The organism is Pseudemcibacter aquimaris (assembly GCF_028869115.1).
Lineage (GTDB): Bacteria > Pseudomonadota > Alphaproteobacteria > Sphingomonadales > Emcibacteraceae > Pseudemcibacter > Pseudemcibacter aquimaris.
Genome location: NZ_CP079800.1, coordinates 1,325,431 through 1,440,773, shown reverse-complemented (window position 1 = coordinate 1,440,773; position 115,343 = coordinate 1,325,431). Strand labels below are relative to the sequence as shown.

The following is a 115,343-nucleotide window of genomic DNA, read 5'->3' as shown; positions in this document are numbered from 1 at the left end:
TAGCGTACGATTTTATGACATTTTTATTACATTATTAAATACATTAAATAATGTATTTTACCTATCTATTTGAAAATAAAAAGAAAAACATACATTTTACACTTGAGAATTATTATCAAAAACATCATAATATCCTCTTCACGGGCAAATCCGTGGGGGATATCACCAATCCCAAAAACCAGAAACTGCGCGACTTATTTGGGCTCGTACAAGCTTTGCTGATATTCTGGATAACAAAGTCGGAAGTATTTTTTTGCAGACTATGTATACGATTAAGTCGCTATATTAAAAAATCTGGTTCGGGGAAAATGAATATCCGGCTATAACGCCCACCCACACATTTTAACTTGCCCGTCATTATTGGGAGGAACAAGTATGGGTCAAAAATTGAAACCTAACGACATGGCGTTAAGCAGGTTATCGACGAAACTGGATCGCTTATCACCAGAATCCATCAATGAACTTACGCTTGGATCAATGTTACTTGAATATGTGGGCAACTGTTATCCATTTGAAGAATGCAGCGGAATATCCGACAGCAAAATTGCCAGGTTAGAAAAACAGATTAATGTTTTTATCGAAAATCTTCCAGCTAACGAACAAAAGGTTCTGACCCCCCTCATTGGAACTTTTAAAATGGCACAATTCTTCGCAAATACAGAAGTCAAAAATTGCTAAGCGTATAAAGAACGGTACTAAACATGCCGTTCTTATTTATTTAATTGGGATACACATCATTTCTTGATCAAGGGTGATGATATTATCCGTGGAAGAATATGTTCTTTCCTTGACGCTCTTTAAACCGCCCATAGATTGCATCCATTCACTGCTGTCGAGCGCAAAATGCATTGGAATAATGTTCTGCACATTAAATATGCTTTGGATATATTCAACTCTTTCTGGGCGGTATAAATACCAAAACGGGATCATCAAGTAATCAACTGTTATTTTATTTTGCGGACCAAACCCCGCTTGGGGGCCATACATATCCCCCACATGCATAATTGTTTTCCCGTTAACCTCGATTTTAATGCCAATATTGGTGATATCTTCATTGCCAGCGCCATGGCTTAAACCATAAAGCGTAACGGGCATATCATATCCGTCTAACGCACGCACCTCACCTGGTTTTAAATCCGCATAATGAATACGTTCATTTTCATTACCTATGCCGGCCGCTCTCATGAAAATGGCGGCCTGCGCGGGTAAAATTGCTTTTGCATTATCATTTGCCCTTAAATGGCGCAGGATTGGCTTTGCTTTCATATGATCTTCGTGAATGTGACTCGCGAAAATTAGATCCACATTTGAAAAACGCCCCTTCGCATTTTCCATGTTGCTGTTTACGACACCACTTGCCACCGGATCACCATCCATCCCATCCGCATAAAGAGCATCCATAAGAACACTACTTTCGCCATTACTTACAAAAAAACCTGTATTTGCGATATGACAGATTTGTGCATCTTGCGCAAATGACAGTGAAACGCTCAAAAGAAAAAGAATAATCAATCTAATGCAATACAAGTCATTTCCTCTTCAAGTTTTACGATATTACTGGCACTGCCGTATGCTATATTTTTTATTTCCGCTAATCTTTCGACATGATCATTTCCACCAGAGGCTGGAGGGAAATGCATCGGGATAATGTGTTTTGGTTTAAAGACACGATTAATGTCACTAACCGTTTCAGGGTCAAGCATATGCCAATAAGGCATCAATAAATAATCAATATTGGCTTCTCCAACCTCGGCTCGTATCAGATCCTCTTCTTTTGCGAAAATATCACCAACATGCATTATGGTTTTTCCGGAAACAATAACGGCCATCCCGATATTTTCAATTGGCCGCCCTTCCCCGTGGCTAATGCCATATAGGGTTACCGGAAAAGCCAACCCATCTAGTTTTTCATTCTCACCAATTGGAATATTAAAGCTCTTTACCTGATTCTGATCACTTGGTTGAATACCTGCGGCTGCAATCACGGTTCTTGATTGTTCTGTTACAACGGCAACAGCATCTTTATTGGCCCTCAGGTGCCTTAAGATCGCCTTACCGGTCATATGATCACCGTGAAAATGGCTGGCAAACACTAATTTCACATTTGAAAATACACCTTCGGCCTTTTCCATCTGGTCATTCACGATATCGCTGGCTTGTTCAAAACCATCTAAGCCATCACGGTAAAGCGCATCCAACAACACACTTTTTTCGCCATCTGTTGCGTAAAACCCGGCCGAAGCAACATGACACAGCTTGGCATCCTGTGCGTAGGCGCTTGAGACCATAAAAAGGGTCAATAATCCAAATATATTTCTCATAACATTTCCAAAAACAAAAAAGGGATGACCTATGGTCATCCCTTAATAATAAAATTAAATCGGCTCACCCGGTGGTATTGGAGCAAGATCCGAATGTTTCGGCATATAATCACCTGCCAAGAATGCACCAATACGACGTGCTTGTTGCTGATAAAATGCTTTATATTCACGTGTCATTTCATCATTGGCAATGCGGTCTTCCAAAATACCTTTAAGACCATTTAGATGTGATGCTGTCATCGCCTGCGCCGCTGGTGATGCATCCTTATTACCTGCGGTCATCATCATGTAATGAACGAAAGTATAACCAACACGGCGATGAACGGCCGCCTTAAGCGGATCATCAAGACGCGGTGCAAGGATCGTTTTCGATGCGATCTTCACGATATAGCGATCAAGACTGATATATTGATTATCACGAACATTATGGTCGTTAATGCGTGCCAGACGTTCTTTATTGAACAGCAATCCAAGCGTATGGTTCGCATGTGCTTCAACCATACCAAGTGCATCAAAACTTGCACCAGTATCACGCGGGAAGCTTTCTCTGGTCAAACTATAACCAAATGCCTTTGGTGGAATAAGATCAAGAATATGCTTTGGTAACGTTAGGTAATCGGCACTTAACGCTTCAAGAACGATATCTGTTGCTTCATCTTGACGGGCGCGGCTAACGATACTGTGGCGCGGAACGATATTTTCACCTTTTACCTCATACCCATAAATCATACCGCCGATTGATTTCGAAGCAGCATTAATTTGGAAACGTGGTAAGTAATAAAGCGGCACCAATGTTTCCTCAAGCTGCGCTAGTGGTGTTCCATCGGCAATATTATCAAGTCCAAATTTGGAAAGTGCAACGCGACGCACTTCATACATATCACGTGTATTTTGAAGAACATCATCGCCAAAATCCCAAAGATGGCTATCCGCATGCAAACTTGCTGCACCACGGCTATCTGGACCATCAGCAATGAACTTATGACCTTTTGCATATGCGTCTTCCATGATTTTCTTAAGGCCCGCTGCTTCCTCTTCTTCGTTCGCGAATTCACGGTACGCCCAGTTCACAGCAATTTTATTCCATTCACCGATTTTATTATCATAAGCGTTTTTGATGCTTACATTGCCATCTTCATCTAGCTTAATTTGTGGATGTGGATAATCCATCACATCATCATCACCAAACATGCTGGCGATATAATTATGCGCAAAACCAAGCGTATGACCAACTTCGTGAGCGCCAAGTTGGCGTGTACGAGCCAGGACAAGCTCTAGACTGTCATCAATGCTACCGCCCTCTTTATATGGGCCGGATACTGCATTGGCGATCATAAAATCTTGACGAGAACGTAATGAACCAAGTGTCACATGACCTTTAATAATTTCACCAGTACGAGGATCAAACACGGTACCGCCATATGACCAGCCACGTGTTGAACGATGAACCCAGTTCACAACATTGTAACGTACATCATCCGGATCCATGCCTTCTGGCATGATTTCAGCGCGAAATGCATCTTTAAAGCCAGCAGCCTCAAATGCCGCGTTCCACCACTGTACGCCATCGCGCAGTGCATTGCGGATCAATTCAGGTGCACCGCTATCAATGTAATATACGATTGGCTCAACCGCTTCGCTAACCTCTGCGTCTGGGTTTTTCTTGATCAGACGGTGACGATCAACATAATTCTGTTCAATCGGTTCTGTAATTGATGTCGCATAATCAACAACGGTTGTTTTATAAGAACTCATCGCTGGATGGAAACGGCGCGGCTTATAATTATCATCAGGAAGTTCAACAAACGAAATACGTTGCTTCAATGTGATAATATTTGCATTTGCCGCAACAGAACGAACGTATCCACCAGGATTTTCACCTTTAAATGAAACAACAGATTGAAGTTCCGTATTCATTGGGAATGTTTTTACAAATTCGAAATCAACAAAGCTTCTACCCTTATCAAGCGAGAAATCACCTTGATTATTGCGTTTAATTTTCGCAGCACTTCTATGTTGATCATCAAGCATCATTTCACTGATTTCAATCAGTGAACTATCACCGTCACTGGCAACAACATCAAATGCAAAAACGATACTTGGTGCAAATGCATTGGTTGCTGCAAGACGTTCACGTGGATTATCACTATTTGCTGTATATCTTGTATTTTTCTGATGAAGGAAAACACGTTTTCCAACACGGTCAAAATAAACAAGTTTTGTACCGCCAAGCTGACCACGGTCAAGTCCGATATCATTAGAACCAAGTGCACCCGGAAGACTGACTTTATAAATAAAGTCTTCGCGAACACGATCTACTTCCAAATAGACTTTACCATTCTCATGATCGGAATAAACGTTAAAGAAACCTTCCTTTTTTTCCATTCCTCTTGTGAAATCAGAAATGTCCTGCGCAAAAGCAGAAGTGGAAAAAACGAATAATAATAGAATTGAAGCGAATTTACGCATCATTTCTCCCCTTTGTATATTGTATATAATTTGAATTTATTACAACTGAGCTTACTTCTATTGGGGAAAATGTTCAAGTTTAGATTATTACTTTAAGAAAAGAAAAATTCTTTATTTTCCATGTTCTTCAAAAACGCCGTTAATTCAACACACTGAAATTCATCATAAAATTAACATCACATTTTAACTAAATTATTACGTGCAATTTACAACTTTTTAAAACTTATAAGGATAAGTTAAAAAATAATTAATTTTAGTAGACGGTAAAAGTAAGGAGTTTCAAATGGTAAAAGTTATAGAAAATAATATTGTATCAACTGATCATACTTCATCAAAAAATATCAATAATTCCATTTCTAATCTGTTGAAACCCAAACTTAAAAACAAATCAGTTCTTAAGAAAATTAATGCATTAACTCTTCCTCTTCTCGCGTCCGCATGTGGTGGCGGATCAAATGGTGGCGGCGGCACGCTTGAAACCTCTGCCCCTGCCGCAGAAGGCGTCAGTTTTGTTGAAACCACTGATAATGTGTTCATTGCAACAAGTGACGGAGATCTAACCCTTAATGTTAGTTCAACCCCACAGGCCGTAACCGTTACCAGTTCAGCAGGTGATGATACAATTATTACCGGCAGCGGTGACGACGTAATTCGCGCAGGTGACGGCAGCGATAACGTTAAGGGCGGCGAAGGCGACGACACAATCGTCCTTGTGGGCACAACAACAAGCGGCCAATATTCAGCAAGTTCAATTACCAATTCAGCGGGCGGCGTAAACCTATCAAGTGTTATTACTGAAGAAGATTTAAATAACAATACCGTCAGCGAAGTCGGTGAAGGCGAAGTAATCGACGGAGGAAGCGGTAATGACAGCCTAGTGATTTACGGAACAGCTTATATCAATAGAGCTGTACTTAAGAACCTTGATGAAATGTGGGTAAATTCAGAAGTGATCTTAACAGGTGAACAATTTGCGGAATTTGGCGCATTTAAAGGGGACGGCAGTTCCATTATCCGTGTGCGTGCTGATTATCTGGATCCTGTAACATCAGAAAATGATGACAACAAAGGCGGTAACAAAGGCCACGGCAACAATACCGATGGTCAGGATGATGACAACCCCGGCAAAGGAAAAGGCGGCCCAAATTTCGAGGATAAAGACGGCATAGACGAAGATGAAAACGGTGGCGGCCGACCAAATGATGATTGGGATGACACACCGATTGGCGGCGAAACCACCGCAGAGCCAACCATCGTGGATATTTCCGATATTTATATGGCCAACATTGGTGTTCTTTCATTAGAAGGTCTAATCACTTTAATTGCTGATGATATGCATGATTTTGCCGGCATCACGAACATTAATGGTGACGGCAGCACAAAATTAATTTTAAACGGTAACGACGACACCGATGTTACCACATTCGATTTAAGCGCAGTTAATCTATCTGGAATTGCTGTTCTTGATTTAAATGGTGATTTTAATTTAATCGTAAGTGAGCCAAATGATTATTTTGGTATTGGTACAATTGCCGTTAACAATTCATCAAATATTACATTGTCTTTGGACAATACATCAAATCCGAATGCCCATTATGACTTTTCATCAAGCCCCCTCTTCGCTGTTGATCAGGTAAAAACATATGGCGATACAAAAATCACTTTTGATCAGCTAAGTGACATTGATGATACGGTCTTTACACCTGTCACAGGAAAATTATATGTCGCTATTCATGCACCAGAGGGTGGTGAAACCATTATCACAGGCGCGGAAATGGCGGCGCACTTCACATCTATTGACACGTTGGAGCTTAAAGAAAATGTGAAAATTGAAATCAGTGCAGAAAATGCAATGACTGATGTCGGAACATTACGAATTATCGGACATGGCACCATTGAAATTGACAGAACTGGCTTAACAGATGAACAGATCATCGAAATCATCAGTATTCATGATGTTGATCTTACCATTAATGTGATTGATCAAAATGGTAACGATCTTTATGCGCTGCTTCCCACAAGCATTATTGAAGGAACCCCTGAAAATGATGTTTATGTCGGCGAAAATGGTGAAAGCATTTATAAATTTACGTCTGTAAATGACACTTTTGGCAATGATACAGTTCAAAATTTCGAACCCACCTATGACAAAATTGATATTTCTGACACTTTAATTAATTTCAACGAAATCACACAAACAGTTAATGAATCAGGACTGCTGATTGAAACAGACCAAGGCAGTATCTTAATCGAAGGGCTAACGGAAATTCTAAGTGTTGACTATTTCATTCTTCATGATACCGCAGCACCTGTTTTAGAAAGTTTTTCATTATCAAATAGCGCGAATATGGATGATGGCGGCTTTGTTCAAATATCTTTATCCGCACATGATACAGACAGCGATATCACCACTGCGATCATGATATTTTATACGCCATCTGGGGACACGCTTGATGTGGCAATGACATCGCTTAATGGCGCATTAATTCAGTTTAATGATGATATTTTTGATGAAGAAGGCATATACTCCCTTTCACATATTACATTAACCGATAGCAATTTAAATATCGCCGAAATACCAGCATCTGAAATAAATACGAATACGGAAGTACTTGTCATTAATAGTACAGCCACCAATGAAAGTAACATTGTACGTGGTGATAATGATGCCAATGCCCTTACCGGCACTGATAACGATGATATTATTTTGCCGCGCGGCGGTGATGATACTTTAAGCGGCGGCGCTGGTAATGACACTTATATGTATTTCGATAATGAATTCGGCGTTGATACCATAAATGATTTTGAATTTGGTGATAAAATCGATTTTACTGCCACAGACCTTACAGAAGGCAATTTGAAAATCTATTACCAGGAAAACAGCCTGGAAATACATTATGGTGATAATAAAATCACACTTGAAAATTTTGACGGGGTTCTGACTAATACGGGAACCTATAATGACCCTATTTACACTGTTATGGGCGAAGAAGCACGCCTTGACGCAAATCATGTTGGCGACGTTCGCCCACCAACCATTAACGAAATTGGTGTACCCGAGGTTATTAACCTTGATGATGACATAAGGTTTTATGTTGAAATTGATGTCAGCGATGACATTTCAGGCACGCAGGCAATTAGGTTGCAATATACAGCGGCAGACGGCAGTAATTTCTGGATTGCTGGCATTAGCCAAAGCAACTTCAAAGTATGGCAATCATTAAACGAATGGTTTATGCCCGGCACATATGAATTAACATATGTTTATGGTTATGATTATGAAAACAATCGATTTGATTATCAGGCAGCAGATCTTGAAGCTCTTGGTATAAGCAGCAGCATCGAAATTACGAACTCTAACCCTGATCTTGTCGATCCTGTGGTAAATAGCATTACACTTGATAATCTGGTTCTTGATTTAAGCACTGATAACAAAATTTTCATAACTTTGGATGCTACCGATGACATGTCCGGTATTGATAATGTGACACTTTATTTCAGAGGGCCAGCTGGACAAACTCAATCCGTTATATTTACACCTGAAAATGGCATGATTTCCGAGCTTGTCATCAACGAACATTTTGGATCGGGCGAATATTCCCTTATCCAAATTACAGCACGTGACAACGCAGGCCATCATAAAGTTTATAATCAAACGGACATAACAGAAGCCGGCCTTGATACCAGTTTTGAACTGATAAATCCAAACGAAGATATTACAGCACCAAATATAGAGACGATTACGACAAATGATGATTACGTATATGTAACTGGTGTCCAAGACCAATTTTCAATCACAATGACCACTGATGAAAATCAATCTGGAAATCATTTTTCACAACTGACGTTCCAAAATCAAAACGGCATCATAAAAAACATACATCCTGATGAAACATTGATAGATAATATTTCATTTTTAGACAGTATTAATGCAGACCTTTGGGAAGAAGGAACATATACCCTTACAAGTGCATATATCTATGATGCAGGATTTAACATCCACCATTATAGTGCAAATGATTTACTGGAAAATGGCATATCATTCACATTTGAAATTGTCGCGCCGCTTAAAATTTATGGCACTGTTGAAAATGACTTGCTTATTGGTGGCGATGGTTATGATCATTTTATATTCGGCAATGATTTTGGCCATGACACAATTGAAAGCTTTACTCTTGGCGAAGATTATATTGATCTATCTTTATCAAATATCCTATATGCAGACATCACCCAGACAATCAATGCTGAAGGATTACTTTTAAATGTTGGTGACGACAGCATTCAAATCAACGGATTAACTGAAACGCTTAATACGAAATATATTGTTGGAGATAGCAAAACAGCGATCAAATCAATTTCATTTAGCAATGAAACGATCGATATCACCAATGGTGGCACAGTTGACATCACCGTCGAGATAGAAGATCCGGATTTTGATGTCCATTATGTTCAAATTGTAATGATTGATCCTGATGGAAATTATAAATACCACACCTTACATGATGATACCAATTACACAATGACGCTCGAATTCAATGAATGGCAACATCCGGGCGACTATACCATTTATATGGTAAATATTTATGAACCACATCAAACATGGACTAGATACAACACCGAAGAATTAAACAATCTCGGAATTAACACTTCCTTGACTGTCATTAATGATACACCGGATTATGACGCACCGGAATTAACGGATTTAACCATTTCCCATAGCAGTATTCCCGTGGGCATTGAAAATGTTATTAATTTCACGGCCCAAGCAAGCGATGCAACATCAGAAATTAGTGATATTAAAATCTGGTTTAGAAACCCAAGTGAAACTAAAACATCATATGTTCAAATAACCCCCGATCATCAATATATCGGTGGTACATATCTTGATGATTGGTCCGAGGTCGGAACATATTCCATGCTGCAGATACAGGTTACCGACATCGCTGGCAATTCAACGACTTATTATAAAGCCGACCTTGAAGAAATGGGCTTACCTGCCACTTTTGAAGTAACTGATGCGAATACCGATTTAACTGCACCTGAACTTCATGGCATTACAATTAATCAACCTTATTTTGACGCAGCAAATATCAAGAGCGACCCGCTATATTTTTCACTTGATATAACGGATGATAACAGCGGGATTGAATATGTATCGGTTTATTTAAAGGAGACAAATAATTTTGATACAACAACCGCGAATTCATGGAATAGCCATGTGGTACAAGTTTCTGATCAAAATCTTGTGGCAGGGATTTACCAAATTGATAGAGTTTACGTCAGGGATGTTGCAGATAATTACCACTGGTATAATTCAGATGAAATATCCTCACTTGGGATTGAATTAAGCTTCCGTGTATTAAGCGATGGCCCACAGCCTGGCACAACGGTTGAAGGAACAAGTGAAATTGATACAATTGTCGGCACTGTTGATGATGAAGTATTCACCCTTCATCACGGCGAAGATACCCTTGAATTTGCAGCAAACTGGGGACATGACACCATCCTTGATTTCATCCAGGGGGATGACGTGCTTGATTTCACGGGTTCTGGATTAACATATGCTGAACTTGATGTTTATGACACCAATTACGGCATGTTCATTTATGATGAAAGCACCGGCAGCGATATTTTACTTCAGAACTTTTTCGGTGAATTAACGGCTGGTGATGCAAAATTTGCGACAACCCATGCAACAGATGGAAATGATACGGTAACGGCCACTGAACTCGTTCATTTAAATACTGGCCTTGGTGACGACATGATTGAAATCACCCATGACCAATTTAACCAAATTGATGGCAGTGAAGGATATGATACAATTATCATTAATACTGATGCCCTTGACGGCATTGCTGATATCATTGCATTAAACGCATTTACTGAACGGGATGCGCTCAAAAACATCGAAGCCATTGACATAACCAATGACAAGCATGATGAAATTGCATTATCGATTAACGATGTCATTAACATGACAGACACTGATAATTCACTTGTTATTGAGGGCAATACTGGCGACACACTCAACATCGCTGGCGAAGGCTGGATTGCAAGTGGCACACAGAATCAAAACGGCAATGATTACAATCTTTATCAATCCGGTGATGCAACCCTGTTAATTGATCAGGAAATAGCAATTATTTGATCATTAGAAGAAAAAAACCTAATTTTTATTGCCTCGAGAGAGGCATTTTTTTTGTTTATAACCAAGCCATTGAAAATTTGAAAAAAATTAACATCAGATTTTAAGTAAATGTGATTTTGTTCTTAAATATCCCTTAATATATAGTGCGTTAGATTGTTTCTTGTAGTTATTAACTTCAGTAAGGGAACACAAAAGTTCTGTTTTAAAATGACTCTCCATTGACAAATTACTCTCCAAAATTTGTCATCTCATTTTATTGGTTACTGAAAAAACTGCGTTTGGGAAAATTATACTTTCCCTCTATATCCGCATGTGTGGGGCGGGAATTCGATATTATGGCCCAATTTATTATCGCTTCCCCTCCCCGCCACGGATGCAAAGCCTTGCGAGAATGTTTTTTCCTTGATAACGTCCTTTAAAAATAAATGGATGGAAATTATTCATGAAAAACGCATTTACAGTCATTCCTCTATTCGCCTTAATTGCATGCGCGGATGAAAATCCGGCACCCACAGGCACACCATCAGATCACGCAGATTATGTTGTCATCGGAAAATCGGTAAACACACGCCAGGAATGGTCAGGCGAACTTAAAATGCTAAACACAGTATTTTTTGCTGAAATCTTCCAAACGAAAGAGGCAGTTGCCGCGGGCGGCACCGTAATGAATGGCATTTTGACTGGCCCCGCAAATGCGGCAAAGGGGTTAAGCTTTTCTGATGAAGAAGCACGATACCTGACAGGCGGACGCACAGAAACCATTGAACAATTGGATGCCATTTTTCCGGATGCAACATACCATTTCTCATTCGATACCCCTGACGGGCGCATTGAAAATATGCCTGCAACATTCACCCGTGATGGTGATGAAAGTCTTAATCCCGGTCCGATAAGTTTAACATTAACCCAAAACGGCCAGATTGCTTACCCTAAAGCCATTGATCCGGATCAGGATTTGCTTGTGACATGGTCACCATTTGCAAAGGGCGCAGCGGACGATGATAAAATCATTGATGACATGATTTATGCCATGTTTGGCAATTGTATGGGCCAAGAAACAGTTCATAGCGGCCATGCATTTGATCCCGGCGCTCTAACTTACCGTGAAAGCGGTTTTACCATACCAGCATCCGCATTAAACCCCGGACAAAGTCATATGCTTGAAGTTGAACATTCAAACATGGAAACCGCTGTTTACGAAGGCATAGAAATCATCGTTACCTATGCCGCATCAACATTTTTGGATATTCAGGCAACTGGCGAAAACACCACCAACCCTGAATGCCCGGTTATCCCGATGGCATTTGACGGTGGTGCTAACGATAGGATTAGAGGCGGACAGTAATTATTTACTGCCGCGTCATGATATAATTAAGCATGGGTGACCATTTCTCACCTGCATCGCTTGTTTGTTCAATGAAACAGGAAATTTTATCCGGATCATCATCTTTGAATGTAAACCTGAAATGCATGGCGCCATTTTCAACAGGGAAAAATGTATCCTTATTGATGTTTGTCAGCATCAAATGGCCATCTTGATTAAATTCACCTTCGTAAATATCCATTAACCCATAAATACTATCAACAACGGACATTCTGTATATTTTGCGGTATAAATCATAAGTGAATGATAATTCCAGGTTCATTCCTTCCGCAGGAACCATATCCCGTGTTTCGCCGCTAATCATCAAATCCGAAAGTGATTTTGATAATTTCAGGTTTGATGTCCCCGTTTTTTCCCATGTACCCTCTTCGGAATACGTATAATGTTCTTGCGACCAGTCCCCAACGAGTGTTGAAAGTTTGCCCATTTTTTCATGTAATACAGATTTCGCATTCGCATATACTGGAAACAAAAATTGCAGTACGAGCACGAACCTGATTATTGATTTAATAATCATTTTTATTTTTTCCTTAATAACTCCCTGTTCTCGCAGGCATACTAACACCATAAATAATCATCGCAAGACTTAACACAACCACTTGACTAAAATGTGATTAGCACTTATTAAACCTCTCGGCCTTAGGGAAGCCAGCCGCCCGCAGCGAAAGCAAGGTGAATTCCTTGAAAAGAAATATTTTGTTTATCCATATATGGACCAAACAGCAATGCGGGCCCCTGTCGGTATCATCCATATGAATGGAGATAACAATGAATATTGAAAATTTAAAATCGCAAGCTAAACGCCTGCGTGAATATCTATCCGATCAGAATATTAAATTAAGCCATAGTGCAGCGCTTGAGGCGATAGCCAAACAACATGGCTACCGCGATTGGAATACTTTATCCGCATCAATAAAAAGTAACGTTAAATGGCCTGCGGTCGGTGACCGTGTGATGGGCACTTATCTTGGTCATAATTTTCGCGGCACTATTTTGAATTCATCGGTCATTTCAAACAGTGAAAACCGCCGATATACCGTGATGATGGACGAAGCGATTGATGTGGTAAAATCCGAATTATTCAGCAACTTCCGCCAACGTATTTCATCAACAATTAATGGTGATCTTAGAAGCGTCGATTACAAAGGTAATCCGGATAACATTCTGAATATACAGTGAATTTTCGTGCTATTCTAGGAAACTGGAATAGCACTTATTTTTTTAAGAAAATTACCTATATCCCGTTGTCCCTGAAAAGTTTTCAACGACCCAATCCTGAATGTGAGTGACATCCCACCTGCCCTGTCTCTCAACCTCGAAATAGTAAACAACCGGTGCGATAATAACCAATACCAACAGGACCGGTTTCCATGGCGATTGCATATATGCCTCCAATATCATTGCTTTCCATCAACACAGTACGCAACAGAACACTTACAAACATATACAAAAAAATCCCGGCGAAATACTCCGCCAGGATCATCATAATATGTTTATTGAATAATGTAAAATCAGCTACATTATTTTTGATAAGTAATTTTACCGCCAACAACTGTCATAACATTGGTTGCGTCCATCACTTTAATCGGCGCGCCTTCCATAATATCACGGTCAAAAATGGTAAAGTCAGCTAACTTCCCTACCTCGATTGATCCACGGATATCTTCCTGACGGGCGGCATATGCATTGGTTAATGTTAACATCTCAAGCGCTGCTTCGCGTGTAATGCGTTCTTCCACATGCCAATCTTTGTTATGGTAACCGTTCCAATCCGTACGTTGGATAAGTGAATAAAATTCAATACGTGGATCACCAATTTCAACCGGTGCATCTGTTCCCGCAGCAACAACCGCACCTTTTTCCATCATTGATTTCCAAAGATAAGCGTAATTAAGACGGTTTGACTGAATACGGTCAATCGCGAAATAAAGATCACCCTTCACCGTTGATGGTTCAATCGCCATAATCACACCAAGGTCGATGAAACGCTGCTGATCATCCGGATGAATGATCTGTGCATGTTCAATACGCCAGCGTGGGTCTGCGAAATGACGCTCTTCTGGTGGTACGGCATTAAAGGCTTCTTCATAAAAGTTAAGTACGTCACGGTTCGCGGCGTCACCAATGGCGTGTGTTTCAATTTGAATACCCTTTTTCAACGCCTCAATAAGTACTGGTACAGATGTTTCGCGTTTCATGAGCACAAGACCATGGTTATGCGGATCATCACTATATGGTTCAAGCATCGCCGCACCACGTGATCCGAGCGCGCCATCAGCCATATATTTAATACCTGCGATGTCGATCATGTTATCTTCTGAAATCTGACGACCCTCACGGATCAGGCGATTACCTTCTTCACCCATCCACATCGCATAATACATACGTGTACCAAGTTTTCCTTCGGAATGGATGTCTTTAATAATTTCAACATCAGCATAGCTTCCGCCTGCTTCCTGAATTTGCGTCCAGCCCATACGGGTCATAAAATCGATACCCGCTTGGATGTATGCTTTTTCCTGTTCATAGCTTGCTTCTGGAATATGTCTTTCGATCAGTTCCATTGCATTATCAACAAGCATGCCTGTTGGTTCGCCATTTTCGTCCTTTACGATATGACCGCCATCAGGATCCGGCGTATCACGGGTAATTCCGGCTATTTCCAGACCTTTTGAATTGGTCAGGATCGAATGGCCAGCAGCACGTTTTAAATAAACCGGCTTATTTTTTGTGAACGGATCAATGTCATGACGGGTTGGAAAACGTTTTTCCGGCCATTTTTTCTCGATCCAGCGACCACCTTGCAACCATTCACCGTCTTTTACACCTGCGGCATATTCGCGGGTTTTATCGATCATGGTTTGAAGATCATCAATACCTTGTAAGTTTAGAAGGTATTCACGGCGACCAATATTTTTTACGTGAACATGTGCGTCAGTAAAACCCGGATATACATAACGTCCTTCAAGATTATAAAGCGCCGCACTACCACACATATAATCCTGAATGCTGGCGTTTGAGCCCACATGAACAATTTTGCTGTCTTTTACGACAACAGCTTCGGCGGTTGGTTGTTCTTTATTCACCGTATAAATTTTGGTGTTGTAAATTACCATATCCGCGTCTTTACACGCAGCATTTGCAACGCTTCCCATTGCAAAAGATGCAACAAGTGCGGATACAGACAATAACGTTTTTTTCATTGATATTTTTCCCATAATTGTTCCCCCTATATTGATGAATATGACTTTATAAAATAATCAATTTTAAGCAAGCCATATTCATCGTCATTAGATGACAAATAATCGACCAATCATTACTTTTGGTACATGATTGATCGAAAATTATTATTTTTGATAAGTGATTTTTCCACCAACAATCGTCATAAGGTTTTCTGACGTTAAAATATCAGCGGCCGGTACAGTCATCCAATCGCGGTCCGTGACTGTAAAGTCAGCATACTTACCAACCTCAACACTGCCACGAAGGTGTTCTTGAAACGCTGCAACAGCAGGCCAAATTGTAAACATCTTTAATGCCGTATTGCGTGATACTGCAAGTTCTGGATGCCATCCATCCCCAGATGACCCGTCAAGCCTAGTACGTTCGATAGCCGCGAAAAATTCAATGCGTGGATCACCAATTTCCGCAGGCGCATCTGATCCAGCAGCAATGATATTGCCCTGATCAATCAGTGATTGCCATGGATATGAATATGCAAGACGTTCAGCGCCAAGACGGTCCGGTGCAAAGTTAAGGTCACCAATACCGTGGCTTGGTTGCATTGACGGAATAATACCTAACGGTTTAAATCGCAATTGATCAATTGGCTGAATAATCTGCGCATGTTCAAGTCGCCAACGCGGTTCTTCAATTGCGCGTTCGGATTTTGGTACATCGCGGTATGCTTCTTCGTACCAATCCATAAGCGATCTTACCGCGCGGTCACCGATCACATGAGTTTCAACCTGAATTCCTTTACGTAATGCTTCACGCAGGATCGGTTCAAGCTCTTCTTTGGTTGTGCGGTTCATAAAACCATTATGATCACCGTCAGCATAGTTTTCAATCATCGCCGCACCTCGTGATCCCAATGTGCCATCGATATAAACCTTAATACCTCGAAGATCGAACATATTATCATCGGTCACTTCACGGCCGCGTTCCAAAATGGTCCATGCTTCACCAACATTGGCAGCAGCATAAATACGGGTCAGCATGCCGCCTTCAGCGTGAATTTCTTTAACAAGTTCCACAACATCATATGGCATGCCCGCATCCTGTGTTTGCGTCCATCCCATTTTGGCATTTTCATACATTCCCCGTTTTACACTGTCTTTCTTATAAGCTGGTGTTTCCGGTGGAATAATGGCGCGGAAAATATCCATCGCTGTCGCAAGGATGTAACCATTTGGTGTACCATCCGCTTCGCGTTCAAATTTTCCGCCAAGTGGATCAGGTGTGTCTTTGGTAATTCCAGCAAGTTCAAGCGCCTTACTGTTCACAAGTGCCGACACGCCATCTGCACGTGGCATAAATAACGGTTTATTGGCTGTGAATGGATCAACATCATGTTTATTTAAAAATCTTTTCTCGTCTGTCCATTCCCGTTCAATCCAGCTACGACCTTGCACCCATTCCCCATCCGGAATAGTACCTGCGAAATTTTCAATTGTGTCTACGGTCTCTCGTAACGTGGGGATACCAAACAAATTCAGGTTTTTGGTACGCTTACCCAAGCCTTCAACATGTTGGTGGGCATCGGTAAGTCCGGCGTAAACATATTTACCAGACATATCCATAATATCGGCTTCGCCGCACATATATTTTTCTGCGCCAGCGTTATCACCCACATAAATAATTTTATCACCTAATGTCGCGACGGCCTGGGCCGTCCATTGATCATCATTTGCGGTATAAATGGTTGTATTATGCATCACCATATCAGCAGCGATACATTCCACCGCGGCCATTTCTGATGATTGCTCTGATCCCCCGCAAGCGGCAAGTGCAAGACTTGCCACCCCTAGTAACATTTTATTTTTCATAGGTAATTTTTCCACCCACTATGGTCATTAGGTTTTCAGATGTCAGAATTTCGGCTTCCGGCACCTTTAACCAATCTTTATCAAAAACGGTAAAATCAGCATATTTACCTACTTCTACCGATCCACGGATATCTTCTTGGAATGCGCCGTGCGCAGGCCAAATTGTAAACATTTTAAGCGCTGTTTCGCGGTTTACCGCCAATTCCGGATGCCATCCCTCACCAGATGATCCATCAAGTCTTTTACGCGCCACCGCTGCATAAAATTCAATGCGCGGATCACCCATTTCAACCGGTGCATCAGAACCACCAAGGATCATAAGACCACGATCAACAAGTTGTTGCCAGGGATACGCATGACCAAGACGGTCAGGGCCAAGTCGGTCCGGCGCAAAATTCAAATCACCAATGCCATGTGATGGCTGCATAGAAGGGATAATTCCAAGATTTACAAATCTTTCCTGATCTTCCGCCGGGATGATTTGTGCGTGTTCAAGTCGCCAGCGTGGGTCTGGAACCGCCCACTCTTCATTTGGCACATCATTAAATGCTTCCTCGTACCAATCAAGTAATGATCTTACTGCACGGTCACCAATCACATGGGTTTCAACCTGAATTCCTTTACGGAGTGCTTCACGCAGGATCGGCTCAAGTTCTTCCTTGGTCGTGCGGTTCATGAAACCATTGTGATCTGCGTCACTATAATTTTCAAGAAGTGCCGCACCTCGTGAACCAAGTGTTCCGTCGATATAAACCTTAATACCACGTAGATCGAACATATTGTCTTCTGTTACTTCACGACCACGTTCAAGAATTGTCCAAGCTTCTGCAACATTTGCCGCTGCATAAATACGTGTGGACATACCGCCTTCTGCGTGGATTTCTTTTATTAGTTCCACATTGACGTATGGCATACCTGCATCTTGGGTATTGGTCCATCCCATCTTGGCATTTTCATACATACCCTGTGTCAGGCTGTCTTTTTTATATTCACGAGTTTCCGGTGGAATAATGTCGCGAAAAATGCTCATGGCCGTGGCAAGGATATATCCATTTGGCGTGCCGTCTGCATCGCGTTCAAATTTCCCGCCTTGTGGGTCGGGCGTATCTTTTGTAATACCCGCTAGTTCCAATGCCTTACTATTCACAAGCGCCGAAACACCGTCCGCACGCGGCATAAACAGTGGTTTATCCGCTGTGAACGGGTCAACATCATGTTTGGTTAGAAAACGTTCCTCGTCCGTCCATTCACGTTCGATCCAACCACGACCCTGCACCCAATCACCCGCAGGCACATTGGCGGCAAATGCTTCAATCGCATCAACAGTTTCTTTTAATGTACTAATTCCAAAAAGACTTAATGTCTTTGGTCTTTTGCCGACCCCTTCAACATGTTGGTGACTGTCAGTAAATCCGGCATAAACATATTTACCAGACATATCCATAATATCGGCTTCGCCGCACATATATTTTTCTGCGCCAGCGTTATCACCGACATAAATAATTTTATCACCTAATGTCGCTACGGCCTGGGCCGTCCATTGATCATCATTTGCGGTATAAATGGTTGTATTATGCATCACCATATCAGCCGTAACGCATTCCGCTGCGGCCATTTCTGATGATTGCTCTGATCCCCCGCAAGCGGCAAGTGCAAGACTTGCCACCCCGATTAACAATTTATTTTTCATAGGTGATGTTTCCTCCGACAACTGTCATTACATTTTCACTTTCCATAATTTCCTCAACAGGAATGGTCATGATATCTTTGTTAAAGACAGTAAAATCAGCAAATTTCCCTACTTCAACTGTACCAAGTACATCTTCACGGAATGATGCATATGCCGGCCATGCTGTGAACATTTTCAGCGCTTCATCACGACTTAACGCCAGTTCAGGATGCCAACCTTCGCCGGAATAACCGGTTAAGTCTTTACGGGCAACCGCAGCATAAAATTCAATACGTGGGTCACCAATTTCAACCGGACTGTCTGATCCACCAATGACCTTGGCACCAAGGTTTACCATTGTTTTCCAAGGATATGCATATGAAATCCGGTCTGGTCCCAAGCGGTCCATCGCAAAGTGAAGGTCGCCAATCGCGTGACTTGGTTGCATAGATGGGATAATTCCCAAATCAATAAACCTCGTTTGATCGTCCGGGTGAATGATCTGCGCATGTTCCATACGCCATCTTGGGTTATCTTCCATCCATTCTTCTTTTGATACGCTATCAAATGCTTCTTGATACCAATCAAGGATCACACGGTTCGCACGGTCACCAATCGCATGAATTTCAATTTGAAATCCTTTGCGAAGTGCTTCCTGCATTACTGGCATAAGCACTTCTTTTTTACGGGTGATAAGCCCGCTATTATCCGCATCTGAATAATTTTCAAGAAGCGCAGCACCGCGTGAGCCCAATGTACCATCGATATACATTTTAATTCCACGTACGGTAATCATATTATCTTCAGGAAGTTCACGACCACTGTTCAAGATATCCCATGCTTCGGATAACTCGATTGCTGCATATACGCGATGAAGCTGATTACCTTCTGATTGAATTTCTTTAAGCGCTTTTAACTCTTCCATATACATGCCCGCATCTTGTGTCTGTGTCCAACCAAGACTTGCGTTATATTTAAGACCACGTTCAACGGAATCTTTTACATATGCATAATCTTCTGCTGGCAGATGTTTTTCAATCAATGGCATAGCACGGGCAATCAAATAACCTGTCGGTTCACCATTTTCATCACGTTCAATTGTCCCGCCATATGGATCCGGTGTATCTTTAGTAATACCCGCGATTTCAAATGCTTTCGAATTGGCAAAGGCCGACACACCATCCGCGCGACGGATATAAAGCGGTTTATCCGCGCTAAAATAATCAACATCGTGCCTTGTTAAGAAACGCTGTTCATCGGTCCAATCGCTTTCGATCCAACCACGTCCTAAAATCCAATCGCCTTCGTCGACATCTTCCGCATATTCTTCAATGCGTTTTACTGTTGCGGCCAGCGTTGTAATATTCATTAGGTTGACGTTTTTCTGACGTACACCGATCCCGGCCAAATGCTGATGGCTGTCGGTAAATCCAGGATACATAAATTTACCCGCCATATCGATTACACGCGCATCCCCACACATATAATTTGCCGCGTCCGCATTACTGCCAACAAATACGATCTTGCTGTCCTTAACCGCTACTGCTTCGGCTGTTGAGTTGGCATCATCCGCTACGTAAATAAGCGTATTATGAAAAACGGTATCTGCTGCCTCGCACGACGCACTTGCCGTTTCAGATGATTGATCTGCTCCACCGCAGGCAGCAAGCACAAGACTAGCGGCCCCGATTAAAAGTTTATTCTTGAAAAACAATGTTTTCTCCCATGTCCCATTTTATAATTTCGCAACTTTCGGATAGTTGCCATCCTGTTGTTGTTATATTGTTACGACATTAAGAAGGAATCGCCCATCATGCAAGCACAAACGAACTGGAAAAACCAACTTTTGCAAAACGGTTTTGTAAAATTAAGCGGTGTGTTAACCCCAGGGAAATGCAAGGAAATTTGTGATCACTATAACAGTGATATTTATCGCAGTACCATAAATATGAAACGCTACAATTTCGGACAAGGCGAATATAAATATTATTCATATCCACTACCCGAAATAATCACAAAATTAAGACAGCATTTTTATCAAGAATTAAGGCCAGTTGCGAAAGAGTGGTCAGCAAGATTAGAACGCAACGACCTATATCCAGATAATCACGATGACTATTTAAAAAAATGCCATGACAATGATCAAACCCGCCCTACTCCATTAATCCTAAAATATGGACCGGATGATTTTAATACATTGCATCAAGATTTATACGGTGAAATCCATTTCCCATACCAAGTCGCCATCATGTTATCAGATTCAAATGATTATTCTGGTGGTGAGTTTACACTGGTTGAACAAAGACCACGCATGCAATCTGTTGCTCATGTTGAAAATTTAAAACAAGGCGAAGCCATAATTTTTGCTGTAAATGAATTTCCCAAACAAGGATCACGCGGTTATTATAGGGCAAAATTACGTCATGGCGTCAGCAAAGTACGTAGTGGCAGAAGACATACACTAGGAATAATACTTCATGATGCAAAATGATTTGTTTGATACAATTGCACCAGCAATGGAAGAGCTCGCCCCAGGTGTTTTCCTATTTCGATCATATGTTGATGAAGAATTATTTCTTGATGTGGTAAAAAACGTCACTGCTGAAATTCCCTTTCGTCATATGGTAACGCCCGGCGGTAAAAAAATAAACGTCGCAGGCAGCAGTATGGGCAAATGCGGATGGTATTCCGACCGAAAAGGATACAGATACGAAATGTCCGACCCTATCACAGGAAAAAATTGGCCGGACATTCCGCAGAACATCAATAATATCATTTCAAAAGCCGCTGCGAAGGCAGGCTTTAATAATTTCGTGGCCGACAGCTGTTTTATCAATCGTTATGAACCCGGCGTCAGATTAACAGCCCATATTGATCAAGATGAACAAGATTTCGACCAGCCGATTGTATCGGTGTCACTTGGCGTCAGTGCAATATTTCAAATTTTTGGCGAAACACGTGGCGGGAAACCACTAAACATTCCACTTCATTCAGGTGATCTCTTAATTTTTGGCGGCCCTGCCAGACGTCTTTATCACGGTGTAAAAAAATTAGAGACAGCACATCATCCAAAAACAGGAAATAAACGTATTAACCTTACGTTCAGGAAAGCTCTTTAATTAAGGGCAACCTTATTTTGAACATGATGTTCATACATATTGCTGATAACTTTAATTTAACAAATTTGCGCCATTATTATTTCATGAAACAATTACTTTTCGTCATTTTATTATTATTGCCTTGCCTTTCATTCGCCAAAGATGAAATTGATAACAAAGAACACCAGAAAGCAAGTGAAGGTCTTTGGAACTACAAACGCTTTTTATTAGACGAAAATGGGAAATGGTCTGTTGGCGCCGGGGCGATCATTCGCAATTCCCCTTTTAAAGGTGAAAAGGTCGACATCACCCCGATCCCAATGATCGATTACAGTAGTAAAAACCTATTCATTCGTGGCTTAAGAGCTGGATACCATATAAAACGCGTAACCAATTTCCGTGAAGGTGACTTTTTTCTTGATGGATTTATTTCCCCACGCATGAGACCCGGTGATAGCAGAAGAAAACTAACCCTCGATGGCGGCTTGAGCGGCGGTTATCAATCCATATTCGGCGCCCTGACATTAAGCGCACAACAAAACCTTACTGGTGGCAATGGTACGGAATTATCCGCAAACTATACCCTAAGGTTAGGCACAAGAAACCGTGTCCATTCCTTTATGCCAAGCGTTTCATTGATCTGGCAAAGTGAAAGAATGGCTAATCATATGTGGGGTATTGACCAACAAACGTATCTAAAGACGCTTGCTAACCCTAATGAAGTCACGCTTGATCCTTACCATATCAATGGATCTATTTTAAATTATCAAGCGGCAATGACATATGTTTATAGGATCGATGACCACTGGAATGTCATGACATCAGCTAATATCACTGCCCTTGCTGATAAAATTACCGACAACCCCGCCGTAGAAAAGAACTTCGATTACGGCTTCATCTTAGGTGTTGCCTATACCTTTTAATAGATCTTATAGGTGGTCGGCGGGTATGGTTTCAATGTGTATTGATCCTGCACAAATGCTACAATATCGATCAATTCGTCCACAGTCATGATAGAATTGTAATTTCGCATAACTGACTGCCCGTCTCCAGTATCCGGTGTCATTTTATATTGACTGGAAACCTTATGTGATGGATTGATAATCGATGTTACGAGCTCACCATATGTTTCGATGCGGTGTGTCGCACCACCAAGCGGTACGTTCATAATCGGATCAATGCCAAATGGCGCCACTAACTCATCCTCCAAGCCCACAACCGTATGACAATCTACACATCTGAATTCCACGAAATATTGTTGTCCATATTCCGCATTTCCATCCGGAAGCGTAAAACCAAACGATCCTTTTGGCCCATCATCACAGGCAACGAGAAACAACCCCGTCAAAACGATGAATAATAATTTTATATATTTCATAACAACCCCTTTCATCATAGAAATTCTAAAGAGCATTATACAATTTATAGAAGAACAAGTGCATGACACAGATCAAGAAATATTGTATTTCCTTGAAAAAACATCAATTTATTAGCTTTGTTAACTTTACATTAACTAAATAATCTTTAGTATATTCTGCAAGGTTCAGAAAGAACCTCATTAGTTATAAAAAATAACGAAAGCAGTAACAGTGGCATTTAGTATAAATACCAATGCGGGCGCGATGGTCGCCCTTCAAAATCTCAATAAGACGAATTTCGAACTCTCGAAAACGCAAAACCGTATCAATACAGGATTAAAAGTTTCCGGTGCTAAGGATGATGCATCAATTTTTGCTATTGCGCAAAAAATGCGCGGTGTTATTGCTGCAAAAAATTCTGTTGGTCAGGGCTTAGAACGCGCCAAATCAATTCTTGATGTATCCATTGCCGCTGCTGAAAGCATATCAGATACCCTTGTACAAATGAAAGAACTCGCCGTTCGCGCCAGTGAACCTGGACAAGACACAGCCACATATAATGCTTTAAATGCTGATTTCTTCGCACTACGTGCTCAAATAGATACTATTGCACTGAACGCTGAATTTAATGGGAAAAATCTTGTAATCACTGGTGCAACAGACCTGGACGTTACAACTGACGAAGATGGTAACAGCTTTACTGTGCCAAAAGCAGAAATGCAGGCAATTACATTACAATTCGGCTTACCAAATATTGATCTTTATAATGATACGAATGCTGGCTCGACGTTAACCGTTATCGAAAATGCTATTGATACAGTTAACGGCCACCTATCATCTATGGGTAGTGCATCGAAACGCGTCGATTTGATGATCACAATGAATTCCAAAGTTAAAGATGCCATTGAAGTCGGCGTTGGAAACCTGGTCGATGCGGACATGGCACGCGAAAGCGCAGACCTTCAAAGTTTACAAGTTAAACAACAACTTGGCATACAGGCATTATCAATCGCCAATCAAGCGCCGAACACAGTTCTAGGGCTCTTTAGATAAGGTCCAGTTCGTATAATTACTAACCAGACGCATTCTGTGGTATACTCCTCTCTCATTCCAAAAGAGGGAGAATAATCATGAGTGCAGAAGAAGGCATTGCAAAAACCAACGCAGAATTCGTTACCGCTTTTAATGAAGGTAATCCTAGTGGTGTCGCCGCATGTTACAGTGAAGATGGTCAGTTTATGGTACCAGGCGTGCCAACAATGGACGGTAGAGAGGCTATAGCAAACGGCCTTAAAGGTTTGATGGATAGTGGCGTTACAGGTATAGAGCTAAAAACAAATGAAGTTTTTGACTTTGGCGATAATGCTATTGAAGTCGGTGAATACAAATTATATGCCGGTGACAGTCAAGCCGATCACGGTCGATTTTTAGTATATTGGCAAAATATTGATGGAAAATGGTATTTAAAACGCGATACCATAAATAGCCTTTCTGCATAATAAAATATTGTTGGCTTTATAAAACAAGATAGCTATAAACGCCAAATGCATATAGCTTTATACCAACCAGATATTCCACCGAACACAGGCACGATCATTAGGATGGCAGCCTGTCTTGATGTAATGGTGCATATTATTGAACCCTGCGGTTTTCCTTTCGGCGAAAAATCTTTCCGTCGTGCGGGCATGGATTACATTGACCAAAGCAAAATAACCCGTCATCAATCATGGGAAACCTTCCTTGATTGGGTTGGTGAGCGTCGCATCGCCCTACTCACCACCAAAGCAGCAGAACCATATACGGAATTTAAATTTCTGGATGAAGATATTCTATTACTGGGCCGTGAAAGTGCTGGTGTACCAGATGACGTACATGAACGTGCAGATGCCAGATTACTTATTCCCATGACACCGGAAACAAGGTCATTGAACATTGCTGTTTCTGCCGCTATGGTTCTTGGCGAAGCCTTAAGACAAACAAGTACCTTTCCCGCTTAGGAATAAATACAGAACATGAAAATATTGGAAGCAGAATTCAAAACATTTCATGGTCCCAACATTTATAGCGATGATAAGGTCATTGCTGCAAAATTACCGATAAATCAGTTAAAATGGAATGGCAAAAATCAATCTGATTATTTAGATAATCTCAAAAAATTTTTGAATTATATTAATTTCACGGCAATCACATTTTTTGACGACATTCAATTTGATAAAGCAGAAAATTTTATAAAATCATTTGCGAACAAATTACTTAATGTTGATCTTCCATCAAATCTTGAAATCAGGCTACTGACAATTGGCGACAATCATTATATTTTGATTGAAAATTTCCACATCGAAGAAGCATGTATATCCGCGATTAATGTGGCGCTTTTGACATGCTTCTTATTACAAAATAAAAATAACGAAGAACAAAAAAAACTAACCGCTAAGATCCAACATTCTTTACACCAATACTCAATGACATGCCCCCCTCGAGTGATAAAAACTATGCAATTCGAGGCTAAGAAATTAAACATACCAATTTATTTAGTTGAACCCTCCACTTTCTTATTTTCTTATGGGCAAGGTAAAAATTCAAATTGGTTTCAATTCGGCTGCAGTGAAAAGGACAGTCATATAGGTACAATGCTGCAAGATGATAAATTATTAACATCAAAAATGCTTTCTGCTTTGGGTTTGCCGTCAACCAAGCAAGTCGCAACTATTAGTGAGAGAGAATGTTTAATTACTGCGAAATCAATGGGATACCCGTTAGTTATAAAACCCCCAAAAGAACATCAAGGCATTGGTGTATCGACAAATATAAATAATGATCGAAAATTGATATCCGCATTTCGTAAAGCAAGAAAACATTCAAATGTTGTAATACTTGAAAATTATATTGAGGGCGAAGATCATCGTATTAATGTTGTAAATGGACAGGTTATTCAGATAACCAAAAGAATAATACCCCATATTATTGGTGACGGAAAAAATACAATAAAATCATTAATTGAACGTGAGAATATAAACAAATTAGAACTCAAAAAGAAAGAACCGCATTATAAACAAATCCCATTCAATCAAGAACTGTTAAGTCATCTCGATCTAATGGGTTATGCTATACAGAATATATTAAAACCTGGTGAAAAACTAATACTCAGGGATGTTGCAAATATTTCATTAGGCGCCACAAAAGAAAGCATTGATCCGGCCTTAATGCATCCAGACAATCATGAAATGGCAACCGAAATTGCCAATTATTTCCGGCTCGATTCAATAGGAATTGATTTTATAACAACAGATATCAGCAAATCCTGGCGTGAGGCCGGCACAATTATAGAAATTAATACACATCCGTTTATTAATGAATCTATGTCTCATGATTTTATGAAAGCGAGTTTCTCTGATAAAAACAATGGTCGTATTAATACCTGCCTTATCCTTTGCGAAGACCAAAATTTTGCACTTGAGCACTTTAAACAACAATCATCAAAACATAATTACCCAGCATTTATTAATGCAAAGATGGTTAAAATGGGCAATTCCAATAAAAAAATAACAGATGATAATTTGCACAATAGATGCATCGCCGCATTGCTCCATCCAAAATGCGATTATCTGATGGTTCAAATGACTGCTGATGAAATTGTCAATAACGGATTGCCAATTGATAATTTCACTCAGTGTATCGTTGATGAAAAAAAGAAATACGAAAAATTCGTCTTTAAAGAGCCTAAATTAGGAAAAAAATCCAACTCATCAATAATTGAATGGCTCCAAAAATACTGTGTAAGTATCTGTTAAATATAGCTAACATATTCATAACGTTTAAAATATGATCATTGCAAAACGAATTCACTGACGCTATGTTCAAACATGAAACATAATACATATATACATTTTCTTTTTAAAAATACTAACCGTAGAATATTATAACTTATGAATAATTTTACCTCTTCAATTAAAGTTTTTTTTGGCGCAAACGAATTTACTAACAACAGCGCGGTTATTGCAGAATTTGAATATGACAAATCGACATGGCCCCCTGAAAACAAAAACGCCATTTCGAAAAAAATAGAGATGGTATTCACAGAAGTCTATTCCGGTATTTCCGATCAAAGCGAACAACTAAATATTGATAATTTCGAAAGCTTTATTACCGCATTAACAGACCACCTTTTAAGTGTAAAAGCGTTACTAGAAACCCCAAGTAGAATTGTTCAAAAAGAAGGAAAATATTATTTAATAATTGACGATTTTTATAATCCAAATGCGATTGTTTCCGTGTTTTCAATCGTCTTTCTTTTTCTTAATTTTCTACATAATAAGGAAAACATATCTTTTGATAAGTTTTACCCACAGATCCTGCAATATTTAAAAAACTTATACTACCAATCTCCACAACGCTTGATAAGTTCAATGCTAAATGCTGCAAAAAATATTAATCTTCCTATTTATCCTGTTGATCACTCAACATTTTTATATGGTTACGGCCAAGGAAAAAATTCTATTATATTTGATCATGGCTGTAGCCAGTATAACAGTCATATCGGCGGAAAATTTCAAAAAAACAAATTTGTAACCACACGAATTTTAAAAACACTTGGTTTCCCAGTAACTGAACAAATCGCTGCATTCACATTAGAAGAATGTTTAAGCGCGGCCGAAAAACTCGGTTACCCTGTTGTTGTAAAACCCCCCGAAGAAACCAAAGGAAAAGGGATTTCGACCAATATTCGCAATGCTAATAAATTAAGGCATGCTTTCCAACTTGCGAAAAAAAGTACGAAAGACGTGGTCATTGTTGAAAATCACGTTGACGGTGACGATCATAGGATCAACATCGTAAATGGCGAAATTTTCTTTATAACGAAACGTATGATCCCTTTTATTATCGGCGATGGAAAAAGTTCCATCAAGTCACTCATTGATGCCGAAAACGAGAGAAGAATATCCCTTGAAAAAGACAATCTTTTCTACCGGAAAATTAAACTTGATCAGGAATTAATCAATTTTTTGAACATCAGCGGATTAACACCAGAAGACGTGCTTCCTAATGGTGAAAAATTGCCACTTCGTGAAGTAGCCAACATGTCACATGGCGGGACAAAAGAATTCATTGACCCTACTGACATGCATCCTGACAACCATACTATGGTAAAAGATCTTGTGAAATACTTCCGTTTGGATTCAGTTGGACTTGATTTCATTACCACCGATATTACCAAATCCTGGCGCGAGGCAGGTTCAATCGTTGAAATTAACACATCCCCAATGATTAATGAATTTATGGCAGAAAAATTCCTGTTAACCAGTTTTAATGAAAAAAATCAGGGCCGGATTGATAGCTTACTTGTCTTATCGGATAATGAAGAAAAAGCGGAAAAAATTTATAAAGATATTAAAACAAAATATGAATGCCCCGCTTATATTAGTTCAGATCAAATTAGCATTAATGATATAGACAAAAATATCGGAAAAGAGAGTATTCGCCAGAAATGTGTTAGAACATTACTACATCCTGAGTGCGATTTTGTATTGGTAAACTTAAACATTAAACATGTGCTTAATAAAGGATTGCCAATCGACCGTTTTAGCAAAATATATATCGACAATTCATTCGCCGATGATGAGTATATGCTTGCTAAATTGGAAGAAAACAGTAATAAAGCAACCACACTTCAAAATTGGCTGAAAAATCATTGCGATACTTGTGAACTCATTTGAATTTGAAGCGCATATTGAATATTATTAATACAATACGGATCTTTCCCTGGATTTTATTATGAGCACTGAACAACAAAAAGAAACAGCCCAAAATTGGTTCGAAGATCTGCGCAATCAAATTTGTGCTTCCTTCGAAAAGCTCGAAGACGAACTAACCGGCACAAATAGTGATATGGAACCGGGCCGTTTTGAGCGCACATCATGGTTCCGTGATGATAAGCCAGAAAATGGTGGCGGCACCATGGCTGTGATGAAAGGCCGAGTTTTTGAAAAAGTTGGTGTTAATGTATCAACCGTTCATGGTGAATTTTCACCGGAATTTGCCAAACAAATTCCAGGCGCTGACGAAGACCCTCGCTTTTGGGCCAGTGGCGTATCACTTGTCGCCCATATGCACAGCCCAAAAGTTCCCGCCGTTCATATGAATACCCGACATATTGTCACAACTCGTGGCTGGTTTGGTGGCGGTGCTGATTTAAATACGGCGTTCCCCAACACAACAGATACAGCAGATTTCCACGGCGCCCTAAAAAACGCATGTGATAAACACGGTGATGATTATTACGATAAATATAAAAAATGGTGTGATGAATATTTTTATGTGCCACACCGTAACCGCGCCCGCGGCGAAGGCGGCATTTTCTATGATCAATTAAATACCGGTGATTGGGATGCTGATTTCGCCTTTACACAAGATGTTGGCCGCGCATTTAATGATATTTATCCTGCCCTTGTACGCCGTCATTTAAATGAGGAATGGACAGATGATGAACGAGAAGAATTGTTATATTACCGTGGGTTATATGCTGAATTTAACCTTGTTTACGACCGTGGCACCACATTCGGGTTAAAAACAGGCGGTAATGTGGATGCGATATTGATGTCATTACCACCACACGCGAAATGGAAATAAGGCATTCAGATGAATTGGGCGGATTTGGAAACACAAATAAACCGTGAAATTCAAAACCTTGGGGGCAGATACATTTGGTCGGACGTCATCTTGCAAGGTGATTACCATATCCAGAAAAATGTAAAATCCGGCGAATACCGATTGCTTGATGGTAATCGTAAACGCTTGCTTTTTGGTTCATATGATGACTGTAAAGCAGCCCTTGACGACATCAAACCCACCTTCCCTCATGATCATCTTATTTTATTAATCCATGGCCTTGGGCGTCATGCTGGTATTATGGACAAACCAAAAATGGCACTGCGTGAAGCGGGGTTTTCAGCGCATTCGTTAAATTATGCCACATTGTTTGAGGGCGTAAAGGATCACGCCGATCATTTTACCCATTTAATCGAAAACCTTAATGGGATACGTAAAATAAGCTTCGTCACCCATAGTCTCGGTGGCCTTGTCGCCCGTGAAATTTTAAGCCGAAACACCAACTGGAACGATATTACCGCAGAACGCCTCGTCATGATGGGAACACCCAATCAGGGCGCAGAAATCGCAGAATTCCTAAGCCGGATGAATACTTTCCATTTCATCACAGGCCAATCGGGCCAAGATGTTCGCCCCGGCGGCACTCTTGCCACATTACCGGAACCTCCAATTCCGTCTATGGTAATTGCTGGCGGCCTTGGCAATGACATTGGTTTTAATCCGTTACTAAAAGGCGACAACGACGGCATCGTCACTGTGGACGAAACCCGCCTTAACATGGACCATGAATTCCGTCTTGTGAAAGTAATCCACACCACCATCATGGATCATCCGGATAGCATTGAAGCAATGATGGGTTTTCTTAATAAATAAGCACTAAAATCTGTGCATATTTTCCTTATCGAACACCAGCGGAATTCTATCACCGGGGGTAAGGTTCGGAATGCCGGGCACTTTGACGGTTAATTCATGTGTGCCGTTTTCAACACGTAACAAGCTATCTGCACCAAGCGTTTCAATTAAAAGCAATTTCGCGTCAAGCTGTTGCGGGCGTTTCATTTTCGGCTGTGTACCGATGATATAGATATCTTCGGGTCTAATCCCCAGTGAAAAATCCGGATAATCCATGAAATTCATTTCCGGGCTACCTATAAAGCCGGCTACAAATTTATTGGCCGGTTTTTTATAAACTTCAAGCGGTGTACCCACCTGTTGAATTTCACCGTCTTTCATGATCACGATCCGGTCAGCGAGTGTCATGGCCTCCACCTGATCATGGGTCACGTAAATGGTTGTTTTCTTAAGGTTTTCATGAAGTTTTTTAATTTCGACACGCATCGAGCCGCGCAGCTTTGCATCAAGGTTTGAAAGCGGTTCATCAAAAAGGAAGACTTCCGGGTCCCGCACCATTGCACGGCCCATCGCCACACGTTGACGCTGTCCACCAGAAAGTTCAGCTGGTTTTCGTTTTAAAAGATCAGAAAGTTCTAGAACTTCTGCTACTTCATTCACTTTTTTCTCAATTTGTTCCTTCGGCATTTTTTGTGCGCGAAGACCAAATGAGATGTTTTTATAAACATCCATATGCGGATAAAGGGCGTAATTTTGAAACACCATGGCGATATTTCTATCTTTTGGTTCCAGAAAATTGACCGTTTTATCGCCAATTTTTAATGTTCCCCCGGAAATACCCTCTAATCCAGCGATCATTCTGAGTAAAGTTGATTTACCACAACCACTTGGCCCCACGAGAACCAGAAATTCCCCGTCCTGGACTTCAAGGTTTAAGCCAGAAATGACCTCTGTTTCGCCGTATTTCTTGGATATATTTTCGAGTAATACTTGAGCCAAATCAATTCACCCACATTTTATAATTGTTATAATTTACGCGATTGTAATCATTTTAGGATGAACTTACAACAAGAAGTATTTGAGTTTTTAAGGGTATAAATATGCAATATTTCTATTGGAATAGCAGTTTCGAAATTGGCCTGCCCCATCTTGATGAGCAGCACAAAAAACTTGTGGAAATTATCAATGATCTTGGTACTGAAATTTCCGTTCATAAACGCACACCAATCATAAAACAGATATTGGATGAGCTCACTGCTTATGTCAGTTATCATTTTGAGGCAGAAGAGCGTGAAATGGAAAATTCCGCCATGCCGGATGACTTGGTTGAAGAACATAAACAAGTTCACCGCAATCTTGCGACCAAGGTCGCCAGCATCATTGAAGGTAAAGATTATTCCAACCCGGAAATTGCCCAAGAAATATTTGAATTTTTGTTTTCCTGGCTCACCAATCATATTCTTTGTGCTGACCGCCAAATTGTAAATTATTTTGGGGATATCAGCGAAGAAGAAGCGAGCAATCGCGCCGCCGCATATCATACTAATCCAACGGCAGAAACCACCAAAACACTAGTTCGCGCCTTAAATGAAGCCGAACGCAAATTTCATATGCTGACCGATCATGCATCCATTATGGTTTGGATAGCGGATAAAACTGGCAAACGAATTTTTCATAATAACGCATGGTCCGCCTTTATCGGTAGTCACATCACCATGAAACAAGAAGATTGGGACAATATGATCCACCCTGATGATTTTCAGGGGTATAAAGAACATATTGCAGACATCATCGCCCATCCACGCATCAAAACTTATGATTACAGGGCCTTAAATGAAAACGGCAGCTATAATGTATTTCATGAACAAATCATCCCGCAGTTCAATTTAAATGGCGAAGTCAGCGAATTTATTTCATCGACAACTGACATAACCTTTATGTCTGAAATGCAGTCAGAACTGGATAAATCCAACAGAAACATTGAAACAGAAGTCGAAAAAAGAACCGAAAAATTGCGCGATATGATGCTGACCGACCCACTTACAAAGGTCAGAAACCGCCAGTTTTTAATGGAATTTCTTGATATGGAAGCAACACGCATCAAACGATACGACGAAAGCTTTTCCATGCTGTTTTTGGATATTGACCGTTTCAAACCAATCAATGATACATTTGGCCATGCTGTTGGCGATAAGGTACTTATTAGTTTTTGTGAAATGATCCGCAAAAACACACGTGATTTCGACCAAATTTGCAGATACGGCGGTGAAGAATTCGTTGTTGTATTGCCGGAAACTGATATTGAAGGCGCCAAAATTATCGCAGGAAGAATTCTTGATACTTTCAGAAAAACCAAACTTATGGACATTGGCCGTTCCATAACCGCCAGTATTGGCATAAGCAGTTACCGTAAGGGCGAAAAAATCGCCGATTTTATCGAACGCTGTGATCAGGAAATGTATAACGCCAAACAATCCGGACGCGACCGTTATTATTATAGTGAATAGTATAATTATACTTTTATACCACCGCATACGGTATTAAAAAAAGCATCTTTCAAATCAAAGATGCTTTTTTAAAATTTATCACTGAATTAGGTTATTTACCAAACCAAAGTCACACCCGCACGGCCACCGTGGGATTTAATACGTGACATATACGTTCCACGGTATCCTACATTAAATGACATGTTGCCTTTTTGATAATGTACGCCCGCGTCGACCTCTACACGTCCTTTATCCATCGTTAGACCGGTTGCGTTAAATGTATTGGTTGCGTGTCCTTCATATCCGGTAACAAGTCCACCATTAAGATCACCCATTTCCGACACATACATCACCTTGGCATTTGGTGATATGTTGGCGCCATCATTTATAATATGATCAAAGCTAAACTTTGCACCGCCGCGTAATTGACTGCTTTTAAAAGCATTGGTCGCCCCATTTAGATTTGCAACACCTGCCCCCGTTTCATTTAATGAAACAGCCGAAATCTTGGAATAATTATAACCAATTGTCGGTTCAATTTTAATGCGGTCAATGTTTAAAGCTGTGCTTGCTTCGGCGTAGAATTTGTTACTGGTTGTGTCATGATTGTTTAATGCTGTACCTGCGTAATTAATAACGCGGCTCATTTCCACATCATGCCAACCGTGGCTGTATGCCACATTAAAGTTTACACCTTCTAAGTTTGACGCTAAGAACACACCAAATTCTTTCGATGCGGCCTTACCCACATCAACACCGAAAGTGGCATTTGATGTGTTTAAGCCACCGTGGATACCAACAGTTACATCATCACTGACACCATACCCATAACCAAAAGCAAACCCTTTCGTATCATGTTCATAGCCACGGGCATTGCCATCTGTCGATGCAGTTCCACCAAGGCCATATGCTTTAGCCCAGGTTGACATTTGTCCCATTTCAACAGTGCGGATTTCAGAATTCACCGCATTGATATATTCATTACCATCTGTACCAATGATATTCATCATTGTGGCATGAGTTTCGCCGCTTGCTTGTTGCATGACCGTATTAACATCACCTGTGGATGCATTAAATAATGCTGATCCAGCCGTTGAAGATGTTGCAATACTTGCAATTATGCCTGACGATTGAGTATTATTGGTGCTATCTGCCAGATCCGTGAAATATTCATATGGATTAAACAGTTCAACAACCACATCGTTGCCGATAATGCTATACCCACCATAAAGTGTTTCTGTTCCCCCAATGGTACGGTAATCCGCATAATCACCAATGATACCACCGTCTGCACTTAAAACAGTGAATGTATCACCTGCCGTATAATCATCAACATCATCACCTAATTGGATTTCAAGGGTTCCATCAAGGGATGCGCTGCCACCCACATCAATTAAATCATGCTTAAGATCGGCGTATACTTCCGCCTCGTATATTCCTGTGGCCGCTTGTTCGTAATTGCCAACAACAGTTGTTGTTCCTGCTGAATTTCCGGGTGCGGTTATACCTTGTATAATTAATGACCCAAATGTACCATTACCAGATAATGTACCGCCATTTACGGTCAATGCCGCATCCGCCATCCCTTGGAAAGTAAGCTGCGCGTTATCAACGGTTAAGCTATGTAAATCTACCGATGTATCGGCCCACGATACAGAACCGCCACTTATGATACCATGTTCGAAATTATCAACGATACCAATTGTATGATCCCCTTCAGTAAAGAAATAATCCGTACCGTCGCCACCATCAGCATCACCATTTAACATTGAACCTGACCCAAATGTTAAGTGATCCGAACCGTCATTAAAGATAACATCACCGTTGATCGTTCCGTGGTTAACAACTGTCGCAGCACCAGATGCAACGAACACACCGTTAACATCACCTGTGATAATACCGCCCACTTGGTTTGTTACTGTTCCTGCATCATATAAATATACACCATGGCTGTTATTTGAAGTAATTCGTCCATGATTGACCACTGCTGAAATTGTATCGTGATAAACGGATACACCAGTTCCATCCCCGGATATAACACCGGTTGAAAGGTTGGTTAAACTTCCGCCATGTTCAAAATTAACGCTTCGCTGTGACCCCGATATTGTTCCAGCATTAGTAACCGTGAAGGAGGCCTCATCGGATGTAACACCCAACTGCCCCGTAATTACACCACCTAAACGATTATCAACTGTTCCACCGCCCTCTAGGTATACAGCGTAATTAGTCGGACTTGAAATAAGCCCTTCGTTAATTACGGTTCCCGTTTGGTTTCTAATTTCGACTGCAGAAAATGCACCGTTAATAACACCAGAATCATGGTTCGTTACAGTACCGCCCTGTGAAAATGATATACCTTGTGCTGCTTGTCCCGTAATTGTGCCCCAGTTATTAACCGAAACACCACCATTAACATCAAAAATTCCAATATCCCCTGTAATCAAACCTGTTGTGGTGCCGTTACCAGCCATATTATTTACAGTCATGGCACTTTCGGATCTAATCCCATTAGTAACACCAACAATTGTTCCGGAATTCGTGATATTGGATGTGCCGTCAGTCACATTTATTCCATACGTGTCACCATCTATTAAACCCGAGACTTTATTATTAATGGTTACCGTTGATAAACTTGTTGAATGTATACCTGTTCCGCCAGCAATCGTTCCTTGGTTATCAATTTCCATGTTGTTAAATGTCATTTCAACGCCATATGTATCGCCAGTTATCGATCCCGTATTGGTCAGCAGTTTTGCTTCGTCCAATCTAACACCAACAGTATCACTAACGACCGTACCGTTATTTGTTAGGTTTGAATTCAATGCCATATCTAAGGCTGCTTCACCGCTCACATTGAAATCAGCATTGCTGATTAACGTACCCGCGCCATAAACATAGAAACCATTATCAATTGTCCCTACCGAATTGAAAGTTAAAGAAGTTCCTATTGAATAAGGATTTAAGTGAAATGTTTCGAAATTTAGAATTTTTGAAGCATCAAATGTGAATGATTGGTTGTCACCTGAGCCGACATAAAACCTATCCGTTCCAGCGCCACCATCAATGGTGTCGTCCATATGGTATGTGCCCACGGAAAGATCAGCGGAATATGAATCATTACCAGCACCCAGTGATACATTTCCTGAAATAACGCCGTATGTTAATATATGTTGATTATTACTATCACCGGTAATGGCATTTGCCGGACCAGCAATCAATCCATCAACGCCGTTGAATAATGATGACGACCCCGACATATAAACGGCCTGTGCACCGGAACCTGTTACTGAACCCTGATTTATAAAATAGCTATTATTTAATGAAAGGGCAGTGTTGGCGCTGGTGATTCCACCATTATTATAAATGGTGGTCCCTGTAACCCCAAATGCATTATGAATTACATCAAAATTTGCATAGTTTGTTAAAGTACCACTACCATTAACTTGAAACTGAACACCTGTAATCGTTTCAGCGCTACGGAAAATGAAATTGGTGTCGGAATCGCCAGCGAATAATGTATGGTTTTCAAAATTTAAATATTGCGCTTCATCAAACGTGAAATCCACGTCAGAATTTGTCTGAAAAAATACAGTATCTTCATCACTGCCGCCGTCAACAATTCCGTCTATACTATATGCGCCGTCTAATATCGCATAATATGTGTCACTGCCTGCACCAAGGTTTACATCACCCGTGATACTGCCATGATTAATAACATCCTGATTGCCTGCGCCGCCATTAATTGCTACGGTACCGCCAACGATACTACCACCTTCGAAATTGGTAATCGTCGTTTCGCCCTCGGCCCAAATGCCATTACCGTTGGTACCTGAAATTAAACCGCTATTTATAATAATCCCCCCATCCACGATAAATACACCGTGAAGATCACCTTTAATAACACCTGTTGTTGTGCCATTACCCGCGTAATTGTTAATGGTTCCGCCGTCTGCTAACACGACCCCCTGTCCACTTGATGCACCAGTTGCAGAAATTAAACCATGGTTATAAATTAATTCATTCTGATTACTGAAAACACCATAAAAATTACCATAAATTTCGCCGCCCACTGAATTCGTCAGCGTGCTTGATGCTGTATTTAAAAAGATACCGGCTTCATCACTGACTTCGTTATTATATTTTCCAATGATGCCAGAATTATTAATCGTATACCCGGTTCCAGAGAGAACCAATGATGAACTATTGCCATAAATCACACCACCAGCAACATTTTCAACCGTACCATCGCCTCCTGAAACAATTGCAACATGGGGATCAACATCATCTGTCGAGATAATTAATCCTTCATTATAAATATAATTTGTTCCCGTTAATCTATTATCAACGGCTATATCATTTGGCGCTCCATTTCCGTTAATGGTTCCGCCCGCTTCATTACATAATGTTAATGATCCAGTACCGTCGGCATAAATTCCATTTAATGTTCCACCGTTTTCGATGTTAACTGCGTATGGTGTATTATGGCCAACCAACACTTCTTGTTCTGCATTCCCCGTCACTGATAAATCAAACGTTCCTGTTGGGCATGCAGCCATTGCTGGCGATGCAAAAAGGGCTAATGTCCCTAACATAGCCGTGGTAGTTAACAATGTGTTTTTCTTACATTTTTTCGACACTCGACTATGCATAAAGCATTCCCCTGATTTGTTTTTATATAATTGGTTAACAAAGTGTTAACATTACCCATACCATGTAACAAGTTTATTCTCTTAATTTCGAAATAAAAAAACACCCCCAAAAATTGAAGGTGTTTTCATTACGCTAAACCTTTAAGCTAAATATCGCCACTAGCAATTAGCATATATGCTTTGTTAACCCGTAATTTCCTTCACGGCTTCTGCCAAGTTTTCACGCGCACCGATTAACCGTTCAAAAAAGCTGACGTTTTCATTGCTTTGCATGATGGCAACGGCCGTATATTTTTTTAGGCTTGCTTCAAACGCGGGAATTGCCGGCCCGCCTGTTATTTTGCGAACAGCAATGAAATGGGCTGGTGATGCGATTTCTTTTAATCTGTCTGCTGAAATCTTTGTATCCTCACCAACGCTATCTTTATATATTTTCTTGAAATTATCATGATCGAATGATCCAAGCGATCCACCTTCCGACACCACAATTTTCGCCATTTTTGCTGCAATCTCATGGGCTTCTCGGAATGGAATGCCTTCTATGCGGGCGATACTATCGGCGACCTCAGTAATAGTGGCGCAGCTTTCATCAATATGTTTTTCAATGCGTTTTTCGTCAATTTGCACGGCACCGATAAAGTCATTCAATAATTTAATCAACCTTGTACCACTTTCAAACGCCTTGTGCCCTGCTTCCTGGACCTCTGTTTCACTGTCGTTCATATCTGTCATTGGTGTGTTGTGCATCGTATTAACGATCGTGTCACAATGCCCCGCAGAAAGGCTTGCCATCAAACGCATATGTTCAATGGGAACAGGGTTTCTTTTTTGCGGCATAATTGAACTGATTTGTACAAATTCATTGGGTACATATAAATGGCCGGTTTCAAAACTGCTTCTTTGTGCAAGATCCTGAATAAAACGCCCCATGTTCAAGAACATGACCTTCATCGCGCTATAAAGCCCCGTGACATAATCAATGCTGGAAATACAGCCATATGAATTTTCAAGCGGACACGCGAAACCAAGCAGGTCCGCCATTCGGTTACGGTTTAAGTTAAATCCCGTTGTTGTAATCGCTGCCGCACCCATTGAACACATTTCAACGGTTTTCATCGCCGTACTGATGCGGTCAACATCGCGCTGCAGCATTTCAATGAAGCTACCCAGATAATGCCCCCATGTTGTGGGTTGTGCGGGTTGCCCGTGGGTATAAGCCAATATAATCGTTGTTTTTTCCCGTTCACCAACAGCAAGCAACGTTGATATTAACTGGTTCAGTTCCGTTAACAGCACCGCACCCAAATCCATAAGACGCATTTTAAAGATGGTATGATCAATATCATTACGGCTGCGCCCCGTGTGTAATCGCCCGGCGAGATCAGCACCAAGTTCCTTGATCAGTTCCCCTTCTACATAAAAGAAATAATCCTCAACCTCACCCGTATATTCTAGGGCATCTATATCGAGGCCTTCTTCAATTTTTATCAATGACGTCAAGATGGCAGATGCCTGTTCTTCCGATAATATCTTTTGTTCCTTAAGCATCACGGCATGGGCAAGATTGACCCTGAAATGATAATCAGCGAACGTGCGCTTGGATGCATTGAATAAGGGCTCAAGCACAGTATCCTTATATGTTTCATTTGGAAATTTTGAATTATCGATAATATCTGTCATGTTTATCCCTTAAGCCCCCCTAAAATAATGCCGCGAATAATGTACCGCTGCAGCACCAAAAATACAATCAATGTCGGAATGGTCGCGACCGCAGCACCCGTCATGATCATTTCCCATTCGCTTTGGAATTCACCGCTGAATGATGCCAGCCCCACCGGAATGGTGTAAAGTTCCTGACTATTCGTGACGATAAGCGGCCATAAAAACGCGGTCCAATTGCCAAGAAACGTAAATATGGCAAGCGCCGATAACGCCGGTGCCACAAGCGGCATGGCGATGGTCATGAATACTTTAAATTCACCCATACCGTCCACACGCGCTGCATCCAGAAAATCATCAGGCAGTGTTTCAAAAAATTGTTTCATCAAAAACACACCAAAGCCGGTCATTAATCCCGGGAATATAAGGCCCACATATGAATTTAGAAGCCCCAAATCACGCGCAAGTATATACCATGGGATAACCAGCATTTCTGTCGGGATCATAAGCGTGGAAAGAATGGCAATAAAAACCAATTTACGCCCCGCAAATTTAAATTTCGCCAATGTATAGCCCACAAGGCTATCGAAAAAGACGACCGAAATTGTGGTAATTAACGCAACACCCATACTGTTTAAAAACCATGTGACAAATTCCGTATTTTGAAACAGCATCACATAATTGCTGATGGTTGGTTCATCGGAAATGAGCGCCAAATCATAAATCTGATCATTAAATTTAAAACTCGCCGAAAACATGAAAATGATTGGCGTCATCATCAACACCGCGCCAATGAACAAAAATGTCCAAATCAATATTTTTGACGGGGAAATGGGTGCTTTATCATGTTTCATTTTTTAGCACCTTTAACTGTATAATTGTGATGATCAGCAATATGACAAACAGAACAACCGTTTCCGCGGCCGCCATTCCCATTTCAAAACGGTCAAATGCGGTTTTATATATATCAAGCACAAGCGGCCTAGTGGCATTAAGTGGTCCGCCCTCGCCCTCTTGCGTCATGTTATAAACCTGATCAAATATGCGTAAAAAACCAATGGAACTTATGATCACCAGAAAAACAATCGTATTTTTTAATTGTGGAATGGTAATTTCCCAGAGCACGCGCCATGCGCCCGCCCCATCAATTTTCGCGGCTTCATAATGGCTTTCCGGAATTGCCCTAAGCCCCGCCATAAAGATAATAATTTGAAACCCAAGTCCCGCCCAGATTGCGGGTGCGAGAACCGCCGGTAATGCTTGTGTGGTGGATCTTAAGAAATCAAGTTGCAATATCCCCATCTGCCCCAGTGCAAGATTGATCATACCAATGGGCACAGGTTGATAAAACCAGCGCCAAACCCACGCCATCGCCACCGCCGTGGTCAGGAACGGAATAAAATAACAGGCCCTTAAGAAACCATGTCCAAACCTGATTTGATCAAGGTAATATGCGATGATAAACGATAGAACCAATGATATCGGCACACCAAGCGCCAGATATTCAAACGTATTACCAAGCACCACCCAAAATACAGGGTCATTCCAAAGCGAGATAAAATTATCAAAACCAATATATTTCTTTTCACCAACAATATTCCATTCGGTAAGTGAAATGCTAAAGGCATCAATGGTCGGGTAAAAACGGACCAAAATAAAATAAACGAGTGGCACCATTAAAAATACCCATGCCCATTTGGCGCGACGTTTTGCGATGCTATTCATTCATCACCGCCTTATCAATAATCGCTTGATCTTCACGGGCAGCGATTTCAAGGCTGTCTTGAACGCTCATCCCCGTCAGCACTATTCGGTCAAGCATATCAACAACCGTTTTACGCTGTGCGCTTTCAGAATAAAATCTGGTGCTATAAGCATAACCAAGGCCGCGAATGAATGGGCCGTATTCAGGATGGTTAAGATTTTCCTGGCGTTGCGCCACCAATTTACGGGCGGGTAGTTCTCCGACCTCATCGAGCCATAATTGCATGGCTTTATCGGATGTGATGAATTTTAAAAATTTTTCAGCGGCAATTCGTTTTTCACCGCTTGCTTTGCTGGTGATGCCATTAACCCAATATGATGAAAAATTGGATTTTATGCCATTATGACTGGGCAATTCCGCTACCCCCCATTCAAGTCGACGCGTGCGGTTAAATAACGCAAGAGCGAATGACCCATCAATATGCATCGCCGCACGCCCCGCTTTAAAGGCAATTTCCCCCTTATCCATAAAATCGACAACCGATGTGTTATGCTTACTTACAAATTCAGTATAAAATTGAAATGCCTTTAATCCCGCGTCGCTGGTATATGTGACCTTGGTATTATCATCATTATAGGGCGTGCCACCAAATTGACGCACCAGCACTTCCCGCCACCAGTTATGATCTTGATTAATCGGGCCGATGGTTAACCCCACCTGTATGATGTTACCGGCCCTATCATATTTGGTTAACCGTTTGGCGAACTGCACCAATTCATCGAGTGTTTGCGGCGGTGTTGATGGATCAAGGCCCGCTTCCCGGAAAATCTTTTTATTCCAAAATAACCCAAGCGACCTAACCGCCGTCGGTAAGGCATAATAATCGCCTTTCACCATCATGGTATCCACCATTGGGAAAAATTCACGGCGGATCATATCATTTGGGAAATTTTCTTTTGATAATGGCTGTAATATTTCCCCCTTTAGATAATCATCCAGCCACCCGTAATAAAGCTGCACTACATCCGGCCCTTCGCCCGCGGCAACGGCGGCGGCGACCTTGGTTCTATATTGTGAATATGGGAAATTGGTATGGATCACATTGATGTCTGGATTTTCTACCTCAAACGCATCAATCAATTTATCCATCGCATCCAGGCGCGCTTTATAGCTATACTGCCAATATTCAATATCGACTGCATGCGCAAGTTGGCTGCAAAAAACAGCAATTATGGTGATGAACACCCGCTTCATTTGATCCCTTTATGTATTTTTTTCAATAGCATAACGACATCTTCTTTTAATTTCCAGTCTATTGACTTCATGACGTCAGTCGTTAAATTAATGTGATCAAATAAAGGGAAAAATACATGACCGAAGCACAGCGCAGAATTGCTGAACAACAACGAAAATCGGGGATTAATAAATTATGGGATGCACTAACCCCGCTTAAACATGTGGGCAGTTTTATGAACTGCGGTGCCCATCCCGATGATGAACGTTCACATATTCTTGCCTATCTTGCCCGTAATCAGGGCGTTCGCGTTATGTATTCCACATCCACCCGTGGCAAGGGCGGCCAAAACGCCATCGGCACCGAAGCTGGTGATGACCTTGGTGTATTCAGATCCGAAGAAATGGAAGCCGCCGCAAGCGAGATTCCAATGTCCGTCCATTATTATTCCGCCCGTTTTGGTGATGAAATTGATGATTTCGGCTTTTCAACTGATCCTTCAGAGGCCGAAAACAAATGGGGCATCGAACGCACCCGAGAAAGATTAGTGCGCATCATCCGTGAACAAAGACCGGATATTCTTTCCCCAACATTCCTTGACACCGATGGCCAACATGGCCACCACCGCGCCATTACCCGCGCAACACTTGATGCATATGAAATGGCCGCTGACCCAAATGCATTTCCAGAACATATGGAACAAGGACTTAAACCATGGAAAGTATTAAAATTATACCTTTCCGCTGCGTCCGGCCGCGGTACCGTTTATGATGACCGCGATCCACCACCGGAACCAACAGTTTCCATCCCAACGGGAATGTATGACCCAATTAATGGCGCCACATACAGGCAAATTGGCGAATGGTCCCGCGCCCGCCACCTCACCCAAGGGATGGGTCGCTGGCGCGAAGCAAAACCGGAAATAAGCCACCTTCACCGTTTAAAATGCCGTTTTGATATTCCGCTTCAGGAAGAAAGCGTTTTTGACGGTTTATGGCAAACACTTGCTGATATGGCAAAAATGACAGATGGCAAACTGGCCAGCGATTTAAATATCGCGGCAAGACTGATCAATGATACAATCACATCATTCCCGAACCGTGACGCCATTTATAATTCGTTAACGGATCTTGCGAAAAAATTAAATGACATCGAAGCAGAAATTGATAACCGTTCAGAAGAAATCAAACATAATTTCGCCCATAGAATTAAATTAAAACAAAAACAAGTCGGCATCGCCCTCTATGAAGCATCAGGACTAGAGGTAGAGTTAATTTGGGATAGCAACTTCACAAGCCCAAATCAGGATTTCACCGGTAAAGTCAGCATCTATAATACCGGCGGCCAATCATGGGATAATTTGTCATTATCACTTATTGGTACAGATGGTATTTCCGAATTACCAATAAACATGCAAAGTTTCAGAATTGAGCCATGCGAATATAAAGAAGTCACCATACGGCTTAGAATACCGGAAAATGCAGAATACCATATGCCACTTGAAAAAGATTATGAGCCATTTTGGGATAAGGAAAAATTCTCATGTGTTCTTGGACTTGATGATTTAGGCAGTAAAACAATACTCCCTGCAAATCCTGTACTCGTCGTCCCGCCAGTAAACCTTAGCTGGGAAGCAAGTGGTCTGTTTTATAACCGCCTGACTGATGGTGAACCGATTTCCGCAATGTTAACAGTGGAAAAATTTACTGACATCGCGTCTGACGTTGAAATCGGCCTTGATGCACCTGATGGCTGGACAGTAACACCACCGAATTATACCGTGAAAGCAGGCACCCTACCCGGTTCATCAAAATATAATTTCACAATCACTGGCCCAACCGGTGGTGGCCGCCTTGAAATGACGCCATATGCCATTTGTGATGGGAAACGTGTTGAAGAAAATGTGCTGATGATGGATTACGCCCATATTAGAAACACCTGTAAAGTGGTACCAAACACACTGGCCGTCCAGCCAATTGATCTAGAAATACCAAAACGGCTTAAGGTCGGTTATGTGGACCGCGGGTCCGACCGTGTTTATTTCTGGCTGCAGCGTTTCGGCTTGGATGTCAGCATGTTAAGCGTTGATGATCTTAAGGTTCAGGATTTAAGCGTATATGACACCATCGTTATTGGTATTCGTGCTTTTGCGGCTGACCTTACCGCCACAAGCCCTTACTTACGTGAATATGTGGAAAATGGCGGTAATCTGGTCACCCAATATAACCGTACAGATGATGATTGGAACAATGAAACCACACCGCCACGTCCGATTACAATCGGCACGCCATCTTTCCGTTGGCGCATTACCGATCCAAATGCGGTTGTGACCCATTTAAAACCGGATCATCATTTGTTAAATGCCCCTCATAAAATTGGCGAGGCCGACTGGGCCAACTGGCATCAGGAACGCGGGCTTTATTTCCCAATGGAAGCGTCCCCCGAATATGAATTCCTACTTAGCATGTCCGATCATGGCAAAACTCCGCTTGAAGGCGCACTAATCAGTGCATCCATTGGTGATGGCTGGCATCATCATTGCTCACTGATCCTTCATCATCAACTTGAACATCAGGTACCAGGCGCCGCAAGATTACTCGCCAACCTAATCACCCCGCCTGATTGGAAGTAATCAGCATTAATTTATTAAGGCGGGATCATCCCGCCTTTTTTGTATGTGCATATACAATTTTATGATAATTTTATCCGTAATTATATAATATTTTCAATAACTTATACTATTATTTAATCCAATCCTTAAGGCTTCATTTAGGGAAGATGCGTATCTTTGATTCGTAGTGAATTAGTTTTTATTGAGTATTGCGTTTTTAGTTATTGGCCTTTGGGGGCAAGAAATAAATGGAGCAATCATGTTGAATAATCATACACGTTTTCAAACAACAGACAGAACCCAACTGGAAGAAATCACACGGGAAATTAGCAAAAAAATATCAACCAAAGCAAAAAAGAATGCCAAGAAAACCGGCATTTTAATGTCATTACTTCCGCTTGCTGCCTGTGGTGGCGCGGGAACGGGTGGCGGTACTGGTGGCGTAACCCTAAACAGCGGCAGCACACTTGCCCTTGATGGTTTTACAGAAATTGGCACAAACACATATCAAGCCGATGACGATAGTGGAGGTACTTTCCTTGCCCAATCAACAAGTAACGCATTAACTGTTTCTGGTGGTGGCGGCGCAGACACAATCACAACAAGCAATGGCGATGATATGATCCGCGGCGGTAACGGGGCCGATAATATTAACGCGGGCGCTGGTGACGACGCAATTGTTATCATCGGTACAACAACTGCAAATCAATATACCCAAAGCTCAATCACAAATTCGGCAGGATCAGGAACAGACCTATCATCTTTAATTACACTGGCTGACCTAAACGGCCGTACTGTTTCAGAAGTACAGTCCGGCGAAGTAATTGATGGTGGCGCAGGGAATAACACGCTGTTCATTTACGGTACAGTGGACTTAACCGGTGTGACGCTTAACAATATTGAAGTGTTGGTGGTCAATTCAAACGTTACCCTAACCGAAGAACAGTTACGCCAATTCACCACCATCGACGGTGACGGTGAAAGTATTCTGAATATCGTTGTGCCGGAAGGTGCAGAAAGCGTGACACTTGACCTAACTCAATACGAAATTCACGATGTTGGCACCCTAAATATCGAAGGGGATATTACAATCATCATTGACGATATTTCTGACATTGCTGAAATCGAGCAGATTACAGTTGAGGATTTATCACAAATAACCCTTTCTATCCAAAGCGATAGCACGGGTGTGACAAATATCAATCTTGGTCAACTTGCGGAAACATTTGAGAAAATTGACATTATTGAAACTGGCGTTGATGTGACCATTGAAGTGGATGATGACGATGACATCGATGATCTGGAACTAGACGGCATCGAAGGATACGGCGACATTGACGACAAACGCGAAGGCGATGATCATGAACATAATTTAGATGATTTGGATGATACCAAAGAATATAATTATGCACCGGAACTAGAACCTGATCTTGAAGATACACATGAAGGACAAGAAATCTGGATTGATGTACTTGATAATGATGAGGACGAAAGCGATCTAACCCTTTCTTCCATTGAACTGGTCGGCAGTAAGGGAACAGCCCACATCGTTGAAAACGGTATTCTTTTTGATCCAGGCGATGATTTTGATTACCTGAATAATGGACAGACCGCAGAAGTAAAAATCTGGTATGTGGCTACGGACGGCGAAAAAGAATCCCAAAGTTACGTGCGCGTCATCGTTGGTGGTGAAAGCGAAACGCCGGACACGCCATTCCTTGAAAAAGTTAAGTTCAGCGTGGTCACGGGCGAAACGATCTTCCTTGAAGATGATCATTTTTGGATTGAACATGCACCAGAAAATTCACGTGACATCACATTCCGTGTAAATGAAGTCGGCGGCGGTACATTCAATCATGACGGCGTGGTCGTTGATGAATTCACCCTTGATAACGTTGAAAACGGATTTATTTATTTCATCCATGATGGCAGTGACAATAACCCTGAATACAACATCACAATGTATTACACCAATTCTGCGGGCGAAGCCGTAGAAGCCAATATTTATCAAGGTCATGGATATAGTGGCGATTTCATCTTTGATGGTGAAAATAATCTGGTGACAAGCGGCACAGCCGACAGAACATTGGATAAATCAGAACATGATGGTGATTACACTGTTACTGGTGGCGATGGTCAGGATACCATTACAATGGGTGCTGGTAACGATACGGTTGATGGCGGCCTTGGAAATGATCATATCCAAACGGGCGCTGGTCATGACCGTATTATTTACGGTGATGGCGACACCATTGATGGCGGGACTGGGTTTGATACATTGGTGATCGAAGAAGAGCATTTCCAGCTTGATCTATCCACCCTTGACGCCATGAACATCGAAATGATTGACCTTGGTGTGGAAAGTGACATTGCCTTTTCTGTTCAAGACATCGTCAATCTAACGCCGGAAAATAAAATGTTTGTTATCTGGGGCGATGGAAATGATGGTGTGACATTCACCGATGATGGCTGGGATCATATCGGTCAAGATGAATGGGAAGGACAAATGATGGATGTTTATCAGGCAAATGATCATACCTTACTGATCGATGCCGATATTTCCCAACCGACATTTTAATATCTAATTAATATCTAAAAATTAATACCCTCCTGATATTTAAAATACCCCTCGCATAAAATATCAGACAACTGGCCGGAAGAGCGCCCCTCTTCCGGCATTTTTTTATTTCCATAGTATTTCATCCATTTGATTGACATCATGTTATGATGGGCGTATCTAGCGGTACTTATTCAATTGGATGATCGTATCCTGAAAGCGTATTTATGACTAAATTTACGGAACTTGGTCTTAGGGCCCCTATTCTTCGTGCGATAGAAGAAGGCGGCTATGAAACCATGACCCCCATTCAATCTAAAGCCATCCCCAAAGTACTTGCGGGGCATGACTTGATTGCGCTTGCGCAGACAGGAACCGGAAAGACGGCCGCTTTTTCATTACCGATTATTCAATTATTGCTGGCCGGCGAAGGAAAGCGCAAACCAAAAACGGCAAGATCGCTTATTCTCGCCCCTACCCGTGAACTTGCGTTACAAATCGAAGAAAATATTCGCGGATACGCAAAATACCTTCATTATAAAATTGCGCTTCTTTTTGGTGGGGTATCACAAAACCCGCAAATTAAAACATTGGAACAAGGTGTCGATATCCTGATCGCGACGCCGGGGCGACTGCTTGATTTAATGAACCAAGGGCATGTTAAGCTGGGTTCAGTTGAATATTTCGTGCTTGATGAAGCAGACCGTATGCTGGATATGGGTTTTATTCGTGACATTCGAAAAATTGTAGCAAGACTTCCTGAAAATCGTCAGACGCTATTCTTTTCCGCAACCATGCCAAAGCAGGTTGAGGGATTAGCAAATGACATCTTGAATAATCCCGATCATGTCCAAGTGGCCCCGCAATCAACCACAGTTGAAAAAATCGATCAATATGTGCTGTATGTGCCGAAAAATTTAAAAAATAAGCTGCTCGCGCATATTTTAAAAGATGATGATATCAAACGGGTTATTATCTTTACCCGCACAAAACATGGTGCGAACCGTGTATCAAGAAAGCTGGATCAACTTGGTATTACATCAGCTGCAATCCATGGCAATAAATCACAAAACGCGAGGCAAAAAGCACTCAATCAATTTCGTGATGGTGAAATTCGCACGCTTGTGGCAACGGATGTGGCTGCACGTGGTATTGACGTTGACGGCATTACTCATGTGATTAATTTTGACCTTCCGAACGAAGAAGAAAGCTACGTTCACCGCATTGGCAGAACAGCAAGAGCCGGAAAAACCGGAATATCATTATCATTTTGTGACCACGAAGAACGCGATTATTTAAAACGCATTGAAAAATTAATCCGCAAGAAATTGATGGTGATGGATGAACACCCCTTTCATTTAGAAGGCGTTCAACCAGCCGATTACGCGGAACCAGACGATGACGGTGATGAGGAAAAACGAAAACCACGTCCACGTAACAGGAACCGCAATCGTAACCGCAACAGAAATAATGTTCCAAGAAATCCTGAAAACAAAGGCGGCCGGAATAAAAAGAACAAAAGCAATAAACCTGCGAATGCTCAAAAACAGGGCACAAATACAAAACCGAATAAAAACAAACGCAGGAAAACCAGAAAACCGCGTTAACATAAAACCGTCATAAAGGAGCGCTACAATGGTCAATATGAAACGATATATGGTGATTATCATGTTCATGTTTACCGGTGCTTTCGCGGCCCCGTCAAATGACATTAGCAACAACAACCGTATTGATGGTTTAAGGCCAGATGCGCCGGAACTTGCAAAGCCCGGCAATTACAATATTGGCGTAAGAACATTAAATCTAATTCATCATAACCAGGTCGATGTACGTGAAATTGGTGACCAGCCACCTCTTCCTGCATATGACAGGCCACTTACAATCGAAATTTGGTATCCGGCCCATACGATGGAACATGGTACTGAATATCAAAATGTTATATTGCGGGACGGTAAAACCACAGCAACGCTTCATGGTGGTGCGGTTCGTGACGCAGAACCATTAAAGGCGGGAAATAAATTTCCGTTAATCATCCTTTCACATGGCTATCCCGGCAATCGATATCTTATGAGCCATTTTGGTGAAAACCTTGCGTCCAAGGGGTATATCGTTGCCTCAATTGATCATACGGACAGTCTTTACGAAGATGCGACCGTATTTTCTAGCACCCTGTTAAACAGGCCACTTGATCAACGGTTTGTGCTTAGTACGTTAAAGGGCCTTAATACTGAAAGCGGGCATTTCCTTGAAGGCATAATTGATACTGAAAATACCGGTCTTATTGGGTATTCAATGGGCGGATATGGTGCCGTCGTCAATGCTGGCGCAGGCATCAGCGAAATTGTGGCTACCAATAAAGATTTATCGCCGCATAATGTTTTAAAACGCCATCAAGCCGGAAGCGAAACCCACGAAGATATCGTTAATAATGATAATTTTAATGCCATTATCGCCATAGGCCCATGGGGCATGGAACGCGGTTTATGGGATGATGATGGACTAGACGGGGTACGCATTCCGATTATGTATATGGCAGGCAGTAAAGACACCACGTCCGGCTATGAAAAAGGGGTAAAAGCATTATTTGAAAAATCGGTGAATGCTGAACGCTATTTACTGACTTTTGAAAATGCGGGTCATAATGCGGCCGCACCAATTCCGGCACCACGGGAAAGTTATACCGGCACATATCCGGATAGCGACAGACCATTATTTGGCCATTACGCCGACCCCGTTTGGGACACAGTTCGCATGAATAATATCGCACAACATTATGCGACAGCATTTTTTGATAAAATTCTTAAAAAACAATCAGATAAAGCAGAATACTTAATCCAATCTGATAAATTAAACGGTACATCATTTATGGTGATCCACCCATAATAAAGGCCCCATAAAAATGGGGCCGATATTAAAAAAGTAACTTATGTTAAATTTGACCGGATTTTGCGGTTCTTACTGATTCAATGACCTCTTGCTCATAATCGATCATTTCATTTTGCTGCTTTTGCGCAAGCTGGCTGACTTGTTGCATTTGATTTTGCTGTAGCTGTTTTAGCTCTTGTGCTTGTTGCTGTTGAAGCTGAAGCAGTTCCTGACGCTGAGCTTGTTGTAATTGAAAGCTTTCTTGTGTTTGCTGGAACTGTAATCTGCTTAAGTCTCTTGCATGAATGCCTGATGTAGCTTTAATTGCGGCGTCTTCGAGTGTTTTTTTGTCTGCCATTTGGGGTTCTCCTAATTTTATGTGTATGAAAAATACCCCTGCAAACCCGTATGAGACATGCTCTCACTATGAGTTAATAAATAAGAATAAATAGATTAAAACCCCAAGTTAAAATCAACACAGAAAATATGGATTATAAAAAAGCTCACGGGTTTACATGAGATAGTGTATACTATACCTCAAAATTGCTAAATTTTCAATCTATACCCATTTGCCATTAAGACCACAGCATATTTTTAATACCATTAAACGAACTTACATTTCTTTATTCAATTAATAATATTAATTTTGAGGAGACGTTTACCATGACTTATTGTCTGGGAATCAGAGTACGTGATGGATTGATGTGTCTTGCGGATGGTCGCCTGACCAGCGGAATGCAGTCACACAGCGCAGGTAAAGTAAGCATGCATCATTTCGGTGACAATGACATATGCATCATGACTTCCGGCCTCAGATCAATTCGTGATAAAACGCTCGCTTACTTCGATGACCTATGCGAGGAAGTCGAAAATAAAAATGATCTTAAATTACGTCATGCCATAAACATTTATACTCAGGCTTTGAGGCAGGTAGGCGTCGAAGACAGGGAAGCCTTACAAAGATCCAATCTGCATTTTGATTTACATACATTAATAAGCGGCCAGTTAAACGGCGATGATGAACCGATGATGTATCTCGTTTATCCAGAAGGGAACTGGATCGAAATTAATGAACGCACCCCTTATATGACCATTGGGGCCACATCATACGGTAAACCATTTCTTGACCGTGCATTACGATACGATACCACAATGGATACGGTTATTAAAATTGCTTACCTTTCGTTTGATTCAACCCGTATCAGCACCGTTGACGTGGGTTACCCCATTGATATGCTTACCTATACCAAAGAACACAACTGGCGCCATGCCGTATATGAATATGATGATCTAGCGCCACTTTATAATTGGTGGAACGAACATTTAAGTGACCTTATTGCCTATCTTCCGGACAAAAATATATTCAAAAGCCTTGTCGAGGATTAACCTCTATTCATATCTTAAGGCTATCGCCGGATTGGTTTTTGCTGCTTTCATGGAATAACTGATTACCGTTACCCATGCTATTACCATCGCAGCAACACCAGCCGTTATGAACCAAGTAATGCTTAAGTCAATCCGGTAAACAAAACCGGATAGCCAATTTTGCATTAGCCACCACGCAAGTGGTAACGCAACCAGATTAGCAAGCAGAACAGGTTTCGAAAATTGCCCAACCATTAATGCCAAAATATCAATTGTTCTTGCACCCAAAACTTTTCGGATACTGATTTCACGGGTTCTTTTTTCTGCGGTGAATGCCGTTAAACCAAGCAAGCCAACAGATGATATGATAATTGCGACTATTGCAAAGCTAACAAATACTTTCATTTGGCGCTGTTCAGAAGCATAAAATTGGTCAACCTGATCATCAAGCAATTGATACCCAAGCGGAATGCCCGGCGCAAGGTCAGCCCATTTTCTTTCAAGCTCCGCAATCATTCCTGGAAAGTCATTCGTCGCATATCTTAGGCTTAATGTTCTGAAAAATGCTGGTGAATTAAAATAAAGCATTGGCCTTACCGCGTTGTGTATGGACCTTAAGTGGAAATCCTCAATCACGCCGACGACGGTAAAGTGAACGGAACGATTATTGCCTACACCCCATCTTAATCTTGTATTTAAAATCTGTTCCGGATTGGAAAAACCAATTTGACGCATCGCAGTTTCATTAATAACGGCATTTGCGTTAACAATTACCCCCTCTTCATCGGGAATTGATAATAACTTATCGCTTTCACGCGTTTCATCAAGTGAACGTCCCGCCCGTAGGTTTAATTTATAAAGATCAAAGAAGTCCGCTTGATGAGCAAGCCTGCTCATGGTGAATGGATCTTCTGGATTTCCAACAATATTCATGGATGACGTTGAATCCCATGGATCGGTCGGCACAAATTGTGATGCTGTGACTTCCTCAATCCCTTGAACTGTTTCAAGCTGCTGATCCAGTAATTCAACCTGATCCAGCAATCCATTGGAACGTAGGTTTCTAATCAGCATTACGCCTTCTTTTTCATAACCTGGATCCATATTGGTGGCATAAAGCGTTTGCCTTACTACGACGGTTGTTCCGGCAATAAGGCCAATGGCGATTGAAAATTGCAAGAAAACCAAGAATTGACGCAAAAACACAGATGCTGACCTGGTCTGGTTTGTTTTTAAAACGCGTGCAGGATTAAATGATGACAGGTAAAACGCTGGATAAGTACCCGCGATTATGCCGATTATCAATGCACCAAACAGCAACATCAATATATTCATAGGGTTACCAATAAAATCAAAACCAATATCGCGCATCAAGGCTTCGTTAAAAAATGGCAAGGCCATTTCGACAAACGCAATTGAAACAAGCGCGGCAAGCATGGTTATAAATATGGATTCACCAAGAAATTGAAGAATAAGCTGTTTTTTTGACGCGCCCATAACTTTTCTAATCCCGACTTCGCGAGCCCGTTTCATGGCACGCGCCGTTGCAAGATTGATGTAATTTACTGTGGCGATCACAACTAATAAAACCGCAACACTAATAAAGCCGATAACGACATTAATGTCGCCCCCTGCCTTACCAACCACACCAGCCGGCGATTTTAAATAAACATCCCTTACCCCCACATAAATCGGTTCACGCATTGTGCTGGCTGCAACATCATTAAATGGCGGTACGTTTTCATCGATCAATTGATGCAATAATGGCGTTAATATTTCGGGATTGACACCGTCACGTAACCTTACATATGTCATGTTATTCATAGACATAAATTCACGCTCGATATCCATAAAATCACGGTTATAGGGCGCAATCATCGTAATTGCCATATGGGATTTATTTGGAAAATCTTCCATCACATGCGCAACTCTGTAATCAACCTGTCCGGCGACAGTCATAACATTGCCAACTGCATTGCCATCCGGGAAATATTTATCAGCGACACTTTCAGTAATAACGATAGAAAGTTGATCAGTTAAAAGATTTTCAGGTGCATCAAGCCCCATAAATTCAATAAAATTTTCATCTGCAAATGTGATATCTTCGTAAAAGAAACGGTCCCCAACGGAAACAGCAAGTTGATTTGTCTGATATCTTGTGCTGTCGAGCACATCAGCTGAGCGTTCTGTTAATAGCGGCGCGTATGCCCCCATAAACGGTGCATAATTTTCATCTGTTCTTGTGTTTGATTTGGCGATTACCTCTATCCGGTACGTATTTTCACCATCAGGAATAAATATGTCATACCCTAGCTCATCCTCGACAAAAAGACTGATAAGCAAGCATGCAGCAAGCGCAACCGAAAGGCCAAAAATGTTAATGGCGCTATAGCCTTTATTTTTTAAAATATCGCGAATGGTGCTGGTAAGATAGCTTTTAAACATGTTGTTGCCTGCTTATTATTTTTGACAGATTTATCCAACACATAAAAAAGCAAAAAACATGCCAATATAAAATTTCTTTTATATCAGCATGTTAGCATTTTATTTCTATTATCCAATGTTCAATTTCGAACAAAAGTGTTCGTTAATGAACAGTTGATTTTATTTCTGAACAGCGAACTTTTTATCAAAATCACGCAAAATATATAACGTCGCACAAGCCGCGAGCATTGGCCATGCAGCAAAAAATGTAAGCGATACATCTGGCGGAATATAACGGTCAAATGACGCAAATGTCGTTAATCCATGAAATAGTAAAATTAAACCATATGTATATTTTTTAAAAGCACCAGCAACAAATGCCAAAATAAGTAGCATTTCAAGACCACCTAAAATCATGACAAGTTGTTCACCAACACCATCGATGAAATAAAATCCTTTTAAGATCGCCACACCATGCGAAGGATCGGTGAATTTATCAACCGTCCAGGCAAACATAACGATGAAAATTGATGCACGCATAAAAAGCAACAGCCATTCAATTTTATCTTGATAATCAGACAAGTTTTTTTCTTCTGACATTTAATTCTCCCTGAGTTAAATAACTGGATCAGAGCTTAACAACAAAAATCAAAATAACCACTCTCATTTAATCACATTGATGTGATTGCTATTTAAAATTTTAGCGTTTAAAAGAGTCTCAAAAAATAATATGGGACAAATGAAATGTTTAATGATGAATTGATGAATAATATTCGTGGCAGTTTCGAACTTGTTGAAGAATGCCCTTATCAAGGCAAGAGAATTTTCTTTGAAAATGCGGGGGGCGCATTAACGTTAAAATCCGTAGTAGATAAATCAAAAGAGATGGCCGCTATCCCTGATAATCAGGGACGAAATAACCCGGCCGCTCATGAACTTCAAAATATTATTGATGGGGCAAAAGAAAATGCCCGTGCGTTTTTCGGGGCAAAAGATGGCGTGATTTTTGCGGGTGAAAGCGGCACAGAATTATTATTCAGAATTATCAGCACAGCCATCGTTGCAACAGCAAAAGATTGTGACGTAATTGGCAGCACCGTTGAACATCCCGCATCCCGAAGTGCTGCTATTCGCTGGGCGGGTGTCATTGGCGCCAATTACATCAGCGTGCCGCATAACGATGAAAATGGTAATGTCACCGCGGATGATTACAGTAAATATGTAACTGAAAATACCAAAGTCGCCACGATTTTACATACAAGTCCCGTGACCGGTGTTGCCAATGATGTAAAAGCCATTGCCGCCTCTATCCGTGCCGTTTCACCAGAATGTTTCATCATTGTTGATGGCATTCAACAAGCCGCACACGGCGCACTTGATATCGATAGTTATGATATTGATGGATATGTTATTTCACCATACAAGGTATTCTCTCGACACGGTTATGGCCTTGGATGGGTGTCCCCTCGTCTATCTGTATTGCCGCATAATTCATTAATTGGCGGCCCTGAAGATGCATGGGAACTTGGTACCCGTGATACCGGATCATATGCAACATTTTCAGAAGTGGTGAATTACTTTGATTGGCTTGGTGGCCATTTTAGCAATTCAGCGGACCTTCGCGAAAGACTGGTTGCGGCAGGTAAAGCCGTAATGCAACACGAAAAAGACATCACAGATTTAATGATTAATGGAACGGGTGATGTTAAGGGCTTAAAAGATTACGATAATGTCACTATCATTGGCGGCATTGATAATCCGGGCCGTAAAGGACTTGTTTCATTTTATGTTGATGGAATGGATTCCGTTGATGTGGTCAGCGCATTAAGCGATCGTCAAATCCGTGTTCACGTTCGTAAGAACGATCATTATTCCGGGAATGTTCTTATTCCTCTTAATCAGCCATCATGTATTCGCGTTTCAATGTGTCATTACAACACAGCAGAAGAAATCATTACATTTTTAAAAGCGATCAAAGAAATAGTATAGATAAATTATCTACTGTTGAAACAAAGGCATCCCATCACAATATTGACCTTTTCCCCATCTTCGGAGAAAGGAAGTACAAGTGATGTGTAATCCCTGATCATTTCAGGTTCAACGCTGATGCTGTTTGAATAGAAATATGGCTTACGGTATTCGATACCTTGCTTAAGCATTTCCGCCACATTCCATAATTCGGGAAAGTCACTAATTGATTTTCCCATATAATGTGATGGTACTTTTGATTTTGAACCGATCAAACGGATTTTAAAACTGACCGGGTCATGCGTCACGTCTTGCATAACAATATACGGCAGAGCTGTCGGAACTTTCATCGGATTAAAATCTGATCGTGCAGGCAAATCTCTTGAACCTTTTAGCTCAAGCCAATAATCATATAATGCAAGCTGTTCTTTAGAACTCAACTCGTTTCTATCGAAATCGAAATGCTGCTCGGGGGCACTTATCTTATGCCTCAGATCCATTTTTTTACCCAAATTTTATTTTTGCCCATAATCTCAATAGTTAATAATTGGTTAATTTTAGATAAAAATCAAGACAATTCCTAACAGATTTCGAAAATTTTTATATTGCATGTAAAATAAAATTTATAAATTTGCGCTGAACAGCAAAATATCATAACCTAGCAAAATGGCTGACAATTCTTTTAAAAACAACAACTTACCTATTATATTCATTCACGGTTCTTTTGCCAACTCAAAAAGCTGGCGTAAAATAAAAGAACACGTGAATGAAAATGTAAAAACTTATTCTATTAACCTGCCCGGGCATGGTGGCAATGACGATCCACATGATTTTGATGATCCAAAATTCAAAACTGAATTCGATTGCATCAAATCTCAAATCCCTATTATGAATGAACCAGTGCATTTAGTTGGGCATTCTTATGGCGGTGTTGCGGCACTGGCTGCGACACTTACAAAAGCATTTAATGTTAAAAGACTGACCCTATTTGAACCAGTTGCTGTCGGATTATTATCAATTTTTAATGAAAATAAAGCTGAACAGATTATTGCCGATTTCACTGAAGAATATATTATCCACGCCGCACAGGATGGTGAAAAAAATGCATGCGCGCGGGTCATCGATTTTTGGGGCGTTGAAGGTTCATTCGAAGTCATCCCTCCCCATGTACAAGACGCGATGGCAGAAATGACAAAAAATAATTTACGCCATTGGGAACTCTGCAAACAGTTATGTAAATACAATGCTGATGACATAAGAGGCATTGATATTCCTGTTACCGTCGCCCATGGCAGTCATTCCAATTTTGTTGCAAAAACCATTTCAAATATACTTAAAAATAACATCCCTGACTGCAAACAATTTGAAATAAAAGGGGCAAGTCATTTCATGATCACCAGTCATCCAAAAGACTGCGCAAAAATTATTATGTAAAAAATACTTTACATTATGTAAAAAATATTTTACCTCTCTAATTATATTAATTAGGAGGCATAAATGGACTTATCCAATCGTGAAAAAGAAATATGGATTGAATTGATCGTTAGCATAGCAGTGGCAATTTATTATTTTACCCATGCATTTAATCTTGGCGGCTTTAACAACTTAACCGATCCTGGTTTAGGAAAAGTCGTTGTGAACGCAATACTTATATCAATTGCATCGACAATTATTCTGAATATTGTTTTTGCCAAAAAAAATACTGAAGCAAAAGATGAACGTGATATCGCAATTGAAGCAAAAGCAAATTCATTTGCCTATTATTCATTATGCGTTTTTTGTACATTAATCATTGGGCAAGTCATGATCACCGAAGGAATTGGATATTTCAGCCAAACTCATCCTGTGCCAGTAAATGCCGCCAGCATCATGCATTATTTACTTATAGCAATTATTCTTTCGGGTACCGTAAAATCATCCATTCAGATCTTTCGTTACAGACGTGGATATTAAAATGACAGATAAGGTAGTCCACAATAATATCAAAATGTTGAGGCTAAAACACGGCGGTTTATCACAAGCCGCCTTGGCCGAAAAAATTGGCGCCACAAGGCAAACCGTAAACGCAATCGAGGCGGCGAAATACGCCCCCTCGTTAGAACTTGCTTTTAAAATTGCGGATGTTTTTGGCGAACCGCTTGAAAGTGTTTTTGAATATCGGTGATTAAACGATTTTTGTCGTTAAAGTATCCAAACCGTCAATACCGCCGTCCATCACATCACCCGGAACAACCGGGCCGATGCCGGACGGTGTCCCTGTATAAATAAGATCACCCGGCTTAAGCACATATAGTTCAGAAAGTTTTGAAATGATTTGCGCGTTTTTGGCAATCATTTGATTGATGTTACCATCCTGTTTAACATCACCATTCACGCTTAACCAGATACGCCCTTCGTTAATGTGACCGACTTCTTCCACTGGATGGATTTCTGTGATCGGCGCTGACATATCAAACCCTTTTGACGGGTCCCAAGGCATTCCTTTATCTTTAAGCGCAAGTTGCATGTCCCTGCGGGTCAGGTCATTACCCACCGCATAACCGAACACATAATCTTCCGCATCTTCCACGGATACATTATATGCTTCTTTGCCAATAGCGATAACCAGTTCAATTTCATAATGGAAATTTTCAGTATGTTGTGGATATGGCACGTCAACACCATTTGCAACAACAGCATCACCCGGTTTCATGAAAAATACAGGGTCAACCTTATCCGGGTCTTCACCAAATTCAACCACATGATCCGCGTAATTAAGGCCCACACAATAAATGCGGTTTACCGGAAATTTTTCATCGCTCCCTACGATATCAACAAGTGGGGTTGGTTGTGCTGGAAATACTGTATTTGTCATGTTCTTGTCCTTATTTACCATATAACTCTATGGCTCTGTCTTCGAAAGATTCGACCATACGGTGAACCGCTTCGGTAAACAAGCCTCCAATCATTTTTTGAAAGATTTTATTTTTAAATTCAAAATCCACCTCAAAATGAAGTGCGGAGCCACCATCCGGCAAATCTTTAAATTCCCAAAGATTATGAAGGTAACTAAGCGGCCCCTTCACATAATCGATTTCAATTTTTCCGTCTGACAACATCACGTGCGATGTAAATCTTTCACGAAAAACTTTAAAGCCGATGATCAAGTCCGCATAAAAGTCATTTTCTTTTTTGTTATAAAGCCTTGCACCAATGCACCACGGCAAAAATTCAGGATACTTTCCAACATCTGCAACAAGATCAAACATCTGTTCTGCGGTATAGGGGAAAACTCTGTCTTCTACGAACCTTGGCATTGATCACTCGTAAAGCGGATTATGCTTTTTCATTTCTTCAATATCAATTGGTGCATCTTCGTGACTGATATCACCTGATTTCTTTAGCTGCTCAAGACGTGCTGCTTTCAGCACTTCGAAATCTTCGCTCGCGTGATGACTTGATCGTGTAAGTGGCGACGAAGACACATGTAAAAAACCTTTTGCTTTGGCACGTTTTTTATACTTAACAAATTGATCCGGCTTAATAAATTCAATCACATCAGTGTGTTTCTTCGTTGGCTGAAGATATTGACCTATGGTCATAAAATCAATATCCGCACTACGCATGTCATCCATGACTTGCAGTACTTCTACCTCATCTTCACCCAGTCCGACCATAATGCCGGATTTTGTGAATATTTCAGGATCCATTTCTTTTACTTTCGCAAGCAAGTTTAATGAATGAAAATAACGTGCACCCGGACGAATACGTGTATAAAGACGTGGAACCGTTTCAAGGTTGTGATTAAACACATCCGGTTTTGCTTTAACCACTTTTTCAAGCGCACCCGGCTTATTTCTGAAATCCGGTGTCAGAATTTCAATGGTTGTTTCCGGTGATGCTTCACGGATCGCCGCGATTACTTTTACGAATTGATCTGCACCACCATCTTCAAGATCATCACGGTCAACGGATGTAATCACAATGTGCTTCATTTCTGTGGTTACAACCATTTCCGCAACATGACGTGGTTCATCCGGATCAACGGGGTTCCCCTTACCCGTTTTGATGTTACAGAAACGACACGCACGTGTACATGTATCACCAAGGATCATGACCGTCGTATGTTTCTTGGTCCAGCATTCACCGATATTCGGACATGCAGCCTCTTCACATACTGTATTAAGCTTAAGACCACGCATAAGTTTGCGTGTTTCCTGATACCCTTTGGATACAGGTGCTTTTACCCGTATCCAGTCAGGTTTACGTACATGACCACTTTCGGTCACAACTGGTTTTACTGCTTTTTCGTCCATCATATACTCGATATAATATTGGAATTAGAAATGTAAAGCTTTCCCAAATGCATCAAGTACCGCTTCGTGCATCATTTCTGACATTGTCGGATGCGGGAATACAGTGTGCATAAGCTCTATTTCTGTTGTTTCAAGGGTTCTGGCAACAGTATAACCTTGGATCATTTCTGTTACCTCTGCACCAACCATATGTGCGCCAAGTAGCTCACCGGTTTTTGCATCAAAAACAGTTTTCATCATGCCTTCTGCTTCACCCATGGCAATCGCTTTACCGTTACCAATGAATGGGAAACGACCAACATTGACCTTATAACCAGCTGCAATCGCTGCTTTTTCAGTCATGCCAACGCTTGCCACTTGTGGGCGACAGTATGTACAGCCAGGGATGTTGCCCTTGTCCATCGGATGAAGATCTTTGATTTCTTTATTGCCTTTATCACGGGCAATCTTTTCAACCAGAATAACACCTTCGTGTGATGCTTTATGCGCAAGCCATGGTGGACCGGTAAGATCACCAATCGCATGAACACCTTTAACACCAGTATGGCCCCACTCATCAGTTACAACGTGGCCGCGGTCAACTTTGATCTTATTTTGCTCAAGGCCAATATTTTCAACGTTTCCGTCAATACCAATCGCGATGATAACATTATCAACTTCGATCTGTTCTGATTTACCACCCTTGCCTTCAACGGTACAAACCACTGATTTGGCTTTTTTATCAAGTTTCGTAACGGACGCTTCCGTCATGATCTTGATACCTTGTGACTTGAATGATTTTGCTGCGAATGCTGAAATTTCTTCGTCTTCCACTGGCATAACGCGGTCCATCATTTCAACAACGGTTACGTCAGAACCAAGTTCATTATAAAAGCTCGCAAATTCAATACCGATGGCACCTGAACCAATCACAAGAAGCTTACCAGGCACTGCCTTTGGTGTAAGCGCATGACGATATGTCCATACAAGCTCACCGTCTGCTTTTAAATGTGGTAATTCTTTCGCACGTGCACCAGTGGCAAGGATGATATCCGTACCGTGAACTTCGGTTTTCTTTCCATCTTTTTCAACGGATAGAACGCCAGGTTTTACCAGTACACCGTTTCCTTCGATAACAGTAACTTTGTTTTTCTTCATAAGGTGTTTGATACCGCCACTTAGCTGCGCCGCGATACCACGGCTGCGACTAACGACCTTATCAAGATCAAAACCTAGCTGACCGGCTACAAGACCGTAATCCGCGGCATGCTTCATATTATGAAAAACTTCAGCAGAACGAAGAAGCGCCTTTGTCGGGATACAGCCCCAGTTAAGGCAAATACCACCAAGTTCCGCACGTTCAACAACAGCCGTTTTAAATCCAAGCTGTGCTGCACGGATCGCCGCAACATATCCACCCGGGCCGGAGCCGAGAACGACCATATCAAATTTTTGTGCAGTCATAGTCTCTCTCCTTTACAGTAGCATCGCTGATGGTTGCTCAAGGAATGTCTTAAGCGCCGCCAGATATTCTGCACCAACAGCGCCATCAATGGCACGGTGGTCACAGGAAAGTGTTACTGTCATAACTGTTGCAACGGTCAGTTCACCATTTTTCACGACCGGACGCTGTTCACCAGCACCAACCGCAAGAATTGCTGCTTGTGGCGGGTTAATCACCGCATCAAAGCTCTTAACACCCATCATACCCATATTGGAAATAGAGAATGTACCACCAGCATATTCTTCTGGTGCCAGTTTTCCTTCGTGTGCGCGTTTCGCAAGGTCTTTTGTTTCATCAGAAATCTGACGAAGACCTTTTTGATCAGCCCCCTTAACAACAGGTGTAATTAGACCGCCATCAATCGCAACCGCAACGGAAATATCCGCGCGTTTAAATTGGCGCATCGTATCACCAAGGAACTGTACGTTCGCAGCTGGCACCTTCATAAGCGCCGCAGCACATGCCTTAATCACGAAATCATTTACGGAAATTTTATATTCGTCTGACATCGCGTTAAGCTGTTTACGTGCCGCAAGCAGATTATCAAGTTCAATATCCACAGATAGATAGAAATGCGGAACAGTTTGCTTGCTTTCAGTAAGGCGCTTGGCAATTGTTTTACGCATATTGCTTAGTTTCACATCTTCAAACGGTGTATCACCATCAAGCGCGACTGCACCTGCTGCTGCAATTGGTGCTGCGGCTGGTGTGTACGCCTCAACGTCACGTTTGATCACGCGGCCACGTGGGCCAGTGCCCGGGATCGCTGCAATGTCATAACCATTCTGTTCAGCAATACGGCGCGCGAGTGGTGATGCGAATACGCGATCACCGCTTGCAACTACTGGCACAGGAGCAGCAGGTGCTGCCACAGGAGCCGGAGCCGCTACTGGCGCAGGAGCCGGTGCAGCTGCAGGAGCTGGTGCAGGTTCAGCCGCAGGTGCCGGAGCAGCCGCAGCAGGTGCGCTTGCCGCAACACTGTCAGCTGCTGATGCATCTTCGCCATCTTCAAGAAGTACAGCAATTAATTCGCCAACAGCAACATTTTCTGTGCCTTCTGCAACAACGATTTTACCTACAACACCGTCATCGATGCTTTCAAATTCCATTGTGGCTTTGTCTGTTTCGATCTCAGCAAGAACTGTACCGCTTTCAACTTCATCGCCTTCTTTCACAAGCCACTTTGCCAGTGTACCTGTTTCCATGGTTGGGGAAAGTGCAGGCATTGATAATGCAATAGCCATGATTATTCTCCTTGCTTATAACAAACTTGCTTTGCAGCGGCGACGATACGCTCATCACTTACAACAGTAAGTTTCTCAAGGTTTGCCGCATATGGCATTGGAACATCTTCGTTGGTCACACGCATAACCGGTGCATCCAAGTAATCAAATGCATCTTCCATCAGACATGCTGAAATTTCAGATGATACGGAACATGTAACCCATCCTTCTTCAACACAAACGATGCGGTTTGTTTTCTTAACACTTTCGATGATTGTATCCATATCAAGCGGACGAATTGTTCTTAGATCAATCACTTCTGCGTCAATGCCTTCTGCGGCAAGCTTTTCAGCTGCATCCAGGGCAAATTTAACACCGATTGAATATGATACAAGCGTCACATCCACACCTTCACGAACAACTTTCGCTTTACCAAGTGGAACTGTATAGTCCTCAACATCTGGAACATCAAAGCTGTACCCATATGTGATTTCGTTCTCAAGGAAAATCACTGGGTTTGGATCTTTAATCGCTGCTTTCAATAGACCTTTACAGTCAGCCGCGCTATATGGCGCCACAACAATAAGACCTGGAACATGGGCATACCATGATGCATAGTTTTGTGAATGCTGCGCGCCCACACGACTTGCCGCGCCGTTTGGACCACGGAAAACCATTGGACACCGGATTTGACCACCTGACATATAGTTTGTTTTTGCAGCACTATTGATAATTTGGTCAATCGCCTGCATCGCAAAGTTAAATGTCATAAATTCAACAACCGGCTTAAGGCCAGCCATCGCCGCACCAACACCAAGACCGGCAAAGCCATGCTCAGTAATCGGTGTGTCGATCACGCGTTGATCACCAAATTCCTGTAATAGGCCTTGTGTTACTTTATAGGCGCCTTGATATTCTGCGACCTCTTCACCCATCACGAATACATCAGGATCAAGACGCATTTCTTCTGCCATCGCATCACGAAGTGCTTCACGAACAGTCATGTTTGTGAATGTTGTGCCTTCTGGAAGGTCGGCTTCAACCCGAACGGCGGCAACTGGTGCTGTCACTTCCGGCACTGGTGCTGCTTCTGTGCTTTGCATAACTGGTGGCTCACTTGCTGGGGCCGCCACAGTCGCAGTGATACCGTCAAGTGAACTTGCATCTTCGCCGTCTTCAAGGATTACGGCGATCAATGTACCAACAGCAATGCCCTCTGCGCCTTCCGCAACAAGGATTTTACCAAGCACACCTTCTTCATCAGTTTCAAGTTCCATTGTGGCTTTATCAGTTTCAATCTCGGCAACGACGTCGCCTGCTGATACTTTATCGCCTTCTTTAAAATTCCATTTGGCAATATTGCCTTCTGTCATCGTTGGTGACATCGCAGGAAGTAAAATTTCTATCGACATTATGATTACTCCTTAATTCTTATTCTGCGACCAAAACGTCGGTATATAGTTCAGATGGATCAGGTTCCGGACTTGTTGTTGCAAAGTCTGCTGCTTCGGATACCACTGCCTTGATTTCCTTATCAATGGCTTTCAATTCATCTTCTGTCATGATTTTATTATCAAGAATACGATTCTTTACCTGATCAATCGGATCGAATTCAGCACGCATTTTTGATACTTCTTCTTTTGAACGATATTTCGCAGGGTCAGACATTGAATGACCACGATAACGATATGTCTTCATTTCCAGAAGAACCGGCCCTTCACCAGCACGACATTTCGCAACAGCACGCGATGCCGCCTCACGAACAGCAAGAACATCCATGCCGTCAACTGCTTCACCTTCGATTTTAAAGCTTTCACCACGGCGGAAAAGCTCAACTTCTGATGATGCACGAGCAAGTGATGTACCCATCGCATATTGGTTGTTTTCAATCACAAAAATAACAGGCAGGTTCCAAAGACGCGCCATGTTAAAGCTTTCATAAACCTGTCCCTGGTTTACCGCACCGTCACCGAAGTAAACAACGGATACATTATCTGTACCGCGGTATTTATGCGCGAAACCAAGACCCGCACCGATTGGAACCTGTGCGCCCACGATACCGTGACCACCATAGAAACCATGCTCAACGCTAAACATATGCATTGAACCGCCTTTACCTTTGGAAATACCGGTTGAACGACCTGTTAGTTCAGCAAGAATAACTTTTGGATCAATATCACATGCAAGCATATGCGCATGATCACGATAAGAAGTCAGAATGCTGTCGCCATCTTTAAGTTCTGCCTGAATACCAGTAACAACGGCTTCCTGCCCGATATAAAGGTGACAGAAACCACCAATTAAGCCCATACCATACATTTGCCCTGCTTTTTCTTCAAAGCGGCGCATCATAAGCATGTCTTTATAATATTGGATAAGATCTTCTGGGGTTGCCTCTGGGGCTTTTTTCTGAACGGCCTTACGGCGAGCGGCGGGTTTCCCGCCTTTGGTTGTGCGGGGGGAAGGTTTTTTAGCCATATTCCTCACTCTTATTGTTGATATTAGTCCCGTGTGATTAAAGGTTTAAATGCTTTTCCATCATAAAAACATCACACAAAAGGATACCTAAATCCTTAAAACATACCCTTATAATCACCAAAAGTTATTGAAAAACAACATATTTTTTTAATTAACTAAAATTAAGTTAATTGCATTTTTTTGTTGACAGATAGCTAAAAAACCAAGTTACAACATAACAACATGAAAACAAACGATTTTTATTAAACAAGCAAATCTGACGAATAAGAATTATTAATACATTAGGGTTTACTGCTATTTTGTACGGTCGTTCAACAATTCAATAAGATTCACTTAAAACAAGATTCGAACATTTCCCCCACCCCAAATAAAAAGGGCCTTTCCGAAGAAAGGCCCATCAAGTTCATGCGATTTTATTTATAATTTATTTATTTGTGATGATTATTTCATCGGGGTGCGAGAAACCAAGCTCACGTCTCGCCAGTTCATCAAGATAATCAGGGTCCACATGATTGCTGGACAAAAGCCCAACATGTAATTCCAGATCATCCCTCGCCGCTTTAATTTTTTTTCGTTCTGCTTCGAGAGCGGCGATTTCCTCTTCTAGCAGTTTTTGTGCCGTGACACTGTTAAAACCATGTGCCGCAAAATATGCTGATACCAGCAAAGCTGATAGCGGTACGGACATCCTTTTCAATCGGATGAATATGGTATTAACGTTTCTCATACCCTAATGAATCACAACCGATTCGGCGGGTCAACAAAAAAAGAAAAAAAAGAATCGTTTAGAGTCAACGATCTAGCAAAACCACAATATATAGTATGCCCGATTCGCTCGACGCATATTTTAAGTGGGATTTTTTCCCACCCCGAGATTCAAAAAATCGCAAAAACGAACAAAACGACGCAAATCACCTACTGCTTCGTTTTGATGATTTGTTGCAAAAATCACAAAGTTTATAAAAGCAAATTTGAAACTGATTGATATATATAGGAAAACATTGACATTCCCTGCCTAATCCCTATTGTGCGCGGTAAGAGATAAACAAGGATAAAGATCAACGTATGAGTTTCGAATATCTGGGTTTGAGTGACGAAGTGTTGGCCGCAGTGAATGAGGCCGGATATACAGACCCCACCCCCATTCAAAAGAAAACCATCCCAAGCACATTGCAGGGCCGTGATATTCTGGGTATTGCCCAGACCGGCACAGGCAAAACGGCGAGCTTTACGTTACCAATGATCGATATCCTAAGCCACGGACGCGCGCGCGCCCGCATGCCAAGGTCACTCATCCTTGAACCAACCCGCGAACTGGCGGCACAGGTTGAGGAAAGTTTCGAAAAATACGGCAAACATTCAAAGCTATCATGCGCGCTATTAATTGGCGGCACTGATTTTGTTGGCCAATCCAAAAAGCTTGATAAAGGTGTCGACGTGCTAATTGCAACGCCGGGACGACTGCTTGACCATATGGAACGCGGCAATGTTATGCTTACTGGTGTTGAGCTGCTTGTTGTTGATGAAGCAGACCGTATGCTTGATATGGGCTTTATTCCGGATATTGAGCGCATCTGCAAAATGCTGCCGAAAAAAATTCAGTCATTGTTCTTTTCCGCGACTATGCCGCCGGAAGTAAAGAAACTAACCGATAGTTTCTTAAAAGACCCAAAAGAATTTGAAGTATCCGCCCCGACACAAACGGCGGTTACAATCGAAGAAAACCTTGTGAAATTCAAGGGCGATGACAAAATTAAACGCAATGTACTGCGTCATTTGATTGATGAAAGCGACATTAAAAACGCGATTATTTTCTGCAACCGCAAAAAAGAAGTCAAAATCGTCAATAAATCCCTGAATGTTCATGGTTACTCTGCTGCGGAACTTCATGGTGACTTGCATCAAGACACACGTATGGAAACGCTCGCCAAATTTAAAAATGGCGATATTAAAATCCTTGTGGCCAGTGATGTGGCCGCACGCGGCCTTGATATTCCGGATGTGGGCCACGTATTCAATTACGACATTCCATCAAACCCGGAAGATTACATCCACCGTATCGGCCGTACGGGTCGCGCCGGTAAAGAAGGTACCGCTTACACCCTAAGCACGCATATGGATAAAAAGTATCTAACAACGCTTTTAAAATTCCTGGATAAAGACATTCCGCTTCATAAAGTACCGAAAGAGGTACTTGAAGATCCACGCAAAGCTAAAAAGCGCCCATTAAACGAAAAAAAATCATCCGAAATTGATGAATCAAATCAAAAGGATGACAAAGTTATCGTCGGAATGGGCGATCACGTACCAGACTTTCTCTTGCGTTAGTTTAGCTAAACATATATATTACAAGCATCTTTTTGGGCTGTTAATTTTTTATTAACTAAGAGATTGATTTTTAATAAATTTTTTTAACCTACGGTTTAATAAATTTTTAAAAATTATTGTGTATAAGTGATTCAATTCTGGGGGCATAAAAATAGAATCACATTACAAAAATGTGGAATATATAAAAAAAGAGATAAGTTGAGATGGCGAAGCTATTATCTGAAGCGGACAAAGATTTTATTTGGAGCACGTCTGCGAATACTATTAAGGTTATGACTGATTTTAAGGTCTTACCTACACCAAAAAATTATCACCTCTGGTACACCTATTCTGCCAAGTCGGATGTCAATCTAAATAAGGTTGTTGACGGCATGGCTTCCAAGAATATGTCTTTCAATGAAGAAATTAGTGAAAAACTATATGAAAAGTTTTTCTCTGCTGAAAAAGAACTTAAAGCCGTTATTGAAACAGGCGCAACGTTCCAGCAAGAACTTAAGAAAATCGTATCCGTTTTGAAAGAAGCAGGCGATAATTCAAGTCTTCATACAAAAGATCTAATGGATCATATGGGCGCACTTTCTGATTTCGAGGGATCAGAAGAATTAAAAGACATTATTCAGGTTGTGATTAACGATACCGATAAAATGCGTGAACAAAGTCAGAAACTGGAAACGAAGCTTGAAGAAAGCACGTTCAAAATTGAACGTCTTCAGGATAATCTTGACAATGCCCGCATGGAAAGCCGCACGGACGCACTAACCAACATCGGCAACCGCAAATTCTTTGAAGAAAAACTATCCGAATACATCAATAACCATGAAAAAATTGGCCATGATCTGTGCCTGATCCTTTGTGACATTGATTTCTTCAAGAAATTTAACGATAGCTATGGCCACCAAATCGGTGATCAGGTGCTTAAAGTTGTAGCCCACGTGGTTAAAACAGAACTTGGTTCAGACGGTGCAGCGGCCCGTTACGGCGGTGAAGAATTCGCAATTTTATTACCGAAAAAGAAACTCGGTGAAGCACTCGATCTCGCGGAACGCATTCGTAGCGTCATTTCAAAGCGCATCATCAAAAACAAGCAAACCGGTGCCAATTTCGGCAAGATCACAATGTCATTTGGCGTTGCAAGCTATGACAATTGCCCATCCGGCGAAGCTTTAATCGAAAATGCCGATGCTGCCCTTTATCTTGCAAAAGATAACGGCCGCAACCGCGTTCAAAGCGAACTTGATACAGCCGCAGCGGGGCAACAAACTGCTTAAGAAATTTAAATAGAATTATAAAAGGCATCGTTTCAATTTGAACGATGCCTTTTTTATTATCCACCCCTAACGTCACCCTTGGGCTTGTCCCGTGGTCTCGAGATACTCGGAACAAATCTGAGTATGACTATATACAGCGTCCTACTCCCGAACACCCATATAAATTTCAAGCTGCTCTGTAATGCCAGGATGTTTTAGTCCTGCTTGTCTGGCTTTACTTAGAGCTTCACGGGCGCTTATTTTATCAACATTATAAAGATGCGCTGCCAAAATCATTGATGCACGGTCACCTGACCCACAGTGGACGTAAACATCACCGTCTTTGGTATTGGCGATTAATCCCAATGCTTTTTCAAGTTCCGCGACATTTAATTTGCCATCATTAATATCACCATAGCGGTCATTATAAATGCGGGCGCGCATGAATTTTAAGCCGGCATCTTCCACATGTTGCTGTTCAGGAAAGCCATCATTTTCAATTTCGGCGCGATTGGTGATTACGGTTGTAATGCCGCGATCTTTCATCATTTTGATGGCTTCGGCGCTTGGCTGGCTACCGATATAAAAATTTTTATATTTCACCATATTATTTATGCCGCCGAATGGTTCGACCTTACGCACAGTTTCATCAAGCATTTTATGAAGGCGCTCTATCCCCCATTCGGAACTGAGGCCCGCGGCCAATGACATTTTTAAGGCATCATCCTTGCTATAGCCATAATCACGATAAAGGATCGCGCCAAGGGTCGACCCTGCGCGCTGACCATGGCTGCAATGCAGTAAAATTTTCTTTCCCGCAAGTGATGCTTCATCGATAACCGATTTGATTTCAGAAAGTGCGGCGTGGCTAAATCCCGCCTCAAATGTTGGGGCGGTCAGGTAAGGAATTTGTTTATATTCAATACCTTGGCTTTCGACGGCCGCTTTTTCATCAAAACCAAGGTCCTCATTAAAGCCGCGGATATTGATCACTAGATCAAAGCCATGCTCTTTAAAGGTTTTCGTCGTTGCTTCATCCGGCTGCGCAGCATAAACCACATTGCCAAGGTGTGGTGCTTTTTCAAGATTACCGAATGCGTGATTACCGTGGTCCGTTGTGCGATCAATATTATCTGCATAGGCAGAAGCACTAATGAACAAAACAGTTAAAATCGCATGAAAAATTCTATTCATTTGGTGCTCCCTACCCTTATTTTAAACCATCAAGGTATGTGGACATGGCTTTGCCGACACCTTCGCTGGTAAGGCCTGCATCCTTTGCCGCTTTCGTTGCGGCTTCCTTGCTGTAACCATAATCACGAGCCAATATCGAGCCAAGGGCACCAGCAGCGCGCTGACCTGATCCGCAATGAAGGAAAACTTTACTACCGTTTAATGTGGCTTGCGAAAGCATTTTGGAAAGTTCCGCAACACCGTTATCGGAAACCGTGCGTACCTTATCGTTTATGCTGCCCTCATAAAATGGAATGCGCACGAATGACATGCCGTTTTCTTCAACTACTTTGCGTTCGTCATATCCGACTTTTTCATCATCAAACTTTACGCTTACGACCATATCGTATCCTTGCTCTTTAAGGATTTTGATGGTGTCCGCGTCCGGTTGCCCGGCATATACGATATTGCCCATTTGTGAAACTTTGGAAAAATTACCGAAAGCTTCAATTTCTTTCTTGGCTGTCAAATGATCCAAATTTTGTGCATTTGCAATGAATGGCAGCGCGAACGCCACCACAATAGTCATAATATTTTTAAGCATTACTTGTCCTGTTTATTTAAGTGTATCCAAAAATTCAGAATGAATTTTGGTAAGAAATTCGCTATATAACCCTGCGTCCTTGGCGATTTTCATGGCTTCTTCTTTTGAAACACCATGATCACGATAAAGTACCGCGCTTAACCATGATCCCGCGCGTTGTGAATGCGTGCAATGTAGCATCATTTTAGTGCCATTTTCACCCGCCGCATTAACAACGGATAAAATCTCATCCATAGCCGCAAGATCAATTCCGCGACCCTTCATATATGGAATTTGAATGAAAGGGATACCCTGCTCTTCAACCGCTTTTCTTTCATCGTATCCTTCGTCTTCTGCTTCACCGCGAATGCTTAATACAAGACCGATATCTTGATCTTTTAACATTCCGATTGTTGCCTCATCAGGCTGATCGGTAAAAACCACATGGCCATATTGACTCACGGCCTTTAAATTCCCGAAGGCCTGTTGGTCACCCTTTTCAAGTAGAGCGCTTTGCGCAAACGATGTTGCAACGAACAAAAATGACGCTACCCCGGCAATGACGATTTTTTTGACAAAAGAAACATAAGACATTCTGAATTATCCTGTTGTTATTGATGAAGAAACTATACGTATTTTCGTGATCACATTCAATATGATATTTTCACATTAATGTCATTTATTCCACTTTTGTTCTTTTTTGTTCTTGACAAGAGAACGCTGCCCATATAGAACATAATTAGAACAAATAATAACAGGAGCCAAAAATGGACATTCTACTAAACATCATCGGACTTGGGTTTATTCCGCTTCTTATACTGATGGTTGCTGGAGGGCTTTCTGATATATATCTTGGGCTAAAGGAACATTACGGTTTTTCGTTTAAGTTGCCGACGCCAACAATTAGCATTCCTTCACCGTTTCAACGCCATTCACATAGCTAACAGCAACAACCGTCACCCTCGGGCTTGTCCCGTGGGTCTCATATAATTTTATAAATTACTCTTAATTAAATATAGATACTCGGAACAAGTGTCCTCGCTCCGCTCCTTCACTTTCGGTTCCCGAGTATGACGAGTGAGAAATTAATCCCTACTTACCTTTAATCTCGTCGAATTTTCCGAATTCGTAATTGATCGACCATTCGATCATGGTGCGGTATAGCTCTTCGGTTAGCTCAGGATTGGCACCGTTTTTTTCTGCGTGGGCTTTGACTTTAGCAACCACATCTTCAACGCGGTCATTATCGCGTACCGTATCTCGGCTTTGTTTGATATTTGCTGCTTGATCCATATAAGTTTGACGAATAGCAAACATTTCCACGATGGTGCGGTCAAGAAGATCAATTTCTTCTCTTAAGTCCGCCATCGTTTGGCAATTATCGGCTTTTAAACCTAGCTTGTTTTTTAATTCGTCATGCATACTTTATGTCCCATAGGAAAATATGAGACATACATATTTTACTTTTGAATAAGATTAAAGAAAAAATTGCTATTTTTCTTTATTCACGACGACACAAGGTACGTTTTTACCCTTTAACGCAGAACATCTGCCGTCTGCTGCGCTGAAATTATCATATTCATCGATATAAAGACGGTATGATTTTCTTCCACCACCAAGGTCCACATCTTCTACGTCAATGCTTGCATCAGCTAACAATTCCGGTGCCACGCCTTTTAACCGTTCCCAGTCCAGTACCAATTGATCAACCGCGCTATATGCACCAAGCTGCAATTTATAAACGTTTGCATCACCTGTTTCCATGGCGGCATTCGGGATCATTTCTTCGCTATCAATGGCTGATTGCGGCAAGATCAAACCTTCAAATTCTTCGGTTTCTTTAGCGCCAATGACCTGTGCAGGTGGTGCTTCCAGTTCTCGTGCCCCCTCTTCCGCATTCAGAATATCCATTAACATACGTTTCTTCGGATCAGTTTCTTCTGATATTGTCTCTTCTGTAACAGTTGGACTTGCCACCTGCACTACCCCTTCTGGAACTACAACTGGCGCCCTTTCTTCCGGGAATGATGTTAAATTTAAAAAGATTGCCTGAGCACGTCTTTCACTCGTTAGGCTTTTTAACCAACGGTAATGAAGAATTTTTTCTTCTATTTCCTCCGGTGTCATAAAACTGCTCGCCATGGTTCTTGCGGAACGTTCATCGCCAGACATGCCATAAACCATAATCAGGTTTTGTTGCGCCGTCGTCTGACTGTAATCAAGATTTACGGCCTTGCTTAATAATTGGATTGCGGGTGCATATTCCCCCTCAATCGCAAGAGATAATGCAAGATTATTAATCAATGAAATATGGTCTGGTTGAATGTTAAGGCCGCGGCTATATGCATTTTGTGCTTGCTCATGCAATCCCTGAAGATCATATGCCACACCGATGCTGTTATAAATTCTGAAATTATCCGGTGACGTTGTCGCCACTTCCTCTAGATATCCAACAGCTTCCATCGGGCGATTGCCGAGCACCATCACCTGACCTAAGCCCAGCTTCGCATCAACATGATCCGGTTCCAGTTCCAGAACCTGCTGATAATAAAGCGCAGCCCCATCATGGGCACCAAGCTGCTGATAAATTTCAGCAAGCGCAAGACGTGATGTCACATGTCTTGGGCTTTCATTTGCAGCACGTTGATAAAAGCGAATGGCATTCGGATAATCATTCGCCGCACGGAATGATTCGGCCATTTTCATGAGCGACGGGCTGGAAAACGGCATTTCCCCATTTATTCTACGGTCCGGGTTCGGCATTTGAGTTTCATCATAAACGGGTTCAAAATCCCCGCCACCACCACAGGCAGCAACCATCACCAACATTGAAAGACATGTTATATTTTTCAATGACTTAGAGAAATTAATTTCCATTTTGAAACGCCCCGTTCGCCGGTTAAAGCCTAATATTATTGATAATCTTGCATTTTCTACTATAATGGCACACATGTAAATGAATAAAAAGCAATTGATTTCTTAACAAATTGTTAAAACATTATTGCTACTATAGAATGAGTTAAATTTGTAAGGAAATGTTATGGTTGATATAGCAGCAGCAAGCAGCGCATCATCACAGATACAAGTTGATGCAGGACGTGGCGGAAGCCAAGAGAATGCAGCAATTACGCAAGACGTCGAAAATAAAATCGACGGCGCAGCTGACGGTAAAAAAGCAGTAGAAGCAGACACTGGCCCTGGCGTTGGTAACAACGTTGATATTCAGGCGTAGCCAGTCGCTCCATTCACATATCTAGTTTAAACAAAAAAGGCATGACCCACTTGGATCATGCCTTTCCTCTTATATATCTATCTTTATCACAGTCACCCTCGGGCTTGTCCCGTGGGTTTCATTAATGAAAAGAGATACTCGGAACTAGTCCGAGTATGACAGATGATTATGACGACTTCTTCTCTTCTGGTACAATCGTACGAAGATGAAGTTCACGAAGCTGCTTCATTTCGACTTCGCTTGGCGCATTCATCATAAGATCTTCTGCTTTTTGGTTCATTGGGAAGACAATCACTTCACGAATGTTTGGCTCATCCGCAAGAAGCATCACGATACGGTCAACACCCGGTGCGATACCACCATGGGGTGGCGCGCCGTATTTAAGGGCGTTAAGCATACCTGCGAAGCGCTCTTCAACAACCTCTGGTCCGTATCCGGCAATTTCAAATGCCTTATACATGATTTCCGGAACGTGGTTACGAATAGCACCTGATGAAAGCTCGATACCATTACAAACGATGTCATACTGGTAACCAAGGATATCTTCAGGATCCATTGTATTCAGTGCTTCAAGTCCACCTTGTGGCATTGAGAATGGGTTATGACTGAAGTCTAATTTTTTCTCGTCTTCGTCATATTCATACATTGGGAAATCAACGATCCAGCAGAATTTAAATTCATCATCGTTAATAAGCTCAAGATCTTCGCCAACTTTTGTACGGGCGTGACCAGCAAGCTTCGCCGCATCATTTGCCTTACCACAAGAGAAGAACACACCGTCATTGCCGTCAAGACCAGCAATTTCCATTAACTTAGCTAGACGCTCTTCATCAAGGTTCTTGGCGATTGGGCCCATGGCTTCGCCGTCTTTGAAGCGGATATAACCAAGACCGGCAAATCCTTCGCCGCGTGCCCAGTCATTCATTTTATCAAAGAATGAACGTGGCTGACTGCCGCCTGCACCCGGTGCCGGGATCGCACGAACGACTGCGCCATTGTTTTTAATTGCACCAGCAAAGATACCGAAACCAGAACCGTCGAATACTTCTGTCACATCACAGATTTCAATCGGGTTACGAAGGTCCGGCTTATCATTACCATATTTCATCATACTGTCTGCAAATGTAATACGCGGGAATGGTGCCTGTGTTACTTTCTTGTCTGAGAATTCCTCAAAAATGCCTTGCATTACTGGCTCAATCGCAGAGAACACATCTTCCTGTGTCACATAAGACATTTCCATATCAAGCTGATAGAACTCACCCGGTGAACGGTCAGCACGGGCATCTTCGTCACGGAAACATGGCGCGATTTGGAAATAACGGTCAAAACCAGCCATCATAAGAAGCTGTTTGAACTGTTGTGGCGCCTGTGGCAGCGCATAAAACTTACCCGGGTGCATACGAGATGGCACAAGGAAGTCACGCGCACCTTCCGGTGATGACGCTGTCAGGATCGGTGTTTGATATTCACGGAAACCCTGGTCAACCATGCGGCGACGGATGCTTGAAATAATATCAGAACGCAGAACGATATTATTGTGAATACGTTCACGGCGTAGATCAAGGAAACGGTATTTAAGACGAATATCTTCCGGGTATTCCTGATCACCAAAAACAGGAAGCGGCAATTCCGCTGCTTCGTTCAGCACATCAGCCTTTTTCACAAGGATTTCAACTTCACCGGTTGGAAGCTCAGGATTGATGGCTTCGTCGGTTCTTTTAATCACTTCACCTTCAACGCGGATCACGCTTTCGGCGCGGACGTTATCGGCAATTTCAAAGATTTCTTTAAAGTCGCTATCGAAAACACATTGCGTGATGCCATAGTGATCGCGAAGGTCAATAAACAGTAATCCACCGTGGTCACGTTTACGGTGTACCCATCCAGAAAGGCGAACTACCTCACCAGCTTGTTCGCTGCGGAGATCATTACATGTATGTGATCTATATTCGTGCATAATCTTTCTTCTACTTTTTTAAATATTCATGTTCAATTTAAAGTGTTTTTATGCTTTATTGTCGCATAGTCAAGTTAATCTTTCATTTGAGCCAATATATTAAGGGTATTTATGAGCGTAATTACAACGAATGAGGACTTAAAAGCCCTCTGTGACCGTCTATCAAAATCGGATTATGTGACGGTTGATACGGAATTTCTTCGGGATAAGACATATTATTCAAAGCTTTGCCTAATACAAATTGCCGACGATAACGAATATCACGCCATTGATACACTTGCGAGTGGCATTGACTTGACCCCATTTTACGATTTGATGGAAAATGAAAAGGTTATAAAAGTTTTCCATGCGGCCAAACAAGATATCGAAATTTTCGTTAATCAAGCGGGCGTTGTGCCAAAACCATTATTCGATTCTCAAATCGCTGCAATGGTTTGCGGCTTTGGCGATAGCATCGGTTATGAAAAACTGGTAATCGCGTTATGCAATCAATCCCTTGATAAAAGTACACGATTTACCGATTGGTCGAGACGCCCCCTCACCGAACGACAAATTGATTATGCCCTTGGCGATGTAACACATTTACGCGTGATTTATAAAAAACTTGCCGCAAAGCTCGAAAAAAATGGCCGCGAACATTGGTTAAAAGAAGAAATCGAAGATATGCTGGATAAAGACAGCTATATTATCAAACCTGAAGATGCATGGAAACGCGTTAAAATCAGAAACAGCAACCGCCGATTTAACGCGATCGTGCGCCGTATCGCCGAATGGCGTGAGGCCGACGCACAAAAGCGCAACCTGCCAAGAAACCGCATCATGCGCGACGAAGTCATGCTTGAATTATCGGCTGCTCGCCCAACCCACGTGAACGGATTAACGGGCATCCGCGGTCTGGGCAGCAATTTCGCCAACAGCAAAGCCGGAAAAGCCGTGATCGACATCATCAAAGAAGTCATCGATTTACCCGAAAGCGAGTTACCGGAAATCAGCCGCCGCAAACCACCATCACAAAACACCGATCCCGTGGTGGAATTGCTTAAAGTGTTACTCAAGCTCGTCTGCAAATCCGAAAACGTCGCACCAAAGCTATTGGCAAATGTAGAAGACCTAGAAAAAATCGCTGAAAACGACGACGCGGATGTAAAGGCGCTGCATGGATGGCGTTATGACCTATTCGGCAAAAACGCAATCGATCTAAAGCATGGCAAGGTGGCGTTTGCGATTAATGATGGTGAGATCGAGGTGTTTCCACACGAGAGGTGAAGAGGTATATTTTAATATCTAGTATTTTATCCCTATTACTCTACAATCGCTCTAGCTTGATTGACTCATTATCCGTAATTAAATAATTTACTTAAAGAGTTTAAACTTTCTAATATTTGGGGATGTTTTGCGCATGATCTTATATCCTATTAAAACAGATACAAATATCATTATTCCTATAGTTTTAAACCGTATAAATAATTACTTCCACATAACTTCGTATTTTATTTTCTTTTTATTCTGCATATTTCTTATTCCCCCTTCATTTGCTGGCGAAACCGAAGACAAAGGTTTACGACAAGCTGCATTTAATGGCGATCTTGCAATGGTGAATGTATATCTGGGAATTGGTGCTGACATCAATGGTCAAGATAAAACTGGAATATCTGCCATGCTAGCTGCCGCAAATCAGGGGCACGTGGAAATAATCTCAGCCTTAATAGACAAAGGCGCGAACATAAACATACAAGAGGGAAATGGTATAACGCCATTGTATAGAGCGGCCTCTCAAGGCCATCATGAGGTCGTAAAACTCCTACTGGATAATGATGCTGACTATAAAATTCCAGACAAATTCGGCGGCACTGCATTAGGTGCCTCTACAAGATACGGACACAAAGAAGTCGTAAAAACCTTACTGGAACATGGTGTAAGCGTTGATGATGAAATAGACACGCGTGGAAACACGGCATTACTTATGGCTGCTTTTACAGGTAATGCTGATCTTGTACAGCTATTATTAGATAACGGAGCGGATGTATATAGGAAAAATAATGCTGGAGCTAATGCTCATGATATTGCGACTAGCAAAGGTTTTTTAGGAGTCGATCGAAATTTACTAACCCATATTGTAAAAATAAAAAAACGCAAACAGGATAAAGATAAAGAACATAATCCAGAAGATATTAAAAAGATAAGAGATTATTCCCGCATCCTCAAACCCGATGTAATTCGTACCACTCAGCCAACTCTGATCAAGGAGAGCTATGACAAAACAATCAAATTGCTGATTAAAATGGAAGAATATGATGAGGCAAGAAAATATATAAATCTTTATATTGCATACGTCAGGAACCAAAAAGATTACAAATTAGAGCTGGAAATTATAGACCAGATTTTTGATTTCGCTGACTTAACCAATGAAAGCAGAGACAGAAGCAGTGCCCACTCTGCACGTTCAGGTATGTTAGAAAGAACTAAAAAATACGATGAGGCAATAGCCGACTTAATTAAAGCGTTAGAATTTGACAATATGGAAGATCAAGGTTTTCATAGAGCGAACATGTTAGCCCGTCTTGTAAAATTATACACTATTGTCGGCAATGTTGAAGGCATGCGCAAAACTCATGAAAAACAACTGAATGTATTTAATGAACATACGGACGAGACTTTACTTGTACCATCTGTTGGAGACTTTGATCAGTACTTGTTCTTCCTATATCTAAAAAGGGCAGATATGGAATTGCAATTAGGTGAATTTGATGAAGCTCGAAAAGTAGTAAAACTAGCAGGAAAAATTTCACGAAACCATAAAAATATTAGTGTAAAATTTGACCAGTCAATGGCCATTCAAGTCATGCTTTCCAAAATTGATCATAAATCCGAAGATGAAACCATTAAATATATAAACCATGAACATATGTATCATTTACATCTTGATGGTTTTACTGCCAATATGAACAATGAATATGAATATAAAGGTGTAAATTATAGAAATTATCTCGTACATCCGAATGTATATAATCGCCATTACGAACAATTAGGTGATATAGAAGTCGAGAATGGCCATTTTGACGTTGCACAAAAAGTTTATGAAAGACTCTTCATAAATTTAATAGAAGCTTATGAGTTTGAAATAAATGCGCAGAAAACAATAGATATATACGCTAAAATCGCAGCCTCAAGGGTTGCCAATATTCATATTAAGCTTGGTGATGTATTAGCTGAAAATGATGACCCACATATAGCTAAAGAGCATTATAAAGCAGCTCTAGCACTTTATGAGAAATATGATTACTCTGACAAGGCTGAAGAAATACGCGAGCGAAGTTTCTGAGTTTCTGAGATCAAAGGAGTCGAGATCAATGGATCAGGAACCAATGGAGTCAGAGCAAATTGATTCTACCATACACTGCCATTACCGACTTAAGAGGCCTTAACTTAATCTACGTAAAATCATTTAACTCTATTGGATACCGTAATGAAAACCGCGATCATCTATCAATATTTTGAAGTCGATCAAACATACAAAGAAAATTTCATTTATTTCTTAAATACTGCAATAGTCGATGATGTGGATTACTTTGTTTATATATCGGGGAATTGTTCTTTTGAACTGCCTGAATTTTCAAATGTAACTTACTTTTTTATAGAAAATCACAATAATGATTTTGGTGCGGTTTTAGAGTTTTATAAACAAAACACAGACAATCATTATGATGCCTATGTTTTTATTAACTCTAGTGTAAGGGGACCGTTTTTACCGACATATAATGATAAAAACTGGCATCAAACCTTTACAACAAAACTTTCTGCTGATGTTGCATTAATCGGGTCCTCAATAAACCTATTACCTGAACAATCATATCATTCACAAAAATTTGGTGAGAGGCACACATATAGCCCGCCATTTTTTCATGTTCAAACAATGGCCTATGCACTTTCGTCAGAAGGATATCAATTGCTCGCGCAAAAGGGGTTTTATGACGTACCAGATCAACTGGAAAAAGATGATATTATCAATGACTATGAAATACAGATGTCACAAATAATTATGGAAAATGGATATTCTATATCTTCATTATTACCTACGTTTGATAGATACAATATTGATCACAAAGAAACTGTTTCACCGAATACATTAAGAAGCGGTGATCCGCTTTTTAAATCCGCTTTTTTCGGAAGGTCAATATCTCCTTTAGAGTGTGTGTTTATAAAAACAAATAGAAACATGATTACTGAAAGAGAATTATGTTCTTACACTTATACAGCTCTCTTATCTCAATGCCGTAAGGGTGAGCTAGATGTTAATGGGATAGAACTTCTAAATAAAACGTCTGCACGAATGATGGAAAATGATCAAGTACCTATCACAATTGAACAGTTGCTTGCTGTGCTGACAAAAATTAAGAAAAGCAACCCAGAGCTGAGAGATAAAATAAGAGAGTTTTTGGATCAATAGTAGATACTGCTGTTCACAGTCTATTTAAGATCAATAGTGATAACGGCATGACAAATACGCCGTCATGCCCATCCCCGGTCAAGTCAAGGTATTGCTTTGTTTTCACTGACTAGAAAAAGACCTTCCAGCACAATAGACAATCCAAATACTGTCATTGATTTACCATATTCGCTTGTGATCACATCAAAATTGCTTTTCGAAAATATGTGTGTTAAGCATTTTGTGAGAGGACATGGATTAAAGTCTATAATCCAAAATAGAAATCCCGATATTCATTAACACAAGATGCTGAATAAGGATCAATCAATGCGTTTCATTCGCCTATTTTCACTTTTTTCATTAATCACAATCACCGCAACTTTTGCCCAACAAGAAAATACATCCGGCAATTGGCACCGCGATGTGGCAATTTCGCCGGACGGATCAACCGTATTATTTACCCATATGGGGGATATTTATTCTGTTTCTGCGGATGGTGGGATGGCAATGCCGCTGACCACAGCCGCATCATGGGAAGGAAACCCGGTATGGTCGCCTGATGGAAAGTGGATTGCTTTTGCCAGCGACAGGCACGGTAATATGGATATCTTTCTTCTTCCTGCTACTGGTGGGCAAATCAGCCGACTGACGTATCATTCCGGTGACGATATACCGACGGATTTCGCACATGATGGATCAAGTGTCTTATTCACATCATCAAGATATGACAAACTTAATGCCAGCGAAGACCCAGCAAGACGCGACGTTGAACTTTATCAAGTTCCCCTTTCCGGCGGCACACCATCACAAGTTTTACCCATTGTTGCCATACAAGCAAAATGGAACAATGACGGCAGCACATTAATTTATGCCAATGATCCTGGCCTTGAACAGTTTTACAGAAAACATGATGATTCCCCATTTGCCCGTGATGTTTGGCTGGCAAACCCATCCGATGGAACATTCGAGCAGCTTACGACCAATAAATGGAATGACACGACACCGGCATTTTCTGATGATCAAGGCGGCTTTTATTTCCTTAGTGACCGAAGCGGAACCGTGAATGTCTGGCACCAGACGTTTTCTGGTGGCGAGGATAGCGCAAAACAACTTAGTTTTCATGATCTTCATGCGGTTCGTGACCTTTCGGTCGCGGATAACGGCCGCTATGCCTATAATTATTTCGGCACTGTTTATGTTGCAAATCCGAACGAAGCACCACAGCAACTAAATATTAACATCATGACTAATTCCCAAGGTGCATTGACCAGTCAAATCCCAGTGGGTGCTGACATAAGTGAATTTACAGTGTCACCAGACGGGAAAGAGATCGCCTATATCGCCCGCGGCAATATTTTCGTAACCGCCCTTGAATTTGGTACGACAAAACAAATCACCAATACACCTGGTCTTGAAAGAAACGTTGGATTTACACCGGATGGACGTGGGCTGGTTTACGCATCGGAACGCATGGAACGCTGGCAGATTTACCAAACCAGCCTTGTTCTTGAGGATGAAACACATTTTTATGTTTCAACAAAATTGAACGAAGAAAAACTTATTGAAGCCGAAAATTCGGTATTTAACCCAATCGTTTCACCAGATGGAAAACAGATTGCCTATACCAATGATTGGGACGAGGTCCGCGTATATGATATTGAAAGCGGGCGGTCCCACAGCATATTAGCGGCTGAACATAATTACTCTTCCATGAGTGTAGGCAGTATAACAACATCATGGTCCCCTGACAGCAAATGGATTGCAGTGGATATGGAAGCAAATGGCCGTTTATTCTTTCCCAATGTAGCAATAGTTGCATCGGATGGTTCCGGCGAAACATTAGACATCAGCCAATCCGGCTATGCGGATAACGGCCCACAATGGCATAAAAATGGTGGCATAATCAGCTGGGCGACCGATCGTTACGGCCGACGTGACCATGGCGGTCATGGATCAGATAGAGATGTTTACGCACAATTCCTAACCCAAGATGCGTGGGATGATTTCCGCCGCAATAAAGAGCAAGTCGCGCTGGACGAAGAAGCAAGTAAAGAAGACAAAGACGAAGAAAACGGCGATGATGAAGCAGAAGAAGAAATTCCTGTTGTTACCATCGAACTTGAAAGCGCCATCGAAAGACAGGCTCGCCTTACCATTCATTCATCGCGACTAGCTGGATTTGCATTAAACGAAGATGCATCAAAGCTTTATTATTTGGCAAGGTTTGAATCTGGATATGATCTTTGGGTCCATGATTTCCGTGAGGAAACGACCTCAAAACTTGCGAAACTGGATGCCCGATCCGCCGGAATGGAAATGACGACGGATGGAAAAAATGCAATTGTTCTTACAGATGGGAAATTACAGAAAATTGTCCTTGAGGATGGTAAAACCTCCCCAATTGCCGCGGAAGGAACAATGGCACTTGACGCCAATAAAGAACGCGAAGCAATGCTATACCACCTTTGGCAAGTAACGAATGACCGAATTTATAATCCAGATGTGCTTGTAGAGGCCAAATGGGATCAAATGTATGGTGAATATGCTGCGAAAGTTGCTGCAATCAATAACAACCGGGACTTTTCTGAACTGCTTGCAGAACTTACTGGTGAACTTGATGTTTCCCACGCCAATAGTCGTTATCTTGGGAAACCAATAGCAAACACTGGTGCAATTGGCGCCATACTTGATCATGCAAATTCAAATGATAGCGGCATATTAATTGCTGATGTACTTGAAGCGGGCCCATTAAGCAAAGCCAGTGACCGTGCAGCTGCCGGGAACCGTATTATAGCAATCAATGATGTAAAACTTGATACAGATGTGAATTATTACCAACACATGCTTGAAACGACAGGAAAAAGAACAAGATTAACGTTAGCAGATGATGACGGCGAATTTGATGTTGTTGTGACACCAGTTTCCCAAAACGAAGAACGTGCATGGTTGCGTGAACAATGGGTTCTTTCCCGCCATGACTTGGTTGAAGAGCTTTCTGGCGGACGTTTAGGATATGTTTATGTACCAAACATGTCCGATAATTCTTATCGCCGCGTTTATCGGGATCTCTTTGGCCGTCATTACACCAAAGAAGCCGTTATTATCGATGTACGCGACAATGGCGGAGGGGATTTGGTGGACTGGTTAGTACAGCTCTTTTCCGGAACACAATACATGTGGAATGTACCAAATGGCCGTGTTGCACAAGGTGAACCGTTAACCGAATGGGTAAAACCTTCCATTGCGCTGGTCAATCAGGGTGCTTATTCTGATGGCTCGTGTTTTACCGCAGCGTGGCTTAACCTTGATGTCAGCACTGTTGTCGGCACGCCCGTTACAGGAACTTGTAGTTACGCTGGCTGGGAAACCACAGCATCAGGCGACATCCGCGCAGGAACACCCCCACTTGGCATTTATGACCCAGATGGTAAATTTCTTGAGCGCCAGACAGACCACCCAGATGTGTTGATCTATGCTGACCCAGAGAGCGTTACTGCTGGCCGTGATGTTCAACTTGAAAAAGCTGTCGAAACCATGTTGATGGAACTTGATAACAAATAAAAAATTCTATAGGGAATAAAAAGAATGAATAATTATAACAGACGTAAATTCATCGCACTTTCTGCTGCGGCGGGTACTGCGACAACAATCGGGGCAATGATCCCGAATGCATTTGCGCAAAATAGTTCTGATCTTAAAATATCACTCGCGCAATGGTCACTGCATAGAGCCTATCGGGACGGCTCGCTTGATCCTAAGAATTTTGCAGCTGACACAAAGGATATGTTTAATCTGGATGCCATTGAATATGTTTCGGATTTTTATGCAAATGAGAAACATAACGCATCCTATTGGAAAGAAATGCGTAAAATTGCCGATGATCAAGGTGTCACAAGCCTGTTGATCATGATTGACGGCGAAGGTGAGCTTGGCAGTTCGTCTGATACTGACCGCACACAATCAATTGATAGACATAAACCATGGATTGATGCCGCGCGTGAAATGGGATGCCATTCTGTTCGTGTCAATGCCTTTGGTAAAGGAACGGACACTGCGATCAAAGCGGCCCTTGTGAATGGTCTTGGTCGTCTTACCGAATATGGTGAAAAACTTGGCATCAATGTTCTGGTTGAAAATCACGGTCTTCAGACATCCAATGCTGCCTTCATGGTTGATGTGATAAAGCAAGTGAATAACCCTTATCTTGGCACCCTGCCCGATTTTGGCAACTGGTGTATCAGCAAGGAATGGGGCGGCACGGAAAATAACAGCTGTTCCTATATGTATGACCCATACCGCGGCGTTGAAGAATACCTGCCATACGCTAAAGGCGTCAGTGCCAAGGCATATGCCTTTGACAAAGACGGTAATGAAACCCAAATGGATTACCGCAGAATGCTTAAACTGGTTAAAGATGCGGGCTTCCAAGGTCACATTGGCATTGAATATGAAGGTCAACATCTTTCAGAACCAGATGGTATTCGTGCAACCAAAGCATTGCTCGAAAAAGCATGGAAGAGCTTATAAAACGATCATCAAGTAGCCAAAAATAATATCAGATTTTCATAAAATCCACTTTATTGTTACAATATAACAATTTATTGTGCGACCCCAATTTAATCTACACCCTTACAGTTTGTAAGAAGACTATTTAATGATTGGGGCTTTTATGAAAATCAATCGAGCACTTTTACCTAAAACTTGCCTTTTTTCTTTAGGTACATTGTTATTGGCTCCTTATGCGATTGCGCAAGACAACGATATAAACTCGAATGATATCGATAGTTATGACGCGGCATTTTTTAGCCAATTTAATCCACAAACGGCACTTGATATTATTAATCAAGTACCGGGTTTTAATATTGACATTGGTGAAGAAATCCGTGGGTTCGGTGCGGGTGCGGGTAATGTATTGATTGATGGCAACAGGCCCACATCTAAATCCGGTGGCTTGGAAGATGCCCTGCTGCGTATCCCTGCGTCTGGTGTCGCACGCGTGGAATTATTAAGAGGATCCGCCACCACAGGCGAAGCATCAGGACAATCGGTCGTCGCTAACATTATCCGAAATCAGGACACCAACACCTTAAGATGGCAAACAGAACTTGAAATTGCACCAGGTGGCATTTTAAACCCAATTGTGGAAACAACATTCACAAACCAAATTGATGAATGGGATACTTCCATTAAATTAAACGGATTTAAACAAACATATCCGAGACAAGGTGTCGTTGAACGCTTTGATAGCTCTAAGGAACTGTTATATTCAGAATCTGAAGACAGACCAAGCACGCTTTCCGATGTATTTTTTTCAGGGGATGCGAGAAGAAAATTCAATGAAAGCACCCTTCAATTAAATAGCCGATTAGGCTGGAGCAAGTTTAAACCCTTAACTGACAGAAAAAGGTTCAACGGACGTTTACCAGACGATAGCCCTGACAGTTTATTTTATTCTGATTACAACAGCCAGTTTTATGAAGGCGAGTTAGGTGCAGATTTTACCACACCACTTAAAAATGACTGGACCATGAAAATAGTCGGGCTTGGAACACATCAGCATTGGTGGTATACAGATGATACCTATAATGAAAGCCCGGTTGGTGAATATTCAAACGGCAAACGCGTTGATTTCAAACGTGATACTTATGAATCAATCCTTCGTACGACATTTACAAAAGGCGGAAACCCAAACCTGCGTCCGGAAATTGGCGGCGAGGTCACCTATAACAAACTGGATGGATCAATTGACATTACAAATATTGATATATCCGGCGCTGAATCATCCGTATTCGTTCCAATAGCCGATGTAACCGTTCAGGAAACGCGCGGCGAAGCTTTCGCCAATCTGCTTTGGCGTCCAGTAACAGAATTAAGCATCGAAAGCGGCATAACCGTTGAAGGGTCACAGATTAAAGTATCCCGCGACGCCAGCAATAAACAATCATTCATATATTTCAAGCCTTCACTCAGCGTAACCTATGATTTTTCTGAAGCATTTCAAATTCGTATGGCTGCGCGTAGAAGTGTTGGACAGCTTAGCTTTAATGATTTTGTTTCAACAGCGAATGTAGTGGATGAAAGGGTAACCAGCGGCAACCCCGAATTACAACCCGACAAAACAACACGTCTTAGTTTACAATCCAGTTACCTATATTCAGATGCCGGAAGTATCAATATTGAAGTATTTCATGAATGGAAGAATGATGTATTGGAATTCATATTACAACCCAACGGCATTCAAGGCATAGGTAATGCTGGAAACGCACGTCTTTGGGGTTATAATGCCGCCTTAACCGTTCCCGTAACAAATCTTTTAAAGGGCGCTCAAATTAAAATTATTGCTGAGGATAGAGCATCCGACCTTCTAGACCCTGTTACCAATGAAAACAGGAAACTAACCAATATTTCAGCACCGAAGATTGAAATTAACTTTAGACAAAATCTTACTGAACACAAACTTGCATGGGGATTTGGTTTTTCTGCACGTAGGGATGTGGAGTATTTCTATGTTACCGAAATCGATCACTTAAGAACACAATCAAAATGGGATGCCTTTATTGAAACATCATATTTCGAAGGACTTCTCGTAAGGTTTGAAGTAAACGGCATAGGGAAAATGAAAGAAATCAGGGAGCGCAGCTTTTACAACCCGTCAAGGGCAACATTACCAACAGGGTTTGAAACAACAAACAGAAGACGAGGAACTTTTATGTCCTTTATAGTAAGCGGTCAATTTTAACAGGAAAACAGAAGCCCTTGAACATAAATAGAATTTCGTTTTTCTTGTTTCGGTTGCATTTGATATTTCGCCGGATTTGTGTCATCCTGTTATATCGTCATTTGAGGGAGTGACACTAATAAACATCACACGTTGGGAGAAAAGCTATTATGTTCAATATATTTACACACTTAACAAAATTAAATTTCTTCATCAGAAGTATTTGTGCCCTCGCCTTTTTATTGAGCAGCAGTATGATATCCTATGCGCAGGAAAATGATATCGTACAACTTAGAATTCCAAATAGTGTGCTTGCTGGTGAAACACTTGGCGATTTTGCCCCATATAATTCTGAAATAAGTGACCTTATGGTGCGTGAGAATGTTTTTTACAAAAGTTCAGATGGTGGATACTCCGCTGGCATCTGGGAAAGTAAAACCGGCAGTGTTGAAATTGATAATTTCCCGATTACTGAAATCATTTATATCCTCGAAGGCAGCGCAATGTTAAATGCACCTGGCAAGGTTCCAATTGCCTATTCTGCTGGTGAAGGCATTGTCATCCCAAAGGGATGGAGCGGCACATTCACTGTCCCACAGGGCGGTCTAAAGATGATTTATTCGAACTATACCAATGATGACCTTGGCATTGCTGATAACACAGAAATCGTATTACTTGACCGTGACACACTCGCAGGCAAGCGCTTTGCAGAATTTAGACCATTTGATCCGGATGTAAGCGATATCATCGCCCGTGACCATGAGTTTTACCGCACAACAGATGACAAATACGGCGTCGATGTTTGGGAAGCACAGCCCGGTCAGGTTCCGTTTGCCGACCTTGGATATGATGAAATGATTTATGTATTAGAAGGCAACATGACATTCGTAAACCGTGATGGTAACGCACAAATTTATGGCGAAGGAAAAGTTGTAGTCTTACCAAGTGGATGGAGCGGAACAGGCGTTGTATCAACAAATGGTGCACGCGTACTTATTTTCTGGTATAGACATGCATCAGGTGAATAATAAAAGATAAGAGTATAAATCCACATGAAAAATGATTATTCAAGACGTACGGTACTTAAAGCCGGCGCAGGAACTGCAATGGCACTCGCAGGAGCAACAGAAATGGCAAGCGCACAAGAAACAGGAGGTTCAATGATGGCTTCTGATGATCTTGATCCAGTTGAATTTGGACAATCGTTACGTGGGTTTGGCGTAAATCTGCTGGTCAGTGATGTAGACGCCACGATCAAATTTTCCAAAGATATCCTTATGGCAAGAGTACTAAACACCAGCGAGGGTTTCGCCGTGTTAATGCAGGGAAATGCCGTATGGATGCTTCATGCGGATGAAACATACCATAGCAACCCGCTTCAAGGCTTTGTTAAAGATGTAGAGGGCCGCGGTCAAGGCATTGAGCTTAGGTTATATGACCTCGATCCTGATGAGGCAGAAAAACGTGCCCGTGACGCCGGATATACCATACTTTCCGGAACCGCCGACAAGCCCCATGGTTTAAGAGAGTGTTATATTCTTGATCCCGATGGTTACTGCTGGGTACCGAGCAGAGCATCTGATTAGTTTAGCGTTCTTGATTTCGGGAAAATGATACTTACGCTTGTTCCTACACCCAATTCTGAATGAATATCAAATTCAGCATCATGCAAGCTTGATAATTCAACAACAATTGGCAAACCAAGACCTGTGCTGTTTTCACTTTTTACATAACTGGTTTGTGTTTGCATGAATGGTTTCAAGGCGACTTCTAATTGTGCGTCATCCATACCATATCCATTATCATTCACTTCTAGACTAATTTGATTATCATCTGATAATTGAACGTTTACCTTAATCAAACTACTTTTATCGCTATAACGTGATGCGTTGGATATCAGATTAATCAAAATCTGTTTAACGAGCATATAATCCGCATATAAATTTGGAATATTATCATCGATATTAATTTCGCATTGCTGATCTTTTCCATTAAGACCCGGCCAAAGCATCATATGAATATCATTTAATAGCTCATTTAAATCAACAGATGTCTCATTTAATTCAAGCTTTCCTGCGGCGATTTTTGATAAATCAAGAATATCATTAATTAAATTAAGAAGATGAATGCCACTGCCTTTAATATCGTTTAAATATTCATGTTTCTTTTCAGTGGACAAGTTTTCCGATCTATCCAGCATCAATAGGTCTGAATACCCGATCACCGCATTTAACGGCGTTCTTAATTCATGGGACATATTCGCAAGGAAATCTGATTTATGCTGGCTTTCTCGTTCAATTTGAATATTGGCAAGTTTCAATTTTCTGGTTGCACGATATTGCATAAATGCCGCAATTAAGATCATCATAACAAAAGATACAGACGCTATTATGATAAAACGTTGTTGCTTTAATTCTGCTTGTTGAATTGCAGCGCGATTTTCTCTTCCTCTTAAGCCCTCTTCTAATTGTAGTAAACCATTTGCAATTTCATAAGAAAGGTTATGGTTAAACATTCTTTGAAGGTCTGTTTGATTTTTTCCAATCAATTGAATGGCTTTTTCGACTTCACCCTGTTGAAAAAGAATTTCTGCTTCGGCACGTTTCAAGGCCCTTAACTGTTTTAAATCAACCCTATCTGGATTATTCGCAAGATATGAATTTACTTCGTCAATTTTTTGCTGCGCTTCTTCAATAAAACCCAAGGACGCTAAATTCAGAGCGGATATTTGCGTTAAATTAATATGATGCCAGGAATTTTTTGGAAGATAATCACCAAATAGCCCGATGTATTCTTCTGATAATTCAAAATTACCTAACTGATGCTCGATACTTGCCAGACTATAATATGCATCCATTTCAGCTGCTTCATCGCCGTTTTCCTGGGCAATTTGTTTATAAAACGCATAATAATTTTTTGCTAAATCCGTTTTAAAGATATCAAAAAGCACCATACCCACATTGTATGTGGTTATGATGACATCAACCGGAAGATCTCTTTCAATAGCAAAATCAAATGCCCTTGTATAATACTCAATGGCATTTTCATCATTCACAAGCTCAACATGAATATAGCTTAAGGTCCAGTAAGTAAAAAGTTCTAAAACCTCACCAAACCTGCCTTGAGGATCTAACGTTAATGATAGATTTATTTCGTTTAATGATGCCGCGTAATCACCGTTAAATGCCAAAATGATCGATAAAGCATTGTGATATAAAATATCCAAATTAGTGTCATTTAAACTTGCTCTACGGTCACTTAAATTATTAAGTAATTCTATGGTTGGTGCATTCAGAAAATCTTTGAAATATTCACTATAAATTTGAAAAATATCGGCAATAACAAGGGCTGATTGATCGTTTACAAGTTCACCTGCTTCACGCAGCATAGCCAGATGCTCATCCATCGCAGTGATATTATCGGATTCTGCATCATAAATCAGAATGATTTTGAGAAGCTCAATTCGGTCTTTCGCATATGTTGTTTGATTTAATTCCTGAATTAAATCATCACGACGCTCTTGAACTGTCGAGTATTCACCTTCCGATAATTTTTTTAACAAAACCATTGCAGGATCAATATCTTGCGCAGCCGAAAAGCCGGCGCAAAATATAAATTGAAGCCCCACAAAAAAAGTTAAAATATACCTGGATAACACTTACCAAAAGTTCCTTAATTACTTACGGACAGGAAAAATCCGTATACTTACCGCATGTATCTTGAGGGACTATAGTAAATGAAAGTTAATAATACCTTATATATTTTTAATTTTTGCGTCTAAATCACATAGCCGCGCCAGCGATTCCAAACGTTTCACCACGACATCATTAATGATATCGCGTTTTTCTTTATTCACTTTAAAGATCAATTCATCTTCGCTCATCTCAAGCTTGGCCAATTTCAACCCCCTCTCCGTTCCAGCAGAAAGACGCTGTGCAAGCCTTAAGGCAAGACCAATTTTCTTCGCGTAAGCAAGGTCATGACGACTGATTAGGGACGCCGCAGTTTCAACCTGATCACTATATTGACGGGAACCGCCATAACAAGTGTATAACGCCATTGAAATAAGCCCTACGCCCCAATGACTAATGCCCCCTAATCTGCCATATAGGATTTCACCAACAACCTTATCCGCACGGTATTCAGGATGCCCGCGCCACCCCACATCGCTTAAGATACAAATGGCAAGGCGTAATCTTTTTTGTTCGTCGCTTTCCCCGTCAAATAACGGATCAATCCAGTTATATAATCTTTCGCCGTGTTCCGGGAAACGCCCTGTCATTTCCGCCACCTGATGACAACCAACGATTAGCGGATCTTGGCTTCTGACTTCGTCACTCATTCCATCATAAAGAACACCTTCACGGATACCAAAGGCGGAAACAACGAATTTTGATGGTTTTAATGTTTTTAAAAGATGATAAAGCGACAATGACGCAAGCGAAATAATTCTCGCGCGTTTTTCTGAAATAAGACCACGGTACTGATAAACTTCCACGAGGCTCATTTTAGAGATTTTCTTCGCCAGAGACATGACCTCATTCACAGGCATAATATAATTATGCATATTCACATGCGGGTAATCGATCATATCCATATGAATACGCGCGAGAGATCGCCATGCACCACCAACCGCATAAAATTTGCGCCCTTTATTCGCATCTAACCATTCAATAGTGGCCAAATTCTTTTTAACCCTACGTTTTGGATGATCAAACCAGTGTCCTGTCTGATCCTGAAGCCTGAGCGGCCCGATGGGAAGCGTACATTCATTTTCAACGACACGGTTTTTAATGGTCGCAAGTTCCAAACTACCACCACCAAGGTCGGCAATAACACCGTCCGCATGCGGAAGTGCGCAAATAACACCGTTTGCAGAAAGCCTTGCTTCTTCAACGCCTTGAATTACCTCGATCGTTAATCCGGTATATTCCTTGATCCGTTCAACAAATGCAGGACCATTGTCCGCATCCCTGACTGCCGATGTGGCAACAATACGTGGGTCATTAATGCCCATCTTGTCAATCAGCATAGCAAAACGTTTAAGCGTGATTGCCGCCAAATCCATGGCATCATCAATCATATTACCTGTATCCGTCACACCACGGCCAAGGCCACAGAATACCTTTTCATTAAAAATCACATATGGTGCACGTTCGCGGTTTTCATAAACCACAAGCCTAACGGTATTGGAACCGATATCGATAATGGCAAACTTACTCAATGCCCTTTTCCCTTATATTTTAGTCTTAGTCTTTGTCTTCTTTATTAACCGTGCCTACCCCTGAAAGGCTCGGGTTTGTCATGAAATATTCATGTGCGGATAGCGCCTCTTCGTCTTGTTCGACTTTTTCATAATGGCCATCGCTATCAAGTTGCCAGCTTTGAACCGTATCCTTCATATTCGAAACCATAATTTGGTCCAAAGCTTGCGAGTGAACTGTTGGATTTTCAAGCGGCACCAATACTTCAACACGTCTGTCAAAGTTTCTCGGCATCCAATCCGCGGATGAAATAAATACCTTTGCTTCCGGTGATGGCAGCGCATGACCATTACCAAAACAAGCAATACGAGCATGTTCAAGGAAACGACCAACAATAGATTTTACGCGAATATTTTCAGAAAGTCCCTTAACGCCCGGCCTTAAACAACAAATGCCACGAACTACCATGTCAATTTGAACCCCTGCCATTGATGCTTCATATAATTTATCAATGATGATCGGATCAACGAGCGCATTAAGCTTCACCCAAATGCTTGCTGGTTTTCCTTCGCCTGCAAATTCAATTTCTTTATCAATCAATTCCATCAAATGATTACGAATTCCATATGGGGATATTGCAATTTTCTTCAGGTTTTCCGGTTTCATATTTCCGGTTAAATAATTGAAAATATGAACCGCATCATGCCCTAGCGATTTGCTGTCAGTAAAGAATGATATATCCGTATAAACCTTTGCTGTTTGCGGATGATAATTTCCTGTCCCCCAATGCAAATATGACTTCAATCCGTCATCTTCCTGCCTGATCACAACAGAAATTTTCGCATGGGTTTTAAGTTCTAAGAAACCAAAGACAACCTGAACACCTGCGCGTTCCATATCCTGCGCCCATTTAATGTTGCGGGCTTCATCAAATCTGGCCTTAAGTTCCACAAGTGCTGTTACTGATTTCCCAGCCTCAGCGGCCTTAATCAGCGCTTTAACAATCGGACTATTATCACCGGTTCTATATAGTGTTTGTTTAATCGCCAGCACTTTATCATCTGCGGCAGCCTGCTGAATAAAGCTAACCACCACATCAAAGCTTTCAAACGGGTGGTGAACCACAAAATCCTTTTGATTAATGGCCGCAAAGATATCACCGTTAAAATCTTTCACCCGTTGCGGAAAACGTGGGCTAAACGGTTTAAAGGTAAGGTCTTTTCTATCTTCAACGATCAAATCACTCAGTTCCGCAAGGCCAAGTACACCGTCCACTTCCATGATGTCTTCTTTATTGACTTCAAGTTCTTTTTGAATGATACGGCGAAGGTTCTTTGGCATACCTTTATTGACTTCAAGGCGTACAACATTACCGCGGCGGCGACGCTTAAGCGCACTTTCAAACACAAGTACTAGATCTTCCGCTTTTTCTTCAACCTCTAGCTCGCTATCACGGATGATGCGGAATATCCCCTCGCCTTTTAAATCATAAAGCGGGAAGATAAGCGAGATAAACATCCTAAGCACATTTTCAAGCGAGATAAATCTAATCTCGCCCTTATGGTCGGGCAGCCTGATGAAACGCTTTGTTTGCGGCGGAATAGGAAGCAATGCCAATAATGATTGCTTATTATCATTACGGCGCAGATCAACAATCAATGAAAAGCCAAGGTTCGGCAAAAACGGAAACGGATGCGCAAGGTCAATGGCAAGCGGCGTTAAAATCGGAAACACATTTTCAAGGAAATATTTCTCAAGCCACGCTTTTTCCTTTTGCTTAACATCATCAATATCAAGCAGGTTCAATTCATTTTTTCTAAGCTCTTCAATAAGCTCGCGGTATTCCTGTTGTTGCTTATCAACGAGTTCACCAGCAAGTGTATTGATTTTCTTTAGCTGTTCTTTTGGCGTCAGACCATCATCACTGACAACGTTATTGCCCGTTGTCACGAGGCCACGAAGGCCCGCAACACGCACCATATAAAATTCATCAAGGTTATTACCTGAAATCGACAAGAACCGCAGACGTTCTAGTAACGGATAGTTTTTATTTGATGACTGTTCCATCACGCGTTTATTAAACGCAAGCCAGGATACCTCACGGTTAATCAGTCTTTCCTGAATTGAAAAATCTTCAATCGTCATCAATATTGTCCCCTATGGCCCTCTTCACGACCGGAATTGTTATTTTCTTTTGTTCTGATAATGAAATCTGATCAATATTACGGACCAGTTCACGAACTGCAGCAAATGATCTTTCTGTATTTTTCATTATATATTTTAATACCTTATCGGTCAAAACAACCTGCCTATCGGAAAATTGTTTAATTATAATCGCTTGTAATAAATGATCATCCGGATGTTTAATCTTTACGGCACCTGCCGCCATCATTCGTGATGATAAATCCGCAAGCCCAACATTCCATTTTTTCGGATGTTTACGCGCCGTGATTAATAGAAACCCACCTTGCTCTTTGACCCAATTATATAAATGCAACAAATCTTCCTGCGCATCAAACTGATCAAGGTCATTCATCACATCTTCGATAATAAAGACGAAATTTTCAAATTTTGTGTATTGGTTGCCTTTTAAATCCGGCAATTTTAGAATTTGTGCATTGGAAATTTTTTGCCATACGTGCGAAAGGTGCGTTTTCCCGCATCCATTTGGCCCATAAATAATCAAACAATGGTTACCTTGCCAATCCGGCCAGTTATCAATCCACTTAACGGCTTCTTCATTGGAATGGGATAATAAAAAATCTTCTTCCGCGAATGTTTCATTCACAGGAAGTTCGAGCAACAATTGCTCGGGATTTTTTATTGCTGCCTCTGTCATTAATCATCATTCCCACTGCGTGCGACATTGGTAAGACCAATTTCCCAGATTTGGTTATCATCATTTTGGGAAAGACTTACGCCTTGCTGCGCAAGAGATATCACAAGCTGTTCCGGCTCACCCGAATATTCAATTTCAAGAGATACTTCATCAATGTTGATGTTTTTAAGATCAACATTCTGAACTAGATTCACGCGGCCAAGCTGCTTTTGTAAAATTAGCCAATCATCCATATTATCAAACACGCCATGCACAGCAATTTTGGATGAAATTCCATAATTCACTAGCACTTGCATTTTCCAAAGATCATCAACCCACGCCGTTACCGCATCAACCCCTGCGTCATAAAGCGCGGTCATATTATCTTCGCCATTTTCATTGAATTTCGGTAACTTAACCGAAAGACGGGCAATTTCACCGCCTCCCTTTTCATCGTCATCCGTAACCGGACTATTACGCATCAAGTCGATATCAAGCCCGATTTCATTGGTCGCATTAAACTTACGAAGCGTCGCCACAGCCACAATCAATTCATTGAGGGTATTTTCCTCAATATATGTCTGAATGCTTTTTTGTTCGTTATTTTTTGCCTGTAATGCGCTGATGTATAACCTGTTTTTTAAGGATGGTACCGGCGTTTCAATGGGAACAAGGTTATTGATGACATCATAATTTTGCCATGCCTCGCGCCAGAGGTTGTCTTTTTCCCAAAGTCTTAATGTACCGCTTTCCGAAAAAACCGGAAGAACGCTTACCTCGCGGCCTAATGTTTCCGCGTAGGCAATTTGCTGATTACTAAGCAGTTCATTGACCATATCGCGATTAAAATGAACCACAAGGGACGCAAGATATCTAACACCGGAACGGCGTTCATCATTAATTTCAAAGCCGCTGACATATCCTTGAATTTCCTGATCGGAAAAACGATCAAGCTTTTCTTTATCAGATGTCAGGATAATTCTGCGTAGTAATCGATCGAATGCAATACGTTGCCCGTTCGTGAGCGCACGCGTCCGTGCCGTGGTCACATTTCGGGCTGTCTCGTCCACCTCAACATTATAAATTGTGTAGATTGTCGCTTCACGGTCAACATCATCATAGCCGAATTGCGCCATCACCGATTGTGGAACGGCCAAAACAATACTAATCAATAACATTAACCAAATAGAATATCTATTTGTTATAAAAGAATTAATCTTCAATTTAATTACTCTATAAATTTTAATCGTGATATGACTTTAATATGGCATCAAGGCACGAGTATGGCAAGGATAATAGAAATGAATTATTACAGTTTCGTTTAACAAAATGATTTTCTTAAAAGTATAATTTTTTATAGCCTTTTACCGCCATAATGCTTATATCTGTACTTAATATTTATTAATTGGAAAGTTCATAAATTGTCTGATCAAGATAAATCCTACAGTTATAAAGATGCCGGCGTTGATATTGACGCGGGTAACGCCCTTGTTGATGCGATTAAACCGGCTGCGGCCTCCACTCGTCGTTCTGGTTGTGACGCTGGCCTTGGTGGTTTTGGTGCGTTATTTGACCTTAAAGCCGCGGGCTTTAATGACCCGATCCTTGTTTCCGGTACAGACGGTGTAGGTACAAAATTAAAAGTCGCGATTGAAAGCGGTAAACACGACACGGTCGGTATTGATCTCGTTGCCATGTGCGTGAACGATTTGATTGTTCAGGGTGCAGAGCCCCTCTTCTTCCTTGATTATTATGCCACAGGCCACCTGACCATCGAAGTTGGCAAAGCCATCATCGAAGGGATCGCAGAAGGATGTCGCCAATCAAACGCGGCCCTTATCGGCGGTGAAACTGCCGAAATGCCGGGTATGTATTCAGATGGTGATTATGATCTTGCCGGTTTCTGTGTTGGTGCGGTTGAACGTGACCAGATCATTGACGGGTCAAGCGTTGGCGAAGGTGACGTTGTGCTTGGCCTTGCGTCAAGCGGTGTACATTCAAACGGTTTCTCGCTTGTGCGTAAATTGGTTGAAGTATCCGGCGCTGATTATAATGCCCCTTGCAGTTTTGAAGACGGCAAAACAATGGGTGAAGCATTACTTGAGCCAACAAAAATTTATGTAAAAAGCTGCCTTGCTGCGCTTGAAAAAGATTGCGTTAAAGCACTTAGCCACATTACGGGTGGCGGTTTCGTTGAAAATATTCCGCGTATCCTGCCAGACGGGGTCACCGTTGATGTGGACGCGAGCGGCTGGACATTGCCACCAGTATTTGAATGGTTACGTACAACTGGCAACATCACACCACTTGAAATGGCGAAAACATTTAACTGCGGCATAGGCATGGCGGTGATCGTTCCTGCGGATAAAGCGGATGAAGCCAAGAAAATTTTCGAAGAAAATGGTGAAACCGTATATCACATCGGTACAGTGCGTGCGAAAAATGGTGATGAGCCAACAACAACAGTGAATGGCGCAGCCGGCAGCTGGGGTTACCCGGATGCATGGACAGCGAAATCAGCACATTAAGAGGTTTATTTGAATGGTTGATGTAGCAGTACTCATTTCCGGTAGCGGCACAAACCTTCAAGCATTGATTGATGCCTGCGCCGATGATGATTTTCCGGCGCGTATCGTCCTTGTGATATCCAATAACCCGGGTGTTAAGGGATTGGAACGCGCTGAAAAAGCAGGCATCCCAACAAAAGTCCTTAACCACCGCGGCTTTGACAGCCGTGAAGAATATGATGATCAAATCCATGAAGCCCTTAAAGAAAGCGGCGCAAAGCTGATTTGTCTTGCAGGCTTTATGCGTATTCTTGACGCGCGTTTTGTCAATCGCTGGCGTAACCGGATGCTTAACATCCATCCGTCACTTTTACCAAGTTTCAAAGGCCTCCATACCCATGAACGTGCGATTGAAGCCGGCGTCAGATACACCGGATGTACAGTTCATTTCGTAAACCCTGAACTGGATGACGGCCCAATCATCACGCAAGCCGTCGTGGCGATAAATCCTGACGAAGGGGCTGATACATTGGCGGCACGTGTCCTTGAAAAAGAACATATCATCTATCCACAAGCCTTAAGACTAGTCGCAGAAGGCCGCGTCCGCGTCGTCGGCAACAAAGTCACCATCCGCGACGCCGAATACGAAAACCTCGCAAGCGTAAATCCGAAGCCATAGGAAATAATCAGGGGATCAAATGAAAAACATACAAGTCATAGATGGCGCTAACAATACAGCATACGATATTTATTCTGTAGAAGATGAGACGTTTTACATGATTTTTCCGAGTGAAGGTCAAAACATTGAATTTATTGAAGATGTTTTCCAAAGAATAGGTGAAGATAGCTTTGGCAAAGATCATGAAAAAATATGGGAAAAACCAGTAAATAAGCACGAAGTAAATGGAATTCACGGTACATTATTTTATGAACTAAGTGAAAAAAAAGAATATTATCCAAGCAAAAAAGAAAGCGACCTAAATGCTTCGGCAAGACCCTGGGAACACTCATAAATATCTTTAAATTTATCTCGTCATTCCCGCGAAGGCGGGAATCCAGTACCAGTAAATTAATCCCTTATCTGATAGTATAAATCTTCCCAATTAGGGTTCATCTCCTCGATTATTCTTAGCTACCACAACCTATTCCATTTCTTAAGGAGCTTTTCCCGCAGTATCGCATTTTCCATTGTGTCATGCTCTTCATAATAAACGAGCATTTTTGTGGAAGTTTCTTTGCTAAATCCATCGAGTAACCCTTCCCTATGTTCATATATACGTTTTACGAGGTTCGAAGTCACACCGATATAAAGCGTTCCATTTCGTTTTGATGCCAATATATAAACAAACGGTCTTTTGGTCATAAGGGAGTAACTTTTCTAGGACTAGATTCCCGCCTTCGCGGGAATGACGAGTATAATTAATTTTATTATTTTTCAAAATCAACGGTATATGAAGCCAGGATCATGCAACTGAGAAACCTTTTCCTTAAGCTCATGAATTATCGATATTTTACAATTTAGATTTTTTTCAAGAGTATCTTTTTTACCGTGAGGATAACCTAACAACTGATTTAACGTAACTCTTATGAAAGTCAGGTCACGAGCATCGAAATATTCCCCACTCCAATTATTCATATAATCGTTAATTTCATCACGATAAAAACCAAAAATGGTTTGAAATTCTTCATCATCAAAATATTCACCATTAACTGCTTCATTTAAGCAACCTTTGATCAATAGAATTTCTTCTTTACTAAACATCATTACCCCCTTAATCGTCATTCCCGCGGAGGCGGGAATCCAGTCCTAAATAATAAAAGAGCGAAGCGCATTCAAACGCCCCGCCCACTCAACATTCTACTGACCTTGGTAACGTTTACCGAAATGATCACCACGGTCAAGGTTCAGATATCTGTCGCGCAACATGGTTCGGCGGGAAACGAGTTCATATTCTACGCCGCGTACAATCACGTGATCTGTGTTTGATGTAACCTCAAGCGGGTCGCCATCCCAAACGACAATATCGGCTGATTTTCCTTCTTCAATCGATCCGGCAATATCATCAAATCCGAAAATTACCGCTGGATTTAGGGTAATCGCCTGAATGGCCGCATCATAATCAAGACCATGCGCAACCGCCATTCCGGCAAATTGCAACACATGATGCCCGTAATAAAGGCTGCCGTTACCGCTATAAATCGCGAAGGTCACACCCGCTTCATGAAGTCTTTTCGCATTGGAAAATGTTGACCCGGCCATTGTAACATTGCCATTTGTATTATGTTCCGGATGAATGATCACCGGAATTTCGGCTTCCGCAAGTTCTGCGGCCACTTTCCATGCTTCCTGGCCGCCCTGGATAACGATATTAATATCATAATCATTTTTAAGCTGAATGGCGCCGCGAATTTCGGCTTCTGATCCCATTTCAATCACAAGCGGTTTATCACCATCAAGTACAGGCACAAGCGCATCCATATCCGCCACAGAAAGCAGGTAATCCTGCGCCTGACCGCGTAAGGCGCGGCTGCGGTTACGGTCATAATCAAGGGTTTGATCAAAAATCGCCCTGATCCGGTTCCATGCCACCGCACGGTTTGCGGCATTACCGAATTTTGCATGCATGGCCCCTTCTGCGAAATTCATATCCGCCTGATTATCCATGGTGATCAACGCGGATGACCCGCTAAAGATATCACCGGATGAACCGGGTGCGGAAACGGCACGGGTGACGCCCTGACGGCGCCCTTCCTGAATGACAACCGACCCACGGTTAAGCGCGTATTTAACGTCGAAACTCGCGGTCATGCCGCTGTTATTCGCGCTTGTATCGGTACCGAATTTACCACCGGCCCCTTCGGATAAGCCATATGATGTTGATGGGTTGATAATGCCCGGTGTGATTTCTTTACCCGATGCGTTAATAACACGTGCATCTGATGGCACATCAACATCTGCGCCAACGGCGATGATTTCCCCGTCGTCAATCAAAACCGTACCATTTTCAATTACACTGCCATTACCAACATGAATTTTCCCACCGGTGATCGCGATTGTTTCTGCGAATACTGGTGTTGCGATGAACGCTAAAATGATTGCAAGAATTCTCATTGGTGATCTCCCGCTGTGACATAGCCAAGGGCATGATCGGTAATCCATTGGTTTTCCTGATTACTGCGATCATAATGAAGCGCGCCATCAATAAACACATTTTCCGCAAGCGCATAAACACTAAACGGGTCACCATTCCAAATCACCACATCGGCGTTATAACCCGGTGCAAGCGTTCCGATTTGATCTTCAAGGCCAATGGCTCTTGCCGGATTAGATGTGATCCATTTCATCACTTCGCCGCGGGTAAAATCAAGCCCGACACGTTTACCGTCGGCCCATGCTTTTGCGGCTTCTTGGTTTAAGCGCTGACCACCGTTATCACTGTCGGAATGGACAATGGCGCAACCACCGGCCGCCGCCATCATCGGCACATTTTCATCGATACCGTCGAAACTTTCCAACTTAAAGCCCCACCAATCGGCCCACATACCGGCGCAGATGTCTTCTTCTGCAAGTAAGTCTGCGATTTTATAGGCTTCAACCACATGGTGGAATGATGTCACCTTGTAATTGAATTCTTTGGACATGTTAATCACATTGACCATTTCATCGGCACGGTAACAATGTTGCTGAATAAGAATTTCACCGTTAAGAACGCCCATCAATGTTTCGTTTTTAAGATCACGCTTTGGTGCCTTTACGTCCTTTCCAGCTTCGTAATCAGCGTAATATTTATCCCATGATTTTTTATATTCCGTGGCTTCGATCCAGCTGCTGCGATATCCTTCGAATACACCCATCGCCGTGGACATACCGCCTTGTGATTTATGGACCCGTCTTGGGTTTTCACCGCAAGCCATTTTAATGCCGTATGGCGCACCCGGGAATTTCATATCTTCGGTGCTTCTGCCCGGCACCATTTTAAGGGTCACGCTTCTGCCGCCAAATTGGTTCGCAGAACCCGGAAGTTGCAATTGTGTGGTTACACCCGCTGCAACGGCCGCCGGAAAGTTTGGTGTTTGCGGCCAAATGGAATGCTCCCCCCAAAGACCCGCCGTATTTTTCGCACGTACATCATTACCACCATCGGTCCAAATCCCCATATGACTATGCATATCGATCACACCGGGGGTTACAAATTTGCCCGTACCGTCAATGACATGCGCGCCAGCCGGAATATCAACATCCGCACCAACAGCAACAATTTTACCACCATCCATCAGCACGGTGCCTTTTTCAATTTCACCGCCATCGCCGGTTAAAATATGTGCGTTCGTGATGGCCGTCATTACCGATGGCCACGGTTTATATGAACTCGGGAATGGATTTTTATCATGCACCACCATGGGGGCACGATTATCGGCTTCCTGCGCGAACGCGAAAGATGCAACCGACAAAACCGAAACACCGAGAAGCGTTTTACAGACATTTGCAAGTTTCATTGACTTCTCCCATTAATCAAGTTTGCGAATATATTTTTTGGAATTTTCCCTTTCCTTCACGGTATAAGAATGATTAACTACATTCAATCAAATTCTAATAATCAGTAATAATGGGAGTTTATAATGAAAAGACGTAATTTTTTCGCGGCTGCGGGTGCCACCGCCCTTGGTGCATCACTACTCGCGAGCAAGGCAAACGCACAAAGCGCGGGCAAGGTTGATGCAAAGCTTGCGGAACTTGGTGTTGAGGTCGCGGCGGCCGCTGCCCCTGTTGCCGCCTATGTCGGCTGGCGTAAGGTTGGTAAGCTTGTTTATATCGCGGGACAGGTTCCAAGCGGGCCAGATGGTCTTGTCACCGGAAAACTTGGTGATAACATGACAACGGAACAAGGATACCAAGCCGCCCGTTATTGCGGTATCAACATCTTAAGCCAGCTAAAATCGGCTTGTGATGGTGATCTTGATAAAGTGAAGCAATGCATTCAAATTCAGGGACTTGTTAATTCAACGGATGATTTCACAGAACAACATCTTGTTGTGAACGGAACATCGGAACTCTTCCGTGACATCTGGGGCGAACCAGGCCTTGCGGCACGTGCCGCCGTTGGTACAAACAGCCTGCCGCTTGGCATTTGTTGCGAGGTTCTTGCTGTATTTGAGGTGGCGTAATGTTACGCAGAACCTTATTTGCATCCGCGGCGGCGGCATTACTTGCGGCCTGCGGCAAAACTGATGATCCAGCGCCCGAGGCCGCATCAAATGACACCCCGGCTGGTTCGGGCGGAAAAATTGATGCAAAACTTGCGGAACTTGGTGTTGAATTACCGGAAGCATCGGTTCCGATTGCTGCCTATACCCCTTGGCGTAAAGTGGATAATATCGTCTATATTGCCGGACAGGGCCCAAGTGACAAAGGAACCGTGGGCAAGGATTACACAACGGAACAGGCGTATGAACTGGCAAAAGAAGCCGTCATTCTATCTTTAAGCCAGCTTAAAGCCGCCTGTGGCGGCGATCTTGACCGCGTAAAACAATGTGTGCAGCTTCAATGTATCGTAAGATCAACATCTGATTTCACAGAACAGCATCTGGTGGCCAATGGCGCATCGGAATTACTGCGTGATATTTTTGGTGATGCGGGTCTTGCCGCGCGCGCCGCCGTGGGTACAAATTCATTGCCCGTTGGTTTCGTCGTCGAAATCATCGCCACGTTCGAGGTCGCGTAAAGTGTCCCTCGACACAAATAAATATAAAAAGCTTCTCCTTGAAAGACAGGAGGAGCTTCTAGCGCTTATTAATGAACATAAAGAAGACAGCGCCCCCGTCGAACTGGACCAAACGATGGTCGGACGACTTAGCCGCATGGACGCCCTTCAAAACCAAGCCATGGCCGAAGAAGTAAAGCGCAGGCGCGACAATGAATTATTACGGATCAAAGCGGCTCTAGCCCGCATACCAGAAGATGAATATGGCTACTGCTTAAACTGTGGTGATGTCATCGCCGAAGAACGCCTCGACCTTGATCCATCCATTTCACTTTGTAATAAGTGTGCTGTTTGAAACATTTATTTCAAATTTTTCCCGATTGACAGAAATTATATTTTCGCTCTAAATGATCTTAGTAAAAACAACTAGGATACAAATATATGGATAACTTTTCCGTTGGTTGGGAAGAGTGGCTTGCTCTTCCGGAATTGGGGCTCCCTGCCCTTAAGGCAAAAACAGATACAGGGGCAAAAACATCAGCCCTACATGCATTTGCAATACAACCCTTCGGAAGTGACGAAAAACCATTTGTAAGATTTGGTATCCATCCTGTTCCTGATAATCCGGATATTGTTGTTCATTGTTCCGCACCCGTGGTTGACCGACGGGAAATTACATCATCAAATGGACAGACGGAATTACGTTATGTGATTAGAACCCCCGTCACGGTTGGTGAGCGAACTTGGGAAATTGAAATCACACTGACCAACCGCGAAAATATGCAATATCGCATGCTTTTGGGACGCAGCGCGCTTGAAGAGATCGCAGTTCAACCGATGGAAAGTTTCCTGCAGCCGGAACTCAGTTTCGATTTATATAATAAAATCGCCCGTAGAAAACCGATCAAACGCCCTCTACGAATTGGTATCTTAACAAGAGAGCCGAATAATTATTCAACAAAGCGCATGGTCGAAGAAGCGGAAAAAAGAAATCACACAGTAGAATTGATTGATACAAGGCGCTGTTACCTTAACATTCAAAGTCACAGCCCCGAAGTTCATTATGACGGTAAACCCTTACCCCATTATGATGCGATCATCCCACGGATTGGCGCATCACTCACTTTTTACGGGATGGCGGTCGTACGTCAATTCGAAGCCATGGGTACATATTGCTTAAATGCGGCATCCGCTATCGGTGCATCACGTGACAAACTGGCTGCACATCAAATTCTTGCTCGCCACCGCATCCCTATGCCAACAACAGCATTTGCCAGTTCACCAAAAGACACATCAAGTTTACTTGATCTTGTTGGTGGATCACCAACAGTACTTAAGCTTTTACAAAGTACGCAAGGGCGTGGTGTGGTTCTTGCTGAAACCAAAAAAGCCGGCGAAGCGGTAATAAGTGCATTTCAAAATCTTGATGCGAACTTCATTGCGCAGGAATTTGTGAAAGAAGCCGCAGGAACCGATTTACGCTGTTTTATTGTTGGGCGCCGCGTCATCGGCGCAATGATGCGAACTGCCGGCGAAGACGATTTTAGATCAAACCTACATGCAGGCGGAACGGCAAAACGTGTAAAATTAACATCCGAAGAAAAATCAATTGCTGTTAAGTCAGCAAAGGTATTGGGTTTAAGGGTCGCGGGCGTTGATCTGATCCGAACGGATAGCGGCACCAAAGTTCTGGAAGTTAACAGTTCACCCGGGCTTCAGGGCATTGAAAAAACATCAAGAAAAAATGTCGCAGAAACCATTATTGAACATATTGAGAAAAATGTTCCCTCGACAATTCGCCATGGAAAAGGTAAGAAAAACAAAATCTAAATCAAGAAAAGAATATAAATATGATTACCATTGAGATTAAACCTCCTTATCTTATTTTTGTCGGTGATGAAACCGATACGTCCTATGCGAAAACTGGTGCGGGCCTAATTGAATGGCGCCCGGAATTATGTGTTGGTCAAATCGGCATTAATGGCGGCGGCATTGATGGTGCGCCCCATATGACCATTCAAGAGGCCAAAGAAGCAGGCGTTAAATCATTGGTAATAGGCACAGCCGCTATTGGTGGCGGCGTTCCTGATGTCTGGCTTGATACATTGGAAGAGGCCCTCGCCGCAGGTATGGATATTGTTGCAGGGGTCCATCAATTACTAAATGATAATGAACGACTTGTTGCGGCCGCGAAAAAATCTGGTTCCCGCCTAATTGACGTACGTGTTCCACCAAAAGACATTCCTGTCGGCACGGGTAAAAAACGCAGCGGCAAGCGTATACTGATGGTTGGCACCGATTGTGCCATCGGTAAAAAATATTCCGCCCTTGCCATTGAAAAAGATATGAAAAAAGCGGGCCTTAACGCAGATTTCCGTGCAAGCGGCCAAACTGGCATCATGATTGCCGGGCGCGGTATTCCGATTGATTGCGTGGTTGCCGATTTCATTTCCGGCGCTGCAGAAATGCTTTCACCGGACAATACCGATGACCACTGGGATGTGGTAGAGGGCCAAGGCGGCATTTACCACCCAGGTTATAGCGGTGTAACCATGGGTTTACTTGTAGGATCACAACCTGATGCATTCGTCGTATGTCATGACGCCGTCAGAACCCACATTTCCGGCTGGGATGATTTCCCGTTACCATCTATTCAAGACGTCATTAACCGCGTCACCGAAATCGGAAAACAAGTAAATCCTGATATCAGATGCGTTGGCATTTGTGTGAACACGTCACAACTTGGTGGTGAGACCCGTGAAAAATATTTAAGCGATTTATCAGCTGAATACGGCCTGCCATGCGTTGACCCGATCATTGACGGCACCATGCCAATTGTCGAGCAGGTAAAATCAGAATTTCCAGAATAATTAAAAAGCGGTCAATTAGACCGCTTTTAATTTAAGCATTTGATTTTCATTTATATTTTCTTAATTTTTGTGCAATAGTGTAATTCGTGTTTAATAATATTCACTTGGGGGTTTTGCATGTTTGCAAATGCTAAAATTGATAAAAAAGATACAAATTCAATAAACCTGAATAAAAAGAAAAATGCATCAATACTGATGACACTTTTACCGCTGTCTGCCTGCGGCGGGGGTGGCAGCCCATTGGGCGGTGGTGGTGGTCCTGCCCCGACTTCCACACCGAATTCAACATCATTTGTTGAAACGACAACGAATGTTTGGGTGGCTGAGGATAACAACGATGCAACGATTAATTTAAGGGCATCAACATCACACCTAACCGTTACCGGAAAAGATGGCGATGATAATATTTCTACAGGATCTGGATTTGATCTGATCGATGGCGGTAATGGCGCCGATACAATTCATGGCGGCGATGGCCGTGACATAATTATTTATGATGCTAACGATATCGTGGATGGTGGCGCTGATTACGACACAATCCTGATTAATCAATCCAATATTTCACTTGATCTTGATGATGTATCCTTCAGTAACATTGAATATATCGAACTTGGAAATAATAATAACAGCCTGACATTCCACGGAAGTGACATTGCATCAATCACTGATGAAGATTTTTTCTGGATCAATGGCGGGATTACTGCCACTGTTACCGCACAAAATAGTTGGAACTATTCTGGTACAGGTTTTGACGTAATAAAAGGCTCTCCTGCAGAAACTGCTGTATTAGAACCTGCGCTTTATCATTTTTATTATTTTTATGATGGTACAAATGAATATGATATCAGAATTGCTGTTGAAATTGAAAACCAAGTAGGATTTCCCGCCCCTGCTTCCACCTTTACGGAAATTGCAGCAAATAATTATATTGAAACAAGCGATCTTGGTTCGTTCATAAGTTTATCAACCAGTGACGATAATCTAACGATCACCGGCGGTGCAGGGTATGACAAAATAATCACTGGCAATGGCAATGATATCATTTTCGCTGGTAGCGGTTCCGGTTTTATGGTTGGTGGCAAGGGCAATGATACGATTACCGGCGGGAATTTGAATGACATCATTTACGGTGGTGCTGGCGCCGATACCCTTGATGGTGGCGATAATGTCCGATATGGCGATCAAATCAGTTATTATGGATCGAACGCCGGGGTAAATGTTAACCTTGCCACAAATGTTGTATCAGGCGGACACGCCGAAGGCGATATCATCAGCAATTTTGAACGCATTCGCGGTTCGGATTTTGATGATATTTTAACAGGAGACGATCAAAACAACATCATTGATGGCGAAGAAGGACACGATATCATTTCCACGGCCGGTGGCAATGACATCATTCATGCGTTTGGCTTTGACGGATCACATTTTGATACGATCGATGGCGGCACAGGTTATGATAAAATAGCATTTTTTGACGTCGAAGAAGAAATCGACCTTTCCGAAATGTCTTATAGCAATATTGAACATCTTTCGATCAATCGCGGCTCAATATCAATTACACTTGATGCGAATGATATTATTAATATCACAGGCGCAGAAAATTCATTAAGAGTTGAAGGTGATAATGATGATACCTTTACTGTATCGGGTAATTGGACTTATTCTGAAACCGAAATATACGCACATGTTCTTTATGATGTTTATAATAACGGCGCACAGGAACTTAAAATTGCCCGTGAATTCGGCACCATTAATGGCATTGACCGTGAAGACAACAGCTTTACGGAAACTTCCGATTTTAATTTTGTTTCTAACGATCCCGTTACCGCAACCTTCACAATGGCAAGCACATTTAATGACCTTACGATCACAACAACCAGCGCAACGAGCTATATCGTAGCCGGCCTTGGGTACGATACAATCAACGGAGGCAATGGTGATGACATAATTTATGGACTTTCCGGTGATGATACAATTTCTGGCGGCAGCGGCAATGATGTTATTGCCGGTGGATATGGTGATGATATTATTTCAAGCGGTAGCGGTAATGACATATTAATATTCGATATTGACAGTAGTTTCGACACAATCCTTGACTTTGATGATGGTAATGATCTGATTGATCTATCCGCAACTGGTTACGCTTTTGATGATCTGACAATTACGCAGGAAGGAAGCGATACACAAATTGCCTATTTGGATGGATACACAATAACGCTTGTAGATTTCACTGCGACCGATATCACGGCAATTGATTTTTTATTTGCATAAAAGGTTTTAAAGCAAACTAATAAATCAGAATTTCCAGATTAAAACCGTACCCTATAACTTGCTTGAACTTGATTTTCTTTTACACGGGTAATCGGGCTGTGTTCGGCGCGGTTCGCTCTGTCGCTATCTACGTGCAAATATTCCAGCATCAGTTTTTGATTTTCAAATAAATCAGCACTGTATGCAAATAGCCATGCATGGCCAGTTTCCTTGTTATTATCATAGCCCACAAGCGTATTATCGTCGGCTGCGAAATGATCATACCTTACTGTAAATCTATGGATGTCGTATGTTTTACTTGCGAGGATATAGAAACTGTCATAATCAACATCAACGGCAATTTCGCCATGGACAAGGCCGCCCATTTTGGTGTTGCCCTTCATATATTGACCAAAGATTTCAAAATCTTCGAACATATCAAGTGATACGCCGATATTTATAAATTCTGTTTCCCATCCATATTGCCCGCCGATAACTGCCTCTCTGTCACCACGATTATTGTAAAACTGGCTGTTGATGCTGAACAATCCGAAGCTTTCCCAATCGAAACCAACGACGTAACCTACCCTGTCATCAACCTCTAGATGTGGGACGACGTATGGGTCTTGTAATGCAAGCTTTCCATCAGGACCTATTGAATGTACTGGCGGCAATGGGAACTCACCAAAAAGGGTAGTTTTGGAATCCTGTAACGCCCAACCACGAAACGCGAGCAATGTTCCCGCCGGATCATTAAGGCCAAAAACAGTCCCCGTAAACGATAAGGCGCTTTCTTCGAATTCTTTTTCAATGAAAATTTCAAGTCCCGTTGTTTTAATCTCTTCACCAATCCAGCTATTAATTGCAGAAGATGTGATTGAATATGGGCTTGTCCAGGCAATATCAATATTTTCCATTGACATATGCGGGTAAAAAATACCAAGGCGCGCTTCTGTTCTGATGCCATTTTCAAAAAGATTGCTGTATTTTGCATAAGCCTCGACAAGATCAATGTCGTTTTTCTGCTCAGGATCAAATTTCGCATGAACAAATGTTGATAATTCCCAATTAAACTGGGTATTCATCATCAATGATAGTTCGGATAGGTTTAATCTGACTTCATCATTACCATTTGGGTCTGATCCATAACGGGTTTTACCATAACCGCCATCAAGCCATCCCGGTTCACCACTGGAATAACTAACGCGGGCATCCCCAAGTCCAGAAAATTTAACTTCAGGAAAACTTTCTTGTGCATTGGCATTTGTGGCAATTCCCATTCCAAACATGGAAACAACAAATATAGCCCTTTTCATAATTATACCCCGTAAAAAATGAGTAAAAACAAATCATTTTCAATGAATTATGCATGTACGTTAACCCATCAAAGTAAATAAAATTATAATATATTTGTTAAAAATATCCTTCTCTTTACCATCACATGTGATCAACAAACTGTGAGGCACCTTGTATTAAGAGAAATTTAAGGCAAACTGTTTATGCTTAATTAGAAATTATGCAATCAATACCTGTTTCTGTAATTTAGGATCGAATGCAAATATGATAAAAATAATATGGAAAAGCCTGCTATCAATGGCTTTCATAATGGTAAGCGTTGCAAATGCAGCAACCCTATCAGGTACCGTTAAAGACAAAAATGGCAAAGATGTTGAATTTGCCGTTATTACTTTAATTGGTGAAAATGTCGCTATTTCTGGTGATAATACGCATATGCCCTCCCCGGTCATGAGCCAAAAAAACATTAAATTTACACCATTTGTTTTACCCGTTTCAAAAGGCAGCACTGTTTCTTTCCCCAATAGAGACAACATCCGCCATCATGTTTATTCATTTTCAAAAGTTAAACGGTTCGAATTAGAGCTATATAACGGCGACGAAGAAAAATCGGTCCATTTTGACAAAGAAGGTGTTGTAGCTCTTGGATGTAACATCCATGACAGTATGCTTGCCTATATCTATATCGTTCCATCAAATAAATTTTCGACAACTGGTAAGAATGGCTCACTCGTTATTAATGATATTCCTGCTGGAACCTATAAGGCACAAGTCTGGCATCCAAGATTAAAAGGAAATATCGAAAACTATGAAAAAGAAATTACACTTTCTGATGATCAATCATTTCAGCTTGATTTTGAAATTGATTTAAAACGCGAACGAAAACGCAGAAACAGAGGAACCTATTAAGGCAAACTAATGATTAACCGGTTTCAAACAAAATTAGTTGTTCTTTTTGCAACCCTGTTTATTACCATTCAGGTGATAACATCGTTGTCCGTTTATTTCGCGACTAAAAACAACCTTGAAGATCAAGCACGTCAGCAACTTCTTTACAGCCGGGATGTTTTTACACGTTCACTGAATGTGAATGCTGATAAATGGATTAGTGAAACCGACATTTATTCGACCGAATATGGATTTAGAGCAGCCGTTACAACTGATGATCCGGCAACCATTAAATCCGCACTTGAAAACCTATCATCCCGTGTTGGCACGGACTGCGCAACTATTATTTCACTAGATGGGGATATCGTTGCACAAGTTTCCGTTACGTCACCTGTAAAAATCCCGCAAGATACACTTAATGAATTAATTGAAATGGCCGATGAATACGGAAATGCGTCCGCCTATATTAGTTCGGGCGGTCTCGTTCATCAGGTTATTGTTGTACCAGTTCTCGCCCCTATTCCGGTGGCATGGGTTGTTATGGGCGTTCAAATTGAAGAAACAGAACTGATTGAAATGCGTAAATCATTACCAACAGGCGTAGAGGTTACCTTTTATCAAGACAATGAATATTTAATTTCAACACTTGATCAACATATGTTGCAACTTTTACCAGAACCACAATCAAACGCGGTTAATCTGGATCAACAAACGAATATTCTTGCTGTGAATGGCAATAATTTTATGGCTTATAGCAATGAAATTGCATCTGACCTTGAAGAAAGCTCAATAAAAGTACTTCTTACCTATTCATTAGATGCAGCCTATAGCCCCTATATGCCACTTGCATATGCACTGTTAATTATTCTTGGGCTTGGGTTACTGCTATTAATCACAGGCAGCATTACCGTTGCAAAAAGCGTATCAAAGCCGATTAGTTCACTTGCAAAAATTGCCAATAAAATCACCAGCGATCGCAATTATGATATTCGCGCCAATACAGACCATGAAACACGTGAAATTGAACTTTTATATAATAGTTTCAATGAAATGCTCGACACATTACAGGTTCATCAAACGGAACTTGTACGCGCCAAAGACATCGCGGAAGATTCCAATAAAACCAAATCACAATTCATGGCAAACATGAGCCATGAGCTTAGAACGCCGCTTAATGCCATTATCGGTTTTTCTGAACTTATTGGACCAGATTCTCCTATTCCTATGAGTGCGGAAAAAAGTAAGGATTACGCCAAAGATATCCACAGTTCAGCTGTCAGGCTTCTACAGGTTATTAATGATATTCTTGATCTATCCCGTATTGAAACCGATAAAATGGAACTTCAGAAAGAAGACATCGACCTGATCGAAGTGATTGATACTTGTGAAAGATTGCTCATGACAAAAGTTACTGAAGCAGATCTTAAACTCACCAATAATCTACTTGATCAAACAATCGTCATTAATATGGATGAACGTTCCTTAAAACAAATTATGATGAACCTGTTATCAAATTCCATTAAATTTACACCAGAGGGCGGCACAATTACCCTTGAAAATTCATTTAATGATGATGGATCACTTAATGTTCATATTATCGATACCGGCATTGGAATGTCCGAAGATCAGATCCCGGCAGCCCTAGAACCATTCGGTCAGGTTGATACAGGACTTAACCGCAAATTCGAAGGAACCGGACTTGGATTACCTCTTGTTAAAAGCCTTCTTGAGCTACAAGGCGGTCATTTAACACTTAACAGTAAACCCGATCAGGGCACCGAAGCCATTATAACACTACCGGCTAATAGCATCGTTCTTGTCGAAGACAATAAGAAACCATTGAAAGCATAACAATAAAAGCGGTAACATAGACCGCTTTTATTACCTTAAACCTTAACATCCAATAAAAAGGTTTTTGCTATACAAATAATATGTAACTTTGGTCTTCGAAATCTAAGGTCGTAGAATTGTCGTACACACCATAACTCGTTGATGTAATTGTACCATCGGTTTCCCATACTGCCGCATCTCGATTATAATCCACTGTAAATGTATATCCTGGAATCGCAGGAATTATTGTGGAACCTGTTACAGGATCTTTTACCGCTGGGGTACCTGGAATATCCGCACTGGCATTAAGGTCTAATTCAACAGCGAGGGCTTTTAATGCATAATCCAATGCAAAAATTATATCCGTATCATTATTAAACAATCCTTCTACATCCAATATTGTAGAAATTACGGCATCATCTGCGACATCGTTAAATACCAATGTATCACCAACAATGTAATTTGTTGACGAACCATCTATTAACAATTCTCCAAACAAACTGCTAAAATCCTGATCAAAACTTTGTTGGACATCCATGCCGCCAATGATATCGAAATCAATAAAATCGTATGACACACCACCAAACGGCGAAACGCTATAACTACCACCAAACATACCTGGATAACCAGCAAGATAAGCAATTACTTCATCAACATCCAAAGTAATGTCAGCAATATCCAGTGAAATAGAGCCATCAGTATTATTATCCCCCGCAGTCCCAGCATGATCTCTAAATACCTCAATACTTACCATATCACCTTTGAATGTATATTCTATGCTATTCTCACTAACACTTAAATTGCCATATGAGAATGCAAGATTATAAGGTGTAGCCTGGTCTGATTGAAAACTCAGAATATCAAATTCATAATCTTGATTAATGCTAAACGTTTGATTTATAACATTAATTGTATCAATAATAACATCTAAAGATACATTGATACCAATGCTGGCATAAATATCCATGATGGCATCAAAATCAATAAATGTGACCACATCTTCTGTTTCAAACCAACTATCTGTTTCAACGAAGCTTGTATCTATTTCAAGCATGTTGGTGGTGTAATTATGATAGTTGATAAAATCCATATCAAAGGACATACCCGAATTCGCCGTACCTCCTTTTACACCTGCTTCTGCCTCGATACCCGTTTTAACATCGATATTATAATCAACAGTTCCGAATAATCCCCCACTCGTATCAGCATCGAGCCCCAGAAATTGCGTATGTGAAACATAGCTATTAGGATTATTCCAAATACTTTGGTCATTCGCTAAAAATTCAGAAGATATTTCGGTAATTTCAACACCATAATCAATATCAATAACCGTGGATGCCGTTGCCGTAGGAACAGCAATTGTCACAGAATTTTCAGCATTTTGAAGTTCAGTAGAACGGGCAACGATTTCAAGTGGAAAATCCCAATTATAATTCTTTGGCAACACCATTGTTAACTGAAGATCATGCTCCGTAGCACCATTACCAAGATAAATACCATTTGGACCGATCGGGTTACCGTTACTATCATAAAGCGCAACCCCGTCAGGAATACCATTAAAGAACAATTGCAATTCTTCTGAACCATCCAAATCGTTTAGCATTGTGGAAATATCAAAAACCACATGATTTACTTGTTCCCCGGCAAGTACATCAACTACAAGATCTGGAATATCTGCTACTGCTTCAACATCTATGGAAACTGTTCTGGTAACCTCGTGTGTACCATCCTTCACAGTATATGTGAAAGAATCCTGTCCTGCGTAACTGTCGGTAGGGGTAAACACCAACATTCCTTCCTCAGTAATTGTATAACTACCATGAGGAGAAACCGTATCAATTTCTATTTTAAAAGTGAGCGGATCACCTGTTAAATCACGCTCTAAATCCCAAACTATTGACTGAAGATCAAATGCTTGTGTATCTGTATCTTCCAGTGTTGATAATGATACATCTTCTGCATATGGAACATTATCTTCGCCATTAATTGAAATGGTATAATCACCAAAATTAATTTGTTCGATATTTTTAAAAGCTATAATGTCGCCTGTTGAGTATTTCTCAATATGCCAACTATTATAGCTATCTTGATAAAACATATAATCAAGCGGAGTGTCGGTCAGCTCGAGTATATCATACCCACCATTTCCATTGATAAAATCACTGCCACCGCCAGAATAGATATAATCATTCCAGCCACCACCATTAATGCGTTCAGAGCTTGAGGTTCCGATAAGTTCGTTATTTTTTCCGTTACCATTAATATTAGGAATTTTATCGTATTTTGAAGAATATAAAGATCTATAACTACTATTAGATTGTGCTGAATTCTTACTCATTTTCCTTTTCCCTAACTT

The 115,343-nt window shown here is 41.6% G+C and carries 90 protein-coding genes and 1 pseudogene; 47 read left to right on the top strand and 44 right to left on the bottom strand.

Going from position 1 to position 115,343, the window contains the following annotated elements:
• Window positions 1–375: 375 nt before the first annotated feature.
• Window positions 376–678, top strand: a complete 303-nt coding sequence (locus KW060_RS06890; protein WP_249034075.1) for a hypothetical protein — start codon at window positions 376–378, stop codon at window positions 676–678.
• Between the two features lie 36 nt (window positions 679–714).
• Here the strand turns inward: KW060_RS06890 and KW060_RS06885 are convergent, their stop codons facing one another.
• From KW060_RS06885 to KW060_RS06875, 3 genes are read right to left on the bottom strand one after another with little or no spacing between them, the layout of a single operon-like run.
• A complete protein-coding gene (locus KW060_RS06885) occupies window positions 715–1,494 on the bottom strand; it encodes an MBL fold metallo-hydrolase (protein WP_274757331.1) in 780 nt (259 codons plus the stop codon).
• Window positions 1,495–1,508: 14 nt separating this feature from the next.
• Entirely contained in the window at window positions 1,509–2,321 is an 813-nt protein-coding gene (locus tag KW060_RS06880; RefSeq protein WP_249034073.1) for an MBL fold metallo-hydrolase, read from the bottom strand.
• A 54-nt stretch (window positions 2,322–2,375) separates the two neighbouring features.
• Window positions 2,376–4,790 carry a zinc-dependent metalloprotease gene (locus KW060_RS06875; RefSeq protein WP_249034072.1) on the bottom strand — a complete coding sequence of 805 codons (2,415 nt, stop codon included), beginning with the start codon at window positions 4,788–4,790 and terminating at the stop codon, window positions 2,376–2,378.
• A 283-nt stretch (window positions 4,791–5,073) separates the two neighbouring features.
• On the opposite strand from KW060_RS06875, the gene KW060_RS06870 reads away from it, so the two are divergent.
• Both KW060_RS06870 and KW060_RS06865 read left to right on the top strand, forming a co-directional pair.
• On the top strand, window positions 5,074–10,938 hold the full coding sequence (locus KW060_RS06870) for a hypothetical protein (RefSeq protein ID WP_249034071.1): 5,865 nt from the start codon (window positions 5,074–5,076) through the stop codon (window positions 10,936–10,938).
• 442 nt (window positions 10,939–11,380) lie between these two features.
• Entirely contained in the window at window positions 11,381–12,283 is a 903-nt protein-coding gene (locus KW060_RS06865; RefSeq protein ID WP_249034070.1) for a hypothetical protein, read from the top strand.
• Between the two features lie 4 nt (window positions 12,284–12,287).
• On the opposite strand, the gene KW060_RS06860 is transcribed toward KW060_RS06865, so the two are convergent.
• Window positions 12,288–12,839 carry a DUF1579 family protein gene (locus KW060_RS06860; RefSeq protein WP_249034069.1) on the bottom strand — a complete coding sequence of 184 codons (552 nt, stop codon included), beginning with the start codon at window positions 12,837–12,839 and terminating at the stop codon, window positions 12,288–12,290.
• A 251-nt stretch (window positions 12,840–13,090) separates the two neighbouring features.
• Here KW060_RS06860 and KW060_RS06855 point away from each other — a divergent pair, with 251 nt between their 5' ends.
• Window positions 13,091–13,501 (top strand): glyoxalase superfamily protein, encoded by a 411-nt coding sequence (locus KW060_RS06855; protein ID WP_249034068.1) that lies wholly within the window; start codon window positions 13,091–13,093, stop codon window positions 13,499–13,501.
• 341 nt (window positions 13,502–13,842) lie between these two features.
• Here the strand turns inward: KW060_RS06855 and KW060_RS06850 are convergent, their stop codons facing one another.
• The 4 genes from KW060_RS06850 to KW060_RS06835 form a co-directional block, all read right to left on the bottom strand.
• Window positions 13,843–15,525 (bottom strand): amidohydrolase, encoded by a 1,683-nt coding sequence (locus KW060_RS06850; RefSeq protein ID WP_249034067.1) that lies wholly within the window; start codon window positions 15,523–15,525, stop codon window positions 13,843–13,845.
• Window positions 15,526–15,669: 144 nt separating this feature from the next.
• On the bottom strand, window positions 15,670–17,370 hold the full coding sequence (locus tag KW060_RS06845; protein ID WP_274757330.1) for an amidohydrolase: 1,701 nt from the start codon (window positions 17,368–17,370) through the stop codon (window positions 15,670–15,672).
• Window positions 17,360–19,060, bottom strand: a complete 1,701-nt coding sequence (locus tag KW060_RS06840; RefSeq protein ID WP_274757329.1) for an amidohydrolase — start codon at window positions 19,058–19,060, stop codon at window positions 17,360–17,362. Before KW060_RS06840 ends, KW060_RS06845 begins: the two co-directional genes overlap by 11 nt.
• On the bottom strand, window positions 19,050–20,753 hold the full coding sequence (locus KW060_RS06835) for an amidohydrolase (protein WP_249035626.1): 1,704 nt from the start codon (window positions 20,751–20,753) through the stop codon (window positions 19,050–19,052). The genes KW060_RS06840 and KW060_RS06835 overlap by 11 nt, the downstream gene beginning before the upstream one ends.
• Before the next feature lie 99 nt (window positions 20,754–20,852).
• On the opposite strand from KW060_RS06835, the gene KW060_RS06830 reads away from it, so the two are divergent.
• From KW060_RS06830 to KW060_RS06820, 3 genes are all read left to right on the top strand, one after another.
• Window positions 20,853–21,530: a 2OG-Fe(II) oxygenase gene (locus tag KW060_RS06830; RefSeq protein ID WP_249035625.1), complete on the top strand. Its 678-nt coding sequence runs from the start codon at window positions 20,853–20,855 to the stop codon at window positions 21,528–21,530.
• A complete protein-coding gene (locus tag KW060_RS06825) occupies window positions 21,517–22,158 on the top strand; it encodes an alpha-ketoglutarate-dependent dioxygenase AlkB (protein ID WP_249035624.1) in 642 nt (213 codons plus the stop codon). Before KW060_RS06830 ends, KW060_RS06825 begins: the two co-directional genes overlap by 14 nt.
• 83 nt (window positions 22,159–22,241) lie before the next feature.
• Window positions 22,242–23,060 (top strand): MipA/OmpV family protein, encoded by an 819-nt coding sequence (locus KW060_RS06820; RefSeq protein WP_249035623.1) that lies wholly within the window; start codon window positions 22,242–22,244, stop codon window positions 23,058–23,060.
• Here the strand turns inward: KW060_RS06820 and KW060_RS06815 are convergent.
• Window positions 23,057–23,515, bottom strand: coding sequence for a c-type cytochrome (locus KW060_RS06815; protein ID WP_249035622.1), 459 nt, complete (start codon window positions 23,513–23,515; stop codon window positions 23,057–23,059). The two genes, KW060_RS06820 and KW060_RS06815, sit on opposite strands and share 4 nt — an antisense overlap.
• A gap of 211 nt (window positions 23,516–23,726) precedes the next feature.
• Between KW060_RS06815 and KW060_RS06810 the strand changes: the two genes are divergently transcribed.
• The 7 genes from KW060_RS06810 to KW060_RS06780 all read left to right on the top strand — a co-directional run bounded on the left by KW060_RS06810 (window position 23,727) and on the right by KW060_RS06780 (window position 30,974).
• Entirely contained in the window at window positions 23,727–24,548 is an 822-nt protein-coding gene (locus KW060_RS06810; RefSeq protein ID WP_249035621.1) for a flagellin, read from the top strand.
• A gap of 77 nt (window positions 24,549–24,625) precedes the next feature.
• On the top strand, window positions 24,626–24,994 hold the full coding sequence (locus tag KW060_RS06805; protein WP_249035620.1) for a YybH family protein: 369 nt from the start codon (window positions 24,626–24,628) through the stop codon (window positions 24,992–24,994).
• A 45-nt stretch (window positions 24,995–25,039) separates the two neighbouring features.
• On the top strand, window positions 25,040–25,492 hold the full coding sequence (locus KW060_RS06800) for a tRNA (cytidine(34)-2'-O)-methyltransferase (RefSeq protein ID WP_249035619.1): 453 nt from the start codon (window positions 25,040–25,042) through the stop codon (window positions 25,490–25,492).
• A gap of 15 nt (window positions 25,493–25,507) precedes the next feature.
• Window positions 25,508–27,286 carry a hypothetical protein gene (locus KW060_RS06795; protein ID WP_249035618.1) on the top strand — a complete coding sequence of 593 codons (1,779 nt, stop codon included), beginning with the start codon at window positions 25,508–25,510 and terminating at the stop codon, window positions 27,284–27,286.
• Between the two features lie 135 nt (window positions 27,287–27,421).
• The gene (locus tag KW060_RS06790) at window positions 27,422–29,209 is read left to right on the top strand and encodes an ATP-grasp domain-containing protein (protein WP_249035617.1); all 1,788 of its coding nucleotides are present in this window, start codon (window positions 27,422–27,424) and stop codon (window positions 29,207–29,209) included.
• Window positions 29,210–29,267: 58 nt separating this feature from the next.
• Window positions 29,268–30,122, top strand: coding sequence for an oxygen-dependent coproporphyrinogen oxidase (gene hemF / locus KW060_RS06785; RefSeq protein WP_249035616.1), 855 nt, complete (start codon window positions 29,268–29,270; stop codon window positions 30,120–30,122).
• 9 nt (window positions 30,123–30,131) lie between these two features.
• Window positions 30,132–30,974, top strand: a complete 843-nt coding sequence (locus KW060_RS06780) for an alpha/beta hydrolase (RefSeq protein WP_249035615.1) — start codon at window positions 30,132–30,134, stop codon at window positions 30,972–30,974.
• Between the two features lie 3 nt (window positions 30,975–30,977).
• Here the strand turns inward: KW060_RS06780 and KW060_RS06775 are convergent, their stop codons facing one another.
• A complete protein-coding gene (locus KW060_RS06775) occupies window positions 30,978–31,952 on the bottom strand; it encodes an ABC transporter ATP-binding protein (RefSeq protein ID WP_274757328.1) in 975 nt (324 codons plus the stop codon).
• A gap of 101 nt (window positions 31,953–32,053) precedes the next feature.
• Here KW060_RS06775 and KW060_RS06770 point away from each other — a divergent pair, with 101 nt between their 5' ends.
• Window positions 32,054–33,460, top strand: coding sequence for a bacteriohemerythrin (locus tag KW060_RS06770; protein WP_249035614.1), 1,407 nt, complete (start codon window positions 32,054–32,056; stop codon window positions 33,458–33,460).
• 95 nt (window positions 33,461–33,555) lie between these two features.
• On the opposite strand, the gene KW060_RS06765 is transcribed toward KW060_RS06770, so the two are convergent.
• The 5 genes from KW060_RS06765 to KW060_RS06745 all read right to left on the bottom strand — a co-directional run bounded on the left by KW060_RS06765 (window position 33,556) and on the right by KW060_RS06745 (window position 42,706).
• Window positions 33,556–38,049 carry an autotransporter outer membrane beta-barrel domain-containing protein gene (locus tag KW060_RS06765; RefSeq protein WP_249035613.1) on the bottom strand — a complete coding sequence of 1,498 codons (4,494 nt, stop codon included), beginning with the start codon at window positions 38,047–38,049 and terminating at the stop codon, window positions 33,556–33,558.
• Between the two features lie 222 nt (window positions 38,050–38,271).
• Window positions 38,272–39,768, bottom strand: coding sequence for an argininosuccinate lyase (gene argH / locus KW060_RS06760; protein WP_249035612.1), 1,497 nt, complete (start codon window positions 39,766–39,768; stop codon window positions 38,272–38,274).
• 2 nt (window positions 39,769–39,770) lie between these two features.
• The gene (locus KW060_RS06755) at window positions 39,771–40,601 is read right to left on the bottom strand and encodes a carbohydrate ABC transporter permease (RefSeq protein WP_249035611.1); all 831 of its coding nucleotides are present in this window, start codon (window positions 40,599–40,601) and stop codon (window positions 39,771–39,773) included.
• Window positions 40,591–41,472 carry a carbohydrate ABC transporter permease gene (locus KW060_RS06750; RefSeq protein WP_249035610.1) on the bottom strand — a complete coding sequence of 294 codons (882 nt, stop codon included), beginning with the start codon at window positions 41,470–41,472 and terminating at the stop codon, window positions 40,591–40,593. The genes KW060_RS06755 and KW060_RS06750 overlap by 11 nt, the downstream gene beginning before the upstream one ends.
• Window positions 41,465–42,706, bottom strand: a complete 1,242-nt coding sequence (locus KW060_RS06745; RefSeq protein WP_249035609.1) for an extracellular solute-binding protein — start codon at window positions 42,704–42,706, stop codon at window positions 41,465–41,467. The genes KW060_RS06750 and KW060_RS06745 overlap by 8 nt, the downstream gene beginning before the upstream one ends.
• Before the next feature lie 116 nt (window positions 42,707–42,822).
• Here KW060_RS06745 and KW060_RS06740 point away from each other — a divergent pair, with 116 nt between their 5' ends.
• From KW060_RS06740 to KW060_RS06725, 4 genes are all read left to right on the top strand, one after another.
• Window positions 42,823–45,318 carry a PIG-L family deacetylase gene (locus tag KW060_RS06740; protein WP_249035608.1) on the top strand — a complete coding sequence of 832 codons (2,496 nt, stop codon included), beginning with the start codon at window positions 42,823–42,825 and terminating at the stop codon, window positions 45,316–45,318.
• Window positions 45,319–45,556: 238 nt separating this feature from the next.
• Complete coding sequence (locus tag KW060_RS06735; RefSeq protein WP_249035607.1) at window positions 45,557–47,875, top strand: hypothetical protein; 2,319 nt, start codon at window positions 45,557–45,559, stop codon at window positions 47,873–47,875.
• A gap of 206 nt (window positions 47,876–48,081) precedes the next feature.
• A complete protein-coding gene (locus tag KW060_RS06730; protein WP_249035606.1) occupies window positions 48,082–49,461 on the top strand; it encodes a DEAD/DEAH box helicase in 1,380 nt (459 codons plus the stop codon).
• A 28-nt stretch (window positions 49,462–49,489) separates the two neighbouring features.
• Window positions 49,490–50,737 carry an alpha/beta hydrolase family protein gene (locus tag KW060_RS06725; protein WP_249035605.1) on the top strand — a complete coding sequence of 416 codons (1,248 nt, stop codon included), beginning with the start codon at window positions 49,490–49,492 and terminating at the stop codon, window positions 50,735–50,737.
• 46 nt (window positions 50,738–50,783) lie between these two features.
• On the opposite strand, the gene KW060_RS06720 is transcribed toward KW060_RS06725, so the two are convergent.
• Window positions 50,784–51,077: a hypothetical protein gene (locus KW060_RS06720; protein WP_249035604.1), complete on the bottom strand. Its 294-nt coding sequence runs from the start codon at window positions 51,075–51,077 to the stop codon at window positions 50,784–50,786.
• Window positions 51,078–51,382: 305 nt separating this feature from the next.
• Between KW060_RS06720 and KW060_RS06715 the strand changes: the two genes are divergently transcribed.
• Window positions 51,383–52,105: a proteasome-type protease gene (locus tag KW060_RS06715; protein WP_249035603.1), complete on the top strand. Its 723-nt coding sequence runs from the start codon at window positions 51,383–51,385 to the stop codon at window positions 52,103–52,105.
• Window positions 52,106–52,108: 3 nt separating this feature from the next.
• Here the strand turns inward: KW060_RS06715 and KW060_RS06710 are convergent, their stop codons facing one another.
• Window positions 52,109–54,529, bottom strand: coding sequence for an ABC transporter permease (locus tag KW060_RS06710; protein WP_249035602.1), 2,421 nt, complete (start codon window positions 54,527–54,529; stop codon window positions 52,109–52,111).
• 159 nt (window positions 54,530–54,688) lie between these two features.
• Window positions 54,689–55,108, bottom strand: a complete 420-nt coding sequence (locus KW060_RS06705) for a hypothetical protein (RefSeq protein WP_249035601.1) — start codon at window positions 55,106–55,108, stop codon at window positions 54,689–54,691.
• 144 nt (window positions 55,109–55,252) lie between these two features.
• On the opposite strand from KW060_RS06705, the gene KW060_RS06700 reads away from it, so the two are divergent.
• Window positions 55,253–56,497, top strand: a complete 1,245-nt coding sequence (locus KW060_RS06700) for an aminotransferase class V-fold PLP-dependent enzyme (RefSeq protein WP_249035600.1) — start codon at window positions 55,253–55,255, stop codon at window positions 56,495–56,497.
• A gap of 5 nt (window positions 56,498–56,502) precedes the next feature.
• On the opposite strand, the gene KW060_RS06695 is transcribed toward KW060_RS06700, so the two are convergent.
• Entirely contained in the window at window positions 56,503–56,976 is a 474-nt protein-coding gene (locus tag KW060_RS06695; protein ID WP_249035599.1) for a PAS domain-containing protein, read from the bottom strand.
• 166 nt (window positions 56,977–57,142) lie between these two features.
• Between KW060_RS06695 and KW060_RS06690 the strand changes: the two genes are divergently transcribed.
• The 3 genes from KW060_RS06690 (at window position 57,143) to KW060_RS06680 (ending at window position 58,640) form a co-directional block, all read left to right on the top strand.
• On the top strand, window positions 57,143–57,910 hold the full coding sequence (locus KW060_RS06690) for an alpha/beta fold hydrolase (protein ID WP_249035598.1): 768 nt from the start codon (window positions 57,143–57,145) through the stop codon (window positions 57,908–57,910).
• Between the two features lie 63 nt (window positions 57,911–57,973).
• A complete protein-coding gene (locus KW060_RS06685; protein ID WP_249035597.1) occupies window positions 57,974–58,429 on the top strand; it encodes a hypothetical protein in 456 nt (151 codons plus the stop codon).
• A gap of 1 nt (window position 58,430) precedes the next feature.
• The gene (locus KW060_RS06680; protein ID WP_249035596.1) at window positions 58,431–58,640 is read left to right on the top strand and encodes a helix-turn-helix transcriptional regulator; all 210 of its coding nucleotides are present in this window, start codon (window positions 58,431–58,433) and stop codon (window positions 58,638–58,640) included.
• Here KW060_RS06680 and KW060_RS06675 read toward each other — a convergent pair whose 3' ends face one another.
• The 8 genes from KW060_RS06675 to KW060_RS06640 all read right to left on the bottom strand — a co-directional run bounded on the left by KW060_RS06675 (window position 58,641) and on the right by KW060_RS06640 (window position 66,682).
• Window positions 58,641–59,330, bottom strand: a complete 690-nt coding sequence (locus KW060_RS06675; RefSeq protein WP_249035595.1) for a fumarylacetoacetate hydrolase family protein — start codon at window positions 59,328–59,330, stop codon at window positions 58,641–58,643.
• 10 nt (window positions 59,331–59,340) lie between these two features.
• Window positions 59,341–59,772 (bottom strand): type II toxin-antitoxin system RatA family toxin, encoded by a 432-nt coding sequence (locus KW060_RS06670; RefSeq protein ID WP_249035594.1) that lies wholly within the window; start codon window positions 59,770–59,772, stop codon window positions 59,341–59,343.
• Window positions 59,773–59,775: 3 nt separating this feature from the next.
• Window positions 59,776–60,771: a lipoyl synthase gene (gene lipA / locus KW060_RS06665; RefSeq protein WP_249035593.1), complete on the bottom strand. Its 996-nt coding sequence runs from the start codon at window positions 60,769–60,771 to the stop codon at window positions 59,776–59,778.
• 24 nt (window positions 60,772–60,795) lie between these two features.
• Complete coding sequence (lpdA, locus tag KW060_RS06660; RefSeq protein WP_249035592.1) at window positions 60,796–62,214, bottom strand: dihydrolipoyl dehydrogenase; 1,419 nt, start codon at window positions 62,212–62,214, stop codon at window positions 60,796–60,798.
• 12 nt (window positions 62,215–62,226) lie between these two features.
• Window positions 62,227–63,498: a pyruvate dehydrogenase complex dihydrolipoamide acetyltransferase gene (locus tag KW060_RS06655; protein ID WP_249035591.1), complete on the bottom strand. Its 1,272-nt coding sequence runs from the start codon at window positions 63,496–63,498 to the stop codon at window positions 62,227–62,229.
• 2 nt (window positions 63,499–63,500) lie between these two features.
• A complete protein-coding gene (locus KW060_RS06650; protein ID WP_249035590.1) occupies window positions 63,501–64,889 on the bottom strand; it encodes a pyruvate dehydrogenase complex E1 component subunit beta in 1,389 nt (462 codons plus the stop codon).
• A gap of 19 nt (window positions 64,890–64,908) precedes the next feature.
• Window positions 64,909–65,955 carry a pyruvate dehydrogenase (acetyl-transferring) E1 component subunit alpha gene (gene pdhA, locus KW060_RS06645; RefSeq protein ID WP_249035589.1) on the bottom strand — a complete coding sequence of 349 codons (1,047 nt, stop codon included), beginning with the start codon at window positions 65,953–65,955 and terminating at the stop codon, window positions 64,909–64,911.
• Window positions 65,956–66,379: 424 nt separating this feature from the next.
• Window positions 66,380–66,682: an FtsB family cell division protein gene (locus KW060_RS06640; RefSeq protein ID WP_249035588.1), complete on the bottom strand. Its 303-nt coding sequence runs from the start codon at window positions 66,680–66,682 to the stop codon at window positions 66,380–66,382.
• 338 nt (window positions 66,683–67,020) lie between these two features.
• On the opposite strand from KW060_RS06640, the gene KW060_RS06635 reads away from it, so the two are divergent.
• Both KW060_RS06635 and KW060_RS06630 read left to right on the top strand, forming a co-directional pair.
• Window positions 67,021–68,283 carry a DEAD/DEAH box helicase gene (locus KW060_RS06635; RefSeq protein WP_249035587.1) on the top strand — a complete coding sequence of 421 codons (1,263 nt, stop codon included), beginning with the start codon at window positions 67,021–67,023 and terminating at the stop codon, window positions 68,281–68,283.
• 203 nt (window positions 68,284–68,486) lie between these two features.
• On the top strand, window positions 68,487–69,551 hold the full coding sequence (locus KW060_RS06630; RefSeq protein WP_249035586.1) for a GGDEF domain-containing protein: 1,065 nt from the start codon (window positions 68,487–68,489) through the stop codon (window positions 69,549–69,551).
• 141 nt (window positions 69,552–69,692) lie between these two features.
• Here KW060_RS06630 and KW060_RS06625 read toward each other — a convergent pair whose 3' ends face one another.
• The 3 genes from KW060_RS06625 to KW060_RS06615 are packed head-to-tail and all read right to left on the bottom strand — an operon-like array spanning window position 69,693 to window position 71,880.
• Entirely contained in the window at window positions 69,693–70,724 is a 1,032-nt protein-coding gene (locus KW060_RS06625) for a protein-tyrosine phosphatase family protein (RefSeq protein WP_249035585.1), read from the bottom strand.
• Between the two features lie 16 nt (window positions 70,725–70,740).
• Window positions 70,741–71,307: a protein-tyrosine phosphatase family protein gene (locus tag KW060_RS06620; RefSeq protein ID WP_249035584.1), complete on the bottom strand. Its 567-nt coding sequence runs from the start codon at window positions 71,305–71,307 to the stop codon at window positions 70,741–70,743.
• A 12-nt stretch (window positions 71,308–71,319) separates the two neighbouring features.
• Window positions 71,320–71,880 carry a protein-tyrosine phosphatase family protein gene (locus tag KW060_RS06615; protein ID WP_249035583.1) on the bottom strand — a complete coding sequence of 187 codons (561 nt, stop codon included), beginning with the start codon at window positions 71,878–71,880 and terminating at the stop codon, window positions 71,320–71,322.
• A 173-nt stretch (window positions 71,881–72,053) separates the two neighbouring features.
• Here KW060_RS06615 and KW060_RS06610 point away from each other — a divergent pair, with 173 nt between their 5' ends.
• Window positions 72,054–72,230 (top strand): hypothetical protein, encoded by a 177-nt coding sequence (locus KW060_RS06610; protein ID WP_249035582.1) that lies wholly within the window; start codon window positions 72,054–72,056, stop codon window positions 72,228–72,230.
• 148 nt (window positions 72,231–72,378) lie between these two features.
• Here KW060_RS06610 and KW060_RS06605 read toward each other — a convergent pair whose 3' ends face one another.
• Both KW060_RS06605 and KW060_RS06600 read right to left on the bottom strand, forming a co-directional pair.
• Window positions 72,379–72,708: a chorismate mutase gene (locus tag KW060_RS06605; RefSeq protein WP_249035581.1), complete on the bottom strand. Its 330-nt coding sequence runs from the start codon at window positions 72,706–72,708 to the stop codon at window positions 72,379–72,381.
• A 69-nt stretch (window positions 72,709–72,777) separates the two neighbouring features.
• Entirely contained in the window at window positions 72,778–74,163 is a 1,386-nt protein-coding gene (locus tag KW060_RS06600; protein ID WP_249035580.1) for an SPOR domain-containing protein, read from the bottom strand.
• Between the two features lie 163 nt (window positions 74,164–74,326).
• On the opposite strand from KW060_RS06600, the gene KW060_RS06595 reads away from it, so the two are divergent.
• The gene (locus KW060_RS06595) at window positions 74,327–74,518 is read left to right on the top strand and encodes a hypothetical protein (RefSeq protein WP_249035579.1); all 192 of its coding nucleotides are present in this window, start codon (window positions 74,327–74,329) and stop codon (window positions 74,516–74,518) included.
• A gap of 166 nt (window positions 74,519–74,684) precedes the next feature.
• On the opposite strand, the gene aspS is transcribed toward KW060_RS06595, so the two are convergent.
• The gene (aspS, locus tag KW060_RS06590) at window positions 74,685–76,478 is read right to left on the bottom strand and encodes an aspartate--tRNA ligase (RefSeq protein WP_249035578.1); all 1,794 of its coding nucleotides are present in this window, start codon (window positions 76,476–76,478) and stop codon (window positions 74,685–74,687) included.
• A 111-nt stretch (window positions 76,479–76,589) separates the two neighbouring features.
• Here aspS and rnd point away from each other — a divergent pair, with 111 nt between their 5' ends.
• The 8 genes from rnd to KW060_RS06550 all read left to right on the top strand — a co-directional run bounded on the left by rnd (window position 76,590) and on the right by KW060_RS06550 (window position 89,208).
• A complete protein-coding gene (gene rnd / locus KW060_RS06585; RefSeq protein WP_249035577.1) occupies window positions 76,590–77,744 on the top strand; it encodes a ribonuclease D in 1,155 nt (384 codons plus the stop codon).
• A gap of 133 nt (window positions 77,745–77,877) precedes the next feature.
• Window positions 77,878–79,800 carry an ankyrin repeat domain-containing protein gene (locus KW060_RS06580; protein ID WP_249035576.1) on the top strand — a complete coding sequence of 641 codons (1,923 nt, stop codon included), beginning with the start codon at window positions 77,878–77,880 and terminating at the stop codon, window positions 79,798–79,800.
• 144 nt (window positions 79,801–79,944) lie between these two features.
• Window positions 79,945–80,925: a hypothetical protein gene (locus KW060_RS06575; protein WP_249035575.1), complete on the top strand. Its 981-nt coding sequence runs from the start codon at window positions 79,945–79,947 to the stop codon at window positions 80,923–80,925.
• Window positions 80,926–81,231: 306 nt separating this feature from the next.
• The gene (locus KW060_RS06570; RefSeq protein ID WP_249035574.1) at window positions 81,232–84,465 is read left to right on the top strand and encodes a S41 family peptidase; all 3,234 of its coding nucleotides are present in this window, start codon (window positions 81,232–81,234) and stop codon (window positions 84,463–84,465) included.
• A gap of 24 nt (window positions 84,466–84,489) precedes the next feature.
• The gene (locus KW060_RS06565; protein ID WP_249035573.1) at window positions 84,490–85,431 is read left to right on the top strand and encodes a sugar phosphate isomerase/epimerase family protein; all 942 of its coding nucleotides are present in this window, start codon (window positions 84,490–84,492) and stop codon (window positions 85,429–85,431) included.
• A 142-nt stretch (window positions 85,432–85,573) separates the two neighbouring features.
• On the top strand, window positions 85,574–87,643 hold the full coding sequence (locus KW060_RS06560) for a TonB-dependent receptor plug domain-containing protein (RefSeq protein ID WP_249035572.1): 2,070 nt from the start codon (window positions 85,574–85,576) through the stop codon (window positions 87,641–87,643).
• Between the two features lie 149 nt (window positions 87,644–87,792).
• On the top strand, window positions 87,793–88,650 hold the full coding sequence (locus KW060_RS06555) for a cupin domain-containing protein (RefSeq protein WP_249035571.1): 858 nt from the start codon (window positions 87,793–87,795) through the stop codon (window positions 88,648–88,650).
• A gap of 24 nt (window positions 88,651–88,674) precedes the next feature.
• Window positions 88,675–89,208 carry a VOC family protein gene (locus tag KW060_RS06550; RefSeq protein ID WP_249035570.1) on the top strand — a complete coding sequence of 178 codons (534 nt, stop codon included), beginning with the start codon at window positions 88,675–88,677 and terminating at the stop codon, window positions 89,206–89,208.
• Here the strand turns inward: KW060_RS06550 and KW060_RS06545 are convergent.
• The 5 genes from KW060_RS06545 to KW060_RS06525 form a co-directional block, all read right to left on the bottom strand.
• The gene (locus KW060_RS06545; protein WP_249035569.1) at window positions 89,205–91,190 is read right to left on the bottom strand and encodes a histidine kinase dimerization/phospho-acceptor domain-containing protein; all 1,986 of its coding nucleotides are present in this window, start codon (window positions 91,188–91,190) and stop codon (window positions 89,205–89,207) included. The two genes, KW060_RS06550 and KW060_RS06545, sit on opposite strands and share 4 nt — an antisense overlap.
• A gap of 186 nt (window positions 91,191–91,376) precedes the next feature.
• Window positions 91,377–92,846 (bottom strand): Ppx/GppA family phosphatase, encoded by a 1,470-nt coding sequence (locus KW060_RS06540; RefSeq protein ID WP_249035568.1) that lies wholly within the window; start codon window positions 92,844–92,846, stop codon window positions 91,377–91,379.
• 25 nt (window positions 92,847–92,871) lie between these two features.
• Complete coding sequence (locus tag KW060_RS06535) at window positions 92,872–94,971, bottom strand: RNA degradosome polyphosphate kinase (protein ID WP_249035567.1); 2,100 nt, start codon at window positions 94,969–94,971, stop codon at window positions 92,872–92,874.
• Window positions 94,961–95,665, bottom strand: coding sequence for an HdaA/DnaA family protein (locus KW060_RS06530; protein ID WP_249035566.1), 705 nt, complete (start codon window positions 95,663–95,665; stop codon window positions 94,961–94,963). The genes KW060_RS06535 and KW060_RS06530 overlap by 11 nt, the downstream gene beginning before the upstream one ends.
• Window positions 95,665–96,816, bottom strand: a complete 1,152-nt coding sequence (locus KW060_RS06525) for a DUF2066 domain-containing protein (protein ID WP_249035565.1) — start codon at window positions 96,814–96,816, stop codon at window positions 95,665–95,667. Before KW060_RS06525 ends, KW060_RS06530 begins: the two co-directional genes overlap by 1 nt.
• Before the next feature lie 249 nt (window positions 96,817–97,065).
• Between KW060_RS06525 and purM the strand changes: the two genes are divergently transcribed.
• From purM to KW060_RS06510, 3 genes are read left to right on the top strand one after another with little or no spacing between them, the layout of a single operon-like run.
• The gene (gene purM, locus KW060_RS06520) at window positions 97,066–98,172 is read left to right on the top strand and encodes a phosphoribosylformylglycinamidine cyclo-ligase (protein ID WP_249035564.1); all 1,107 of its coding nucleotides are present in this window, start codon (window positions 97,066–97,068) and stop codon (window positions 98,170–98,172) included.
• Window positions 98,173–98,185: 13 nt separating this feature from the next.
• Window positions 98,186–98,830, top strand: a complete 645-nt coding sequence (gene purN, locus KW060_RS06515; protein WP_249035563.1) for a phosphoribosylglycinamide formyltransferase — start codon at window positions 98,186–98,188, stop codon at window positions 98,828–98,830.
• Between the two features lie 19 nt (window positions 98,831–98,849).
• A complete protein-coding gene (locus KW060_RS06510) occupies window positions 98,850–99,164 on the top strand; it encodes a hypothetical protein (protein ID WP_249035562.1) in 315 nt (104 codons plus the stop codon).
• A 122-nt stretch (window positions 99,165–99,286) separates the two neighbouring features.
• Here KW060_RS06510 and KW060_RS06505 read toward each other — a convergent pair.
• The 4 genes and pseudogenes from KW060_RS06505 to KW060_RS06490 form a co-directional block, all read right to left on the bottom strand.
• A pseudogene (locus KW060_RS06505) lies at window positions 99,287–99,514 on the bottom strand (GIY-YIG nuclease family protein); the annotation flags it as partial.
• A 78-nt stretch (window positions 99,515–99,592) separates the two neighbouring features.
• Window positions 99,593–99,913: a hypothetical protein gene (locus tag KW060_RS06500; RefSeq protein ID WP_249035560.1), complete on the bottom strand. Its 321-nt coding sequence runs from the start codon at window positions 99,911–99,913 to the stop codon at window positions 99,593–99,595.
• Between the two features lie 96 nt (window positions 99,914–100,009).
• Window positions 100,010–101,263, bottom strand: a complete 1,254-nt coding sequence (locus KW060_RS06495; protein WP_249035559.1) for an amidohydrolase family protein — start codon at window positions 101,261–101,263, stop codon at window positions 100,010–100,012.
• Window positions 101,260–102,648 (bottom strand): amidohydrolase family protein, encoded by a 1,389-nt coding sequence (locus KW060_RS06490; protein ID WP_249035558.1) that lies wholly within the window; start codon window positions 102,646–102,648, stop codon window positions 101,260–101,262. Before KW060_RS06490 ends, KW060_RS06495 begins: the two co-directional genes overlap by 4 nt.
• Window positions 102,649–102,771: 123 nt before the next feature.
• On the opposite strand from KW060_RS06490, the gene KW060_RS06485 reads away from it, so the two are divergent.
• From KW060_RS06485 to KW060_RS06460, 6 genes are all read left to right on the top strand, one after another.
• A complete protein-coding gene (locus KW060_RS06485; protein WP_249035557.1) occupies window positions 102,772–103,317 on the top strand; it encodes a RidA family protein in 546 nt (181 codons plus the stop codon).
• Window positions 103,317–103,874, top strand: a complete 558-nt coding sequence (locus tag KW060_RS06480; protein WP_249035556.1) for a RidA family protein — start codon at window positions 103,317–103,319, stop codon at window positions 103,872–103,874. Before KW060_RS06485 ends, KW060_RS06480 begins: the two co-directional genes overlap by 1 nt.
• Before the next feature lies 1 nt (window position 103,875).
• Complete coding sequence (locus KW060_RS06475) at window positions 103,876–104,208, top strand: TraR/DksA family transcriptional regulator (RefSeq protein WP_249035555.1); 333 nt, start codon at window positions 103,876–103,878, stop codon at window positions 104,206–104,208.
• Window positions 104,209–104,294: 86 nt separating this feature from the next.
• A complete protein-coding gene (gene rimK / locus KW060_RS06470) occupies window positions 104,295–105,683 on the top strand; it encodes a 30S ribosomal protein S6--L-glutamate ligase (protein ID WP_249035554.1) in 1,389 nt (462 codons plus the stop codon).
• Window positions 105,684–105,703: 20 nt separating this feature from the next.
• Window positions 105,704–106,723 (top strand): N-acetyltransferase DgcN family protein, encoded by a 1,020-nt coding sequence (locus KW060_RS06465; protein WP_249035553.1) that lies wholly within the window; start codon window positions 105,704–105,706, stop codon window positions 106,721–106,723.
• A gap of 117 nt (window positions 106,724–106,840) precedes the next feature.
• The gene (locus tag KW060_RS06460) at window positions 106,841–108,994 is read left to right on the top strand and encodes a calcium-binding protein (RefSeq protein WP_249035552.1); all 2,154 of its coding nucleotides are present in this window, start codon (window positions 106,841–106,843) and stop codon (window positions 108,992–108,994) included.
• A 38-nt stretch (window positions 108,995–109,032) separates the two neighbouring features.
• Here KW060_RS06460 and KW060_RS06455 read toward each other — a convergent pair whose 3' ends face one another.
• Complete coding sequence (locus KW060_RS06455; protein ID WP_249035551.1) at window positions 109,033–110,289, bottom strand: hypothetical protein; 1,257 nt, start codon at window positions 110,287–110,289, stop codon at window positions 109,033–109,035.
• A gap of 277 nt (window positions 110,290–110,566) precedes the next feature.
• Between KW060_RS06455 and KW060_RS06450 the strand changes: the two genes are divergently transcribed.
• Together KW060_RS06450 and KW060_RS06445 are read left to right on the top strand one after the other, a co-directional pair.
• Window positions 110,567–111,178, top strand: a complete 612-nt coding sequence (locus KW060_RS06450; protein WP_249035550.1) for a methylamine utilization protein — start codon at window positions 110,567–110,569, stop codon at window positions 111,176–111,178.
• Between the two features lie 9 nt (window positions 111,179–111,187).
• Complete coding sequence (locus KW060_RS06445) at window positions 111,188–113,008, top strand: HAMP domain-containing sensor histidine kinase (RefSeq protein WP_249035549.1); 1,821 nt, start codon at window positions 111,188–111,190, stop codon at window positions 113,006–113,008.
• Window positions 113,009–113,075: 67 nt separating this feature from the next.
• Here the strand turns inward: KW060_RS06445 and KW060_RS06440 are convergent, their stop codons facing one another.
• The gene (locus tag KW060_RS06440; protein WP_249035548.1) at window positions 113,076–115,325 is read right to left on the bottom strand and encodes an Ig-like domain-containing protein; all 2,250 of its coding nucleotides are present in this window, start codon (window positions 115,323–115,325) and stop codon (window positions 113,076–113,078) included.
• Window positions 115,326–115,343: the final 18 nt, after the last annotated feature.

What these genes read in the sequence shown, in the direction of transcription:
- KW060_RS06890 (WP_249034075.1), top strand. Translation starts at nt 376, where the DNA reads ATGGGTCAAAAATTGAAACCTAACGACATGGCGTTAAGCAGGTTATCG.
- KW060_RS06880 (WP_249034073.1), bottom strand. Translation starts at nt 2,321, where the DNA reads ATGAGAAATATATTTGGATTATTGACCCTTTTTATGGTCTCAAGCGCC.
- KW060_RS06875 (WP_249034072.1), bottom strand. Translation starts at nt 4,790, where the DNA reads ATGCGTAAATTCGCTTCAATTCTATTATTATTCGTTTTTTCCACTTCT.
- KW060_RS06870 (WP_249034071.1), top strand. Translation starts at nt 5,074, where the DNA reads ATGGTAAAAGTTATAGAAAATAATATTGTATCAACTGATCATACTTCA.
- KW060_RS06865 (WP_249034070.1), top strand. Translation starts at nt 11,381, where the DNA reads ATGAAAAACGCATTTACAGTCATTCCTCTATTCGCCTTAATTGCATGC.
- KW060_RS06860 (WP_249034069.1), bottom strand. Translation starts at nt 12,839, where the DNA reads ATGATTATTAAATCAATAATCAGGTTCGTGCTCGTACTGCAATTTTTG.
- KW060_RS06855 (WP_249034068.1), top strand. Translation starts at nt 13,091, where the DNA reads ATGAATATTGAAAATTTAAAATCGCAAGCTAAACGCCTGCGTGAATAT.
- KW060_RS06850 (WP_249034067.1), bottom strand. Translation starts at nt 15,525, where the DNA reads ATGAAAAAAACGTTATTGTCTGTATCCGCACTTGTTGCATCTTTTGCA.
- KW060_RS06845 (WP_274757330.1), bottom strand. Translation starts at nt 17,370, where the DNA reads ATGAAAAATAAAATGTTACTAGGGGTGGCAAGTCTTGCACTTGCCGCT.
- KW060_RS06840 (WP_274757329.1), bottom strand. Translation starts at nt 19,060, where the DNA reads ATGAAAAATAAATTGTTAATCGGGGTGGCAAGTCTTGCACTTGCCGCT.
- KW060_RS06830 (WP_249035625.1), top strand. Translation starts at nt 20,853, where the DNA reads ATGCAAGCACAAACGAACTGGAAAAACCAACTTTTGCAAAACGGTTTT.
- KW060_RS06825 (WP_249035624.1), top strand. Translation starts at nt 21,517, where the DNA reads ATGATGCAAAATGATTTGTTTGATACAATTGCACCAGCAATGGAAGAG.
- KW060_RS06820 (WP_249035623.1), top strand. Translation starts at nt 22,242, where the DNA reads ATGAAACAATTACTTTTCGTCATTTTATTATTATTGCCTTGCCTTTCA.
- KW060_RS06815 (WP_249035622.1), bottom strand. Translation starts at nt 23,515, where the DNA reads ATGAAATATATAAAATTATTATTCATCGTTTTGACGGGGTTGTTTCTC.
- KW060_RS06805 (WP_249035620.1), top strand. Translation starts at nt 24,626, where the DNA reads ATGAGTGCAGAAGAAGGCATTGCAAAAACCAACGCAGAATTCGTTACC.
- KW060_RS06800 (WP_249035619.1), top strand. Translation starts at nt 25,040, where the DNA reads ATGCATATAGCTTTATACCAACCAGATATTCCACCGAACACAGGCACG.
- KW060_RS06795 (WP_249035618.1), top strand. Translation starts at nt 25,508, where the DNA reads ATGAAAATATTGGAAGCAGAATTCAAAACATTTCATGGTCCCAACATT.
- KW060_RS06790 (WP_249035617.1), top strand. Translation starts at nt 27,422, where the DNA reads ATGAATAATTTTACCTCTTCAATTAAAGTTTTTTTTGGCGCAAACGAA.
- hemF (WP_249035616.1), top strand. Translation starts at nt 29,268, where the DNA reads ATGAGCACTGAACAACAAAAAGAAACAGCCCAAAATTGGTTCGAAGAT.
- KW060_RS06780 (WP_249035615.1), top strand. Translation starts at nt 30,132, where the DNA reads ATGAATTGGGCGGATTTGGAAACACAAATAAACCGTGAAATTCAAAAC.
- KW060_RS06770 (WP_249035614.1), top strand. Translation starts at nt 32,054, where the DNA reads ATGCAATATTTCTATTGGAATAGCAGTTTCGAAATTGGCCTGCCCCAT.
- argH (WP_249035612.1), bottom strand. Translation starts at nt 39,768, where the DNA reads ATGACAGATATTATCGATAATTCAAAATTTCCAAATGAAACATATAAG.
- KW060_RS06755 (WP_249035611.1), bottom strand. Translation starts at nt 40,601, where the DNA reads ATGAAACATGATAAAGCACCCATTTCCCCGTCAAAAATATTGATTTGG.
- KW060_RS06750 (WP_249035610.1), bottom strand. Translation starts at nt 41,472, where the DNA reads ATGAATAGCATCGCAAAACGTCGCGCCAAATGGGCATGGGTATTTTTA.
- KW060_RS06745 (WP_249035609.1), bottom strand. Translation starts at nt 42,706, where the DNA reads ATGAAGCGGGTGTTCATCACCATAATTGCTGTTTTTTGCAGCCAACTT.
- KW060_RS06740 (WP_249035608.1), top strand. Translation starts at nt 42,823, where the DNA reads ATGACCGAAGCACAGCGCAGAATTGCTGAACAACAACGAAAATCGGGG.
- KW060_RS06735 (WP_249035607.1), top strand. Translation starts at nt 45,557, where the DNA reads ATGTTGAATAATCATACACGTTTTCAAACAACAGACAGAACCCAACTG.
- KW060_RS06730 (WP_249035606.1), top strand. Translation starts at nt 48,082, where the DNA reads ATGACTAAATTTACGGAACTTGGTCTTAGGGCCCCTATTCTTCGTGCG.
- KW060_RS06725 (WP_249035605.1), top strand. Translation starts at nt 49,490, where the DNA reads ATGGTCAATATGAAACGATATATGGTGATTATCATGTTCATGTTTACC.
- KW060_RS06720 (WP_249035604.1), bottom strand. Translation starts at nt 51,077, where the DNA reads ATGGCAGACAAAAAAACACTCGAAGACGCCGCAATTAAAGCTACATCA.
- KW060_RS06715 (WP_249035603.1), top strand. Translation starts at nt 51,383, where the DNA reads ATGACTTATTGTCTGGGAATCAGAGTACGTGATGGATTGATGTGTCTT.
- KW060_RS06710 (WP_249035602.1), bottom strand. Translation starts at nt 54,529, where the DNA reads ATGTTTAAAAGCTATCTTACCAGCACCATTCGCGATATTTTAAAAAAT.
- KW060_RS06705 (WP_249035601.1), bottom strand. Translation starts at nt 55,108, where the DNA reads ATGTCAGAAGAAAAAAACTTGTCTGATTATCAAGATAAAATTGAATGG.
- KW060_RS06700 (WP_249035600.1), top strand. Translation starts at nt 55,253, where the DNA reads ATGTTTAATGATGAATTGATGAATAATATTCGTGGCAGTTTCGAACTT.
- KW060_RS06695 (WP_249035599.1), bottom strand. Translation starts at nt 56,976, where the DNA reads ATGGATCTGAGGCATAAGATAAGTGCCCCCGAGCAGCATTTCGATTTC.
- KW060_RS06690 (WP_249035598.1), top strand. Translation starts at nt 57,143, where the DNA reads ATGGCTGACAATTCTTTTAAAAACAACAACTTACCTATTATATTCATT.
- KW060_RS06685 (WP_249035597.1), top strand. Translation starts at nt 57,974, where the DNA reads ATGGACTTATCCAATCGTGAAAAAGAAATATGGATTGAATTGATCGTT.
- KW060_RS06680 (WP_249035596.1), top strand. Translation starts at nt 58,431, where the DNA reads ATGACAGATAAGGTAGTCCACAATAATATCAAAATGTTGAGGCTAAAA.
- KW060_RS06675 (WP_249035595.1), bottom strand. Translation starts at nt 59,330, where the DNA reads ATGACAAATACAGTATTTCCAGCACAACCAACCCCACTTGTTGATATC.
- KW060_RS06670 (WP_249035594.1), bottom strand. Translation starts at nt 59,772, where the DNA reads ATGCCAAGGTTCGTAGAAGACAGAGTTTTCCCCTATACCGCAGAACAG.
- lipA (WP_249035593.1), bottom strand. Translation starts at nt 60,771, where the DNA reads ATGGACGAAAAAGCAGTAAAACCAGTTGTGACCGAAAGTGGTCATGTA.
- lpdA (WP_249035592.1), bottom strand. Translation starts at nt 62,214, where the DNA reads ATGACTGCACAAAAATTTGATATGGTCGTTCTCGGCTCCGGCCCGGGT.
- KW060_RS06655 (WP_249035591.1), bottom strand. Translation starts at nt 63,498, where the DNA reads ATGGCTATTGCATTATCAATGCCTGCACTTTCCCCAACCATGGAAACA.
- KW060_RS06650 (WP_249035590.1), bottom strand. Translation starts at nt 64,889, where the DNA reads ATGTCGATAGAAATTTTACTTCCTGCGATGTCACCAACGATGACAGAA.
- pdhA (WP_249035589.1), bottom strand. Translation starts at nt 65,955, where the DNA reads ATGGCTAAAAAACCTTCCCCCCGCACAACCAAAGGCGGGAAACCCGCC.
- KW060_RS06640 (WP_249035588.1), bottom strand. Translation starts at nt 66,682, where the DNA reads ATGAGAAACGTTAATACCATATTCATCCGATTGAAAAGGATGTCCGTA.
- KW060_RS06635 (WP_249035587.1), top strand. Translation starts at nt 67,021, where the DNA reads ATGAGTTTCGAATATCTGGGTTTGAGTGACGAAGTGTTGGCCGCAGTG.
- KW060_RS06630 (WP_249035586.1), top strand. Translation starts at nt 68,487, where the DNA reads ATGGCGAAGCTATTATCTGAAGCGGACAAAGATTTTATTTGGAGCACG.
- KW060_RS06625 (WP_249035585.1), bottom strand. Translation starts at nt 70,724, where the DNA reads ATGAATAGAATTTTTCATGCGATTTTAACTGTTTTGTTCATTAGTGCT.
- KW060_RS06620 (WP_249035584.1), bottom strand. Translation starts at nt 71,307, where the DNA reads ATGCTTAAAAATATTATGACTATTGTGGTGGCGTTCGCGCTGCCATTC.
- KW060_RS06615 (WP_249035583.1), bottom strand. Translation starts at nt 71,880, where the DNA reads ATGTCTTATGTTTCTTTTGTCAAAAAAATCGTCATTGCCGGGGTAGCG.
- KW060_RS06610 (WP_249035582.1), top strand. Translation starts at nt 72,054, where the DNA reads ATGGACATTCTACTAAACATCATCGGACTTGGGTTTATTCCGCTTCTT.
- KW060_RS06605 (WP_249035581.1), bottom strand. Translation starts at nt 72,708, where the DNA reads ATGCATGACGAATTAAAAAACAAGCTAGGTTTAAAAGCCGATAATTGC.
- KW060_RS06600 (WP_249035580.1), bottom strand. Translation starts at nt 74,163, where the DNA reads ATGGAAATTAATTTCTCTAAGTCATTGAAAAATATAACATGTCTTTCA.
- KW060_RS06595 (WP_249035579.1), top strand. Translation starts at nt 74,327, where the DNA reads ATGGTTGATATAGCAGCAGCAAGCAGCGCATCATCACAGATACAAGTT.
- aspS (WP_249035578.1), bottom strand. Translation starts at nt 76,478, where the DNA reads ATGCACGAATATAGATCACATACATGTAATGATCTCCGCAGCGAACAA.
- rnd (WP_249035577.1), top strand. Translation starts at nt 76,590, where the DNA reads ATGAGCGTAATTACAACGAATGAGGACTTAAAAGCCCTCTGTGACCGT.
- KW060_RS06580 (WP_249035576.1), top strand. Translation starts at nt 77,878, where the DNA reads ATGATCTTATATCCTATTAAAACAGATACAAATATCATTATTCCTATA.
- KW060_RS06575 (WP_249035575.1), top strand. Translation starts at nt 79,945, where the DNA reads ATGAAAACCGCGATCATCTATCAATATTTTGAAGTCGATCAAACATAC.
- KW060_RS06570 (WP_249035574.1), top strand. Translation starts at nt 81,232, where the DNA reads ATGCGTTTCATTCGCCTATTTTCACTTTTTTCATTAATCACAATCACC.
- KW060_RS06565 (WP_249035573.1), top strand. Translation starts at nt 84,490, where the DNA reads ATGAATAATTATAACAGACGTAAATTCATCGCACTTTCTGCTGCGGCG.
- KW060_RS06560 (WP_249035572.1), top strand. Translation starts at nt 85,574, where the DNA reads ATGAAAATCAATCGAGCACTTTTACCTAAAACTTGCCTTTTTTCTTTA.
- KW060_RS06555 (WP_249035571.1), top strand. Translation starts at nt 87,793, where the DNA reads ATGTTCAATATATTTACACACTTAACAAAATTAAATTTCTTCATCAGA.
- KW060_RS06550 (WP_249035570.1), top strand. Translation starts at nt 88,675, where the DNA reads ATGAAAAATGATTATTCAAGACGTACGGTACTTAAAGCCGGCGCAGGA.
- KW060_RS06545 (WP_249035569.1), bottom strand. Translation starts at nt 91,190, where the DNA reads ATGGTTTTGTTAAAAAAATTATCGGAAGGTGAATACTCGACAGTTCAA.
- KW060_RS06535 (WP_249035567.1), bottom strand. Translation starts at nt 94,971, where the DNA reads ATGACGATTGAAGATTTTTCAATTCAGGAAAGACTGATTAACCGTGAG.
- KW060_RS06530 (WP_249035566.1), bottom strand. Translation starts at nt 95,665, where the DNA reads ATGACAGAGGCAGCAATAAAAAATCCCGAGCAATTGTTGCTCGAACTT.
- purN (WP_249035563.1), top strand. Translation starts at nt 98,186, where the DNA reads ATGGTTGATGTAGCAGTACTCATTTCCGGTAGCGGCACAAACCTTCAA.
- KW060_RS06510 (WP_249035562.1), top strand. Translation starts at nt 98,850, where the DNA reads ATGAAAAACATACAAGTCATAGATGGCGCTAACAATACAGCATACGAT.
- KW060_RS06500 (WP_249035560.1), bottom strand. Translation starts at nt 99,913, where the DNA reads ATGTTTAGTAAAGAAGAAATTCTATTGATCAAAGGTTGCTTAAATGAA.
- KW060_RS06495 (WP_249035559.1), bottom strand. Translation starts at nt 101,263, where the DNA reads ATGAGAATTCTTGCAATCATTTTAGCGTTCATCGCAACACCAGTATTC.
- KW060_RS06490 (WP_249035558.1), bottom strand. Translation starts at nt 102,648, where the DNA reads ATGAAACTTGCAAATGTCTGTAAAACGCTTCTCGGTGTTTCGGTTTTG.
- KW060_RS06485 (WP_249035557.1), top strand. Translation starts at nt 102,772, where the DNA reads ATGAAAAGACGTAATTTTTTCGCGGCTGCGGGTGCCACCGCCCTTGGT.
- KW060_RS06480 (WP_249035556.1), top strand. Translation starts at nt 103,317, where the DNA reads ATGTTACGCAGAACCTTATTTGCATCCGCGGCGGCGGCATTACTTGCG.
- rimK (WP_249035554.1), top strand. Translation starts at nt 104,295, where the DNA reads ATGGATAACTTTTCCGTTGGTTGGGAAGAGTGGCTTGCTCTTCCGGAA.
- KW060_RS06465 (WP_249035553.1), top strand. Translation starts at nt 105,704, where the DNA reads ATGATTACCATTGAGATTAAACCTCCTTATCTTATTTTTGTCGGTGAT.
- KW060_RS06460 (WP_249035552.1), top strand. Translation starts at nt 106,841, where the DNA reads ATGTTTGCAAATGCTAAAATTGATAAAAAAGATACAAATTCAATAAAC.
- KW060_RS06455 (WP_249035551.1), bottom strand. Translation starts at nt 110,289, where the DNA reads ATGAAAAGGGCTATATTTGTTGTTTCCATGTTTGGAATGGGAATTGCC.
- KW060_RS06450 (WP_249035550.1), top strand. Translation starts at nt 110,567, where the DNA reads ATGGCTTTCATAATGGTAAGCGTTGCAAATGCAGCAACCCTATCAGGT.
- KW060_RS06445 (WP_249035549.1), top strand. Translation starts at nt 111,188, where the DNA reads ATGATTAACCGGTTTCAAACAAAATTAGTTGTTCTTTTTGCAACCCTG.
- KW060_RS06440 (WP_249035548.1), bottom strand. Translation starts at nt 115,325, where the DNA reads ATGAGTAAGAATTCAGCACAATCTAATAGTAGTTATAGATCTTTATAT.